Here is a 94,193-nt window from a genome sequence, read left to right on the forward strand (position 1 = left end):
GCTCTGCAGATCAATAATTGGAATGAGATGCGAAAACTTCAGAATACAATGAAAAGCATTTATTCAATTATTAAAACAGACCTTCAATCTGATGTTAAAAATATTGATTTAGTAATTGCCGAAATGGCGCCAAGAGATAGTATATTCAAAAGAGTTATTAATAATGATATGACCAAAGATGATTATCTAAATTGCGAGAACTGTTGTTTTATTTTATATGGATTCCCAGATATAACATTGAATATGCGTGGTGTAAAGTTATTAGAAGATAATGGCGCTGTTTTTGATTCACATCAAGATAGCCTTTCTATCGAAATTAGTAATTTTTATGCTTATTTCAATACCGAAATTGGCGTAGCCGTAGAAGAAGTAAATATTGATTTTGAAGACAATTATTCCTATTTTAAGAATAACAAAGCCTGGTTCAAAGACTATATAAAGAAAGTAAAAAGTGATGAATTAATAATTTACCAACTTACATCAAGCGATTATATTAATAGGGTGAGTTCCTTTTATATGTTATACTATGAGAATTATCAAGGAGAGAGTTATCTAGAGCATTTAAGAAATTACAAGGAAAATGCTCTTTTTTTGATAGAAAAAATAAATAAGAAAATCAAATAACGAAAGTAAAACAAGGGTTATGAGTAATTGCTTGTTCTCGGCTACAATGGAAATTTCACTGGAGTTTTCAGTCCAAACCACTCCCCAATATTCTCTCTCATCCGATGCTTATAAGACATATGATTCTGAATGGTCTCGCCTAGAACACAACAACTGCGTAGCCTGCCTGTCCGGCAGGCAGGCACATCATGAATACTAAAACCAACAGCAAGACATGAGTAATTAGAGGTAAGCACCCTATTATCAGATACCTACCCCCTGTCACTCCTTATACCATCCCTTTAACCACACCTTTTACCCTATAATCTGGCATGTTGCGCAAAGCTGTAATACGTATCCTCAGTAAGAATTAGATGGTCAGGCAATTTAATATCCATAATCTCAGCAGCTTTCTTCACCTTATCAGTAATAGCCTTTTGACGAGAATCAATCGATACAATGTCTAAGGTCATTGCCTGAAAATCAGGCCTGCGATAACTTCGTTCATTAAACCACCCCATCCAAAAAATCTTGTAAATAAGAGACTTGGATGGTATAAAACCTAACAGCATGAAAAATGTAATACGAGCTATGTGCGTCGTGATATTATTGCTCTTTGCCTTGAATTGTAATGACGACGACCCGATTCAATACCGGCTGAGAACAGAGGCGAGTCCTGAAGAAGGTGGAACTGTAAGCCCAGCCTCGGCCACCTATAACAAAGGAACAGAAGTGGAGATCAAGGCCACGGCCAACGACGAGTATGTATTTAAGAACTGGTCAGGTGATACCAGTGGAGACGAAAACCCAATGAAGATCATGATGACCGATGACATGGTAATCACGGCAGTTTTTGAAAAAGTGCAATACACCCTGAATATTGAGATCGTTGGAGAAGGAAGCGTTGAACAAAAGGTAATACAGGCTAAGACATCAACTGATTATGATTCAGGAACTATTGTAGAGCTTACAGCTGTACCCGAAGAAGAATGGGTATTTGTTGGATGGAGCGGTGACCATCAGGGAACAAGTAATCCTTTGACAATAGAGATGAATGAGGCTATGAGCCTGACGGCCACCTTTAAAAAAGTGGAATATACTTTGAACATCGACATCGAAGGGAACGGAACGGTGCAAGAGGAGATCGTTCAGGCCAAGAGTTCCTCTGACTATGATTCGGGAACCCAAGTAAGGCTCACAGCACAGCCAGCAGATGAATGGCAATTTGTAGAATGGTCAGGCGACCTCCAGGGAAGCGAGAACCCCATAACCGTAACCATGGACAAGCCCATGAGCGTAACGGCTAAATTCATGCCAGAGAACTTAGAAAAGGTCTATGTTCCTGATAATAATTTTGAGCAGGCACTGATCGACCTCAGATACGATTATACATTAGACAATTATGTTTATGCTGAAAGCATAAAATATGTTGAAGAACTCATTTTGGGAAACAAGCAAATCAAGGATCTGACAGGAATTGAAGGGTTTGTGAATTTGCAAAAACTCGTGGCCAATAACAATGAACTGACTTCTTTAATTTTCACAGGAAATGAATTTCTTGATCAGATAATTCTTAATGATAACAAACTAACTGAATTGGATCTTTCTGCGCTCGGATTCTTAAAAGAGTTAAACATTGCGATGAACTCTCTAAGTTGCGTGTCGGTAAATGTTACGCAACTGAATCAAGAGAAGTATTCAGACAAGGCCGTCTGGTGGTATGACAATGGTGTCTATTTTTCTTTGGATTGCAATGGGTCAGATGATCAACTTACATATGTACCCGATGACAATTTTGAACAAGCCCTGATTGATCTGGGAATTGATGATGTTTTGGACGATTATGTCAAAACAGTTATCATTATAAACATTACAGAACTGGATTTATCCAGTAAAAACATTTCAGATTTGACAGGGATAGAAGAATTCAGGTCGTTATATACACTGGATTTCAGCGATAACAATATTTCAGATGTAAGTGGTTTGGAAAATTTAAATTTATTAATCCTTCTGAACTGCAGTAATAACGATATTTCCTCCATTCCACTTGACTTTGGTGTTAAGTGGGGGCCTTACCCTCCTGCTCCTTGGTTGGGAAGTTTAAATCTTTCAAATAATGAGCTCAGTGAACTTAATATTTCAGGATTGAATTTTTTCAGGACCCTTGATGTAAGAAATAATCCCCTAACTTGTATTGAGGCAAATGAAAATCAACTCTCCTATTTTGAAGACTTCATGGAAAATATCGAAGTGGACGAAGGCGTCATAATTTCCTTAGATTGCGGAAACTAGAACAATATTAGTCTAAAAATAAAACCCGGGTGAATCTTCATTTGGGTTTTATTTCCACCACTCACCAATATTCTCTCTCATCATTTCCATACTTCAGGAGGTGAAGCATCATATAGATCAGCTAATTCTTGTAAAGTAAGTCCTTGCATTTCTACCATAAGCCAAAGTTAGAAACTGATATTGACTTTTAAGTAAGGGAAAACATTACTATTTGGAGAGTCTTTCACGCTGATAATTCTTACCATACATACCCTCAAAATTGTATTAAATTAAAATATACTATCTTTAATCTATTATAAACCAAGAGGTTGTTCTTATTTTGCCCCTCCTTACCTGGAGTAGATTTTATCAGATACCTTTTTTTATGAACCCAAAAAATTAAGATTGGCTTGCATTACATAGTCAGTCAATAGATATTTTATTGCTAACATTTAAAACCAAACTATTATGAGAAAGTTATTATTACTATTATTACTATGTACAGGCTTTATGGCTTGTGAAAACGAGAGTATTGAGCAAATGGAAACTGCTATATCAAAAGATGTGACTCTAAGAAAAGGCGCTCAATTTAATGTATGCCATAAAAATGATGTCGAAATTGTTATCAGTGAATCTGCTTTAGCTACACATATAGAACACGGCGATGCCGTAGATGCAGATGGTGATGGTTATTATGATAAAGAAAACCCATGTTCTGAAATAGATTGTGATGATACAACATATTCAGAAGATAATTCATGTGTTAAAACTCCTCTTGATAATGATAATATTTATGCCGCTGTAGGATTATGGATCAATGACGAATTAGAAGCAATAAGGACTTATGGCGATATAAAAGATTGGGATGTGAGCAGTGTTACGGATATGAGTTTTTTGTTTGCTGATCGTAGATTATTTAATGAAGATATTAGTGGTTGGAATGTGAGTAGTGTTACGAATATGTTTGGTATGTTTTGGAGTGCACACGCTTTTAACCAAGATTTAAGTGCTTGGAAAGTGGGCAACGTTACGAATATGGAACGAATGTTTTATCTTGCCGCAAAGTTTAATTCAGGAGATAGTGAAGGCTTAAAAAATAAATTAAGTCTTTGGGAAGTGGACAACGTTACGAATATGGGACAAATGTTTTTATTTGCAATATCATTTAACCAAGATTTAAGTGGATGGGATGTGAGCAGTGTTAAGAATATGGCAAATATGTTTTCTGGATCATTTAATGGAGATATAAGTGGATGGGATGTGAGCAGTGTTACGGATATGCGCGGTATGTTTTCAGTGGCAAGATCATTTAACCAAGATTTAAGTGGTTGGAATGTGAGTAGTGTTACGAATATGTTTGGTATGTTTAGTAATGCAGACTCATTTAACCAAGATTTAAGTTCGTGGGATGTGAGTAGTGTTACGGATATGGGTGGTATGTTTAATAATGCAATATCATTTAACCAAGATTTAAGTGGTTGGAATGTGAGTAGTGTTACTCAATGTCTATACTTTAGCAATGACGCTATTAATTGGACAGCACCCAAACCCAACTTTACAAACTGTGATCCATCTGATCTGGTGATTTAATAATAAATAACAAGACTCCTCATTGATTGGGGAGTTTTTGTTTTATATAGCTTTGTTCTTAATTATTCACCTGGGGCATCTGTTCACCTTTGACTTGCAGCATTAAAAAAGCCTTACTGATTTTGTTCTCAATAAGGCTTAGTTGCATGTTGGTGGTTTCTTCCTGATCTGAATGATCAAGGAGTCTTTGTTTCTTTGGATCCCAATGATCTGGATTGACTGTTATCCCAGTGGAAAAGTCCTTTCTGTTCTTGTTGTAGGTTAGTCTTCATCTAATGGGTGCAAATCCTTTCTTTGTTAGCTCTGTTGATTTGACAATGAACCTAATATATAGTTGTATTGTACTCATAATAGTTGATTTTTAAATTAATAATGATTGCACCCCTTGAGATTTTAGCACACCTCAGTGCACACCTTTCAAGGGGTAAATATGATAGCTCTTCTTCTGAAAGAAGTTGATTGGATGTAATCCCTATAGAACAAAGGATTCATAAGAAAATTGAATTGAAAAGGTTGGAATAAGGTTAGGAAAGTCTATAAAACAAAAAACCTCAGTGAGGGGTTCAGTGAGAAGTGAGAAGTGAGAAGTAAAATCTACCCTTTTTGATTCAGTATTCTCGGATATGAAATCCCTGCCTGCGGCAGGCAGGTTTATTCTTTTAATATTATTTAAATACATTTTATCGGAAGGAATGGCCTCAAAAAAATAAGGAGGGGCTTTTACTAATTTCAGATTGAAGATTTCAGATTGGAGATTTCAGAAGTAGATGCACCTGAACAGGTCATTTTTGAAAATAAATATCGAATAACCGATTTCGAATTTCGAAGTAAAATCCATAGATACATCTATGTCGCTTGGTTAGGCATTAAAAAAACCTCAGTAAGGGGCTGCGCGTTAAGTGAGAAGTGAGAAGTGAAATTACATTTTTTCTAGTCCTTAGTCCTTAAAACTTAATACTTATTGCTGCGGTCTGGACGGGACTCGAGAAAAAAATACCTATCCTTAATTTGAGAATAATACCCTGACAAAATGATTATTAACTCCCTATGAATTTCAAAGCCATTTCGTCATCAGGTTTTATCTCTAAAGCTTTTTGAGCATAATATATAGATTTTTCTCTCATGCCCATTTTACTTGCTAAATTTGACATGCCTATCTGAAATTCGTACGATTTTGGATTATAGGTAGCCATAACTTCGCCCAAACTAAATGCCATTACCGGGTCAACTTGGGCTAAGTTTAAAATCAATGAGCCTATCCAATTCGGATTCTCCAAATGATTTTCGATTTCATTTGCCTTTGCAAAACAAGTATTTGCCTTGTTCAAATCTTTTTGACTTAATGCTTCGAATCCTTTCAAAAACTCAGTAAAAAAACGCCCGGAAAAATAGGTATCCGCAAGGCCTGTAATTTGAGAAATTTCGTCATATTTTTTATTAAAAAGCAAATTTGAATAGGTGTAGTCAATCAAATCACCATAAAAATCAGGATAAACGCTATACTTTCCCAATTCATTGTCCAATTGAATCGGTACTTGATCCCAATCTGTGTTTTTATCAAAGCGTGTCAAGCTAGGATCTAGTGCTCTTGTAACTTGCCAATCTTGATAATATTTCTGCACAGCATTTTCAAAATCTTTTGTAAAACGGTACGAAATGGATTTATCTTTTTTGTACAAACCAATATACGCCTTGAAAAAAGCTAATGCGCCTTCTTGGAAATAATTTTGATTTAGTTGGCTTGCCATGTATCCGCCTACTCTATCCCAAATTAAAGATTTTTCAGGTTGCATTTGATGACCTGCCTTGATTTTTTCCTCAACTTCTTTAGAATTGTTTCTGATGTATTTTGGATTAATATACCGATTGAAATACTTAAAATTCGAAGCTAAATTTTTATCACTTTCAACTTTGGATTTGCCCATTTTCTGGTAATACCCTTGCCCAAAATTATAAACTTCATTTATGGCATCCAACATCAATTTATCTTCGGCTTTTTTTGCGGTGACTGTTTTCGTGTCAATTCCTGATAGGATTTGAACCAAACTAATCCCTAAACTTTCTACATCCTGCCGCCCAAGGTTAGACCCGATAGACAAAGATAAATTATCCGCAGGCGCAGCAATAAACAAAAAACTGGTTTGAGGCATACCTCCACTATGCATAATGATGTGTTGCCCCAAAAATGGACGTACCGAAATTCCTAAGGCATATTCATTCCAACCCTGGTCACCCAAAGGTTCTAGCATCAATTCAACGGTTTCAGGTTTTAGAATTTTTCCATTTTTCAAGGCAATTCCCATTTTAACAACATCCTGAACGGTCGAACGCACCCCGCCCGCTCCAAATCGGCTACTAATGTCCAGATATTCACCATTTTCGATTTTGCCTCCATTTTTAAAATAGCCTCGAACTCGATTCGGAACAATCGCAATCGGATCATCCATCATGGTATTTTCCATGTTTGCGGGTCCCCAAATGTGTTCTTTTAAAAAATCTTCGTACGATTTCCCGCTTACTTCTTCAATTACCCCACCCAATAGGTTGTAACCATAACTCGAATACCTCCAATTTGTGTTTGGCTCAAAAATTAATTCCCAATCTTTAAAAATATCAATTGCCATTTCTGTAGAGTAAGGTTCTTTGATATGTTTTTCCTCTTTACTGTCGCTTTGGTAATGAGAAATCCCCGCTGTGTGAGCTAAAATTTGGCGAATGGTAATTGGATATTCTTTCTTCGGAAAAGACGGATAATATGTTTGTACTTCAGCATCCAAATCGATTTTTCCCATTTCCCAAAGTTTCAAAATTGCCATGGCAGTCATGGGCTTAGTCGTTGAAGCAATTTGATACGAAGATGCGGGTTTTGCTTCGACTTGATTTTCAATATCCGCCAAACCCCACGCATTTTCATAATAAAAATCATGGTGTTGGAACGCTACTGAAACAGCAGGGGCTTTGGTTTGCTTTTGCCAGGCCTGAATTTTTGCTTCGATTTTGGCTAATTTTTCCCCAACAATAGCATCACTGGTTTCCTGGGAAAAAGAGATTAATGTTGAAAAAGATATGAAAGTGAAAAATAGTACTCTAATAGATAAGTTCATTTTATGACTGTTATATTGATTGATGATAAATAAATAAGACTGCGTATTTTCCATTATGTTACAATTCTTTTCAAATTGTCCCCATGGTCTTAGTTATAATTTTGTTCTCAATAAGGCTTAGTTGCATGTTGGTTGTTTCTTCCTGGTCTGATCAAGGAGTCTTTGTTTTTTGGATCCCAATGGTCTGGGTTTATAAAAATACCTGTTGAGAAGTCTTTACGTTGTCTATTATAAGTGATTCTGCACCTGATAGGAGTTAACCCTGATTTATTAAGTCTTCCTGTAATGACCAAGTATCGTATGTTTAGTTTTAATGTATTCATATTTGTAAAATTTAGTTAGTTAAAATATGTGTACCTGATAATAAATGCACACCTTATTGTGCACCTGCAAAGCTTAGAATTGACATATGATGGCTCACCTTCTGAAAGAAGTAAATTGGATAGAATCCTTATAGAACAAAGGATTCACAAGAAGATTGAATTGAAAAGGTGGAATAAGGTTATAAAAACCCTAAAAACAAAAAAAACCTCAGTAAGACTGAAGTTTTTCTCTGTGAAGTGTTAAGTGTTAAGTGTTAAGTGTTAAGTGTTAAGTGAAATTCGTCTTTTCTTAGTCCTTAGTCCTTAATACTTATTATTGCGATCTGGACAGGACCCGAACCCGTATTTTAAATTACTGATTAACATATGGTTACTATATTTTTTCAAAGCTAATTAACTTGTTTTATTCTCCACTTTGTTTTCCATTAAAACTTTTGGATCCATCTATCAGCACTAGTTCTTTCTCAGTTATATTCACTTTTAAATCTTGCATTCCTCCATTTTGATGCCCATTGATGAAAAATTTATTTTCTCCAATTGAAACTAAAGAAACCTTTGAAATATGGCTCGTTTTTAATTCATCATCCATAAACATGCCTTGTATTTTATGTGAACTGTCAATACTTAAAACAATCCCAATATCAACAGTGTCAAAATGAAATCTTATACTAACGTTTTTAACTTCCTCACCTTCAATTTTATAAATATTAAATGAATGAAATTCACCAGCGTGTTGCAAGAAATTGTTCCACATTCCTTTCAACTGAGATATACCTTCATCTGAGCCTAGAAAAGCTTTCATATCATTATTCCCGTAAAAAGAAAGGCCTTCAAAATTTTGTTTACTCATAGCATTGGCAAAAAAGATAGCCGTTTCGCTAGCAGGATTATTTTCTTTTGCATCTCTTGAGAATGTATAAGAAAAAAGAGACCAAGGCTCTTTACCTTCAGTTTCTAATACATACTCATTCCCTTCTTTCTTAAGTCTAATTGAATGATTACTATCAAACTGATACGTATTGTTCACGTACATAAGGTTTTCGCTCACCTTGCTTGCTAAAGGTAAGATATCAACGCTTTTACCTAGCAACAGTGAAATGATTTTATCTGTAATTTCTCCTTGTACAAAAGATATTTCACCTTGAAATTCATCAACTAAAGGGTTTATAGAAGTTGCGTTGGACAGGATGATTACTTTAATGTTTTTTGATGGCATTGAACCCATCATAGAAGCATAACCTGGAAGTAAACCATTATTATAAATCCACTCTTCGCCTTCTTTTTGGCCTATCACCCAACCCAAGCCAGATTTCATTTCATTAACTCCTATGTTTTGAGTAAGACCATATAGCTTATTTAGTGTTGCAGGTTTTAATATGATTCCTTTATCTAAAGCCTGTAAAAAATTATACAAATCATCAGTTGTTGAATTTATTTCAGCCGCACCCATTAACCAGGAAGTATGCAAAGGAGCGTCCACCTTTTTTAATTCATTCATTCCTAAACCTAAATGCGGAAAGGTTCTCTGATCTATATCTGTAAACGAAGCAGAAGCCGTGTTTTTCATATTAGCTGGCTTAAAAACAGCTTGTTCCATATAGTTGGCATAAGGCTGTCCGCTTGCCATTTCAATAATGTTTGCTAAAAGAAGGTATCCGAAATTATTATATTCATATGAAGTTCCAGGTTCAAAGTTCAATTTATAATCTTTAAATTTCGCTAAAAGTTCATCAAGAGATATTAGCTCTTTTTCTGGCATAAGTCCATTTCCATTGTCGTCTATTCTGCCAATATTGGCCTCCATACCTGAACTGTTGTTTAACAAATGTTGTATTGTTATGTCTTTTGAATAATCAGGCATAAAACCTGGAAAATAGTTTGAAATAGGTTTTTCTAATGTCAATTTCCCATCTTCAACTAATTTCATGATCCCTACAGCAGTTAATGATTTTGTAAGCGATGCGATGCTAAAGATAGAATTGCTAGTATTTTTTTTTACTTTTTCAAGATTGGCATAACCAAAACTTTTTTGATAAATAATGGTATCGTTTTGACTAATTAATACATTGCCAATAAAACGGTTATAACTTGAATAGCTTTGAAATAAATCATCTATATTTTTCCTGACTTCTTTGTTAGAAACTGATTGTCCGTATCCGTTCAATCCTATGATTAAAGCAAATATTACTGTTATTATTTTTTTCATTTATTTATATTTTAATGATGAATTTTAAGCAAGATTAAAGTGTAAAATCAGTACCGCAAAAAGAATGTGATTATTAAGTGTTTTAATGTGGTCGTTTGACTAATTTAAGTGAAGAAGCTTAAACTTCACACGATTTCACAAATTGGTCACTAGAATAGCGCGATTTATAACTTGGTTGACTTTAAATCATTTTAATTTCCTTATTTTGATGAAGAAAGAGATGCATATGAAAAAATATTGGGAGCCTATAATTCATATTGTGATATGGGGAATTGGGTACTTATTAATTTTAAAGTATACCTCAACAATAGGCGATTTTAGGAAAGACACCGGGCCTTATTGGTTTGCCTTATTATTTGGAATGCTTATAAATCAAGTTATTTTCTATACAACTGCCTTTTATCTTGTACCAAAGTTTTTACGCTTAAAAAAAACAAAGACTTTAATAAGTCTATTGGTAATAGGACTTTCTTGTATTACTTTATTTGAGAGTTTTATAGACTATAATTATCTGGTGAATTTTTTCTCGTCTGAGAGTGAGTCTTTTTCTGTTTATTTTTCCTATAATTTTTTTGTTGGATTCATTATTTTACTGCTTGCATTATCTTATGCATTAATCAAATATTGGATACAAAATGAAAAAATAAAAAGAGTATTACTTGAAGAAAAATTATCTACAGAAATGGCTTTTTTAAAGTCTAAAATTAATCCTCATTTTTTATTTAATGTTTTAAATAGTTTATATGCAAAATCTTTAACGAGTAATGCTCCAGAATTGGCTGATGGAATAGCTAAATTGGCTGAGTTAATGCGTTATATGGTTTATGAAACGAATGATGACAAGGTAGCTTTAGAAAAAGAAATTCATCATTTAAAAAACTTCATTGAAGTATATCAATTAAGAATTTCCGAAAATGATGATGTATTTATAAATTTAGTTACCAAAGGTGATACTAAAACAGTTAAAATAAGCCCGATGTTACTTATCCCTTTTGTTGAAAATGCGATTAAGCATGGTGTTAATCCTAAAACAAAATCTGTAATAAATATTTCAATAGAGACTCAAGAAAGCAAACTATATTTTAAAGTAACCAATACTATACATAAAAGTACTAATGGCATTACAGATACTTCTTCTGGTTTTGGACTTGATAATTTAAAAAAGAGACTCTCTATTCTTTACCCTGACACGCATACTATAGAAACAAAAGAAGAGAATGGCTTTTTTATATCTTTATTAAACTTAAAACTTGATCAAATTTTATGATAACCTATGTAATCATTGATGATGAACCTGCTGCAATTGAAGTTCTGCAATTTCATTTGAACAAAATACCATCTATGGAGTTAAAGTTATCTTTTAGAGATCCTTTAGAAGCACTTGATTATTTACAGAAACATAAAGTTGATCTCATTTTTTTGGATATAAACATGCCTGAATTATCAGGAATTAGCTTTCCTAAGTTTTTACAAAACCCTCCGTTAATTATTTTTACCACAGCGTATTCAGAGTATGCCTTAGAAAGTTACGAACTTAAAGCAGTAGATTATCTTTTAAAACCTATTAATTTTGATAGATTACTCCAAGCTGTCATTAAAGTAAAGCACTTTTTAAATAAAAATAATGAAGCAATAATAACTAGTTCTAAAACCGCTAATGATAGTCTTGAACAAACCATTTTTATTAAAAGTGGATCAGAATTTCATCAAGTATCCATTCAAAATATAAAATGGATAGAAAGTGATGGTAATTATGTTACATTTCATACCACTAAACGCTCCATCCTCGCACGCTATAAACTATCAGAAGTAATAGACATCATTCCTAAGCAGCTATTTGTGAGAATACATCGTTCTTATATTGTGGCATTAAAACATATAGAAACAATCAAAAAACATTGTATCGTCATTAATGAAAAGGAGATACCTATAAGCAGTAAATATAGAGAAGGCTTTTTAACCATAATACATGGATATAGATCAGAAGAATAGAACTGTCAAGCCCATATTAATTATAGGCAATTCAAATCACATTCGTACCTCGGTATTTTTCCGTCCCTTCCAGCGCCCCTTTTGAGCACTACAAAGCCGATCAACTATTCTCATGGAGATAATCTTAAACTACTATAATCAAGGCAAATAAGATGAATTATTAAGTAAAAGCACTAAATCAGTCAGAAAAGTCTATAAAACAAAAAAACCTCAGTAAGACTGAAGTTTTTCATTAGCTAACTATCTAGGGTTTAATCCTTAATGTTAACAACACAACTATTTTTCCTTTAAAAAGTTGCGGTCTGGACGGGACTCTTTTCAGCCACGTTATTGAATGATGTGTATCATGAATTATTCAGAGGTCATTAAAAAATGCCAGTAATTCCCATCAGCTCCTATAGTTCGCACCATAAACTGTCTTTTGGAATGCCACATAATCTCATACACATGATCTCCTCCTACATAACTTCCTATAAAACCTTGGTCACTCATATGTAAATTCCAACCTTCTTTACTTGGAGAATACATCCAACTCGCAGAATAACTTTCTAATGGATAATCTTCATACTCATTATCATCATTGACTTCCTCATCAACAGCGCCAAAATCTTGACTCAATGAATTTACGTTTCCCACAATATGACCATTTGTTTCATGAATTAATGAAAGATACCCAAACTTATAGGTATCATCGTACATAGCATCATATTTTTCATTCAATTGGACCGTATGTGATATGACTTCCCCGGAAGGAGTCCTTGTTGTAACTGGTCTGTCTACACTTGTATCAATCCTCCATTTTTTATTTCCTACCATCAGGTTTGCAAAAAGGTTTTCAGGCACTGGATAAATCTTATTCACTTTAATATTAACGAATTGACTTCTAGAAAGATTCAATTTTGTATTAATTGCTTGAATCTCTAATTCATACTCATGAATCCCTGGCTCCTTAGCATAGAACCCATAATCATAATATTCAGAAGTACTTCTTATGATTTCAGTCCCTTCATAAATCACCTTAAATTGATTAGTATTTTCTGCTTTTACCCGAAGATAAACCACGCCACTTCCATCACCAAACAGATTCCCATCGTGAGCTCCTTTGATTTCAATATCAACTTGAATGTTTTGCGGCCCAATGGCTTGTTCAGTTTTACTCGAATCATCAGAGCATGAATATAGTAGAAACAAAAAAATCGCTAAAATTGATAATCTATTCATAACAATAAGATTTAATTTAGGCATCAAAATTAAACAAAATCATACTATTATGAATCTAGTGTTTCTAGTGGTTTTTCATGAAAACATTAATTTATAAAAACTCTAAATAGTCTCACCCAGACCACAACAATATGAGGTAAAGAGCTGTATTTCTGCTAGTCATTTTCAAACTTTAATATTTAACATCCTTCTTTGGGTTCTAGCCTGGACGGGACTCGAAAACGTGATCTAACAATCTGTTTTATAGTCATTTTTATATTTTTTCAGACCGATCGATCCTCCATTTACATCTCAAAAACTGAATTTTCCTATCTTTAAACATCAACAACCCAGCCTATATTCTTTTATTTAGTAAAATAAGTTGGCAACCTCCCTCGAATAATCAATAGCGTGGCAAACCTACCTCTTCAGGAATGTATTTTAAACGGGAATCCTCGAAATATTTCCTAAATTCAGGTATCTCGAGGGCATAATGTATGTCTATGTCACGGTTTTGAAATCCTTTTTGAAACCAGGCTATTGTTTCTTCATAATTTCCCAGTCTGTGATAATAAAAGGCAATGTAGAGGTCTTGGTTTACCATCTGTTCAATCATCTGTTTGCACAACGACTCCAATGCGTCCTGATATCCCTGGTTTTCAAAGATCCCAGTTAAATTTACGTCCAAGCCATAAATATCCCCATAGATGATCTGCAGAAAATTTATTGAACTTGATTCATTTCCTGCCTGGTAACTACCTCCTTCCATGCCTCTTAGAATGAGAATGCTTCTGGGATTTAGCTTGTAGGCTTCAGCCTGCAGGGCCCCTGCTTCAGCAAATAAACCGTTGAATACATAAACAACAGCGCTCAGAGACAGTATCAGGTCATTCTTGGGGTCGAGTGCAATGGCCTTTTTGCAGTAGGCTAATGCCTCCTCCTTTCGTTTCGTCAAGATGAGAAGATGAGAGAAAAACGCATTGGCCAAGGCATGATTGGGATATGCATCAAGGAATTCTCTGTACCTTACCTCGCATGAAGTCCAGTCATACTCATACCATTTTATAAATATCTCAGTAAATAAGGCCTCCGGTAAATCTGGATCAAGTTCAATGGCCTTCTTGTGATATTCATATACTTTTGGCATTGCCTCGTGATAGCCCAGTAACCGCATTTGAAGCATGTACATGTAACTAGTGGCTATTTCGGCATAAACAGATGCAAACCCGGGATCTATGGCTATGGCTTGTTGAAAGTAGTTCTGGGCCAGGTCAAAGCTTTCAGGTGAAAGTTTTTCCATATGATATTTCCCTTTCAGATAGGCCTTAAGTGCCTCTGGGTCAATACTCCTTGAAACACCTAATTGTTTCTTTTCCTCTGGGCTCAGTTTAAGATGGATCTTACTGGCAACCGTTTGGGTTAGCTCGTTGAACATATCGAGAACATTGTTGTTGAATGGTCTGTCAAAGACCTCCGCCCAGAGATGTCTTTCTTTTGGAAATACCTGAATCAGTTGAATGTTGATCCTTACTGTATCACCGACATTCAAAACGGAAGTTTCAATCAGGGCCTGGACATTAAGTTCCTCCGCTATCTCTTTCATGCTTTTATCAGTATCCGCATAGCGCAGTGTTGACGTCCTGGAGATGACCCGCAACGCACTCAACTGGGAAAGTGAGGTGATGAGGTTGTCATGAAGACCGGCTACAAAAGCCTTGTTGTCATCCGCCGATGAAAGATTGTCAAATGGAAGCACGGCCAAAGACATAACTTCCTGCTCAGCACTATTTCCTATGCGTTCCGAAAGGTACCATCCTCCTAAAATGACCACAACAACAAAAACAGCAAAAAGCCCAACTGACCTTGTCGAAGGCATCTTTTCTTCCGGGATGTGCTCCAGATCTTCAGTTTTTTGCCAACCTTCTGAGGTCCAATCGTAGAACCAGGAAAAAACAATCCACAACATCAATCCCAAAGCGAGGACATAAATCAGCACCTTGATCGAGTAAGCTGGAAGATCAAAGGCAGGAAACATGACGGAGCCAACCTGAAGCAGCAACCAGGCCACCGCAAGATAGGCAATGATCGCTCGAAGGACCTTACGCCTACTCAATTCGTAAAAAAATCGTTTCCAATTCCTCATCCTTAAACGTAAATTTCTTGAATTCCAAAAATTTGACTTATGAGGCATTATTCAAGAAGATCGAAGATCTTTTCCTTGTCTTAGTTTAAGATAAAAGATGCATACTTCATCTAAGTTACAACAAATTTTGATCTCCAAGACAGAGCCAAGATCAAGTATGGTTAATTTTTTGTCATTTAAAAATACGAAAAAGATCAATCCAAAATTTGTGTGGCTTTATTTTTTTGAAACAAAGCCACACTAGCTTAATGGTCTTGACTAGATCACAACATTTAGAGGTAAGCACCCTATTATCAGATACCTACCTCCTATTGCTCCTACTACCATCCCTTTAACCACACCTGTAGTGATTATTGATTGAAAATGTTAGATTTTTGAATTTTGAATGTCGAACAATGAATAACGAATTTCGAAGTAAGATTTAAACGAAATCCTTATAAAACAAAAAAACCTCAGTAAGGTGTTAAGTGAGAGGTGAGAAGTGAGAAGTGAGAAGTGAGAAGTGAGAAGTAAAATTACATTTTTTCTAGTCCTTAGTCCTTAGTCCTTAGTCCTTAAAACTTAATACTTATTGTTGCGGTCTGGACGGGACTTTTCACCACCACTTAAAACCTTGATATTATACATGATATATAAAAACAGAAACTCCTATTTCACTTGACAAACCATTTCCTATTCTCAATTAACGTATCTTGAAGAACCAACAACCAATCACATGATCCCTTTCTTTCGTAAAATCCGTAAAAAAATGGCAGATGATAATAAGCCTCTAAAGTATATGAGATATGCTGTTGGAGAGATTGTGCTTGTAGTGATTGGGATTTTGGTGGCATTACAGGTTAATAATTGGAATGAGAATAGAATAAAATTAAATGAGTCCATTATACAACTAAAAAGCCTGAAATCTGACCTCGAGGTGGATACTATATATTTTAATCAGCAAAAGAGGGAAGCTCAAAAACAAGTAGATAATTATCTCATCTTTTTTAAGAAAAGTTATGAAACGCAAAATAATATTGAAGAAGTAACAGAACTTATTGACCTTGCCTATCCTTTCACCAAGTATTTACATGTACAAAATTCGACATTTTTAGAAATGGTGAATGCTGGTAAATTAAATGATTTGGCCAATGAAGAATTAAAAAGTAGTATCGTTGCATTATATAGAGATTATGAAATAGCCAGATTAGGCAATCGAGATTACAACGAATATACGGTATCGCTTATGGAAGAGATACAATTTAACATATGGAAATTCCTGTCGGGAAACAGAAAAATTTTATTTGATGAAGAGTACATGTTTCACGACAACGATTGGAAGTTTTTAAATGACTATTCTTCACCCAAATTTCAACAATTTGAGAACATGGTTACACAATATCATGGTAAGCAATTTGCTGCGATTGAAATGTTTGACGAATTAAAAATTAAAGCGAGTTTACTGATAAAAGAAATTAATGATGAATTGAACAGTCATTAATTGATTCATTGATGTTTCCTTTATATTAATTTTAATAAAGAACAAATAAATCAAATTTTTAATCTTGTAGAAAAAGAATTAAATAAAAAATAACGAAAGCATAAAAATGGCTATGAGTAATTGCTTGTTCTCGCTTACTTCTGAAAATCCTCAAGGGTTTTCAGCTTGGTGTTTACTTGCAAAGCTAATTTCTAAACCACGCAACTACTCATAGCCGAGACCGTTGTACTTCATTATAACTAACCATTATGAAAAATCGAATCTTCCTTTTATTGCCCTTTCTTTATTTAACTACTCTAAACATTACAGCTCAAGAGACAAATGGAGGGGTCCGTTCAGATACTATTGTAGAATATACCACAATGATTAACTGTAATGGCAAGATGGATGGTGAAGTAAAAAAGTATCATAAAAATGGGAAGCTTAAATTTAATGGATTTTGCGAGAAAGGAAAACAAGTTGGTCTTGGGAAAAGCTATTATGAAAGTGGCAAAATAGCGAGTATATATAATTTTAAAAATGGCTTACCTGATGGTTATATTGACACTTTTTATGAGAATGGTCAATTATCAAGCAAAACTTCTATTAAGGAGGGGGTACAGGATGGTGCTCATACAGATTATTTTGAAAATGGAAATAAAAAGAGTGAATTGTATTTCGTAAATGGTGTTCCTAATGGATCCTCTAAGGTGTGGTATGAAAATGGCAAGCTACAACAAGAATTATTAATAAAAGCTGGCGTTCCAAATGGTATTGCTAAACAGTGGTATGAGAATGGTCAACTAAATACTGAAGGAACAATGAAGGACGGAAAAATGAATGGGCTCTGGAAAGGTTGGTATGAAAATGGAAAGTTGAGACGCAAAGTAACATTATTGAATGGTAAAGAGGAAGGAATTAGTCAAAGTTGGTTTGAAAATGGACAAATAAAAGACAGGGGAAGTTTTAAAGGCGGTAAAGAAGATGGTATTTGGGAAGAATTTGATGAACTAGGTGAGTTAAAAGTAAAGATTACTTACAGTTTTGGGATCAAGATAAAAGAAGAAGTTTTTGATTAAAAAATAACGAAAGTATAATACCCTGTATAATTAATTGCTAGTATAAGCCTACCTACGAAAATACTAGCAGATTTTCAGTTTGTGAGTATTTTCACGGTCTATAGTTGTATTGCATTCATGATTATAAAATGTTTATGATTAGTAATTTGCGCACCTTGAGATTTTATCGCACCTCCTTGCGCACCTTTCAAGGGGTAAATATGATATACGTTGGAACACCTTCTGAAAGAGGTTAATTCAATATAATCCCCATAGTACAAAGGATTCACAAAAAGTATGAATTGAAAAGGTTGAAAATGGTTAGGAAACTCTATAAAACAAAAAAACCTCAGTTGGACTGAAGTTTTTCATTAGCTAACTATTTAAGAGTAAACTCTTAATGTTAACAATACAACTATTGTTACTTTAAAAAGTTGCGGTCTGGACGGGACTCGAACCCGCGTTTTAAATTATTGAATTACAGTGATTTAATGTGTTTTATTGAAGGTAATCAACCCTAATAGTGAGATTTATATTTTCGTTGAGTCACGAATTGAAGCTATTGCTGATACCCGTTGTTGGCGGTTCGTTTATTTTTTAATCTCTAATACACCTTATCGAATATAGATTACCTTCATGAAAAGTCACAAACCCTATGCTCTTATGTCCGCTGCCTGTTGTACTTATGTTAAATCTAGAATCATTTAATCCTGGATCAACTAAACTTTCAGATAACCACCAATTACCTTCACTGCCTAAAAAGCCAAATCGGTTAAATGTGAAATTATATTCACCTCCAGGAAGTGCTGTAAAACCAGACTCATTTGTTGCATCAGAATTTCCGTTAATCCAATGAGTTGATCCTTTTATTTTTAATTTTTCACTTCTGTTTTCAACATAGTTAAGTAATACGAGCCATTCTTTACCTGAAGGAACATGCCACCCCTTTGGTGCAATTTTTCTCACATCTCTTGCGGCATTTTCATTGTATAAATATCCATAAGTTTTCGCCAGGTTCTCATCATTGTTGTAAGAAGCGAAAGAGCTTATTTCACTATTAGATTCATCCAATTCGTTAATCAAATCCCCATTTTGAAACCTTGTTGTCCTCAAGTTTTCCACCAACCATAACTGAGTTCCAATTCTCACAGTATGATAGGTATTTCCATCAATATCGGTAATTGTAGTAGGATCATCTTCTGTAACTGTTATTACTTCATCGTTTTCTTGTTCGCAACTTGTGATTAATAAGGTTGCCAATATAAAAAAGTGTATGATTCTCATTTGAAATTTTGTATTGTGAACAATGTTCGTTTTAATGATTTATTTTTCGTAGTAAATTATTAATCAATATTTCACTTAAATACGGTAATGACCGCCAACGGTCAAGTATAAGCGTAGTGCGGGAATTGAAGCACTTCACTTTCAATTTACCTATATCCTTGTTAATATCCAATTCCTTTAAATTTAGCCCTTTAGGCCGCATTACACTTATGCAATGTTATCTGCTTTTTATTGTTTTTTAGATGAAATTCCATTGTTATGTGCTACAGCACTCAATTTTTAAGACCCACTGGTATTTTTATGTAACTGGTCTTTTCTGGAGAATGATAAATGCTTATTTCTGCTTTTTCAGCATCTTCTCTGGTTTCAGTAGAAACATCTTTTCCTGAGTTATAATTTTTTTGAAGATAAGGAGAGTTTATTGCATTGATGACTAAGACAAGCCTGCTTCCTTTCTTTGCTTCAAGGGCAGTGAAATAGGGAGTATTAAATTTGCAGAAGAAGACTTCACCCGGTACTGCTAATTTTGGTTGGTTCAATCCTTCGCGATATCTTAAACGAAGCATATCAGTTCCTATATATTTTGTTTCCCCCACTTTATTGATTTCATACAATGATACTTGCAAATCAGTATCAGATACATTTAAAGATAAGTAAAGTGCCACTTCAAACCTTCCGACTATTGGCGTATCGGCATCCAGTGCATTTGAGACATAAACCACCCTTCCTTTTTCTTCAATTGGTATTGGAGCGGTATAATCATCCGACCCAGTGTAACTTACCCAATTTGCTGTATCCAAAGGGTCATAAAGAATTGTATCTGTATCGGATAAGGAAGGTTTGAGAGAAGAAAGGTGTCCAGGATTGATGAATAATTTTGCATCGGAACTTGGGCTGGAAAGGTAATAAGTTATAGTATCATTCGAGACGTTACCAATTTGATTAGCATACTTCCACTTATTTTGATCCATCATATAATAACTAACCCGGTCCTCCAGAAATTCTGGCTTTTTACCATTTTTTAGTGTCCAGTTGAACCATTCCAGATGCAGTTGCATCATATCCAGTTTAGAATTACCTCCAAAACTTAATCCTCCTAATTCTATTGCAGGATTACGAGTGCCTCCATGAGACCATGGCCCAAGAATGATATAGTGGTTTGATTTGCTATTTGAATTACCATACTTCATATGATTTTCATAATAGTTCATTGCACCTGGCTGGTCACCATCAAAATAACCAGTGATAGTAAGAATCGGGATGTCAAATGATTTATAATCTTCCTTAGAGGGATAAAAGTTTTGCCAATAACTATCAAAATCAGGATGGGATATCCAAGTCTGAAAGATTGGATTTCGTTTACCTAAAGCTAACACATCCCAATCTTTGAACGGAATAGACTCCTTGTATTTTTTAAGGGATTTGCTATTCCAATAATCTTGATTAACAAATAGACTCTTATTCATACTTACGCCTCCGGTTAAGTTTAACCACCGTAAAGCATAATCCACGAATATGCCATCTTCTTTTGGGAAGTCATCACCAGGGCCCACTGCAGCAGTAGGAACGATTGTTTTAAGCGCTTCAGGCTTGTTCTTTAATGTCATCCATTGGACCATTCCCCTGTAGGAGCCTCCCATCATCCCAATTTTTCCATTGCACCAATCTTGCTTCGCTATCCACTGTATAGCATCATAGCCGTCCACCCCATCTTTTTCAAATGGTCTATATTCTCCTTCTGAATTTCCTCGTCCTCTCAAATCGAGCGTAATAAAAATGTACCCTTGCTTAGCAAAGAACATACCTCTTTCAACGGCTTCATCGTTCACATAAGGTGTGTAGATCAATATTACTGGGTAGGATTCAACTTCACTTTCAGGAAGATAGATGTTTGCAGACAGGTTTATCCCATCTCTCATTGGGATTTTCTGATAGAGTTTTATGTCAACTTCCTGTGCGAATGCTAATGTCCAACAAAAAAATATCAGACTGGAAATAATAAAAATTTGCTTCATGATTAGTTGGTAAATTATTGCAGATAACTAGTTATATGTTTTAATACAATGCTCTATATCAGAGGTTTTCCTGTGGTAACGATGTAAAGTTATCATTGGTATAGAATTTAGATAATTGCTTTATTCAACACTAACGTAATGGTAAATCACAACGGGTGACACAAACCAATTTATAATCCAACAACATTAGGGGTCTTTTAGCAACTATCCTCAAAATTAGCAATTAAATGGTTTAATTACTCCATTTAACAAAATTAAAAACTACCTGTTTATAGGTATTTTACGTGAATTACATAAAGGATTTTTATAGAATTAATGGTCTCACCCAGACCACAACAACTGCGTAGCCTGCCTGTCCGGCAGGCAGGCACATCATGAATACCTAAACCAATAGCAAGTGATGAATAATTAGAAATAAGTATCATATTATCAGACCCCTACCTCCTCTTGCTACTATTACCTTCCCTTCAACAGCACCTTTTGCCTAAAATTTGGTATTTTCAGCGAATCTAAAGTAACTATCTTCCGCAAGAATTGGTGGAACGAAGTCCATCAATCAGATTTTTCCCATCCCTTCTTTCGTTCTTACTAAGATGAAATAACTAATGGAACTATTGAACTCTACATGCAGATAGAACTCTTATCATATGAGATATATAAATAAGATTGCCTCAGCCAGACTCTGGGAACCCGACAAAACTTGATTTTTTTGTATCTTGTTTATCATCTGTTAAGTCATGGAATATTTTGTCGAAAAAGGATCAGTAGTCAGAAATATATGGGGCAGGAGTGACATCATCCTATTTATCTTTGCAGGAGCTTCTGCCGAATTTGCACTGAACAAGGCCGTCGATTGGTTGTACTTCACAGGCAAACTCCCATCCGATCCATTGGGGAGACTTTTCTCAACAGTCGGTTATGCAAGGAAGATTGTCTTTTCTTCCATAAATGATGCACTTCAAACCATAGACCAGATACATTCCATACACCAGGATGTTGAAAGAAGTAGAAAAGACACCATACCAGATTGGGCTTATCGCGATGTATTATATATGCTGATCTATTATTCCCAAGCCGCTTTTGAACTGCTTGAACGAAACATGAACCATGAGGAAGAGGAGGAATTATTTCAAGTATTCATCAGGGTTGGTCACAGGATGGGCCTTGAGAAACTTCCAAATAATTATTCTGAATGGGTAATATCGAGGCAATATCACCTTAAACGAGACCTGAAAAAAAGCCACTATACCCTCGATCTTTATAAACAATATCGCAAACACCTGGGATCCATTCGCTACAAGGCTCTGATTGAGGCACAAAAATTAGTGGTTCCCATTGAGGTAAAAACAATGCTAAGATTCAGAAAATTCAACTGGATGAGACCCCTGGTTCCCTTTTATCAATTCAGCAAGAAACTGAATATGGACTGGATGGTAAAAGAACTCCTGCTACCTTCAGCCTATAAAGACCAAATCAATGCGATGGATATCAATGAAGGATGATTGAAGATGTTAGATTTTTGAATTTTGAATGTCGAACAATGAATAACGAATTTCGAAGTAAGATTTAAACGAAATCCTTATAAAACAAAAAAACCTCAGTAAGGTGTTAAGTGAGAGGTGAGAAGTGAGAAGTGAGAAGTGAGAAGTGAGAAGTAAAATTACATTTTTTCTAGTCCTTAGTCCTTAGTCCTTAAAACTTAATACTTATTGTTGCGATCTGGACGGGACTCTAAGAGGATCTAAGCTTCACCAGTAGCAACTAATGTATCAGATGAAACTAGTTCAAGTTTCAAACCTAAGGGTTTCGGTGGTCTCAGATAAATCAGTACAAATAGCAATATTACCTGTAATGCAAGTACAATTATTTTTGGGTTGATTTCTTGGTAGTTAATGAAAAGTGCAGCGTGCATTGCAAGATATATCCAAAGCAAAATGAACCCCCATCTTCTGCGAACTATTGTGCCAACTGCTCCTATTGCAAGTAATATCCCCATTACTAAAATATAAGTAAAATATCCTGTTAGAGTGAAAGGAATTATCTGCTCACTTGCCCGGATATTTATAAATTGTTTTACTTCCAAGGTCGCTTCATTTAGTTCTGAAAAGTTTATAATTTCGAATATTTGGGCAAGCAATACTCCTCCAACACCAATTCGAATAAGTCCGTACCCAAGTAAGAGTAACGATATTAATAACCCTATTTTATTTTTCATATTAGATTAATTTATTTATCTACTTTCATTTTTGGACAAATTTGAATTATCCATTTTCAAGTTTACCAATTAGACTATATTTCTCAATGAAAGGTTACAGTCCTTTCTTGTTGCGGTCTGGACGGGACTCTTTTCACCCACGTAAGAAATTGTATTACAGCAATATATCTTAACCTGACGATTCCAATTTCCTTTAGCTAACCTCAACATATCATCATTTTCCCTATATTTAAGCATCAACAACTGAACCTATGATTCCTTTCTTCAGAAAAATCCGTAAAAAAATGGCAGACGATAACAGACCTTTAAAGTATATGAGATATGCTGTTGGAGAGATTGTATTAGTTGTGATTGGAATACTAATAGCCTTGCAGATTAATACCTGGAATGAAAACAGAAAGGACATCAACAAGTCAAGAGCCATTTTGGGAGAGTTTAAAAAGGACCTTGCCAGTGACACAACGGGTATAAACCGGGTTGTTACACTTCTCGAACGCCAAACAAGTTATGAAGTGTGGGCATTGAATAGAGTCGTTTATAACACGAGCCAGGTTGACAGCCTGAAAAAGGCTTATTTTGGTCCTATTTATCGGGAATTTGTTCAGGATCGAACCTACAACAAGCTACAGGTTTCTCAAAACCCAAACCTTACTGGATTTCTTGACCTGCAAAATACCTTGACCGAATATTATACGGATACCAAGTTCCTTTTGGATTACTACAATCAGGAGGAAGAGCGTTTTTACATAGAGTATAATACAGGCAAAGTATTAAGGGAGGAACTGGAAATGGATCTGGCTCAGTTTCCCACCCTTTCCTCCGAATACCAACAAATCGAAACACTTATGAACTATGCACAAAGTATTGAAGGGAGGAATTTTATAAAGGCAAACTATTCTCGCAGAAGTAGAATGATAAAATATTTCAAAAGGGTCAAAGAGGAAGCGATCCAGTTAATTCAACAGATCAATACCCAACTTGAAAATCAAAAGTAAAGTAGTCTCAAGTTTGAATACATCGGCTTAAAATATTGCCACCCTAAAATTCTTCATTAAAGGCAACCGAAATCCTTCCAGAAATCTAGAGTTTGTAGTCTTTAATAGACCACAACAACTGCGTAGCCTGCCTGTCCGGCAGGCAGGCACATCACGAATACTTAAACCAATATCATTGAATGAGTAATTAGAGGTAAGTATCATATTATCATAATGTTTCTCTGTTGCGTTTCACTGTCAGATAACTCAGGTGAGGTATGTGGTATATCGTTTGTTATGCGTCACTCTAAAAATCTGCCCGGCGTTCATCAACGCCTTGCAACAAGACACCTGCAAACATCTACTCAGACGGCACGGCTAGGTGTCGGTCAAAGTATTCGATTATCTTGCCAAACAGGTAGCGATTGTAATTCCGCTCACGGCTCCATCCATGCGTCGCACCAGGTGCAAAAGCAAAGTCGAAGTCCTTGCCCTGTTTAATCAGTTCTTCAGCTAACACGGCCGTAGTCTTGAATGGTACCACATGGTCCTGGATGCCGTGGATGAACAGGAGTTTATCCTCCAGATTCGCTGCATAGTTGAGCGCCTTTCTTTCGAAGATCTCCGGGTGTGTCTGTGGGCTTCGAACAATTGCAACGTCGTCCGTGCCAAAGAACACCGGGTCAACAGCCGCCGCTGCAGCAACACCCACCTGGAATAAGCCCGGCTTCATCAACAGCGAATAAACGGAGAGTGTGCCACCGTAACTGCTGCCCCAGATGCCGATGCGATCGGGATCGACATAAACCAGTGACTCCATGTAGGCAACGGCACTCACATAATCCTCAATGTCCTGGCCGGCAAAGCCCAGCAGGAACTCTTCACGGAATGCCCGGCCATAACCGTTGCTACCACGTGAATCCACCTGCACGATAATATATCCCTTCTTGGCCAACAGATGCTGTACGAGGCTGTAGTTACCGGCCCAGCGGTTCCTCGCTGTATTCGAATACACGGGCCCAAACAGCACTGGATACTTCGTACCGGGCTGCATGTTGGTAGGTTTTAGAATCCGGGCATGCAGCGTGTAGTCATCTACAAGACTGGGGAAACTAACGTATTCCGCAGCCGCCCAGGTTCGCTCCGTGAAGGCGGGCAACGGCGACTGGGTTACTCGCGTAGCGTCACCACCCTCGCTGCTTACCACGTAAAGCTCGGGCGGTGATGTGTCGTTGCTATGCATGAACACCAAGTGCCGGCCATCCGGCGAGGGGTAGCCAACGTTCTGGCCAGAAAGACGCGTCACCTGCTCGGGATCGCCACCGGACATATTCAGGCGATACACGTGTTGTTCGTAAGGATTAACGCCGTTGCCTGCATAAAACAGTGCATCACCAGCAATACTTGGGGCGGACAGCACATCGTAGGACGGATCTGTCAGGAGCTTCGGAAGATCCCTGGACGGTGAGGCATCGATGGTATAAAGGCCGTAGCGATCACCCATATCGCTTAAGAAAACGACCTTCTTTCCATCCGGATGCCAGGTGGATCCAAACGATGTGTACATGCGGCTCTCTCGAACACCTCGCCAAATCTCGCGCAGTTGGCTTTCTCCGGGTGCAACGACGAACAACTTACGTTCAACCGCCGTGTCGGATGCGGTATCAACCAGCAGATCACCGCCTGGTGACCAGTTGAAGTCGATGACCTGGTTGGCGTGCGGGTCTGGCAAATCGAGGTACATAATGTTACCGCTTTCTACATCGAGCAGGCCAACCCTGCGAATCTCGTTTGGATCGCCCGGGTAACTTCGGCGTAACTCGTTGGGATTGGTTTCGGCAGCGAGGTAATCCGGGAACGGCACCTTTCGCATCTCGCGTCGGTCAACAACGTGAAACGCGATTGTCTTGCTATCCGGGGACCACTTGTACGTTGGCCCACTCCAGATGCCTGGACCAATTTCACGTTCCGGTCGGCTATAGCGCCCCTTCCGTAAGCTCGAGAGACTGGCGATGCCGATCTCGGTGAGCTGGCGATTCTGTTTGGAAGGGAAGTCAGCAAGCCACAGGTCACCCTTCCGTATATACGCCGCTTGGTTGCCGCTTGGCGATATCAACAGGTTACGTGCACCTGCCTCGACGGGCATAAACTGGAGGTCGACTCCTTGGCTCAGCGATGTCTGCCATAGGTTGTTACCTCGCAGGCTGACGATTGTGTTCGCGTCAGTCCAGACAATATCGCGTACTGACGGGGATGCCGTATTGGAACTGAGGCGCACTTCCTTCCCATCGCTGGTGGATACCCAGAGGCCACGCCCAGGATTTCCTGGTTCACTCCAGGAAAAGGCGAAGTGCTCGCTGTTCGGTGCCCACACAGGCCGGGACGGGGTTGTTCCCGTCAGTTTTGGCGTTGCGAACAGGTCATCAAGAGTGAGCTCACTTTCCTGTGCTGTGACTGTTGCGGGCATCGCCATCAGTAAGCCTGCCACTACCCATGTTTGCCAAAAAGAGATCTGTTTCATGTGTTTGCTTTAATAACTGTCTAGTAAAATAATCTTTGACTGCTCAAATAGCGCTCTAGTCATTGGAGCGTGCGCTTTCTGAAGGTCTTCCAAGTCGGATTTTTTTGGTTTTCTCATCACCTCTTCCCTGGCGCACAACGGTTAGTATATGCGTAGTGCGACAGAGGAAGCATTATCGCATATACCTTGTTAGCATTCGTTATTGATTTATTCTATTTTGTACAGTTTAGGTTCTGTAATTCCCCTTTCCTCATGGAGTTTTTTGTTCACTTCAAAGTTTATAAGTGTCATTTCGTTTAAATATTCCTCCAGAGGTTCCATCCCTAGAGATTTTCGTCTTTTATTCACATTGGCACTATCCGCTAAATTCTTTGGAAAAGCTCGTGCAATATCAAAATCGTACTCTACTTGAGTCCCATATAATTGAGCCTTTCCCGTATTTATATTCACTCGATCAACAAGAAGTCCATATTCACGTGGATCTGCATTTTCTTTACCAATTTCAATTTTCATTTTTCCCAAAACTTCTTTTTGGAAATCTGGATTATGATCAGAATGTTGTACCATCATCCAATAATCACTAGAACCATCTTTACCAACAAGGTCAAACCCAGGATAACCGTATTCTTGGAGGATTTCAGCCAATCTTTTCTGGTGACTTCTATATACACTATCCTTAAAATCTTGCCACTGTTCAAGGTCAAGATGTTGATAGTTTTCTGGTGGAGTTGCATTCCGAGCTGCTAATTGATCTGCTTCACCCATTTTTTTTAGTTCATTGACCAAGTCTTGATTGAATTCTACTTCTTGGATTTCTTTTGTTTCAGATGTTTTCTCTTTACATCCAAATAATATGAGTCCAATGATTACAATCCCTAATATTCTTTTCATTTATTCGTATTTTTTAATGAATGCGAACGGTTATGTATAAGAATAGTGCGATTTTGTGTGCGAGGATTTTCCGATTGAAAATCAGAAGCTAGCACAAGCGCACTAACCTTTGAATAAGTACTAAACTACGCATTATTTTTATACGGTGTTACCTGCTGGCTATTTTCATTCTTTTAAGGTTGATTTCTTAGAAAGCCATGTCGCATATTTATTTTCTAAAAAAGTATAGCCCGCCATTTTATACTCCAAATAATTAAGAGTGAAATGGTCTCCAGGATAGTATTCAAATACAAAATTCGCATTTAATATTTTCATTTCCACTTCCAATAATTCAACCGCTTGATTGAGAAAATAGTTATCGTGATTACCTGCCGACACTCTTATTTTGTTGTCTAAATTAGGTTTGAGTTCTGGCCAATGATTTCGTATCAGTAGGGATATATCGTATTCCTTCCAATGAGCGACAACCAAGCTATCAATTTCTCCGGTTATTATATCACATATTTTTTCAGGGGAGCCATCTTTTGCTTTTTTACCCCAGACCGCATTCCAGGAAACATACTGTTCGCCGCGATAAATTACATTTTCAATGCCATAATCATCTCTCAGGTAAATCCATGGAATACGTCCGGCTATAGTTGCATCTAACCTTAATTCATTTTTCTCATCGTAATACATATTTTTATCTGCATACAGATTCACTTTTTGAAAGTTTCTGAAATCTACAGGGTCAGGAGAACTTGACCAACAACCGGCAAAAGTGGTTGGGTAATTTGCCTGAAGCCACAATACAGTCCAACCACCACTGCTATGACCAGATAAAAGCCTTGCTCCATCGCATCGGTAATTCTTTTCTAGTAATGGAATAAATTCATTCACTAGAGCATCACCCCACGGACCATTATTGTCACTGTTTGCATAAGTACTGTGTCCAGTAGGACAGTTCCCGTCAAGAAAAACTGTAATGCAGGCAGTAGTATCAAGAGGCTGACTCATTTGCTCTTTATCTGAATAACGATGATAATCTCCTCCATAACCTGAAACAATAAAATGAACAGGAAATTTTCGACTTGATTGACTGTAATATTCTTTGGGAAGCAAAACTGCTGCATCAACGGTAGTGGGTTGTTTATAAAATGCAGAAAGCAAAGGAGAAGGTGCTTTTAACTCTTTGGTGTATACTGTTTCTTTAAATATAGGGCCTGTGATTTTTTCACTACACAGAATGGAAAATTCTTTATTTGGATCCTTGGTAAAATTGAATTTTACAGCTTCGCTATACATATTACCAACACTGTTGCCAATATTCCTGTTCCGCCCTCCAGTGTTGCGGTCCCAAACGGCTTGCACATAGTATTCACCACGTTCTATATCAGAGAGTTTCACTGGATATGAAATGGCACTATCATTAAACAACACGCTTGTGTTTGGTTTTATTTGATTGACCTCAATGGAAAAACAACTCAGGGTTGGCAAGCCAATTCCTAAGTCTTTGGGAGTTTTGCCATCCTTTGAAAGGTATAGCAATACTTTCCCGGAAAAAACCCCATCAAATGCGCTGGAAGAATAAGAAACCTTAATTTGCTGTGCTAGAATTGAAGTACTTAGTAAGAATAAGAAAATAAAAAAATTAAGTCTAATATGCATGTTATATTATTTAGATTGATAAATATTTAGTGGCCTACATTGCGCTTGCAGGTAACGGTTTTGTGTATGGTTAGAGGCGGATTCAGAAGTTTTTGGTTTTCGGTTTAGCACATATTTTGATACGAGACAAAAGCCTTGGAATTCAGCACATAACCGCCATTAACAATACACGTTTTTGCCAGTAGTTTTTTATTCAGTTGGAATTAATCCAAGTTGCTGATAAAAAGACAAGTTGTCCAAGAAATCTTGTTCTTGAGCTATTTTCCCCTCTTTCATTTTAACAAGCGTTACTCCGTCAATATCAACTTTCTTTCCAGAAGCAGGAATTCCGAAAAATTCGCCTGTATGAGTTCCTTTAAAATTCCAATGTTTAACAATCTTATCTCCTTGTCCAAAAACATCAATAATGGTAAACGTCACATCTGAAAATCCAGTCAGATAATTTTGGTAGTAATCCTTAAAACCCTGAATGCCAACTACATTTTCAGGAGCAGTAATTAAGGTGATGTTATTGTCAAAATTGGTTTCGTTTATTTTGTCAATTTCTCCTTTGTTGATGATATCATCCCATACAGTTTCGTACATTTTTAGATTGTTGGATAACTGTTTATCAGCTTTTTCTAAGGCAAGATGTTCGGTTGATGGTTGATTTTTAGTTTCATTGTTACAACTCACCATCGTTAATAAAAAAAGTAGTGCAAAAAATCCGCTTAAAATGATTTTGTTTGGTTTCATAATTATATTTTTAAAATTTATGCCTACTATAATTCGGTTTTCGGCTTATCCGTATTTTTTTAAATTACTGGCAACGGTTTGGGTATGAGCAGTTGCGTGGCTTAGCGGTTAACTTTGCAAGTACACACCAAGTTGGAAATTCCTGCGGAATTTCCAAAGTAGGCGGGAATAAGCAATTACTCATAGCCATTGTTGTGCGTTCGTTTTTTCTTTCTTGATTATTTCGTCAATAAATTCATTTATATTTAATTCTTTCAATTCTGCGTATACTTTTTTATTCTGATTTGCTTTTTCAGCTAGTTCATATTTCATAGTCTGATATTTTATTCTAGCCCAATCATTTTTTCTTAAAAAATTCCGCATTAGAATATGTCTTTCTAAAGCTTCGCTATCTATCGGACAAACGTATAAATGATGAGCAATTGAATCTAAAATATTATTTAAAGAAATTCCATCTCTTTTAAAAACTTCTCGTTTTTCAATTCCTTGATTTCCGTTGTGATAATATCCGAGTTTAATTAATCCAGATTTGATTTTTTTAAATTCCGTTTCATTATCATAAATAATATCAATGTCAATAATTGGTTTGGAATCCAAATTCTGGACAGAAGTACTTCCAACGTGTTCGATACTATATTCAAGTCCATTCAATTCATTTTCAATTTCGCGTTTTAAATCCGCAAAATAATTTGTCCAATTTGATGTATATTTCTCGATTAGCATTCTGTTTTTCTCAAATGACGCACAACGTTTCCTGTATGGTGCGTATCCCAAAGGGTATATACTATACACATTGTTAGCCGTAGTTTTATCATTTATATTTCAGTGATTGGTCTTGCACATATTTCAAATTTAATTTAAGTGCGGTTTCGGCTTTGGTGAGTTCAGCACCGAGATAACCTGCGTGGCTCATTTGTGATACCAAATTTTTTTCTAAAATAGCCAATAAAATTGATTCGGAAGAATGACCCTTGATGATAAATCCCGGTTGGTTGTTTTTGAAATAGTGTTTCACTGTAATTTCTCGTTTATTATTCTCGACTGTAATGACAAAAAATCCTTTTTGGTCATAATCAAGCGGAACCCTTTTACCTCCGGGTTTTAGTTCGTTGAACAATTCTTTTTCTGTCGGATTTTTTAATTTTAAGGTTTTAAAAGTTTCAGAATTAAGGTTGATTTCCGCTATCTTTTCATTTATCACTTCAAATTCCCTTTCATTTTTGATATCAATGAGTTCTATCTGATTCAGAAAATGAGTGATTTTTTCTTCGGACAGATTTTTCAGGACAGGAAAATGTCCATCGGCATTGATGATGCGCTTTTCTTTATCAATGCCGTATTTAAATAAACATTCAATAGCTTGACCTGCTTTAAAAATGGGGGAATCTTTTCCGCAAAGCACTAAATGACGAATATTAGGGTTGGAAATTGTATTCAGGATGATGCGCTCAATTCCAAGATTTGGTGTTACTACGGTTCCTATGATGGCAATTTCATCAGAAAAAATTTCACTCATTAGGTTATCTGAAGTAAGTGAACAAACCGCAATGTGCCCTTGTGGATTTAAAACCCTATAATTTCCCGAATATAAAGGCCATTGAATTTTTGACGACTGCTTTACTCGTTTGAAGAAATGTTTTACAGCATTCATTCTATAAAACATTTTTACTGCAACAGGATTTTCTCCTGTTTTAGAATTTGGGAAAATTTTAGCTAAAAAGTGCATTAACTTTTTCATAGCTGTTTTACTTCATTTTTTCTAAAATTAATATAACAAGATGTGATTTTTTAGATTACGGCTAACGGTATTGGCTATGGCAAGTGCAGATTTTCAGGGCAATTACTTACCTGATTATTAGTTAGTTTATTTTGTGTAATTACTTTCATTTTTAATCATTCAGCCTGCATTTGCTATAGCCGATGTTAACTGCATTTTTCTAATGAAACCGTGATTCATAATATTCTTTGTTTTCAAATATTTCGTTATTAGATATTATTTTTTTAGCCACCTCTTGGACAAATTGCTTGTCTGTCAGGTTGAGTCGATCATAAACCTCATCAAAAAAAAGTAGGTAACCGGTATTCATTTCCCTTATTCTTGGCAAGAAAGTATTAAACTCTAAGTCGGCTTTTAGATAATCTAGAATCAGCTCACCCTCAAATAGCTTTAGGTTACAGTCTGGTTGAGTTTTGAATGTTCTGGTTAAACCACTTATTTCTAAGTCATTCAGAAATGGTTGATACCATTTCTCGTATACGGTTAAACCTATATGAATCGGCCGATCTCCCTCATAATGAAATAAAAAATGTTGCACTACATTTTCCCAATTGGTTTCGTATTCATTGACATCAATCTTTTCTAAAAGGAAAGGAGGGATATTCAATTGCTTAAAAATAGTGTCTCGGTAGCCGTCAAATAACAGAAAGTCAATATTAATTACCAGTATATCCGTACGCATATTCTTTGCATCCTGAAGCATCCATACTGGATAAGTATCATTGTCGTGTTGGGTTAGTAAAATGCCGTTTTCAGCCACCGACCGCAACGTATTATACGCATAATTCATTAAGCTAATTGGAAACTCACGTTTCTTAAACCACTTTTCATTGGCTTCTTGTCTCAGAGCTAAATTATGGGTGCTAGTGGCATATGTTGCTACAGTAGCTAGTAAACCGGGAAAATCCGGGTTCATCCGGTACGCTTTCAACAGATATTTGCCCTCTCCAGGATAAACAGCAGCCGTTGAACCCCTCACAAAATTATAAGTGAACGCATCAGGTATATGTTCACCCATTATCTTAACAATGTCTTCCCCAAGCATCAAGTTAGGCCCTTCCTTAACAAAATCTGTACTCCAGTTAGCAGTTCCTTGAGCGTTACGGTTAGCTCGGTAATAGTTGTACCAGCTTTTTTCGTTTTTTAAATCCTTTTGTAGTTCGTTCCACCATAAATCCGCTTGAACTGCATAATACGCTAGAGGTCTATCTTCTTTCGCAAAAGAGATTTGTTCCTCTGGCTCAGACAGGGACTGAGAAAAACCCGAAAGGTCAAAAATGAAAAGTAGATATAGGAGGACAATTTTTTTCATCGAATTGCAGTTAACGTTTAGTATATGCAAAGTAGGCGATTGCGGGTTTCAAACCTATCAAACCGTTACGAATTTGAAGCGGGCTACAACTGTTGAATTTACCACTATCTCGCCTATTTTGTATATACATTGTTAGCGGCTGGCATTAAAGCTCTTTTATGTATCTTTTCCATCCATCTATTATCTCTAATTCATTCGTTTCTAAAGAATTAAGCACTTCTATTAAAGTATTATGTTCCAATAAACTTGTTAATTTTTCTCTACCGTATTTATTGTCAAGATACATCACAACTGTTCCTGAAAGTCCATATCGTAAATTACCAGTCCAAAACTTATTTAAGCTCTCTGGAATTTTATTATCTAATAACGCTTTTTTTACATCTAAGATTCTAATCGAATCACATTGACCAGATGCGTAGGTTGCTAAACCCTCTACAAACCAATCAATTCCAGTAATATCACTAAAATCAGGGCTTTTATTTTGCTGTCCGTGAAAAACGTGAATTAGTTCGTGTGTGATTAGATTTTGAGTTTTAATTGTGTCTGAGTAAATGTGTTCACAAGCTAAGTTGTCCCACATTTTTGGTGAGATTATGTCAAATTTGTCAGCAATACCACTTGCAACCATCCAACATTGCGATTTAAAATCAGGCATATTCCAATCTTTCTGCCAGGCACTGTCTAATGATGCACGGGATGTATGTATATAAATATTAAAATCATGCTTGAATGAACTTTGAAAGAAATTTTCTACAGCTTTTTTGCCATCTTCAAAGTATGTTTTGTATTCAATAATATTGTGTTTGTCTGATGTTGTGTAATACAGAAAGTATCCGTTTTGTTTTTCAACTATCCATTTATCTTGAGAAATTGTCCAACTAAAAATTACTGGTACTAACAATACGGTAAATAAAATAAAAGTTTGTTTTTTCATAATCTTATCTAATTTATCATTCTCTCATTGGACGCTAAAATTCCTCAAAATGTTACTTTTTTGTTGCTTGCCGCTAACGTCTCGGCTATGAGTAGCTGCGTGTTTCAGCAACTAAATTAGCAAATACAAACCAAACCTGCCTGCCGGCGGGCAGGTAGAAAATCTGCGAGACACGAGCGAAGCGAACTGGCGCAGCAATTTTCAAAAGTAGGCGAGGACAAGCAATTACTTATAGCCATTGTTGTGCGTTCGTATTTTATTGTCTCTTAGTAGAAACTTTTTTGAATTTATGTAATTTTGTAGTTACAGTTCCACACACAAAAATATTTTCCTCATTATCTATTGTAATATCATGTAAATCCAAAAAAGGCCAAGAGGACAATCCTGATCTTCCCGCTCTTCCCAACATTTTCATTTCAGGATCAAATTGAATTATATCAGAACCTTTACTAACGGTATCATTTAGAGTAAGTAAATCAATAGCGAATAATCTGTTTGTTCTTCTATCGGACACTATAGAGTAAAGTTGGTCACCTTCATTATTTTTCCATTCCTTTAAATATCTTCCGGCGCCATCAAATTTCTGTATCCGGTTATTTTCTCTGTCAGCCACATATACATTTCCGTATGAATCTAAATCTATCATATGTGGAATATTGAGTTCTCCATGTTTATTGCCCATTGTACCCCATTCAAAAAGATATTTTCCCTCCTTTGAAAATTTCACAACTCTACTGTTTCCATAACCGTCACTTACATAAAAGGAACCATCATCAGTTACAGCAACATCTGTAGGTAGATTAAAATGCAAAGAATCATTCCCTGCAATTTTTGCCACACCTAATTTCAATAACAAGTCGCCTTCGTGGTTAAACTTAAAAATTTGATGTAAACCAACGTCTGTTACCCAAACATTATTTTCTTTGTCTACCGTTAACCCATGGGGCATTATAAATAGATTGGAGCCCCAGCTGTTTAAAATATTTCCTTTCACCCTGTCCAGTAAAAAAATTGTATTGGATGAAATCAAAGAATCAGGAAAAGGTTCTGTCCAGCCCCTGTCAGTTCTTTGAAATATGAAAATATTTTGCTGATTATCCACTCCCACGCCGGAAACAGGACTTAACAAAAATCCCGGTTTTAATTGTGGCCAATCTTTTACCAATTCATATGTTGAAAAATCTTTCCGCGGGCCCTCTTTATTTGTATTTCTGGAATTATTGCATGAAAAAAAAAGTAAAATAAGCATTAGCAAAAGGCAAGTCTTAGTTTTAATAATTATCATGATATTAAAATGTTACGTAGTTAATATTATAACGCACAACGGTTTGGGTATGAGCAGTAGCTCTCCCCCTAATGTTGTTTATATTTTATTAGATTGTGCTTACTTTGATTTTCCTTGTGTTACGAATTGAAGCTATTGCTTATACCCGTTGTTGTACACAGTACTTTTAAATCCACTTTCTTATCAATTCATTTAATCCGAGTAAAACTCCATCGTAGAAATTTTCGTTTTTAAATTCAGGAATCATATTCTCATCGATTACTTTTTGGCAAAATTCGTCAGACAAATAAAGGTTTTTGGTTATCCCAGTTGTTGATATTCTTACTTTTCTCAATGATTTACTTAACACAATTGTGAGTCCGTTTCCATCGCTATTTTTTCCAACATTCCAATTGTCTGACATTCCCATTGCGTATTTGTCAAAGTCAGTATTTTCTGGAATTGAATCTATGGTTATTACAGCAATTTCACGGAATGAAGTTTCTTTATAATAAGTCAGGAATTTAGTCAGTTGGTCTTTTTGTTCTTCTGTGAAAATATTTTCAAAGTCGTTGACAAAACCAATTTGTTTAGGAAATTCAGATAAAGTTATTTCATACTTCTGCTTTTCAGTTTGTGCCTCCGCTTTTGTTGATATACAAGAAACAAAAATTAAAATCAGGATTACAAATATTTTTCGGAATGTCATTTTTCGTATTGTGTAGAACTATATATAAAAACAATATAGTGTTTATCCTGCTAAAATAGGGAGATAAAAACAATGATTAGGCGAAAATCAAAGTGCGTTTTACAAAAAGAGAGTATCTCAACCTTCCCTTACCCTCTTCATTTCCTTACCTAGATTTCCTTGATGAGTGTAATTAATTGACAACTTTGACAACTTTATTATCCATATTACAAGGAGGATCCTATTCAGATCCTCCTTCATAATATAAAAATAACTGCATGATATATGTAGCAAAAAAAGTTATCAAACTTGTCAATCTTCATTATTTCCAATTTTCCACATCTCCTCACCAACCTTTCTTTGCACGACCTTCCCATAGCTCTGTTGCGTAGTAGCGATCTTGGAATGACTTGGGAAATCTGTTACAATTTCTTTAGACTAAAAAAAAAGTTAGTTTTTATTCTTAAAACTGTTCTGCGCAAATAATTTTGAATATAACAGCATTTCATCAAGCTGAGAACGGTCAAGGTATATCCCCCTAATGAATACAGCTCTAATTTTAGTTGTATTTCTAATATCATCTAATGGGTTTTCATCAAGTAAAACTAAGCTCGCCAAATATCCTTCATCAACTTTACCCAATTCCGATTTCTTTCCCATAAATACAGCTGGGTTGTATGTTGCTGTTTTTATTGCCTGAGCTGATGTCATCCCTCCTTCAACCATCAATTGTAATTCGTCATGCAAACTGAAACCAGGATAACAATAGGGATTAGGATAATCAGTGCCAGCAATTATCTTAACACCTGCATCGGCGAGATCTTTCATTAATGAAATATTGAATTCTATATTATTCCTGCCAGCTTCAAATTCTTCCTTTTTCGCTTCCAAAGTTTCTTTTGGAGTTCCCCAAAATAATTGAATATTCTTTGGCATATATTCAAGCCTTAGGTTATTAATAAATTCAGGGTTGTCTCTATTGTAAAAGTTTTTCCAATAAATATTTGTAGGACAAAGCCAAGTGTTACTTTTTGCCAATGATATTGCAAGTGAATCAAACAGCTTTCTGTCAAAATGTTCAACTAAAAAATTTAAGGCTTCTGCTTCCCTGTCCCCCTCCTTGATAATTTTTTCGTATTCATCTGGATTAGAGGAACAGCTTACAAGAAAACGCATCTGATGTTCAATACTTTGCTGATTAGCTTCTATTGCCTCCCAATAGTTTATGGTATTGGGCATATGTCCAGCAAAAGGAATATTAAGCTCTGCACATATATCAGAAATCGCAATATATTTATCTTTTGTGAAACGATTATAAATTTTGATAAAATCTACACCTTCGTTTGCTTGTCTTCTAATCTCATTAACAGCTTCCTCCTCATTGTTTACTACTTTGAATTTCATCCAGCCTCTTTCTCCATTTATTATATTACCTGAGCTATAAATATCTGGAGCAAGTATATGTCCTAATTTTGATTGTTCTCGGATGTAATTAATAGTATCCATCTTGCCCCACATCTCTCTTAATCCCATGATTCCATTTGCTATTAGTAAGTTGGTAGTATATTTGTAATTGGAATGGTAATGTGCATGCATATCCCATAAACCAGGAATTAAATATTTTCCTGAACCATCAATGACAAATACAGAATCAGAAGTTGGTAAATCATGGTCATAAATCAATTTAATTTTACCTTCCTCAATTGCTAAATATTTGTTTGGTATGACCCCCCCAAGCTCAACATCAACTATGTTTACGTTTTTTATTATTATATCAGCCATTAACATTTCTTGTGCATGCCCAGATATAAGAAATACAACAAAGAAAACTACGCAGAAGTATCTCATAATATTGAATTTATTAATAGCAAATAACTCAAAGCTAAACAATTCAATATTAAATATACGACAAAAATCATTCTTGAATTTTACTAGCTTTTGAACTTGTCATTCAACCTACTCATCTCCTCACCAACCTTTCTTTGCACGATCTTCCCATAGCTCTGTTGCGTAGTAGCCATCTTGGAATGTCCCAGAAGCTCTGAAACCACCTCCATTGGCACATTATTAAACAGCAGCACCGTAGTGGCAAATGTTCTCCTGGCTACGTCATGGGTAAGTCTCTTCTCTATCCCTACCACATCAGCTATTTCCTTGCCAATAAGTCTCTTCATACGCTCATTATGAAGGTCCCAGACTTCCAATATACCCAGCTCCTTTTCTAGGGTTTTACCCTTGTAGGCGTCATAAATATCCTGAACTGTAAATGGTTCTTCTTTGACCTGGAGCATTAAAAAAGCCTTACTGATTTTGTTCCTAATAAGGCTTAATTGCATGTTGGTGGTTTCTTCCTGATCTGACTGATCAAGGAGTCTTTGTTTCTTTGGATCCCAGTAATTAGGGTCTACATAAAGTCCTGTTGCAAAGTCTTTACGGTTCTTATTGTAAGTAATCCTACATTGAATTGCAGCACAACCTTTTTGGTTTAATCTTTTGGAAATTAATCCGAATCTTATAAATATTTTATGTGTTTTCATGATATATGGTTTGGTTAATAATTATGCACCCTTGGAAAATAATGCTCCCTGGGCAGCACCCTTTCAAGGGATAGAATTGTTATATAGTGGAATACCTTCTGAAAGAAGTTAATTGGATGTAACCCTTATAGCACAAAGGATTCAAAAGGATATTGAAATTATAAGGTGGAATTTGTTTAGGAAACTCTATAAAACAAAAAAACCTCAGTGAGACTGAAGTTTTTCATTAGCTAACTATCTAAGATTTAACCCTTAATGTTAACAACACAACTATTTTTACTTTAAAAAGTTGCGGTCTGGACGGGACTCGATAAGATTAATTTTTCATCCTGTTTTTTTAAATAATATTTTTCTTTTGGTTATTCGCTAATTACTCCTTTTCCTCTAACCAATATTTTCAATTCTTATACCCTTATGAGGGTATGTATCTGATTATCTACAAATTATAATTCGATAAATATATCAGCTTATTCGGACAGTATTCTATATCATTCGTCCTTAAATACTAACAAGCCATTGTTTATTGCGTAAATTTATGGTTATCCCGAGTAAACAACTAAAACTAAACTTTATGGAACGATTAAAACAAAACATTGTAAAAGAGATCTCTAAACTGGTAATGGTAATTCTGATCATATTTGCCTATTCCTGCAGCGAGGAAACAATAGTCCTGCAGGATGACTTAGAGAAGAAGAGTGGTAAATTAAACACTTCCGATTTAAAAACCCTAGTGCGCGGTGCTGCTCTTAATTCAGCCAATGGTATAGACATCGGACCCGAAGATGGCAATCTTTACGTTGCCAGCGTACAGGGGCAGGAAATTGCAGTTATAGATAAGAATAATGGAAAAATCATCAGTAGGATCATGGACAAAAATCCAAATGGAGCCGTTAGGGAGGACATTACAAGCCCCGATGATCTTGTTTGGTCGCCAGATGGAAAGGCATTATATTGGACAAATATTCTGACAGGAGAGGTTGGGCGATTGAAAGATGGAGAATTTAAAAAACAATTTGTAGCTTTTGGGGTAAATCCGATTGCCTTCAATGCCGAGGGACGACTTTTTGTAGCACTCGATTTCCTTGGTGACGGGCTTTATGAAATAGATCCTGAGCTTGATGCAGGCCCAATACCTATTATCGAGTGCCCAACAGGATTCTGTCTCGGTTTTTTCAATTCCTTTGACTTTGGTACTGACGGATACTTATACGGTCCTTTATTTGCTCTTGGGCAGGTAATTAAGATGAATGTCGACACTGGTGAATATACTACAGTGGCAACAGGATTTGTGAATCCAGCAGCTGCAAAATTTGGTCCGGATGGACTGCTTACCGTGATAGATCAAACAGGTGAAATCTGGAAAGTAAATCCAAATGCAGTCGATGATAAAACTCTATTCACAACCCTCCAGCCGGGCCTTGACAACATCGTCTTTGATGAAGACGGCAGTCTGTATATAACCAATGCCGATGAAGGATGGGTAGCTGAGATTCTACCCAGTGGGAAATCACGTTTACTGAGCCCGGGCGGAATGATCGTTCCTCAAGGAATAGCTGTAATGACAGGACCTAATAGCAAAGACATGATATTTGAGGCCGATCTGTTCAGTTTGAGATCTTTCGATGGCAGCAACGGTCAACAGGAAGATAAATTCAAAGGCTTTTTGGTACCTCCACCAGGCGTAACAGATCCACTGACCTTACCTCAGAACGTGTCAGCATCTGGTAGCGAACTTGTAATTTCTTCATTTTTTAATTCCATAGTACAGATCTGGAACCCAGAAGAAGGGGTTACAGAAGAATTTGAAGACCAAGTGGCTGCTCCCATTGACGCCGTTCGACTCAACTCAGGTGAAGTCATTGTATCTGATATAGGTAGAGATGGCGTGTTCAGCATGAACGACCCTGCTTTCAATATACAAACATTATTTGCAGCGAGCGGTTTGGCCACAGATGGCGAATCCGTATGGGCCGCCGACTGGGGATCTGGCGTAATTTATAAGATCGATTTTGCCGGAGTTACTCCAACTTCCGAACCTGTATTTTCGGGTCTTTTTGGTCCAGAAGGTTTGGCTCTTGATAACGAAGAAAGACTATTGGTATTTGAAACTGGGGGTCCTTTATCCGGCGATCCTCGTCTTTCCCGTATTGATTTTTCACAACAGCCACCTGTTAGAACAACAATAGTAGATGGTCTTAAACCCAAAAAGGGGGGTATCGAGGGCTTTCCTCCCATGTGGTTTTTCGATGGTGTAGATGTTGGTGCCAACGGTGATATCTATCTTACCGGAGGTGAAGACAATGTTATTCATAAAATCCCGCAAAGTAAAGTAAAGTAAAGTAAAATCTTTGAAATAGAGCTTAACAAGCATCAAATTTGTAACATTTCACCTTAAGAAAGAAAAGTATTCCAAGGTTTTTATACTTTGGAATATTTTTTTGATGAGGGATATGTGGTCTTTGCCAGACCACAACATTTCAAGCTATTTCTCTGATTAAGTTATGCTTATAGCTATTTCTATGTGAAACATCCCTTACATTTACCCTTTTACATCCCAAACCAATGAAAAAAGCAGTGCATTTTAATTAGTATTACCTGTTCGATGGTAGGGATGGAGGAAAGAAGGATTGCGCCCCTCGGGATTTTACCGTCCCTTCCAGCGCCCCTTTTTGGTATTTCAGAGCTCACTGCTAATTCTTGTAGAAAGGGCCTTAAATAACTGTATTCAAATACAATAGGATAAATTATGTAGTGAAAGCACTAAATCAGTCAGGAAACTCTATAAAACAAAAAAACCTCAGTAAGACTGAAGTTTTTCATTAGCTAACTATTTAAGAGCGAACTCTTAATGTTAACAACACAACTATTTTTACTTTAAAAAGTTGCGGTCTGGACGGGACTCTTTACCTACACATAAACTACTGTATTTCTGCACAATATATAAACACAGAGACTCCTATTTCCCTTGATAAACAATATCCTATGCCCAATTAACGTATATTGAAGAACAAACAAATCAATCTATGATTCCCTTTTTCAGAAAAATCCGGAAAAAAATGGCTGATGATAATAAGCCTTTAAAGTATATGAGATATGCTGTTGGTGAGATAGTGTTGGTTGTAGTCGGTATATTGATTGCATTAAGCATTAATAATTGGAATGAAGATAGAAAATTAGAGGCCGTTGAGATCAATATTTTAAAAGGAATTAAACAAAATATCCTAATGGATACTATAGATTTAAATCATAATACAAGGCGACATAAAGAAATGTCGCAAAGGGATAGTATTATCATGTGGCATCTTTTTGATGAAAAACCATTAGACTCTTTAATTGAAGTAAAATTAATAGATTTAGAATTTTCAAACATATTATTAATGCTCCACACTTCTTATTTTGAGGAAGTAAAGGCTAAAGGGTTATCTATAATTTCAAATAAAACATTAAGAGATAGTATAGCCAGATTGTACGAGTTTAGATACGAGTATCTAATACTTGTTGAGAATGAATCAAATCAATACGATTATCTCTCCTTATATGAAGACCTTATATCTGATTACGTTTATCTTGACCCAGAATTAAAAGCCTTTAAAATTGGAGAGAAACACTTTCAATTGATATTAAACGATGAGTTTTTCACAAAAAGATTATTTAACGCAAGAAATAAAAGATATATGTTAGAATATTTTTACGAAACAACTAATAAAGCAGCTCTAACTGTTCTTGAACAAATAGATATTGAGTTAGCGATGCGTGAGTGAATTGTTTAATATTTAAAAATCGAAAGAACAACAACGCGCATCATTCATTCAGGTTTTTCATTCCACAATTGAACATTCTTATGCATATATTGTTGGACATCTAGAGTTGAAACATTATTTGGGTTTTTTACGGTCTTCCTTAGACCACAACAACTGCGTAGCCTGCCTGTCCGGCAGGCAGGCACATCACGAATACGTAACCCAATAGCAAGGGATGAGTAATTAGAGGTAAGAAGAAAATTACATTTTTTCTAGTCCTTAGTCCTTAAAACTTAATACTTATTGTTACGGTCTGGACGGGACTCTAAGAGGATCTAAGCTTCACCAGTAGCAACTACTGTATCAGATGAAACTAGTTCAAGTTTCAAACCTAAGGGTTTCGGTGGTCTCAGATAAATCAGTACAAATAGCAATATTACCTGTAATGCAAGCACAATTATTTTTGGGTTGATTTCTTGGTAGTTAATGAAAAGTGCAGCGTGCATTGCAAGATATATCCATAGCAAAATGAACCCCCATCTCCTGCGAACTATTGTGCCAACTGCTCCTATTGCAAGTAATATCCCCATTACTAAAATATAAGTAAAATATCCTGTTAGAGTGAAAGGAATTATCTGCTCACTTGCCCGGATATTTATAAATTGTTTTACTTCCAAGGTCGCTTCATTTAGTTCTGAAAAGTTTATAATTTCGAATATATGGGCAAGCAATACTCCTCCAACACCAATTCGAATAAGTCCGTACCCAAGTAAGAGTAACGATATTAATAACCCTATTTTATTTTTCATATTAGATTAATTTATTTATCTACTTTCATTTTTGGACAAATTTGAATTATCCATTTTCAAGTTTACCAATTAGACTATATTTCTCAATGAAAGGTTACAGTCCTTTCTTGTTGCGGTCTGGACGGGACATCTCACCTCCGCATAAAACACTGTATTTCTGCACAATATATAAACTTAGAGAATCCTATTTCCCTTGATAGACCATTTCGTATCGCCAATTTCCCTATATTTAAGCATCAACAACCAAGTATATGATCCCCTTTTTCAGAAAAATCCGTAAAAAAATGGCAGACGATAACAAACCTTTAAAGTATATGAGATATGCTATTGGGGAGATAGTATTGGTAGTAATTGGGATTTTGATTGCTTTGCAAATTAATTCTTGGAATAACAATAGAATAGAAAAAAATAGTATTACAAATTATTATGAGAGGATAATTTCTGAATTAGATAAAGAAATTAGAAGGGTGGAAATTCAAAAAGTTAAAATAGACTCATTGATCATTAAAAATAGAAGAGCTTTAAAAATAATCGATTCTAAAAACACAGACTCTATACATGTGCTCAATAATCTTATGGGAGCGACAGCAACAACTTGGGAAGTAAATTATGATTTTCCGATAACAAAAGAGTTTCTTAATCATGGTTATTTATCAAAAATAAAGAATGATTCACTTAAAATGATGTTTGTAGATCTTGCAGGTTTTTTCGACCGGGTTAAAGGAACTGCAGAATATAATTCAGCTCAATATGTGAATACTATAGAGCCATTTTTCATTAAAAATATCAATTATAGTCAAGCTGCCTTAGCACTTTATAAAAAAAAATTAATTAATGGAGGTCCTCCAACAAATTACGAGGCTTTATTTTCAAATCTTGAATTATGGAATGTTGTAACATTTAAGCTTGAATTATTGAATTATGAAAGTGATGTAATAGGATATGCAATAAGGTTTTTTAAAGGAATTAGAGAAAGGTTATTGAAAGAATTAGAGCATTAAAACCAGTTACACTTAACTATCCTCTTGAAGTAGGAGAATAACCTGTATAATTCATTCGGGTTTTTCTTTTCCTAACTCATCAATCATTTCATCTAACTCCATATTCCAAAAATTATAATTCACCAATTTCCTTATTTCTGAATGTGAAGCCTGATACAAATCTTTCAATTAAAGGTGCTACCATTAGCCACTTTTTGCATTTAAAATGGATTTAGGTAGTAGGTGTCCATTTCAGTATTATAATCGTTAAAAGCATGATTGGGAGAAACACCACTGCCGAACATTATTACTTTTATCTGTTTGATGCTTTCGGTAAGTATATAAGTGCTTCTGCAAAAGTTTTCTTATCATTCGTCCTTACTTGTTCTTTCATCTAAACTACTAATCATATATTTAGTAATCAAAACTATTAGATGATCCCCTTCTTTAGAAAAATCCGTAAAAAAATGGCAGATGATAACAGGCCTTTAAAGTATATGAGATATGCTGTTGGAGAGATTGTGTTGGTTGTGATTGGGATATTGATAGCCTTGCAGATCAATAATTGGAATGAGGAAAGAAAGGATAATAATAATAAAAAAGTATTTAAACAGGCGCTAATTGAAGATCTAAAAAAAGATACAGCTCATTTAAATATTCATATAAAAAATGCTGAAATATTTATTAAAAATTTCAAGGAAACAACCGTTAAACTTGAAAAATCAGATGTAACTATTGATACTGTTATTAAACTATATACAATTCGGGGAATTCATCAGATGGGGTTAGAACCCCCAAACAAGACTACCTTTGAATCATTGATGCAAACTGGAAATATTAAGGTATTCAATGAAGATGAGATTGAAAGACTAATGGCTTTTTATGATGAAATTAAATTACGTTATTTTCTTGTTGAATATGGTTATAATTATTCATGGGAAAAATATCAGGAATTATCCGACATGTTTGGTTTTCTCGGCAAAAAAGAAAAAGACAGCCCTGTGTACAGAATGTTAAGAGAAAATATGAATGAAAGTGAATTCGTTAGAATGTATGATTTGGCTCTCTATAGATTTTTGGGTGCTTCAAGAAATGGCAAACGTCGTTCTGAACAATTATTGATAATGACCAATGAACTCATAAATACACTTAGTGATAGTCATGACTGAATTTACTGCAAATCTTTTATAGTCCTATTCAGACCACAACAATTAGAGGTAAGTAACTGATTCAATAATGCTTATAGCTATTTCTATGTGAAACATCCCTTACATTTACCCTTTTCCCTCCCAAACCAATGAAAAAAGCAGTGCATTTTAATTAGTATTACCTGTTTGATGGTAGGGATGGAGGAAAGAATGATTGCGCCCCTCGGGATTTTTCCGTCCCTTCCAGCGCCCCTTTTGGGTATTTCAGAGCTCATCACTTATTCTTGTAGAAAAGTCCTTAAATAGCTGTATTCAAATCAAATAGGATGAATTAAGTAGTTTACACACTATATCAGTTAGGAAACCCCTAAAAACAAAAAAACCTCAGTAAGACTGAAGTTTTTCATTAGCTAACTATTTAAGAGCGAACTCTTAATGTTAACAACACAACTATTTTTACTTTAAAAAGTTGCGGTCTGGACGGGACTCGAACCCGCGTTTTAAATTATTGAATTACAGTGATTTAATGTGTTTTATTGAAGGTAATCAACCCTAATAGTGAGATTTATATTTTCGTTGAGTCACGAATTGAAGCTATTACTTATAGCCATTGTTATCATTAGTAATGATTTCTATTTAACGGAAAAATTAAATTCCTCTTCGTACTTTTTTAATTCATCTATTAAATAGTATCGATGCGTATTTCCAGTTAAAACCACAATCCTTTTATTGGGATGGCGTTTAATTTGTTTTAAGATGTTTGCCGTCATTGCTTTATTTCTGATATCCCAATATTCCATATGTAGAGGCGCAAAATCTTTATAGTCTGCTAACTCTGGTCTTGCTTTTACAATTTCTGGTACACGCTTGTAAATATAAAATTGTCTTTCCCTTATAATGCTATCCGTCTTGGCATTATTGAGATCATAAACGACTTTTGCATTCCGGCTAATTTTATAATACTCTTTATTTATCGCTGCGAACGTATCCATAAGCTCCAAATGGTTACCAGTCAGAAGATCTTGTCGGTAGGAATTGTATACTGCCCCAATCATTTTTGAAGATGTGGAACGGTAATTATGTTTTAGATGAAAAGCATCCCTTTCTTCCCATTCGTAGCCCAAAACCATAGCTTGAGGGTGCTTGTCTAGATATTTAAGAGAAACAAAACTTTCTACCTTATTCCCTTTTTTAAAAGAACTCATAAGTTGGTTAAAGAAATCCGTTCTATTCACCATACGTTCCACGGTATTAGTATCACTTTCATATAAAATGACATCCGGGGAAATACTGTTTATATAATTGTAGATGTCATCTCTTTTAATATTGTCGGTTTCAAAGTGAACAGAACCAACGACATATACTTCAGTTTCCTTACTTAAGGAAATATTTGTATTTCTGTTTTCCTTGGGTTCTTCATGATCTATATAAGTGTTTAGATCAATATTGTATTTAATGATTCCTCCTACACAAATTAAAAGTGTGAGAATTAACCATACTATTACAATGTATTTTAGATATTTAAGGATTTTCATTGGGCTTATTTATTGATGATAACGTCTCGGCTATGAGTAGTTGTGTGGTTTAGCGGTGAATTTAGCAAGTACACACTAAACTGACACGAGCGAAGCGAATTGGCGCAAGCAATTTTCAGAAGTAGGCGAGAACAAGCAATTATTTATAGCCATTGTTGTGCTTTCGTTATTAATTTCTATTTTCAAGTTCGTCATTAATTTTAGCAACAAGTTTTTGAGCAGCTATTATATTTCGATTGTAGACATCACTTCGGTAATCAATATTATATTCCTGATGACGATTTAAATATGTTATCACAGCTAGATAAGTAGGTGATTTTGGATTATTTATCCAAGTGGTATCAATTGAATTTAAATCCACTAGTGGGTTTTTCAATTGAGAAATAAGGAATTTATATGCATTCATTTCAGGCGTTTTAACGTATAAATGACTTTGCTCTTGAACGACTTGTCTGATGTAATACTTATCAGCTTCGGCATTTAAGTAATAGTCGATTATATGTTTTTGTAACATTTCATTCTTAATGTTATACATATTACCTGAACTAATCATCTCATTATATGTATTACGATTTATTTTTAAATCGTCCCATTCTACACTGATCAATTTACTTACAGAGTATATATCCTCAATATTTTTTGCATTTATAAATAGATTTATTCCATTTTTTGTAATATCTCCAATTTTTGAGAAAATAGAATCTTCACGAGATAGGGATTCGATGTCTGTATTAAGGTCTTTTTTTAGATTTACTAGTAATGCTAGTTCTTTTTTAGATTGATTATTTTCTTCATTCCAATTATTAATTTGTAGTGCAATCAAAATTCCAATAACGACAAGGATAATTTCTCCAATGGCATAAAGCATATACTTGCTGGCTTTATTTTCTTTAATCACATTTTGTCTAATTTTTCTAAAGAGTTTTATCATTGGTTGGAGGTTTCTGTAATAAAGCACAACGGTTTGTATAAGAATAGTGCGGTTTTGTGTCCGAGGATTTTCCGCAGGAAAATCGGAGTGACCAAATACGCACTAACCTTTAGATTTAAGATTAAACTTAAGCATTATTTTTATATATTGTTAGCAGCTTTTTAATTTCTTGTTTTATCTTTCAATTTGACAAATCTTATCATTAAAGATTTTTTAAAAACCATTCTGTAACCATTTCTGCATATTCCACAGGTGGCTCGTGTTTCACATTGTATTCCACAAATTCCTTTCTGTTCAAAGGGATTAAGTCGAATAGTTGATGAGCGTCTTTCATTGTATATACTGGATCCTCATTCCCCATAAACATGAGAAATGAATTACAACGTATGCGGGTTGCATAGGTTGAAGGTAACCATGGTTGAAATGCAGGTGCTTTCCAAACTGGTGTTAATCCAGCAACTGCAGTTTTGATTCGTGAATCGATACTGGTCAGTTCAAATGTAATTACTCCGCCCATACTTAAACCCAAAAAGCCAATTCTTGAAGAATCAATTTCATCTCGGGTAGAAATATAGTCCATAGCTCTTCTGTATTCTACTGCTGTTTGTATAAACATTTGTCTGGCTTTGTAAGGAAATGTACGAGGCCATGGTGGACGTTTAAAGTCATTTTCATAAGATCTCTCACCGTGATAAACAGCATCAAGTGTCATTACGGCAAAACCGCTATTAAGTAATGCCTTTGTTACCAATCCACCTTTTGGCCAACTGTCATCTTGTAACCATCTTTCTTTGGATCCAAATATACCATCTACCAAAAAGACAATAGGGTGTTTATCTTCTCCATTATTTGGAATAATTAGATAAGCAGGTACTTTACTGTTATTAATTCCAGTGAAAATAATTTTCTCTTTATTATTACCTTCAAATTTGTCCTTGAAAATTATGTTGACATCAAGAGGGATGTTTTTATCATACTCGAAGAATTGAGCAACGGTTTTATAAACCTCATTGCTTGCTATAGGTATTGGAATCATTGAATCTACCTTTTTAACTTGAGAAAAGCACTTTAGTTGGGGTGCTAAACAATAGACAAATAAGAGAAGTAGAAACAGAATTTTTTTAAGGTGCATATTATTTATTGTTTTTGATATCATAGTTAGGTGATTTAAAGGTTTTACATATTAATTTCTTTAGGTATTTATTCTGGTCTCAAAGGGTTAATTGCTGCTAACTAGTTAATAAACGCTATATAGTGTTTATCCGCAATTATGATCACTTTCTTGCATCCTTTGCTATTATTGAGCTTAGACCCAATTTAAACATCAAAAAAGTTATTATTTTTTGCAAGAGATTAATTTTTATTGATCATTGTTATTTCTATCAACACTAACGTAATGGTAAATCACAACGGGTGACACCTACCAATTTATAATTCAACAACATTAGGGGTCTTTCAGCTATTTATTCAATGCTAAATCTACTTAATAAAAACCTATAATCAAAAGCTTACATAAAATTTGAAATAGGTCTACATTGATCATAGAAGAACTGGTAAATAATACGGTCTGCACTTTACTGAAGAGAAACCTTTCTTGTTAGTTCTGGCCATTACCAGATTGAATCTTATATGTATTTTATTTGCATTCATGGTTGTTAAATTTAAGTGGTTAGTAATAAGGGACACCTTTGAAAATGTGGACACCTGAGGGGACACTTTCAAGAGGCACATATGATATATGATGGCTCACCTTCTGAAAGAAGTTAATTGGATGTAATCCCTATAGAACAAAGGATTCATAAGAAAATTGAATTGAAAAGGTGGAAAAAGGTTCAGAACCTCTATAAAACAAAAAAACCTCAGTGAGACTGAAGTTTTTCATTAGCTAACTATCTAAGGTTTAACCCTTAATGTTAACAACACAACTATTTTTACTTTAAAAAGTTGCGGTCTGGACGGGACTTTTCACCGCTACTTAAAACACTGTATTTCTGTATAATATATAAAGAGAGAGACTCATATTACCATTTTCCAAGCGATTTTAATTTTTTGCACTTGATCAAAATCAATTAAATAGATAATTGGAATCATTGCATTTATTATTCACCCAAAATAATTTTGTTATCAACAAAATAACAATCTCTTTTGGTCTAACAAAAATTGGGGAGATTTATGTTTAATACTTAACCTAAAATTATAAATCATGAAAACATTTAAATTTATGCTGATGAGTTTATTATGCTTGTTCCTTTTTACATCCTGTGAGAGTGATGATGTAATTGAAAATTCAGAGTTTCTCAAATCCAGTTTTGAGAAAAATGATGTAGTGAAAATGATTCCTTTTAAAGGGGACTTTCTTTCTACACCAAATGATGTCGAGCCGATCGATTGCTCAAATGGGGTTGCAGTCATGAAAACTAATGCCGTAAATGGAAATGCCTCTCATATTGGTTTGATTGACAGAAGCATAAGCCCATTAATAGTTGAAAATTGCGACTTTGATCCCTCAACTGGCATCATTACTGCTGAACTTAATGTAACCGTTAAAAATTCGAAAGGGGATGGCATTCGTTTTCTTGGCACATCCAATATGAATGTTACTGGACCTTCTTCAGGTAATTATATTATTGTTGAAGGATTTGGAAAATTTGAAGGTGCTACTGGAGAGTTATCCACCGTAGGTTTTCTAAATGCTGCTGAGGGAAGTGCTGAATTCAAAGTAGAAGGTATTATCACTCAACCGAACAGGAAATAGTGGTAATAGATTTCTTTATTATGATGTCGAAAAGTAAATGAAACGCAAACCAATTATATCCTTCTGCTTTTCCCCAGAAAACATATCGGTTTGAAAATGAATTCAAAATTACTCAAGCTAATTTTAGAAACCCGAGTGAGATTTCATTCGGGTTTTTCACGGTCTTCTCTAGACCACAACAACTGTGCAGTAACAACAATAAAGTCCGTCCCTCGGGATTTTTCCGTCCCTTCCAGCGCCCCTTTTTGGTATTTCAGAGCTCACCGCTAATTCTTGTAGAAAGGGCCTTAAATAACTGTATTTAAATTAATTAGGATGAATTATGTAGTGAAAGCACTAAATCAGTCAGGAAAGTCTATAAAACAAAAAAACCTCAGTGAGACTGAAGTTTTTCATTAGCTAACTATCTAAGAGCGAACTCTTAATGTTAACAACACAACTATTTTTCCTTTAAAAAGTTGCGGTCTGGACGGGACTCGAACCCGCGACCCCCTGCGTGACAGGCAGGTATTCTAACCAGCTGAACTACCAAACCGTTGCTAAAATAGCGTCGCTTATTGCTAAGCAGGGGCAAATATAATTCTGTTTTTTGATTTGTCAAAAGGAAATCGAATATTTTTATAGAAATTTACTTCTTCTTACCATATACGTGGTCAATACCTGATCAAAGCCCTTATGAATATCAACGGGCACATAGTCAATCTTGTATTGCATACACTTGTACTTGAGGTTTTTAAAATACCCTTCGACCTTCAACTTATAGCCTTCCCTTACATTACCGGCAAACAAATTGATCTGCTCTCCTGTTTCAATATCAACATACTTTCTGGGTTGATCGTCAAAATCAAAGTTTAATTCGCGTTTTCCGTCGAAGGTATGAAACAAAACCACTTCGTGCTTGTTATACTTTAAATGCCTTAAGGCAGCAAACAGCTCTTCTTCCCTTTTGTCTGATTGAAACATATCTGTAAACAAAAATATCAAAGACCTTCTATGGATCTTTTCGGCAATCTCATGCAGTACCTTGTAGGTATCTGTAGTGCGCTCAGATCCTTTTAATAAGACCTGCTGCAATTGCTCGAGTAACATTCTTCTGTGCTTCTCATTGCCCTTAGCCGGAGCAAAATATTCGCTTTCTTCTGCATAGATGCTCAAGCCAAAAGCATCTCGCTGCCTTTTTAGGATCTCCATCAAAGCAGCTGCTGCCAGCACTGAGAAACCAATCTTATTGTATTTCTCTAAGCTAATCTCACCCATTTCAGGATAATGCATCGAGGCAGAATTATCAATAATGATATGGCTTCTTAAGTTCGTCTCTTCCTCGTAGCGTTTAACAAATAGTTTTTCTGATTTGGCAAACAACTTCCAGTCTATATGCCTGGTGCTTTCCCCTTTGTTATAAAGCCTGTGTTCAGAAAATTCAACCGAAAAGCCATGAAAAGGGCTCTTGTGCATACCGGTAATAAAACCCTCAACCACCTGTTTGGCGAGTAGTTCAATAGTGGCTGCAGCGTTAACCTGGCTCAAATCTGCTTTTGTCATAGTTCAAAAGTAAGGAGAAATGTTCAATTGGAGCTTATCACAAGCTCAGTGAAAACTCTTTTAAAGGCTTGTAGAAATAAGGGCACAAAAAAAGGCCTGATCTTTCTAAGATCAAACCTTTACTTTATAAAAATGCTCGAACTTTTTTACAAAAGCGCATTCAACTTTTCAGTATAAACATTCTTAGGTGCTACACCAACTTGTTTATCAGCAACTTCTCCTCCTTTAAAGATCAATACTGTTGGAATGTTTCGAACGCCGTATTTAGCGGCAAATTCCTGATGAGCATCAACGTCTACCTTTACGATCTTAGCCTTGCTGTCAAAATCTTTGTCCAACTCTTCAACGATGGGAGCCAACATTCTGCATGGTCCACACCAAGCTGCCCAAAAATCAACCAAAACTGGTTTGTCAGAGTTCAATACAACCTCCTCAAAATTAGCGTCTGTTACTTCTATTGCCATAATTCTTTAGTTTAAATATTTCCTATCCTGTGAATAAGGCACAAAAATATGAAATTATTTCCCCTTATAAACATTTCAAAATCTATTTTTCTTATACATTCATATAAAATAGTGATGCATTGAACAAATGCTATCATGATTCCTTGAAATAATCCGAGCCTGATTTGAGATTGGATATAGGGGTTTGGGAATTTTGAATATCGAATTTCAAATAAGGAATTTCGAATACCACTCCTACCGGCGTGGCTGGTCGAAGTAAGTTTTTGATTGGAGATTGAAGATTGGAGAATGTTGATTTTTGAAGTATTCTTGCATTCAAGCATTAGCTTCGCTGAATCCCTGCCTGCCGGCAGGCTGGTGCGATTTCACGCATTTGAAAATTAAACTCCCCAGCGAAATCATTGTATAGATCGAAGTGGCATATTTTGTTTTTCGTCTTGCATCCTGATAATTTTAGCATGGAAGAAGCAATAGCCCCGGAAGCGCAGCGGCTTGGGCTATGGTGGAGTAAAAATTATCAGATTGATGCACAGAAAAATAAAATCAGCCTTGATCTTTTCGTTCTTTTGCATCAAGGCAAAAGGACAGAGAAGAATATTTCACGCATTCAAGCATTAGCTTCGCTGAATCTTCGATTTCACGCATTGTAGCATTGTAGCATTGTAGCATTAATACTAAAAAACCTCCTTTGCAATAGCCTTGATATTATCAGACTTCCCCATGGAATAATAGTGAAGCACAGGTACTCCTGCTGCTATAAGTTCTTTCGATTGGGCAATGGCCCAGTCAATTCCTACTTGCCTGACTTCTTTATTGTCTTTGCATTTTTCAACTTCAGTAACCAAAGCATCGGGCAGGTCAAGCTTAAATACCTGGGGCAGGATGCTTAAATGCCGGTTCACGGCAATGGGTTTGATTCCCGGGATGATAGGTACTTCGATCCCAATGGCCCTTGCAGCTTCAACAAAAGTAAAAAACTTTTGATTGTCAAAAAACATCTGGGTCACCACATACTTCGCCCCGGCATCGATTTTTTCTTTTAACCTTCTAAGGTCTGCCTGCATACTGGGTGATTCCATATGCTTTTCGGGATATCCGGCTACGCCAATACAGAAATCTGAATTATAAGTAGTGTCAACAATATCATGCAGGTAAATACCTTTGTTCAGATTAGAGATTTGTTCAACCAGTTCACTGGCAAATTTGTTTCCTTCATTTTTTGGCATAAAATAGGCCTCATCCTTCATCGCATCGCCTCGCAGCGCCATCACATTGTCAATACCCAAATAATGACAGTCAACCAAAACATATTCGGTCTCTTCTTTGGTAAAGCCTCCACACAATACATGAGGCACCGTATCTACTTTATACTTATGCATCAATGAAGCGCATATACCAACGGTTCCCGGTCGCATGCGGGTGACCTTTCGTTCGAGCAGCCCTCCCTTTTTCTGGATATAAACATGTTCCTCTCTTGAAGTAGTCACATCAATAAAAGGGGGTTTAAATTCCATCAGGGGATCAATATTGTCATATAATTTTTGAATGTTCTGCCCCTTTTGAGGTGGCACAATTTCAAATGAAAACAAGGTTTTCCCTTTGGCATTTTTTATGTGATCGGTAACTTTCATTATTTCTTTTTTCGTTCTGTGCTTTTAAACTGATAAATTTGGTTGTAACCATTTCATGGCCATTTCTTTGGATATCCCCTTTCGGTCGGCATAATCCACAACCTGGTCTTCTGTGATTTTTCCCAGACCGAAATAGCGCGCCTCAGGATGGGCAAAATAATAGCCCGATACTGCCGCTGCAGGCCACATGGCCCTGCTCTCGGTGAGTTTGACCCCGATGATCTTCTCCACTTGCAGCAACTCCCAGATGGTATCTTTTTCCAAATGGTCGGGGCAGGCCGGATAACCCGGTGCCGGACGGATACCGGTATAGGCCTCCTTGATTAATTCGTCGTTTTTTAAAGATTCGGCGGCGGCATAGCCCCAGTGCTTCATTCTCACCTGCTTGTGTAAATATTCTGCAAAGGCTTCCGCAAAACGATCTGCGAGAGCCTGGACCAAAATAGCATTGTAATCATCATGGGTTTCCTTATACGACTGAGCCAGTTCATCAGCGCCAAAAATGGCCACGCAAAAAGCGCCCATATAATCCTGTGCTTCACGGGCGGGTGCTATAAAATCGGCCAAAGCATAACTGGGCACCCCTTCTTTTTTATGCAATTGCTGTCGCAGTGTTCTGAATCTTGCGATTTCCTTTTTGTTTTTACTGATCAATATATCATCCTGGTCCACGGTATTAGCCTCAAAAAGCCCAAAAACAGCTTTGGCCTTAAACAGTTGTTTTGCGATGATTATTTCGATCATCTTTTGTGCATCTTCATACAAATGAGTGGCCTGTTCACCCACGAGCTCATCCTCTAAAAGCTGAGGGAATTTTCCGTGAAGGTCCCAGGAAATAAAAAATGGTTGCCAGTCAATAAAGGGCAAGAGTTCTTTTAAACTGATCTGCTTCAAAACCTGTACCCCCAATTCTTTGGGTTTATGAATGATCGAACTGCTCCAGTCAATTTTAAACTTGTTGGCACGCGCCTGCTCAATCGGGATGTATCTTTTGGTTTTACCTCTTTTTAAAAATTTCTCCCTAAACGCCTCATAATCCTTCTTCAGGTCACTTACATACTTGTCGGCCGTTTTCTTATTCAGCAAATCTCCTACCACGGTAACGGCCCTTGAGGCATCATTGACGTGTACCACTGCGTTTTTGTACTCAGTGTCAATCTTTACCACGGTATGTGCCTTGGACGTTGTAGCACCTCCAATTAATAGAGGGATGTCAAGTTCCCGTCTTTGCATTTCTTTTGCCAGGTAGACCATTTCATCCAATGATGGGGTGATCAAACCCGAAAGCCCGATGGCATCAACTTTTTCTGCTATAGCCGTTTCAATAATCTTCTCGGGAGGGACCATGACACCCAGGTCTATGATTTCATAGTTATTACAACCCAGAACCACACTTACAATATTCTTGCCAATATCATGTACATCACCTTTTACCGTAGCCATCAATACCTTACCAAGTGCTTTTTGCGTTGCCCCTTTCTCTGCCTCGATAAATGGATTGAGATAGGCTACCGCCTTTTTCATCACCCTGGCAGATTTCACCACCTGGGGCAAAAACATCTTTCCTGAACCAAAAAGGTCACCTACAACATTCATTCCAATCATAAGATGCCCTTCAATCACGTCTATCGGTTTTTCAACCATGGTTCTCGCTTCTTCCACATCTTCAATGATAAAGGCGTCTATTCCCTTAACCAGTGCATGCGTAATCCTATCCTGAACCGGTTCGCTTCTCCACAGTTGCTCTTCAACCGCTGTCTTTTTTGTTCCTACCACGGTTTGAGCAAAATCGAGCAATCTTTCCGTGGCATCCTCACGCCTGTCGAGAATCACGTCTTCGACCCGCTCCAGCAGGTCTTTTGGAATCTCATCATATACTTCAAGCATGGTCGGGTTTACAATACCCATGTTCATTCCTGCCTGTATCGCATGATACAGGAAGACAGAATGCATGGCTTCCCTTACGGCATTGTTGCCCCTGAAAGAAAAGGATACATTGCTAACTCCCCCGCTCACGCTTACGTTGTCAAGGTTTTCCCTCACCCATCGTGTCGCTTCTATAAAATCAATGGCATTTCTTTTATGCTCATCCATGCCTGTGGCTACCGGGAAAATATTCAGGTCGAAAATTATATCCTCACTGGGGAATCCTACTTTGTTGACCAAAACGTCATAGGATCTTTTGGCAATTTCAATCCTTCTTTCAAAATTATCCGCCTGACCCACTTCGTCAAAGGCCATCACGATAACAGCCGCTCCATATCTTTTGATGCGCGTGGCTTCCCATATAAACTTTTCTTCTCCTTCTTTGAGCGAAATTGAGTTCACGACACATTTGCCCTGAGCCACCTGCAAACCCGCTTCTATGATCTCCCATTTCGAACTGTCGATCATGATCGGTACCCTGCAAATATCAGGTTCTGCCGCAATCAGGTTCATAAAGCGTACCATGGCTTCCTTGCCATCGATCAGTCCGTCATCCATATTGATATCGATGATCTGTGCCCCGCCATCTACCTGATGCCGGGCAATATCAAGTGCCTCATCAAACTTTTCTTCCTTGATCAGGCGCAGGAATTTTTTAGATCCGGCCACATTGGTACGTTCACCTACATTGATGAAATTACTGTTCTCATTGAGTACCAGGGGCTCGAGGCCCGACAGGTGTAAATATTTTTTCTCTTTCGTTTTCATTCTTTATTGATAATACTCTACAAGCGGAAAAGGCTCATAAAAATGATGTAAAAGCTGCTTCCATTCGCTATATGCCTCCGATTGTCTAAATCCTGTTTCATGATCTTCTATGGTCTCCCAATGTACCAAAAGGATGTATTTATCCTCCTGCTCAACACATTTCTTAAGCTCATGTGACAAATATCCCTTCTGAGTGGATATGATTTTTGCAGCCTTGTCAAAGCTCTTTTCAAAGGCCAAAGCCCTGCCCTCTTTTATTTGTAATATGGCAACTTCCAATACCATTATTTCACAAGTGATTTCATTTGTCTCGGTTTATAGTTTGAAGCCAGGTCTGCAATGGCCCTGATGTGTCCGGGTGTTGTGCCACAACATCCTCCAACAATATTGATCAAATCCCTCTTTAAATAAGATTCTATCTGTTCGGCCATTTGTTCCGGGCTTTCGTCGTATTCTCCAAAAGCATTGGGCAAGCCTGCATTGGGGTGGGCAGAAATTGCCAGGTCTGTTTTTGGCGCTATTGCTTCAAGATGCGGCTGCAATAAATTGGCTCCCAGTGCACAATTGAATCCTACCGTCAACAAGGGAATGTGTGATACTGAAATCAGGAAGGCCTCAGCAGTTTGGCCCGAAAGGGTTCTTCCGCTGGCATCTGTGATCGTTCCGCTTAACATGATGGGGATATCAATGCCCCTTTCTGCTTTGATCTCTTCAATGGCAAACAAACCTGCTTTGGCATTGAGCGTGTCAAAAACGGTTTCTACCAAAAGGATGTCTGCCCCACCATCGAGCAAGGCCTCTGCCTGCTGTTTATAGGCTATTCTGAGTTCGTCAAAAGTAACTGCCCTAAAACCCGGGTCATTCACATCAGGCGACATACTTGCCGTTTTGTTTGTCGGACCCATTGATCCTGCCACAAATCTTGGTTTATGAGGCTCCTTTGCAGTAAATTCATCTGCAGCCTCCCTCGCCAGCCTGGCTGCTTCATAATTCAATTCATATACAAGGTCTTCCATGCCATAATCTGCCATGGCAATCGTAGTACTTGAAAATGTGTTTGTTTCTATGATATCGGCACCCACGGCCAAATATTCTCTGTGGATCTCTTTGATAGCTTCGGGTTGGGTTAGCGTTAAAAGATCATTGTTGCCCTTCAAAAGAACCTCATAATCCTTAAATCGTTCACCCCTGTAATCCTCCTCACTAAATTGATAGGCCTGTATCATCGTACCCATGGCACCATCAAGTATCATGATGCGCTGTTCTAGAATTTTTTCTAATTGTTTTTTCATATTCCTCTTTTGCCCCATTTTATCATATTCCATATACGCTCGTGAAAGAAGTATAAAAACATTTTCGTAAAGATTTCTATGCCTCCGATCGAAACTGCTGTTTTGATTTCTCCTGTAAGAACAAATGCGATCACAATTGTATCCAATGTTCCTAAAGTTCTCCAGGTAATAGCTTTAACAATACTTCTTCTTTTTGTTTCTCCTCTTTTGTAATGGTCTTTACTCTTGGTTTGAAATAGTACCATAGTTTCAGTAGTTTAGTGCTTGAGACAAGTCATCTACAATATCTGAAATATTTTCCAATCCTATTGATACTCTTATCAGTCCGTCCGTTATGCCAACAACCGCTCTTTCTTCAACAGAGAGTTTGCTGTGTGTTGAAGACGCAGGATGTGTTACAATTGTTCTCGTATCCCCAAGATTGGCAGATAACGAACACATTTTGATCCTGTTCAGAAAATTACGCCCAGCTTCTATTCCTCCTTTTACTTCAAAGGCCACAATATTTCCTCCTTTTTTCATTTGCTTCACGGCAATAGCATATTGCGGATGTGTTTTGAGAAAAGGATACCTGACAGACGACACCCGCTGATGTTTTTCAAGAAATTCAGCCACCGCCAGTGCATTTTCACAATGCCTGTCAACCCTTACGGCTAAAGTTTCAAGGCTTTTAGACAATATCCATGAATTAAAAGGCGACAAGGATGGCCCTGTGTTTCTTGAAAATAAATAGATTTCCCTGATGAGATCAGCCCTTCCCACCGTTACGCCTCCGAGTACACGTCCCTGTCCATCGATCAGTTTGGTTGCCGAGTGCACTACCAGGTCTGCTCCGTATTGAATGGGTTGTTGCAGATAAGGCGTGGCAAAACAGTTATCTATAACCAATAAAATGCCGTGCTTTTTTGTGATGTGCCCTAAATACTCCAGATCCAGTATCTCCAGCCCGGGATTCGTGGGTGTTTCCGCATAGAGTATTTTGGTATTGGGCTGTATCAAAGACTCAATATCATTGGCTTCACTGATATTAAAATAAGTGGTTTCAATACCCCATTTCGGAAAGAACCTGGTAAACAGGGCATGGGTTGAACCGAATACCGAACGAGCCGAAAGAATATGGTCTCCACTGCTCAACAAAGCACCAAAGGTTGAAAATATAGCAGACATTCCAGAGGCAAAGGCGTATCCGCTTTCTGCGCCTTCCATGGCTACAATCTTATTGACAAACTCGGTATTATTCGGATTCGAAAACCTGCTGTAGATATTTTTTTCCTTTTCTTCGGCAAAAGAAGCTCTCATATCTTCAGCATCATCAAATACAAAGCTCGACGTCACATACATGGCACTTGTATGCTCTCCAAAGCCCGATCGTTCTATTTGATTTCTGATTGCATCTGTCTCAAATTCTCTTTTTTTATCCATAGTATCATGTCACAGCTTATACTTTATTCTTGAAACAAAAATCTAAACTGCTTTTTCTGTTAATCTTAAAATATCTCCAAATACACCTCTGGCAGTGACCTTGGCCCCTGCTCCTGCTCCTTGAATTACCAGGGGCCTTGCCCCGTATGATTCGGTATAAATTTCAAATATCGAATCAGATCCCTGAACCTGCCCCAGGGAACTATCCTTAGAAACAGAGACCAGCTTTACCTCCAGCTCTCCCTTGTCTTTAGAAAGATCTCCTGCCAATACCCCCACATACCGCAAAACATGGTCAGCCTCCTGCCCGTCCTTTGTTTTTTGATACTGCTCATCAAGCTCAGGCAATCTACCCAAAAAATCAGCCGCATTACCTTGTCTTAATGTTTCGGGAATCAAATTTTGAATAGAAACATCTTCCAGTTCATTTTCAAGATCCAGTTCCCTTGCCAGGATCAGTAATTTTCTGGCCACATCATTTCCACTGAGATCCTCCCTTGGATCAGGCTCAGTAAATCCCTGATCAACTGCCTCTTGCAGGATCTCACTGAATTTTTTATCCTGTTCTGAAAAATTATTGAACAAATAACTTAAAGACCCTGAAAAAACACCATTGATTCTGGTGATATTTTCACCAGAATGATGTAATAACTTTATGGTATCCACAAGGGGTAAACCTGCTCCCACATTGGTCTCGTACAGGTAGTTCTTCTCGTTTCTCTTAAGTGAGCTTCGCAGTTCCTTATAAAAAGAAAAGTCAACTGTATTGGCAACCTTGTTAGAAGACACCAGGTCAAATCCATTCTCAACCAATGGAATATAATTCTTGATAAAATCCCTGCTGGCAGTATTATCCACGGCTATCAGGTTTTCGAGATGTTGGCTCTTGGCGAAACCGATAACATCGTTTATGGTAAAACCTGATTTGTCTTGTCCCAGTAATTGCTTTTCCCAGTCAGTTCCTACGCCATCTTTATCCAAAAGGAGTTGTTTCGAATTGCTCAGGGCAAAAATATTGATATTGATATTTCTTCTTTTTAGGATATCCTGCTTGCTGTGAAGAATTTGTTCAATCAAGGTTCCTCCGACCAATCCAACACCAAAAATAGCCACATTGATATTGGTAGAAACACCAAAGATCTGGCCGTGAATGACGTTTACCGCTTTGTTGAGATCCTTCTCTTCAAGTACGAGGCAAATATTGTCTCCGGTAACCGTATTGTTGATCAGTAAAGGTTTTATTTTGTTTATAGAGAGCGCATTATACGATCTGTGGAAGTTTGAGAGATTCTGTCCGATAATTGACACTATTGACAAATCATCCTTGACATAAATCCTGTTGACATCCTTCATTTTTATATCCAGGGCAAATTCCTGTTCAAGGATTTCCTTGGCGCGTTGTGCGTCATTCGATCCTACCACGAATCCGATACCTCTTTCAGATGATCCCTGAGAAATAATATTTACATTGATCCCCCCTTTGCCAAGCGCCGTGAAAATTCTGGCATCGACCCCGATTTTTCCAAGCAAGCCTCGTCCTTCCAAATTGATCAGTGATACATTATTTTGAACAGTAACCGATCTGATTCCCTTGCTGGTGGCATGTGATTTGATAAGGGTTCCTTGGTTTTCTTTATCAAAAGTGTTTAATAAACGTAAGGGAATGTTCTTTTCAACCAAGGGGATAATGGTCTTGGCATGTAAAATATTTGCCCCAAAACTGGCCAGCTCATTGGCCTCCTGATAAGTAAGTTCCTCAATCATCTGCGCATTGGAAACAAGATCGGGGTTGGCTGTATAAATTCCATTCACATGGGTGTAGTTCTCCAATTCTTTTGCATCGAGAAAATTGGCAATCAAAGAAGCCGAATAATTGCTGCCGTTTCTGCCCAAAGTAGTTGTTTCTCCTTTACTGTTGGAAGCGATAAACCCTGTTACCAGTTGGAGCTCATGCCCATTCTTGCCAAAGTGTTTCTTTACGTTCTCCTTAGACACATCCTCCAGGATTAAGGCCTCCCCAAAATTACTGTCGGTTTTCAATAAGGTTCTGGAGTCCAAAGCATTTGCCGGAATTCCTTCCAAATTCAACAAATGACTGAGTAATTTAACCGATAAGACTTCTCCCTGTGCCAAAACCCGGTCCTTTATTTTGAGGCTGTAATCGCCAAGCAAGGCCACGCCTTCAAAGATCTGATCCAATAAGTTGAACTCATGTTCCATATCCATTTCTGGTGCCGGGGCCTTTTGATAGGTCTTGAAATCTTCAAAATCCTCCTTATACGGCTCTCCTGATTTTGCTTTCTCAAGAATGATTTCGAGCCTGTCGGTAGAATCACCTCTGGCTGAAAGTACCACTGTAAAATTCTCTTCTTCTTTTACTTTATTACTGATGATATCGATGACCCTCCTGAGCCCTTCACCATTGGCCAGCGATCTTCCCCCAAATTTTAAAACCTTCATCTCCTTCTTCTTCAGGCTTCTGGTCTTGGGCTGTGTAAAAACAGGGCTAAGGATTTTTTCAAGTTGTTCAAATTCAATTAAAAATGCATCGTGCCCGTGTATAGATTTGATTTCCTGATAACTGTTCTCCACACCCGCTTCATTCAGGAGTTTTTGAGTTTCCTTGTTCTCTTTAGGCACAAAAAAGAAATCGGAATCAACCCCTACCTGAAAAACCTTTGCCTTGATCTGGCTCGCCACCTGATTAAAAGTCCCCCTGTTTCGCGTAATATCGACCGAACTCAACAGATGGTTCATCATTTTATATGTGGGCAGTGAAAACCTGCTTTCCAGTTTTTGACCGTGATGTAACAACCAGCTTTCGGTGTTGAAATTCCCCTGTTCTTCATTCCTGGTCCTGTTGAACTTCTCTTTGAAAGAATCGGCAGTCCTGTAAAACAACATGGCCATCATTCTGGCATCGTGCACAGGTTTGCTTGAATTCGACAATATCTGTTGCTGGGTTTTATTATGCGCCAAAATCCAGTCGGAGGCTTTCCAGTCTGAGGCAACAGGGATCAAATGGGTTATAAGATCAGGAAACAGCACGGCCATTTCCCAGGCAATTCCACCCCCCAGGGATCCGCCAATGGCAGCGTATAATTTATGAACTCCTATTTCTTGCAGTCCAATGCCAAACAACCGGGCAATATCTCTGGCCGTAAAATCTTCATAGTTATCGATACGATTTGCTTCCACATCGTCATACCCGTTTCCCGGAATGTTAAAACCAATTACGGTATATTTACTCGTATCGATGAGCCGACCCAATCCAATCAGTGAGTTCCACCATCCCTCATCGCCGGCAACGTTTGAATTGCCTGTAAGGGCATGATTGACCAACACAATGGGGGCATTGCCCAAAGGCTGTCCGAATAACTGATATGACAGCGCAAACTCAGGATAGAAATATCCCGATTCCGTGGTAAAATTTTCCAGGTTTATATAATGCAAGTGCTTTGACTTCTTCACTATTTCAACAATTGTGTTTTGATCCAAACATCATATGGATCAGATTAATGTATTACTTGTAAGAAATTGCGATAAAAAAAGGAAAAGGTATCAGTTCAAATGGTCATGAGTTATCTTTCCTAATGGGTAGAATGTAGCACCTTCTTTTACCTGTCTTGACAATTAAAAGGGTTGCTAAGGCTTCAACGGGTCTAATCCCTCCGCCTTTCTTTATAACAATATCTTATTTTAATGAACTTTGTGCAAAGAAACATAATATTTCAATTCTGTACAAGAGTCCGGATGTAAAACTTACCAACCCATAAAATGGGCCGGTAAGTTTATTTCTTTATAAACTTTTAAAGGCATTCTCCAGGTCTGCCTTCAGATCATCTATGTTTTCTATCCCTACCGACAACCTGATCAGGTCTTGTGACACCCCGGCATCAGCTTGCTGCTCTATCGTAAGTTGCTGATGGGTTGTGCTTGCGGGATGTATGATCAATGACTTGGTATCGCCAATATTGGCCAGGAGTGAAAATATTTCAGTGGCATCTGTAAACTTCTTTGCTGCTTCAAATCCACCTTCAATTCCAAAAGTTACAATGCCGCTTTGACCTTTAGGCAAATATTTGTCGGCCAAGTCCTTGTAGGGGCTACTGTCTAAACCTGGATAATTTACCCAGGCTACTTCCTTTCTGTTTTCAAGCCATTTGGCCAGATCCAGCGCATTTTCACTGTGTTGTTTGATCCTTACAGGCAATGTTTCCAGGCCCTGTATGATCTGAAAAGCATTAAAAGGGCTCATTGCCCCTCCAAAATCACGCAAGCCTTCAAGGATAAGTTTAAACGTATATGATGCATTGCCAAGCGCCTCGTGATATACGAGTCCATGATATCCTGCTGAGGGCTCTGTAAATTCAGGAAAGTTACCGTTTGCCCAGTCAAAATTACCTGCATCAATGATCACACCACCCAGAGAATTACCCTGTCCGCCAATGTATTTTGTCAGTGAATGAATCACAATATCTGCCCCGAATTTAATTGGGTTTAAAAGAGCCGGTGTCGCGACGGTATTATCAACAATAAACGGGACTTTAGCCGCTTTAGCCTCTCTGGATATACCTTCAAGATCAAGAACATCCAGTTTCGGGTTCCCCAGAGACTCCACAAAAAAGGCTCTTGTATTTTCCTTTACCGCTCTTCCAAAGCTTTCCGGATCAGAGGCATCCACAAAAGTTGTGCTGATTCCTAATCTCGGCAAGGTGACATTCAAGAGGTTATAAGTGCCTCCATAAAGACTGCTTGAAGCAACAATATGGTCTCCTGCTTTTAAAAGGGTTAACAAACCCGTTGAGATGGCTGCTGTTCCCGAAGCAAAAACCACTGCACCTATACCGCCTTCAATGGCCGCCAATCTCTTTTGCAAGATGTCATTTGTAGGGTTATTTAAACGGGTATAGATAAAACCCAGTTCTGCAAGGGAAAATAAATTGGCCGCATGATCTGTATTATCAAACACATAGGAGGTTGACTGGTAAATGGGTACGGCCCTGGTTCCTAAGGTCTGTGTGGTATCATGTCCGGCATGTAATGCTTTTGTTGCTAGCTTTTGATCGCTCATAATAAATGGTATTAATTTTTAGTGTATTATCTGTAAAAAATTGTCCTTTTTAGTTAGGTATTGCCAAGGGGACACAAAAATAAGCTATTTTTCATCAACGTAAATGGCAATACCTTATCATTTTTTTAAAAGCATTCATAGTGCGTATTTTATAAATTAAACATATTTGTTTCTGTTTGGATCAAAAAAAAAACCCCTGAATGAATTCAGAGGTTTTGTATTTATGATCAATTAAATTTATAGCATAAAAATCCTCTGCACCTGATCGTGCATCATCATTTTAACCATATTTAAGTTGTTGTTTTTCATTTTTTGTCTCAGGCAAATATAGAAATTAATTTTAAATACCAAATTATTTTAACTCAGCATGTCCAAAACTCACAGAAAAGTCAACGCACCATACCACGACATATTTATAGGTGCTCAAATCGGTACTGGCCGGAATAGCATAGTTAAAATCTCCTTCAATCCCTTTGAGGTCACCCAGGTTCACAAAATCTTTTGAATCGACCTCTATTGACAAATACAACAGTAATTTTGGACCACCATCTGTTTTAAAATTTGTTAGAGACAAGGTTGATTTATCAGAACTTACAGAACTGGAACCACTTGTTGGATGCGCATCACTTACAAAATCCCCCTTTAGTTCTTCGCTGGAGTTCCCTCCCGAATTCATCACCTTATCCGTTATTTCTCCATCACTTGAATTATATCCTGCCAACAAGAACAAACTCATGAACAGCATCATTATATCTTTCATAGAATTTAGATTTGATCAAATCTGTCGACATAATCCATAATCCTTAAAAAAAAATTAATTTGACGAAATCATGATTTTTTAATTTTTATTTTCCTTATTTTTGTGGCATATAATTCTGAGGAAAAATTTGAACTGATTGCAACCTCTATAAAAAATGCTAAAGCAGTAACTACTACTTTAGCTTCACAGGTCATCAATTCTTCTTTCTCATCTAAAACCGACAATTATGTCTTATTTATTTACGTCTGAATCTGTGTCTGAAGGACATCCTGATAAAGTGGCCGATCAAATCTCTGACAACCTGTTAGATAACTTTTTAGCATTTGATCCAAACGCAAAAGTGGCTTGTGAAACCTTGGTGACTACCGGCCAGGTTGTTTTGGCAGGTGAAGTAAAAACCACTACCTATATTGATGCTCCTATCATCGCCAGGGAAACCATAAAGAAAATTGGCTATACCAAAGGTGAGTATAAGTTTGAAGGAGAAAGTTGCGGGGTCATTTCGCTGATCCACGAGCAATCTCAGGATATCAATCAAGGTGTTGACCGTGGAACCCCGGAAGAACAGGGTGCAGGTGACCAGGGCATGATGTTTGGTTATGCCACTAACGAAACCGAAAATTTCATGCCGCTTGCCTTGGACCTTAGCCACAGGCTACTTAGAGAACTTGCAGTGATAAGGCGTGAAGGAAAAGAGATCAAATACCTTCGGCCTGATGCCAAAAGCCAGGTGACAATTGAATATTCAGATGAAGGGGTCCCGGAAAGAATAGATACCATAGTGCTTTCTACCCAGCATGACGAATTCGATGAGGACGAAAAAATGCTGGCTAAGATCAAACACGATATTGTGGGTATTCTTATTCCAAGGGTAAAGGCCCATCTGCCCAAAAATATTCAGAAATTATTTAACGATCAGATAAAATACCATATCAACCCGACTGGAAAGTTTGTCATCGGGGGGCCCCATGGTGATACAGGATTAACAGGAAGAAAGATTATTGTCGACACCTATGGAGGAAAAGGAGCCCATGGGGGTGGCGCATTTAGCGGAAAGGATCCCAGTAAGGTTGACCGCTCAGCAGCCTATGCTGCCCGGCATATTGCAAAGAATATGGTAGCTGCCGGAGTATGTGATCAGGTACTGGTGCAGGTTTCATATGCCATTGGCGTAGCCGAACCGACATCAATAAATGTAGAAACCTATAACTCCTCAAAAATCGATAAAAACGATGGTGAGATTTCCATGATCATAGAGAACTTATTTGATATGAGACCCGCTGCGATAGAGAAAAGGTTAAAACTAAGGAATCCAATATACAGTGAAACTGCTGCCTATGGTCATATGGGAAGAACGCCAAGAACGGTGACAAAACATTTCTCATCGCCCTATTCGGGAGATAAATCAATTGAGGTTGAATTGTTTACCTGGGAAAAGCTCGATTATGTGGATAAAATAAAACAGGCCTTTGATTTGTAGCATCAGTTAATTGATTTTGGGCCTTATACTGCAAATGACTTCTGGTTATAAGCAAATGTTCGTTCCCTGCATCCAAATTGGATTTTGACATGGATTCACTTGTTATTCTGCCTTAAACAGAGTAAATTTCGAATTACGGGGAATCGAAAATTCCTTTGGGTGCTAACTTTGAACCTTTAATCTCCTGAATGAAAAGTATACAATTTTTTTTTATGCTGCTGTTTTGTCTTTCGACAACGGCTCAGGAACTGGCAACAATGCTCGACCAGACTATTCCACTTAAGGCGGAAAAATTTATCGGGGTTGATGAGTTCGAAAGTATGTATTATACCAACGATAATATTCTTTACCGCAAAACATCAAAAAAAACATTCTCCTACAGTAATGTGGAACTGGGCAGATTGAGCGCGGTCAACATTCAGAATCCCTTTAAAATAATTCTGTTTTATGCTGATTTTAATGCAGTGATCATCCTTGACAATAACCTCAATGAGCTATCCGAAAGGATCGATTTCACACAGGAAACTTTGTTCAACAATGTGATCTTCGTCACGGGGTCGTCCCAAAACAATATATGGCTCTACGCTGATGACAACAAACTTCATCTATATGATTACCGTCATCTCAGCGAGGTACTTCAAACCCAACCCATTACATTTTATGATTCAGATTTTCAGCCAATCAAAGTGGCCAGTACCTATAAAAAAGTATGGATCCTCTCTGAAAAAAATGTAATGGAATTCAATGAATACGGTATTTATACCAGGTCGTATCCTGTGGAGAAAGCCGATAACATCTTTCCTTTTCAGAAAGGTTTTATCTATACGTCTGAAGGTTCCCTTTTTTATCAGTATCAGGATGAGAACATTCCTGTGCTGTTGGATTACAAAAATGACCTGAAATCAATCTATATAAACAAGTCCTCTATTTTTATTTATGACGGAAACAAGGTTTATGGATACCAAATAAAGGAGTGAAAAATTCGATAAATACCGGATATGATCTATATTTTTTTTAATTTCGCTAACCATTGCTAATCACTAAATCAAACTATTAGACCTATGCACATTGCTATAGCAGGAAATATTGGAGCAGGAAAGACAACTTTGACGAGTTTATTGGCAAAACATTATAAATGGGAACCTCATTTTGAGTCTGTTGCAGAGAACCCATACCTGGACGATTTTTACGGGTCTATGGAAAGATGGTCGTTTAATCTACAAATTTATTTTTTGAATAGCCGCTTTCGTCAAATTCTTGAGATCAGGGAGAGTGGGAAAAACATTATCCAAGACAGGACCATTTATGAGGATGCGAATATTTTTGCTCCAAACCTTCATGCCATGGGTTTGATGACGAACAGGGATTTTAGTAATTATGAAACCCTGTTTGAATTGATGGAACGCCTTGTTTCTCCGCCCGATCTGCTGATCTATCTCAGGGCGAGCATACCGACTCTTGTGGGTCAGATTCACAAACGCGGAAGGGATTTTGAAAACTCCATCAGTATTGACTATTTAAGTCGCTTAAATGAGCGCTATGAGGCCTGGATCTCAACCTATAAAAAAGGGAAACTTCTCATCATAGACATTGATCATCTCAATATTGTTGATAATCAGGAAGACCTTGGATCAATAATTGATCGGATTGATGCCCAGATTCACGGCTTGTTTTAAAGGTGCATTTGATTGAGTCATTATTGACTTAAATGGATTCCAAAAAAAAACTCTCAATATTAAATTGAGAGCTTTCCATTAAATTATAACTAAATTTATTTTATATTATCCATTACATCACCCTTTAAGGTTGAGTAATTGATCTTAAGGGCATTGATATTTCTTAATTCCTCTTTGATATCAGTAATGGTTCCCACATTTGATTTAATATCCGCCTTAATCGATGTTGTCAAAAGCGGGATTTCATCTTCAGGATGGGTCTCTCTTTCAGCAAAAATAAAATACTTTACATCTTTGATATCAGCTATTCGATCGTTCAATTGGATCTTATCTCCATTTTGATCTTTCACCTTTCCTACATAAATATAGCTTACCAAGCTTTTACGCTCCAGTTTTTTAATTTCTGTTGCTTTTGGCAATTGAGGCTTCATAATCTTCAATTCAGTCTCACGCATTACCGTTGTAACCATGAAAAAGAACAAGAGCATAAATACAATATCGGGTAATGATGCTGTTGAAATACCCGGCATTCCTTTTTTCTTCTTTTTAAACTTCGACATAAGAAATTACTTTGTGGGTTCAGCCTCAGATATGATCTGAGGGTACTTTCCCTTAATTATATTAATTCTTTCCTTCAGTGTCTCATTATTCGGACTGTTTGATTGGTCCTTTAACATCTGTGTATAAGAAACACCATACATTTTTTCAGACAATCGGTCTCTCAGATCTGTGTAGGCCCCTACCAATTCATTCTGAACAGATATATAGGTTCCATATGAAGTTCCACGATCACTTTCCAAGGAGATGACCGCCTTGTTCGGGTGGTCAGATGATGCCGGATCCTTAGCTCCTTCACACCAGTCACATTCTGCCGGTTCAGCTCCATCAATTGGATTTCCCAGTCCTCCTCCATTATCGATAAACTTTATAGCTTCCTCACGAATCTGATCGATAGTCATAAAAGTTTCTCCTTCTACCAAAATATCATTGTTGCGGTTAACTGTCACCACGAACACATTCTTCTCTTTTAATTTTGGTGGTTCAGGGGCATCTGGCGGTTGTTTTTCAGGCAACTTCCTGCTAATCCCGGTGTCCACATCCATTGTAGTTGTTACTAGAAAGAATATGAGCAACAAGAAAGCAATATCGGCCATTGACCCTGCATTGATTTCCGGTACATCTCTTTTTGCCATAATATTATTTTGTTGATACTAACGATTTAACAAAATCCCATAAAAAGAAAGCAAGGCCAATTCCTCCGAGGATCATTGAGTACCATATTCCGGTACTTACCCATTTTGAGGTACTTCCGGCTTCACCGTCTTTAATTATATTTCCAGACACATTTGTTACCGCTGCGTCTGAAGCCATCGCATATGAAATCAATAACAATAATCCTAAACCTGCCAATGAAACCAAGGTTTTCTTAAGAAGTTTAGGTTGTCTGACTAAATTCCATAGTGAGAATACAACGGCAATAACCGTTGTGATGATCAAAATCACATTTGCAAATGACACAAACGGAGATACCAGACTGTTTTGCAAATCCAAACTCTCTTTAACAGCATCATCGCCTTCCATAATTATCCTTACCAGAAAGTAGATGGCAATTAAACCAATCAGTCCTGAAATAAGTGATAATATTTTAGATACTTTACTATTCATAATTCTCTTATTTATTTCTGATCAAAAGATCCACCAACTTAATAGAGGCATCTTCCATGTTATTTACAATACTATCAATTTTAGAAATGATATAATTATAAAAGATTTGAAGAATAATCGCTACTACTAAACCAAATACAGTTGTCAAAAGAGCCACTTTAATACCACCCGCTACAACCGCTGGAGAAATATCACCTGCCGCCTCAATCGAGTCAAATGCAGAAATCATACCAATTACAGTTCCCATGAAACCGAGCATCGGAGCAAGAGCGATAAATAAAGACAACCAAGAAACATTTTTCTCTAAAAGTCCCATTTGAACACCTCCATAGGCGACAACCGCCTTTTCAGCAGCATCAACCCCTTCATCCATTCTATCCAGACCTTGATAAAAAATTGAAGCAACGGGTCCTTTTGTGTTTCTGCATAATTCTTTTGCAGCTTCAACACCACCTGATCCCATAGCCTCTTCTACGTCATTGACTAATTTTTCTGTATTCGTTGTGGCCATGTTCAAGTAAATGATTCTCTCTATGGCAATAGCCAAACCTAAAATCAAGGTTACTAATACAATCCCCATAAAGAAAGGACCACCTTCAATAAAACGCTGTTTTAAAACTTGATGAAAAGTTTTTTCAGCTACTGGTTCTGTTTGTGCATAAATGTCTTGAACTGAGCTCAATAACATCAATCCTGTCATTGCGAGGATAGTAAATACTTTTTTCATTTTTGTAAATGTTTGTTATTTAAATTTAGTTAACGGGTTTAAAGATATAAAAATTTTGGAACATATGAACATCTTCCGCGGAGAGAAAGGGATTCGAACCCCCGTTACGATTTCTCATAAACACGCTTTCCAAGCGTGCGCCTTAAGCCACTCGGCCACCTCTCCAAAAAAGTCAAAATTAATATGAAGGGCAAGTAACAAAAAATAATTTAATTGTAAAAACTTTTAATTCAAAACTAATCCAATTCTCCCCTTAAGGAATGCTCAAATTCTCTTTTAAATTTTTTAAAGGGAATTTTTAGACCCAGGAGTAATTTTAACTTGGCAATTGCCGATTCTGTTGTGATGTTTTTTCCGCTGATAACTCCAGCATTCTTAAGGTGTACACTTGTTTCATAATGTCCCATTAAAACACTTCCGCTTATGCATTGGGTTACATTGATCACCGGTATGTTTCTTTCAATGGTTTTGATAATAATATCTGTAAACCAAGTATCTGTCTGAGCATTCCCCGCGCCATAGGTCTCAAGAATCACCCCTTCAAGATCCGGGCAATTCAATATATGTTCAACCATATTTTTGTTAATTCCCGGAAAAAGTTTCAGAATTACTACACTGGCATCAAAATTTTTTTGGAGCCTTAATGGTTTTTCCGATTCAGCCTTTGCAAGCCATGGATCATTAAAATTCAAATGTACGCCGCTCTCCCCCAAATGCGGATAATTTGGCGATTCGAACGCTTCAAATTGCTCCGAACTCACTTTTGTAGTTCGGTTGGCACGATACAATTTATATTCAAAATATAGTCCGACTTCCTTGATTCTGGGCTCACCGTTTTCCTGGGCAGCAGCTACCTGTATCGCTGTGATCAGGTTCTCTTTCGCATCTGTTCTCAAATCTCCAATGGGTAACTGAGATCCGGTAAAAATAACCGGTTTACCCAAGTTTTCAAGTATAAAACTGAGTGCAGAAGAGGTGTATGACATCGTGTCAGTTCCTGTTAGTACAACAAAACCATCTATGTCCTGATATCTTTCTTCAATAATCTCAGCAATCATTACCCAATAGGCTGGTGACATGTTTGAAGAATCAATAGGGCTCGAAAAACCGGTTGTTTCTATATGACAATCCAATAATTTAAGTTCAGGTATCTTGATCTTGATATTCTCAAAATCAAATGCTTTGAGTGCATTTGATTTGTAATCTTTAACCATCCCTATGGTTCCTCCCGTGTAGATAAGTAAGATCTTTGGCACTTTATTTTTCATAAAAACAAAATTAGCATGCTTTTTGCTATAAAAGTATTAATTAATACCTAAGATACATTTGATATGACTGGTTCTTTTTTATTGATTATCATAATCGGGATTTTGGGCATGCTTGTTCAGGGCCGGTTAAAAAGCAAATTTAAAAAATATTCAAAGCTGCATCTTCACAATGGAATGAGCGGAAGGGAAATTGCTGAAAAAATGCTGGCGGACAATCATATTTACGACGTTAATGTGATCTCCACCCCTGGGAGCTTAACCGACCATTACAACCCACAAAACAAAACAGTAAATTTAAGCGAATCTGTTTATTCTGAGCGTAACGCGGCGGCGGCGGCTGTGGCAGCACATGAATGCGGACATGCTGTACAGCATGCTAAAAGCTACGCCTGGCTTCAATTGAGGTCGAGGCTGGTTCCCGCCGTGGGAATTTCATCCAAGCTTGCCTCTTTTCTATTGATTGCTGGGATTTTTACCGTAGAGGTTTTTCCTCAGTTATTACTTCTGGGTATTTTACTGTTTGCTGCCACTGTTTTATTTACCTTAGTAACCCTGCCTGTTGAATACGATGCGAGTAACAGGGCTCTGGCCTGGCTCGAAGCAAATCAAATGGTGACCAATAACGAACATGATGCTGCTAAAGATGCGCTCAAATGGGCTGCAAGAACTTATGTAGTCTCTGCGCTTAGCTCTATTGCTACTTTGCTGTACTATGTAAATATTTACAATAGCAGGAGCTAGTATAAAAGATCCTGAGGCGATCGGAAGTGAGGTGATCGGAAGTGAACCCCTCACTTCCGATCGCCTCAGTTTTTAAATCTTCAACTGCCTGTCAATCTGCTGATCCAATGAAATAAATGTTTCTGTTCTGGCTACTCCTTTGATGTTCTGTATCTCATGGTTCAAAACCTGCATCAAGTGCTCATTATCCCTACAAAGAATCTTTACAAAAATAGCATAATTTCCTGTGGTATAGTGACTTTCAATAACTTCATCAATGTCTTTAAGCCGTTTGATGGCCTCTTTATACTTACTTGAACTGTCGAGGAAAATACCCACAAACGCAAGTGTCTTAAAACCAAGAACTTTTGGGTTAATGATAAATTTTGATCCTGAAATCAAACCTGATGCCTCCAATTTTCTCAAACGCTGATGGATTGCCGCACCCGAAATACCCACTTTTCTGGCTATACTAAGAATAGGCGTTCTTGCATCTTCCATAAGCTCATTTAGAATGAGTTTGTCAATGCCATCTATTTTTAAGTTGTTCTCCTTCATCACGATGAGCCATTATTTTTTATGATATTACAATTCTTGGTGCTGAACGTATATTTTGATTACAATCATAGTTAAAAGTAAAAAAAAAGATATGAATTTATCATATCTTTTTAACTTTTTATTTTAATTCATAACGATCATTCAGTCTGCATTTTAAAACTATCCATAAATGCCGTTGTATAATTTCCTGACACATAATCCGGATCATCCATTAACTGTCTGTGAAATGGAATTGTGGTTTTTATACCCTCTATTACAAATTCATCAAGCGCTCTTTTCATTTTACTAATAGCCTCTTCCCTGGTCTGCGCTGTAACAATAAGCTTAGCGATCATCGAATCGTAATTGGGAGGAATCGTATAACCGGCATAAACATGTGTATCAAGCCTGACTCCATGGCCACCGGGTGCATGGAAAATTGTAATTGTTCCCGGAGAAGGCCTGAATTTGTTAAAAGGATCTTCCGCATTGATTCTGCATTCGATAGAATGCTGTGTTGGATAATAGTTGATTCCTATAATCGGAACACCGGCAGCCACTTTAATCTGCTCACGGATCAGATCAAAATTCGCTATTACCTGTTCTGTAATAGGGTGCTCCACCTGAATTCTCGTATTCATTTCCATGAAATAGAAATTCCTGTGTTTATCAACCAGGAACTCAATGGTTCCAGCACCTTCATACTTGATGTATTCTGATGCTAAAACAGCAGCATCCCCCATTTTTTCTCTTAGCTCGTCTGTCATAAAAGGAGAAGGTGTTTCCTCTGTAAGTTTTTGATGCCTCCTTTGAATCGAACAGTCTCTTTCAGACAAATGACAGGCTCTTCCTTTTGAATCACCAACAATTTGAATTTCGATATGTCTTGGCTCTTCAATAAGTTTTTCCATATACATCCCGTCGTTACCAAAGGCTGCTTTAGATTCTTGCCTTGCGGAATCCCAGGCATCTTCAAGATCTTCAGGCTTCCAGACCGCTCGCATACCCTTGCCTCCGCCTCCGGCAGTAGCCTTAAGCATCACAGGGTAACCAATTTCTTCAGCGGTTTTCTTGGCAGCAGAAAATGAAGGTAAAATTCCATCAGAACCAGGAACAGTAGGAACTCCTGCTTTTTTCATGGTTGCTTTTGCCGAAGCCTTGTCTCCCATCAGGTTGATCATTTCTTCAGAAGCTCCGATAAACTTGATACCGTGTTCTTCACAAATCTTTGAAAACCGGGCGTTTTCTGATAAAAAGCCATATCCTGGATGGATAGCATCTGCATTGGTAATCTCAGCTGCGGCTATGATATTGGATATCTTTAAATAGGAATCTGTACTTGGCGGCGGCCCAATACATACGGCCTCATCAGCAAAACGAACATGCAAACTTTCAGCGTCAGCTGTTGAATATACAGCAACTGAACTGATACCCATCTCACGACATGTACGTATGATACGAAGAGCAATTTCTCCTCTGTTTGCTATTAATATTTTTTTAAACATAATTTTATCAAATTACATTAGTACTGAATAGTGATCAGGAATTTACTGATCTTTTATAGGATAGCTTGATACTAGGAAGGATCAATCAGGAACAATGGCTGATCAAATTCAACAGGAGACGAATCTTCCACCAAAACTTTAACAATTTTACCAGAAACCTCTGATTCAACTTCGTTAAAAAGTTTCATGGCCTCGATGATACAAACAGTGTCCCCGGCTTCAATAGTATCCCCAACTTTAACAAATACTGGCTTGTCCGGTGAAGGTTTTCTGTATAATGTTCCAATGATCGGAGATTTAATCTCAATATATTTCGAGGTATCTTCTCCACCTTGATCTTTTGTTTCTGACGCTTCAGTAGCTGCTGGCACTGGCTGTGGTTCAGTCGGGTGAACCTGCGCTGGCATCGAAACCGGGGCAGCCTGCTGGAAGTAATTCGTTTCATGTCTGTCAGATCCGGTTTTGATCGTTATTTTGACATCACCCATTTCCAACTTCACTTCATTAGCACCTGATTTGGCTACGAATTTAATTAGGTTTTGAATTTCTTTTAATTCCATAATGTTATTGTTTAGAATGTTTTTATGAATTATAACACCACTTAAAATAAATAGATCCCCATGAAAAACCACCACCAAATGCAGCGAATATTACATTGTCTCCTTTTTTAAGTTGCTTCTCATAATCAGCTAAAAGCAATGGTAAAGTAGCTGAAGTAGTATTTCCGTAATTTTGAATGTTCAACATTACTTTGGAAGGATCTAGTTTAATGCGTTTGGCAGTTGCCTCAACAATGCGTTTATTCGCCTGATGAGCTGCTAACCAATCCACATCCTTGTTGGAAAGATTGTTTCTCTCCATGATTTTTTCAGTCACATCCGCCATATTGAAGACGGCATTTTTAAAAACCGTTTGTCCGTCTTGTTTTGCAAAATGCAATCTTTTCTTTACTGTCTCCTCCGTTGCAGGCATCACCGACCCTCCGGCCGCAACATTTAAAAATTCTCTGCCTGAACCGTCAGATCTCATGTATTCGTCTTGCAATCCATTTCCGTCTGTAGTAGGTTCAACCAAAACAGCTCCTGCTCCATCACCAAAAATAATACATGTGGCTCTGTCAGTATAATCTATCATGGAGGAATTCTTATCGGCTCCTATAAGTAATATTTTTTTATACCTTCCTCCCTCAATATATCCGGCAGCTACAGATAATCCATACAAAAAACTAGAACATGCAGCTTCAAGATCAAAAGCAAAGGCATTGACCGCACCTATCTCAGAAGCTACAAAAGCACCCGTAGAAGCGGCTTGCATATCGGGAGTGGCTGTACACAAAATAACCATTTCGATTTCTTTTGGATCCAGCTTGGTTTTGGCGATCAGATCTTCAGCAGCTTTGATAGCCAAAAATGAAGTTCCTTTTCCTTCTTCCTTTAAAATTCTTCTTTCTTTTATTCCGGTTCTCGAAGTAATCCATTCGTCATTGGTCTCAACCATAGTCTCCAATTCCTTGTTAGTAAGAACATAATCAGGAACATATTTGCCAACAGCGGTAATCGCAGCAGTAACTTTACTCATGTCAGTTTATTTACTGTTTTAAGAAATAAAATGTTTGTAATATGATAAAACAGAGGTCAAAAGTAATAAAATTAAGTTTGCCCCTTCTTTAAAAAAAAACATTTTTTGTCAATTTTCAATTAAAATCAACAAAAAAACCCTCAAAAATGAGGGTTTCGAGCATAAATATCAAATCTCTTGACTATGCTTGGTTTTCTTGAGCGTCAATTAAAATCTGGCCTCTATAGTACAATTTACCTTCATGCCAGTGGGCACGATGGTATAAATGAGCTTCGCCAGTAGTAGGATCTTTTGCAATTTGAGGAGATACAGCTTTGTAATGCGTTCTTCTCTTATCTCTTCTTGTTTTTGACGTTTTTCTTTTAGGATGTGCCATCTCTATTTATTTTTATCTATTAGTAATTTTTTCAAATCATCCCATCTGGGATCTGTTTCCTCTTTATCTTTCTTCTTTTCCGGGCTCAGTTCATCAAGTTTTTTCAATACATCCGATTTTAGGGAACCATCAGCGATTCCAGGATGAATTTTCTTCAATGGAACAGCAAGAACGATCATTTCATAAATAAATTGAGAATGATCCAATTGATGTTCTCCATGCGGCAGGATTAACACCTCCTCATTATCATCATTGTATTCCTCTCCAAACTTAACTACCAGATCAAGCGCTCCGCTCATTGGAAGTTCAAAAGCTTCATTAGACAGATCACAAGTAACTGTTGCCTTCCCTTCACAGGTAAAATACAATTCCAACAAGGTACTTTTTTTAACAAAATCAAGTACTATCGTAAAATCGGCATCCAAAAATTCATCGAACGAATAAGACTCAAAGAACTGTTTGTCAATTCTATATTCAAATTTGTGCTTTCCTTCTTTTAATCCAAAAAACGACAACACAAAATCATTTGACAATTTCATCTGAACATAAATTTGAGCGCGCAAAGATAGAAAAAAATTAAGTATTTAAAAACAATTTATTTAGAATATTGTTTTTTCTTCTCTTTTTGAATTTCAAGTTTGTTCTCCATCAGGTCATAATACTCTTCCCTGTGCCTGAACAATTTGATTGCCATAAAGATAGCTTCCATGAATGAACTGAATTCAGCTTTTCCTTTTCCTGCAATCTCATAGGCAGTTCCATGATCAGGAGAGGTCCTTATCTTTTGAAGCCCAGCAGTGAAATTCACCCCATTACCAAAAGCAAGTGTTTTAAATGCTGTAAGCCCCTGATCGTGATACATCGCCAAAATTCCATCAAAACCCTTATAGCTTTCATTTCCAAAAAAACTATCAGCGGGATAAGGGCCGTAAACAATTTTTCCGTCCTTTTGTATGTCAAGTAAAGTCGGCCTTACGATCTCATCATCTTCCGTTCCGATAACTCCATGGTCACCGCAATGCGGATTCAAGCCTAAAACGGCGATTTTGGGTTTGGCAATATTGAAATCTTCTTCCAGTGACTTATACATGATATTTACCTTCTTCCTGATCAATTCAGCGCTAATTTCCTCTGCTACTTTACTAATAGGTATATGGCCAGTTATCAAGCCCACCCTTAAATCTCCGGAACAAAGAATCATCAGGGCTTCTCCTTCTAACTTACTTTCTAAAAACTCAGTGTGGCCTTTAAATGAAAATGTGTCAGACTGTATATTGTTTTTATCTATTGGTGCTGTAACCAATACATCAACATCTCCTTTTTTAAGTGCTTCCGTGGCATTTTCTAAAGAAAGTAACGCATATTTTCCCGAGTTTTTGGTCGGTTTCCCCAATTCCACATCGACCATGTCCTTCCAAACATTCAAAAGATTTAGCTTTTGGGGGACCATCTTATCAATATGATCTATTCCATGGATACCCGTATTCAATTCCAACGCTTTCTTATGAAAACTCACTACCTTAGATGAAGCAAAAATCACAGGAGTACAAAAGTCTAGCATTCTGCTGTCTTCAAACGATTTCAATATGATCTCAATACCAATCCCGTTTAAATCACCAACCGAAATTCCTACTTTTATTTTATCCTTTTTTTTCATCCACCTCTGTAATAATTGTTAATTTTGAAAGGTAATTCAATTTTACCGAATCACAAATTTAATCAATAATTTTACAATATGTTTACGGGAATCATAGAAGAATTGGGAGAGGTCATCGAATTAAACAAAGACAGGGATAATTTAAATATTACAGTTAGAAGTGAATTGTCTAAAGAACTCAAAATAGATCAAAGCCTGGCTCATAACGGCGTTTGTTTGACCGTGTTTGAACTTGGCGAAGGCACTCATACGATTACTGCGATAAAAGAAACGCTTGACAAATCGAATATTGGAAATTTAAGTATTGGTTCTAAAATTAATCTGGAAAGGGCCATGCAATTGGGTTCAAGACTAGACGGCCACATTGTTCAGGGGCACGTAGACCAGATTGCAGTTTGTTCTGAAATAAAAGCTGAAGAAGGTAGCTGGATCTATACCTTTACTTATGAAGATACCTATCAGAATTTGACTATTGAAAAAGGGTCTATCACGGTTAACGGCGTAAGTCTCACCGTTGTTAATTCGAAACCGGAGCGTTTTAGTGTAGCCATAATTCCCTACACGTATGAGCACACTAATTTTCACCAGATTAAAATTGGTGATACTGTAAATCTGGAATTTGATGTAATCGGAAAATATGTAGCCAGGTTATTGGGGAAGTAGCAAATAATTAATGCAGCCGCTAGTTCTTAGCGTTGTCATATATCTTTTTAACCGCGTATCCAACACCTAAAGCGAGTAATCCAAAAATACCTCCGTCAATAGGTACCGGTGGTGGTGGTGGTGGCGGTCCTTGAGCTAGTGCCAAGTCAGAAACCAAGATAAAAGTAAAACACAGTATTACTTTAAAGTATTTATTTGCCATAAAAAATTACCCTTTTTTTTAGATCTTTAATATAACGTAAATAAATCTAATTTGTTGCAAATATATGAAAACGATTAAAAAATATGTCAATAACCATTAAATTATTTAACATTAATTCAATTGACAACTCAAACGTCAACATCAAATTTAAGAACTATAGATTATATTTAAATATTTAATTCAAAATATTAATTAAATATTGCTAATTATTTTTCTTTTATTGCTAATTATTTCTCTTTTTATCCTCTTCATGAACAAGCCATGAAAAAAGCCCGAACAGCACGTTCGGGCTTTTCTGTGGACCCACCAGGGCTCGAACCTGGGACCACCTGATTATGAGTCAGGTGCTCTAACCAACTGAGCTATGGGTCCTAAATTTGAGTGCAATATTAATATTTTTTTACGTGATGCACAATAATTATCTTTGATTAATTTTTTGAAAAGAGTTAATCCAGAAAATAGTTAAATATGCTGAAATACCTTAGTACAACTGTAAGTTTTTTATTCTTTATTTTCACCGCAATGGCTCAGGAAAAAGAAGTGATTGAAAACAATCCAAATTATCAATTTCAATCAGAAAAAAGACAGGAAACCCAAAAAACAGCTCCGGTAAAAAAAGTGTATACCTACAAAAGAAGCTGGAGCTTTGGTGGTAATCTTGGCTTGTCATTTTGGAATGGGGGAACGGATATTCTTATCGCACCTAAAGCCTATTACAACGTTTCGCCCAAATTTCTAACCGGATTTGGTTTAACCTATATCTATTCAGGGTATAAGGACGATTTTGGCAAGTATAATCAAAATTCATTCGGGCCAAGTATTATGGGGGCTTTCAGGCCAGTTCCTTATTTACAGCTATCGGCTGAATATGAAGGTTTGCAAACCAATGGCAATGGCACGGTTTATATTTTGGGTAGTAACAATATCAAAAACAATTACTCCTACTGGAATAATGCCATCTATTTAGGAGCATCTTTTGTGTCAAGAAATGTGTCTTTTGGCGTTCGATATGATGTTTTATACGATGCTTCCAGAAGCGTATACAGCTCAGCCTGGTCTCCCGTTATTGGTTTTTATTTCTAAAAAACACCTTTTGCCATTCTCTTTTTAAGACCATTAAGGTAATTACCTGAGCAATTTTTTCAGGATCAGTGTCGACTATTGACTTTATAGTCTGCTCCGAAATGTCTACCCGATATAGAAAATTCAGGTAAGACCCAAAATCGTTGGCCATTAAATGTAAAAGCAAATGGTATATTTCATTGAGAAGCTCCTTGGCGGACAAGCTCTCAGCGCACATAAAATCAATTCCTGAAAGAGCAGCATCCTTATTCAGTTGTTGAATCAATTTTCCAAGAAGATGCCGTGATTCAATTTTTTCGACAAGAGCCAAACTTTCATTAAATTTCAAAGTCATCATGTTTTGCGTTTCATCAAACTCATTCCAAAATCCTTCAATACCGCTTTTTTCAATTTATCCAGTGAGAGTGATTCAATATCATTAAAAGCTTTTAAGGTAAATCTTTGAATTTCATCCTGCAACAATTCAGGAATCCCATATTTTATAAAGATGGCTTTAACTTCGGAGATCTTTTCATCTTCATTATGTGCACCTGAATAAAGATCAAGTAATTTGATTTTATCCTCCGAATCGGCAAGTTCCAGGGCCTTGATATAAAGAAACGTTTTTTTACTCTCGACGATATCTCCCCCAATTCGCTTTCCAAAATCCTCTGAACCAAAAGTGTCGAGAAAATCATCCTGTAATTGAAATGCAATGCCCAGGTTCAATCCAAAATCATAGATCTTATTTTGATCTTTAGAAGAGGCTTTAGCAACGATGGCTCCCATTTTCATGGAGGCCCCTACAAGAACTGCTGTTTTAAAACTGATCATTTTTATATATGCATTCATGGGCACATCCAACATGCGCTCAAAATCTATATCCAGTTGTTGTCCTTCACATACTTCCAGCGCGGTCTTATTATATAAGGAAATTAACTTTTTAAAAGTTGTTCCCTCATAATGCTCCAGTCTTTGGTTCGATTGAATCATAAGTGCATCACCTGAGAGTATTGCTGTATTCAGATCCCATTTGCTGTGAACTGTTTGCTTTCCTCTTCTCAGGTCAGCACTATCCATAATATCATCATGGATCAAGGTAAAATTGTGAAACATTTCCACTGATAAAGCGGCTTCCATAGCCTCATAAAAATCTCCGCCAAACAAATCACAACTCATCAAAGCAAGTACGGGCCTCATTCTCTTACCACCTAATGACATGATATAATCAATTGGCTGATAAAGGTTTTCCGGTTCCTTAACAAGGATGTTTTTTTCCAGATAATTCAAAAAAGCCTCTCTGTAATTCTCTATTCTCAAAATTTTGTTTTTGGTAAAAATAATTAATCTGCTTGAATAGCCTCATTTGAAAATGTAATTTTCAATAAATCCGAATGGAGCCAAATGTAACAAACACGTTTTGAGTTCGACACATATGCCCAATGTTAATTTTTGTAAACTTAGGAAACTTTTTTTGTTTTTAAAGTTTCCAGCATTTATCTTTGTCGGCCATGAAAGACAGGATTTTACATAAAGCGGCTGATATGTTTTTAAATTTAGGGTTTAAAAGCGTTACTATGGACGACATTGCAAATGAACTTGGGATGTCAAAAAAAACTATTTACGCTCATTTTTCGACAAAGTTAAAACTTGTTCAAGCAGCCACTTTTCATGTCCTGGACAAAATCAATGAAACAATCGACAAAGTTTGTTCGGCAAATCACAATCCCATTGAAGAAATATTTACCATTAAATCCATGGTACATGACCAGTTGAAAAACGAAAAATCATCTCCCGCTTATCAGCTCCAAAAATATTATCCCAAGGTCTTTCAACAGGTCAAGGAAAAACAATTTGAATGTGTCAGTGTCTGCATCGCAGATAATTTAAAAAGAGGAATCCGAGACGGCTATTACAGAAATGACATTGACATAGATTTGATCACCAGGTTTTATTTCAGCGGAAATATGAGTCTTACAAATAATGAAATTTTCCCTTTAAAAGTATATGACATTTCAATGCTGAAAGATGCCTTTCTCGAATATCATGTTAGAGCAATTTCAACTGAAAAAGGATTAAAAATGTTATCAAATATTCTTAAAAAATGAAAAAAATATACGCCTTTCTGGTATTGACGATTTTTGTTTTCTCTGCAAAAGCACAGGAAACACTTGCCTTCACACTTGACGAAGCGGTCCAATATGCCTTGGAGCACAACTATACGGTTAGAAATGCGGCGCTGGATATCGATGCTGCCGAAAAGCAAAAATGGGAAGCAACCTCATTTGGGTTGCCACAGATCGATGGAACTATTGATTATCAAAATTGGATAAAACAGGCTGTTACCTTCCTGCCCGCAGAGATTGTAGGCGGTCCGCCCGGAGAATTTGAAGAGGTGGTTTTTGGGGCCAAACAAAATATGAATGCAACTGTAACTTTAAATCAAATCCTTTTTGACGGCTCTTATTTAGTGGGCCTGCAATCTGCCAAAACCTTTTTGAAAATTTCAAATCTGGCAAAGGAAAAAACCGATCAAAGTATTCGAGAAGCAGTCATAAATGCATATGGAACGGTTTTGGTTTCCAAAGAAACCATAAAAATTCTAATCAAAAACAAGGAAGTATTAGAAAAAAACCTGCTTGAAACAAAGATGCTATTAGAAAATGGTTTCGCCGAAGAACAGGATTTTGAACAACAACAAATTACTTTATCAAAGATCGACAATGCGTTGAACAGGTCTAGAAGAGAGGAATTTATCTATAAACAAATGTTTAATTTGACTCTGGGCATTCCCATCAACGAACCTGTAACACTGACCGAAAACCTGGAAGCACTTGCTTTGAGAAGTACTGACATGAATATGATCACGACTGATTTTAACCTTGAGAACCATATTGATTTTAAAATTGCAGATAACAAGGTTGAATCTGATGCCTTATTGGTAAAATATGAAAAAACCAAAGGCATGCCTTCCCTGAATGCATTTGTGAATTATTCACAATTTGCGAATAACAATAATTTCATTTTCTTCGAAAGTCAGGATAATTGGTTCGACTCGTCTTTAATAGGTATCAGTTTAAAAGTTCCCATATTCAGCAGCCTGCAAAGAAGTGCCAGAACACAACAAGCCAAGATCAATTTAATGCAATCAGAAATCGACCTCAATGAGAAGTCTGAGGAGCTAAAACTGCAAGTGTCCACCGCGAAAAATAAATACCAATTTGCCTTGGATCAATTTCAGACTTCAAGTAAAAACCTCGTATTGGCAGAGCGTATTGCAGATAAAGAACAAATTAAATTCTTTGAAGGCCTGAGCACCAGCATAAATTTAACAAACGTTCAAAATCAATTATATAGCTCACAACAAGATTATATTCAATCAATTCTGGAAATCATTCAGACAAAAGTAGAATTAGAAAATGCACTTAACTTATTTTGATATGAAAAACATATTACCCCTGTTTATAATAGCAATCCTTCTTGCTTCCTGCGGCAATGGAGACAAAAAAAGCGTAGAGGCTGTTATTGAATCCCGGAACCTTGAATCAATTCGGGCTAAAAAATCCGAGTTGGTTAGCGAACAAAATCTGATTAAACGAGAAATTAAAAAACTCGATATCGCCATTGAAGAACTTGACGCTGGTAAAAGAATCCCTTTAATCACTTCTTTTAAACTAGAAGAAACTGAATTTAGGCATTTTCTGGAATTACAGGGAAACGTGACGACTAAAAATCTCTTGATGATCTATCCTGAATTCTCTGGGGTTCTCTCGAATGTTTATGTCAAGGAAGGTCAAAAAGTGGAAAAAGGACAAATACTTGCTAAAATAGATGACGGAGGATTAAGTCAGCAACTGGCTCAGTTGAAAATCCAGGCCGACCTGGCCAAAACGACTTTTGAAAGACAGCAAAGGCTTTGGGATCAGAAAATCGGAAGTGAAATGCAATATTTGCAAGCCAAATCAAATTATGAAGCACAAAACCAGGCCATTGCTCAATTAGAACAACAAGTTGCAAAAACGATTGTGCGAGCTCCTTTCTCGGGAACTATTGATGATGTATTAACCGAACAAGGAAGTGTCGTTATGCCGGGGCAATCAGAACTGATGCGAATAGTGAACCTCGACAACATGTACATAGTTACCGATGTCCCTGAAAAATACATTACAACAATTACCAAAAACAAAAAAGTGGAAGTGGAGTTTCCAGTATTGGGTATAAAGATTGAATCTAAAGTTCGGCAAGTAGGAGATTTTATCAATCCAGATAACAGAACGTTCAAAGTGGAAATATCTGTACCCAATAAGGAGAAGTCTATAAAACCCAACCTAACTGCCAAACTAAGAATTAATGACTATTCTAACGAAAAAGCCTTACTCATTCCTCAAAGCGTCATTTCTGAAAATGCCAGTGGCGAACAATATGTTTATGTCGTTAAAGACAAGACGGAAAATAATGAAGCCACAGCCGAAAAATTGATTATTGAAACGGGACTTACTCAGGGTGATTATATTGAAGTAACCAAGGGCCTGACATCGGGGAGTGAAGTGATCATGGAGGGTGCCAGAAGCGTGAATGACGGTCAAAAAGTGAAAATAATCAACCAAGACGCATAATTATGGTCAAACAGAAAAAAGTACTCGACAAAGAGTTCGGTTTGTCGTCATGGGCTATCAATAATAAAACGACTATTTACGTTATTATTTTGATCATTCTATTTTCCGGTCTGTCGTCGTATAACAATATGCCGAGAGAGAATTTCCCCGAAATTAAGGAAACCAAAATATACGTGAGTTCTATCTATCCTGGAAATACAGCGGAGGATGTTGAAAAATTATTGACAGATCCGATTGAGGAAAAGCTTAAAACTGTGAGCAATGTAGTCGAAATTACGTCTACTTCCCAGGAGGATTATTCGATGGTTGTGATCGAGTTTGATGAGAACATCAATGTTGATGATGCCAAACAAAAAGTGAAGGATGAAATTGATTCTGAAACGGCAGGAGAAGATTGGCCAACCTTCAATGGTGCCAAAGTTGAACCTAACGTTTTTGAACTGACGCTTTCTGAAGAAATGCCCATCCTGAATATTAATATTACAGGTGATTATCCAGTTGAAAAACTCAAGGAATATGCAGAATATCTGGAGGATGAAATTGAAAACCTGCAGGAGATAAAGCAAGTTGATATAAGAGGTGCCCAGGAAAAGGAAGTTGAAATCGCCGTTGATATTTATAAAATGATGGCCGCAAAGGTTAGTTTTGATGACGTGATCAGTGCAGTAAACAACGGGAATATAACCATGTCGGCAGGAAACCTTGTTTCAAGTGGTCAGAGGCGCACTATTAGAATCATAGGAGAAATTGACGAACCGTCGGATCTTGATGATTTTGTTGTAAAATCGGAAAATAACAGCCCCATTTATTTAAAAGACATTGCTAATGTATCTTTTAAAGAAAAAGAAAAAACAACCTATGCCAGAAACTTTGGAGAAGTTGTTGTGATGCTCGATGTGAAGAAAAGAAGCGGCAAAAACATGGTGGCTGCAGCTGAAAAAATACAAACCATTGTTTCGGATGCCAGGATCAATGTATTTCCAAGTGACCTAAGGATCTCCATTACAAATGACCAATCTCCCAAGACTTTGGGTCAGGTCGATGATTTAGTGAATAATATTGTTTTTGGAATTATTCTGGTGGTCACGGTCCTGATGTTCTTTTTAGGATTTAGAAATGCGCTCTTTGTAGGGTTTGCCATTCCTATGTCTATGCTTATGTCTTTGATGATTTTAGATGCTTTGGGATATTCCATGAACACCATGGTGCTGTTTGGATTGATCATGGGACTTGGAATGCTGGTGGATAACGGTATCGTTGTTGTGGAAAATGTGTACAGACTCATGGATGAAGAAGGTATGAGCAGGAAAGAAGCCGCTAAAAAAGGAATTAGCGAAATTGCCTTTCCTATTATTATTTCCACGGCCACCACCATTGCTGCCTTTATACCTCTGGGGTTATGGCCTGGTGTTATGGGGGAATTTATGATTTATCTGCCTATTACGCTATCGGTGGTGCTTGGTTCTTCGCTGGTTGTAGCGATCTTTTTTAATTCAGTAATGGTTTCTCAATTTATGAGTATTGAAGATAAGGATATGTCGCGTAAAAATATTTTTACCATAACAGGGATATTGGTGCTGTTTGGGCTTCTGATCTTTTTTATTGGAGGACAATACAAGATTTTCGGGTCTATTATGCTGACCACAGCCATCCTGCTTTGGGTGTACAGGTTGGTACTGAGAAAGATGGCAAATTATTTTCAGACAGAAATCCTGACAAAATCGGAAAAAATTTACGAAAAGACTTTAAAAACCTCCCTCAGTGGCTGGAAACCTTATGCCATTACAGCGGGAACCATCATCTTACTTTTTCTGGCCTTTGCCGGTTTTGGAGCCTCAGTGGCCACCCAAAGAACGAAAGTTGAATTCTTTCCTGACAACGTTCCAAATCAAATCATAGTATATATTGAATATCCTCAAGGGACAGAAATTGAAAAGACCAACAATATTACAAAAGAGATTGAACAACGCGTTTATTCATTCTTAAATGCTGAAGAATATAAAGATGGTGACTATAATTTTATGGTCGAAAGTGCAGTGGCACAGGTTGGTGAAGGCGCAGGGAATCCTCAAACTGATGGGGGATCAGCCGCAGAGATGCCTCATAAATCAAAGATTACTGCATCTATGCGTGAATTTAAGTATCGAAAAGGCAAAGATAGTGAACAACTGAGGCAAAAAATTCAGGAAGCTCTTGTAGGGATTTATCCCGGGGTAACCATCAGTGTTGAAAAAGAAGCCAATGGACCACCAGCCGGATATCCAATCAATATTGAAATAGAAGGTGATGACTACATTGAACTCATTCATACTGCAGAAAAAATGAAAGATTTCATCAATATGCAAAGTATCATGGGAATAGATGAATTGAAAATTGACGTCAACCGTTCTAAACCCTCGATGTATGTTACTGTTGACCGCAGAAAAGCCGGTGAGCTTGGGGTAAGTGCCGGACAGGTAGGCCAGCAACTGAGAAATTCAATCTTTGGCGCAAAAGCAGGTATTTACAAGGAAGATGGAGAAGACTATGACATTTATGTAAGATTCAATGAAAAAGACAAGTATAATAAAAGTGCCATTTTTAACCAAAAGATTACCTTCAGGGACCCTGCAACCGGTAAGATAAAGGAGGTACCGGTGTCTGCTGTAACTGAACGGAAAAACAATTCTGCCTTCAGCGCAATCAAACACAAAGATGTAAAAAGGGTGGTTACCTTGTATTCGGCTCTTTCTCCGGGCTTTACTGATGCAGGAGCCATCGTCAACAGAATTCAGTCTGAAATGGAAGGTTTTTCTGACCTGCCGGCCGGAGTAAAAATTGACTACACAGGACAAATTGAGGAGCAGAATAAACAAATGGCGTTTTTAGTAGGAGCCTTTATATCGGGTCTCGGACTCATCTTTCTGATCCTGATCTTTCAATTTAACTCTGTATCGAAACCAGGAATCATTATGCTGGCCATATTTCTGAGTTTGATAGGCGTATTTAGTGGTCTGATCATTACGGGAAATTCTTTTGTAATCATGATGACCATGGTTGGTATCATTTCCTTGGCTGGTATTGTGGTCAACAACGGGGTAGTACTGCTGGATTATACCCAGTTGCTGATCGATAGAAAAAAAGTTGAATTGGATATTGATGAAGATGCATATCTTGACAATGAAAATTTGCTTAAATCCATCGTGCAGGCTGGAAAAGCCAGACTGCGCCCTGTTTTGTTAACGGCTATCACAACCATATTGGGATTAATACCTTTAGCTGTTGGCTTCAATATAAATTTCTATACATTATTTACAGAGCTTGATCCTCAGATCTATATAGGAGGGGATAATGTAGTTTTTTGGGGACCATTGGCATGGACAGTGATTTATGGCCTTCTTATAGCTACTTTTTTAACGCTAGTCGTAGTTCCCATACTATTTTATTTAATAACCAGGTTTAAGATGTGGTTGAGAACAAAAACGCGACCGTCTGTAAATGCTGTGGATGACTGATGTCCATTGATAAAATATAACAAATGAGAAATGAACTTCATTGCTAAGAAGTTCATTTCTCATTTATATTTTAAAAAAACAGCCCAATGTTGTAAAAGTGAGTTCTCTTTGGGTTTAATACAAAGTTCTTACAACCTTTCTCCAACTTAGAACCAGAAGCCGACATTGATATACCAGTGATTCTGGTTGTTGTCTGGATTCCACGAATACAATAATTCTATGGGTCCAATGATCGTATTCACACCGTAACCTGCAGCATAACCGCTTTTTGTGTCTTCAAAAATTCTTCCATCGTTCCAGATATCGTCATTAATCCGTCCAAAATTGCCAGTAAAGGAAAGAAAGTTTTTTCGAAATATTTCAAACCTGGCAGTGAACGCTGTTCTCAGATAGGCAGATTCGTTAAATTCGGCAAAGCCATAGCCGTAAAAAGGAACAAATGTATTGATATAGTTTTCATTAAAGCCTCCGAGATGATAATCTAATACTTCATTTTCATTGTTGCCCAAAGTTATCCCGGCTTGAGAAATAACCTGAAAAGTGAGTTTGTCAAAAAAGGTATAGGCTAAGCCAACCTTCCCTGATAACTGGGAAAAGGGCGTAAAATTCTTGTAATAATCACTTGAATACCCATAAAGCACATAATCAGCATCAAGAAATACACCTTTTTTAGGGAAGTAATTGGTGTCATAAGTATCCAGCATAATTTTCCCAAAAGCATTTAAATAATGACTTCGATCAAAATAAATCCTGTTGGTGTCGTCATTGACGACTTCATCGGTAAACGCATTGATGAATTTATGCTCGATACCCACTTGAAATGCCCACTGATCTTTTACCGTTGATTGCAGGAAAAGTTTGGTCGTAAAATCGACATAACGCAAGGGAACAAGTAATCCGTTATCTAAAGGGCCTCCGGTTCTAACAATGGGGAGCGCTGAAGAAACTATATCAGATTTAAAGGTATTATATCTTGTATTGAGGCCAAAGCTCCAGTTAAAACCATTATCATAGAAGTAATCAATATTGTATCTGATATTATCTCCAACTACAAAATCTGCCGAAACAAAATCATTTTTAAAGAATAAATGTTTATTGGTTAGGTTGATGAGAATTCCGGTTTTATACAAATCGTCATAATGTGCCCCGAATTGAATCAAGGTTTTTTCCTTTTTCTCAATGATTTCAAATTCTACATTTATTCCCTCATCTGCAGGGGCCAATTTGTAAAAAACACTTTCGAAATTGCCGGTAGCCGTTAAAACATCAATCCCTCTCATAAAATCTTTCTGACTGATCCTTTTATTTTTTTCAAGTCCCAATTTTTTAATACAATATTTATCAGTAAAGTTTCTGTTGCCTTTAATGGATATCTCATTGATCAGGAATTCATCACTAAAAGAATAAGCCTTAATAGATCTTTTGGGAGCCGGGCCTTTTTGACGGGCCGCTAATGCCATAAGCTGATCCTCCACTTTATCCACTGCGATTTTACCTCTTCTCATGATCTCTTCACTTTGATCGAAAGAGAAGGTAGAAAACTCATCTAATTCGGGCCTGATGTATAAGTCTGATTTCTGTATCTTTTCTTCCCATTTATTATACATCTGAAAGCCGGCAATCTGCATTAAAATTTCAGGTAATGTTGTGAGGTTTTCAATCTCCTTAAGGCCTGCTGAAACGTTGACCCCAATAATATAGTCAACCCCTTTTTCCCTCATTTTTTCCACCGGAAAATTATCTACGATCCCGCCGTCCACCAAGACCTTCCCATCGACTTTTACAGGTGTCAATAAACCCGGAAACGAACCACTTGCTCGAATTGCTTCAGGAAGGAAGCCTTTATCCAACACCACTTCTTCGCCGGTTTCCAAATTGGTGGCAATACAAAAGAATGGTACATTCAATTTGCTGAAATCATCAATTCCGTGAACATGTTCGGTAAGCCTGGAAAACACATTAAAAGCACTTTGACCATTTGAAACAGCCGAAGGTAATTCAATCTTTCTTTTAACCAGGGGCAAAGAAACGGCGTATTTACCACCATTCTCCTTTTGATAGAATGACGAAACCTCTCTCGGCAGCTCATCTCTAACGAGACCATTAAGGTCATAAACCCTTAAAACTGAATCGAGTTCTTTCGCACTGTAACCGGAGGCATAAAGACCTCCAATAATAGCACCCATACTTGTTCCTGCAATATAATCAATCCTTATTCCCGCTTCATCCAGTTTTTTTAACACCTCTATATGAGCAAAACCCTTGGCGCCTCCTCCGCTCAAAACCAAGCCGATTTTTATATCTTCCTGCTCAGGAACTTCTTCCTGGGCATGCAGAACAGGCAGCGATATAAAATATAAAATGAAAAGGAAATATCTCATGAAGTCGATTTTGGGGGCTGTTCGATTTTAAATTGACGGCTAACTTTTGCAGCCTTATCCTTACCTATAAGTTGCTCTAATTCTTCAAAGGTTGCAGTTTTTATCCTTTTAATTGACTTAAATTTTTTTAACAAGGTTAAAATGGTTTTTTCTCCAATTCCATCGATGTTAGAAAGCTCACTGTTGATAGCTCCCTTGCTCCGTTTATTTCGATGATGTGCAATACCAAACCTATGTGCCTCGTTTCGCAATTGTTGAATGATTTTAAGGGATTCCGATTTTTTATCAAGGTACAACGGAATGGAATCACCCGGATAATAGATTTCTTCGAGTCGTTTGGCAATACCTATAATGGCAATTTTACCTCTTAAACCCAACACCTCAAGACTTTTCAAGGCTGAAGACAGCTGACCCTTACCTCCGTCAATGACAATAAGTTGAGGGAGGTCCCTTTCTTCCTGTAAAAGCCTCTTGTACCTTCTGTGAACGACTTCTTCCATAGAGGCGTAATCATCAGGCCCATCAACAGTTTTAATATTAAAGTGACGGTATTCCTTTTTGTCGGGTTTCCCATTTTTAAATACCACGCATGCTGCCACAGGATGACTACCCTGTATATTGGAGTTGTCAAAACATTCAATGTGCCGGGGTTCTTGTTTGAGCCTCAGGTCTTTTTGCATTTGGGCCATTATCCTTTTTGTATGCCTGTCGGGATCAATGATCTGAATTTGCTTAAATCGTTCCTGCCTGAAATATTTGGCATTGCGAATAGATAATTCAACAATGCGTTTTTTATCTCCTTGTTTCGGCACCGTTACTTTAACCAGGTCGCCCATATCAATCGACATTGGCGTGAATATTTCAGGAGATAAAGAATGGAACCGTTCTCGTATTTCAATGATGGCCAATTCCAGTAATGACTTGTCATCTTCATCCAGTTTCTTTTTGATCTCTACGGTATGTGACTGGATGATTGCTCCGTTCACGATCTTGAGGAAGTTCACGTAGGCAAAAGACTCGTCTGATACAATACTAAACACATCAACATTTGTGATTGAAGGGTTTACCACTGTAGATTTGGCCTGATAGTTAGACAACAATTCTATCTTATCTTTGATTTTCTGAGCTTCTTCATATTCGGCCCGTTCTGAAAAATCGAGCATTAACTGTTCAAATCGCTTTAAAGAGGATCGAAATTGACCTTTGATGATATTCCTGATCTCTTTGATGTCCTGATCGTAATCTTCTTCTGATTGCAGCCCCTCACAGGCTCCTTTGCAATTCTTGATATGATATTCCAAACAGACCTTGTACTTTTCATTTTGAATGTTCTCAGGAGAGAGGTTATAAGCGCAGCTCCTCAATGGATATAATTCCTTTATCAAAGATAACAGTGCCCTAACTGTTTTTACTGATGTGTATGGGCCATAATACTCCGAACCGTCCTTCCAAACATTTCTTGTTTGAAACACTCTGGGAAAAGCTTCCTTTTTAATGCAGATCCATGGGTAGGTCTTATCATCTTTCAAAAGCACATTATAACGGGGTTGATACTTCTTTATCAGGTTATTCTCAAGTAAAAGGGCATCTGTCTCTGTTTCTACAACGATGTGCTTTATCTGAGCAATCTTCTTTACTAACACCCTGGTCTTCCCGTTTTCATGATGCTTTGTAAAATATGATGCCACCCTTTTTTTCAGGTTCTTGGCCTTGCCTATGTATAAGAGTTTCTCGTCCCGGTCAAAGTATTGGTACACTCCAGGTGAATCAGGCAGGGATTTTATTTGAACTTCTAATTCCAATTAGGGGTCTTTTAATGGTCATTTGGATCCTATATATCCATGAGTTCAGTGCTCAAAAACAATATCCTTGTCAACACAGTCTCTTCTTTTTCGAAAACTTGTTGAAAGTTCATTTGGATTTCCGTATAAAATAAATCAAAATCTTTGATTTATCACAGTTAAGCTCAGTCAAAAACTACAATTGAACAATTTAATTTTAAATCTTTACGATTTTAATAAAATTTTAATTCGCCTCCAGAAGCCCTGTTTATCATGGCTTTATACAGGCAATATTCGTATTTTTACACATCCAAAACAGATCATAAAAATACGTTTTTAAAATACAAGGAAATGAAATATTGGAAAAAACTTACCCATCATACATTACAATTGAGAATTGAAAACGCCCTGAAAGAAAATGTTGATTTTGAGAATGACACTTCCCTGGGTTATCCTGCCTCTAAATTAGACGACAAGGTATTTTACAGTGATGCTCCTTTTTTAAAGGATGCACCAACGCTCAAAACCTATGTAGCCAATCCAAATCACATAGGGTGTCATACTTTTGGTTCATCTGAGAGTGCCTTTAAGGGAACTCAGGAAATTGAGCGAGAAGTATTAAGGGTTTTAGCAGTTGATTTCTTTAAGATGGAAGACGAGCAATTCGATGGATATATTGCTCCTGGCGGTACTGAGGCAAATATCCAAGCCATATGGGTCTTTAGAAACTACTTCAATAATCATTTTAGCGCCAAAAATAATGAGATAGTAATTCTGGCTTCAGAAGACACACATTATTCTATACCCAAGGCCTCCAACCTGCTAAGTCTGGACCTTCTTAGTATCCCTGTAAACTTTGAAAACAGGGAAATTGATCCTGTTGCTTTAGAAGGCGTGGTCAACGGGGCCATTGCCAATGGGAAAAAATATTTTATCGTTATTGCCAATATGGCCACAACCATGTTTGGTTCAGTGGATGATCCTGATGTGTATACGGAGCTGCTCGAAGGGCTAAACCTTGAATATAAATTACATATTGATGGTGCGTACGGAGGTTTTATTTATCCGTTTAGCAACCTGAAGTCAAAAATAAACTTTAGCAATCCAAAGGTTTCGTCCATTACCATCGATGCCCATAAAATGTTGCAGGCTCCTTATGGGACAGGAGTCTATTTAAGCCGAAAAGGCCTTATAGAAAACGTGCTCACCAAGGAAGCTGAGTATGTTGAAGGAATGGACCTTACGCTCTGCGGAAGTCGATCAGGAGCCAATGCGATTGCCGTTT

At 37.1% G+C, this 94,193-nt stretch carries 81 protein-coding genes, 3 tRNA genes, 1 pseudogene and 1 riboswitch (1 of these 86 cut by a window edge); of the genes and pseudogenes, 27 read left to right on the forward strand and 58 right to left on the reverse strand.

Features of this window, described 5'->3' with window-relative positions; all coding sequences use genetic code 11:
* Together AABB81_RS11470 and AABB81_RS11475 are read left to right on the forward strand one after the other, a co-directional pair.
* Positions 1–624, forward strand: partial view of a DUF6090 family protein gene (locus AABB81_RS11470; protein WP_425287338.1) — the 3' portion only. It extends 114 nt beyond the left edge of the window; 624 of the gene's 738 nt are visible here — the last part of the coding sequence; the start codon falls outside the window, past its left edge; it ends in the stop codon at positions 622–624.
* A 19-nt stretch (positions 625–643) separates the two neighbouring features.
* The gene (locus AABB81_RS11475) at positions 644–823 is read left to right on the forward strand and encodes a hypothetical protein (protein ID WP_342160666.1); all 180 of its coding nucleotides are present in this window, start codon (positions 644–646) and stop codon (positions 821–823) included.
* Between the two features lie 100 nt (positions 824–923).
* Here AABB81_RS11475 and AABB81_RS11480 read toward each other — a convergent pair whose 3' ends face one another.
* Complete coding sequence (locus AABB81_RS11480) at positions 924–1,124, reverse strand: JAB domain-containing protein (protein WP_342160667.1); 201 nt, start codon at positions 1,122–1,124, stop codon at positions 924–926.
* 49 nt (positions 1,125–1,173) lie between these two features.
* Between AABB81_RS11480 and AABB81_RS11485 the strand changes: the two genes are divergently transcribed.
* Together AABB81_RS11485 and AABB81_RS11490 are read left to right on the forward strand one after the other, a co-directional pair.
* Positions 1,174–2,895, forward strand: coding sequence for an InlB B-repeat-containing protein (locus tag AABB81_RS11485; RefSeq protein ID WP_342160668.1), 1,722 nt, complete (start codon positions 1,174–1,176; stop codon positions 2,893–2,895).
* A 447-nt stretch (positions 2,896–3,342) separates the two neighbouring features.
* Positions 3,343–4,464: a BspA family leucine-rich repeat surface protein gene (locus AABB81_RS11490; protein WP_342160669.1), complete on the forward strand. Its 1,122-nt coding sequence runs from the start codon at positions 3,343–3,345 to the stop codon at positions 4,462–4,464.
* Between the two features lie 58 nt (positions 4,465–4,522).
* Here the strand turns inward: AABB81_RS11490 and AABB81_RS16080 are convergent.
* From AABB81_RS16080 to AABB81_RS11500, 4 genes and pseudogenes are all read right to left on the reverse strand, one after another.
* Positions 4,523–4,720: pseudogene (locus tag AABB81_RS16080) on the reverse strand (Arm DNA-binding domain-containing protein); the annotation flags it as partial.
* Between the two features lie 781 nt (positions 4,721–5,501).
* A complete protein-coding gene (locus AABB81_RS11495; protein ID WP_342160670.1) occupies positions 5,502–7,622 on the reverse strand; it encodes a serine hydrolase domain-containing protein in 2,121 nt (706 codons plus the stop codon).
* A 53-nt stretch (positions 7,623–7,675) separates the two neighbouring features.
* Positions 7,676–7,891: an Arm DNA-binding domain-containing protein gene (locus tag AABB81_RS16085; protein WP_425287339.1), complete on the reverse strand. Its 216-nt coding sequence runs from the start codon at positions 7,889–7,891 to the stop codon at positions 7,676–7,678.
* 403 nt (positions 7,892–8,294) lie between these two features.
* Positions 8,295–10,097, reverse strand: coding sequence for a serine hydrolase domain-containing protein (locus AABB81_RS11500; protein WP_342160671.1), 1,803 nt, complete (start codon positions 10,095–10,097; stop codon positions 8,295–8,297).
* 208 nt (positions 10,098–10,305) lie between these two features.
* Here AABB81_RS11500 and AABB81_RS11505 point away from each other — a divergent pair, with 208 nt between their 5' ends.
* Positions 10,306–11,364 (forward strand): sensor histidine kinase, encoded by a 1,059-nt coding sequence (locus AABB81_RS11505; protein WP_342160774.1) that lies wholly within the window; start codon positions 10,306–10,308, stop codon positions 11,362–11,364.
* Positions 11,361–12,089 carry a LytR/AlgR family response regulator transcription factor gene (locus tag AABB81_RS11510; protein WP_342160672.1) on the forward strand — a complete coding sequence of 243 codons (729 nt, stop codon included), beginning with the start codon at positions 11,361–11,363 and terminating at the stop codon, positions 12,087–12,089. The genes AABB81_RS11505 and AABB81_RS11510 overlap by 4 nt, the downstream gene beginning before the upstream one ends.
* 351 nt (positions 12,090–12,440) lie before the next feature.
* Here AABB81_RS11510 and AABB81_RS11515 read toward each other — a convergent pair whose 3' ends face one another.
* Both AABB81_RS11515 and AABB81_RS11520 read right to left on the reverse strand, forming a co-directional pair.
* Positions 12,441–13,310 (reverse strand): hypothetical protein, encoded by an 870-nt coding sequence (locus AABB81_RS11515; RefSeq protein WP_342160673.1) that lies wholly within the window; start codon positions 13,308–13,310, stop codon positions 12,441–12,443.
* Positions 13,311–13,692: 382 nt separating this feature from the next.
* Positions 13,693–15,402: a hypothetical protein gene (locus tag AABB81_RS11520; RefSeq protein ID WP_342160674.1), complete on the reverse strand. Its 1,710-nt coding sequence runs from the start codon at positions 15,400–15,402 to the stop codon at positions 13,693–13,695.
* 778 nt (positions 15,403–16,180) lie between these two features.
* On the opposite strand from AABB81_RS11520, the gene AABB81_RS11525 reads away from it, so the two are divergent.
* Both AABB81_RS11525 and AABB81_RS11530 read left to right on the forward strand, forming a co-directional pair.
* On the forward strand, positions 16,181–16,912 hold the full coding sequence (locus AABB81_RS11525; protein WP_342160675.1) for a DUF6090 family protein: 732 nt from the start codon (positions 16,181–16,183) through the stop codon (positions 16,910–16,912).
* Between the two features lie 248 nt (positions 16,913–17,160).
* Complete coding sequence (locus AABB81_RS11530) at positions 17,161–17,970, forward strand: toxin-antitoxin system YwqK family antitoxin (RefSeq protein WP_342160676.1); 810 nt, start codon at positions 17,161–17,163, stop codon at positions 17,968–17,970.
* A 576-nt stretch (positions 17,971–18,546) separates the two neighbouring features.
* Here AABB81_RS11530 and AABB81_RS11535 read toward each other — a convergent pair.
* Both AABB81_RS11535 and AABB81_RS11540 read right to left on the reverse strand, forming a co-directional pair.
* A complete protein-coding gene (locus AABB81_RS11535) occupies positions 18,547–19,233 on the reverse strand; it encodes a fibrobacter succinogenes major paralogous domain-containing protein (protein ID WP_342160677.1) in 687 nt (228 codons plus the stop codon).
* Between the two features lie 272 nt (positions 19,234–19,505).
* Complete coding sequence (locus AABB81_RS11540) at positions 19,506–21,248, reverse strand: CocE/NonD family hydrolase (protein WP_342160678.1); 1,743 nt, start codon at positions 21,246–21,248, stop codon at positions 19,506–19,508.
* 737 nt (positions 21,249–21,985) lie between these two features.
* Between AABB81_RS11540 and AABB81_RS11545 the strand changes: the two genes are divergently transcribed.
* Complete coding sequence (locus tag AABB81_RS11545; RefSeq protein WP_342160679.1) at positions 21,986–22,750, forward strand: oxygenase MpaB family protein; 765 nt, start codon at positions 21,986–21,988, stop codon at positions 22,748–22,750.
* A gap of 239 nt (positions 22,751–22,989) precedes the next feature.
* Here the strand turns inward: AABB81_RS11545 and AABB81_RS11550 are convergent, their stop codons facing one another.
* Positions 22,990–23,463, reverse strand: a complete 474-nt coding sequence (locus tag AABB81_RS11550) for a hypothetical protein (protein WP_342160680.1) — start codon at positions 23,461–23,463, stop codon at positions 22,990–22,992.
* 284 nt (positions 23,464–23,747) lie between these two features.
* On the opposite strand from AABB81_RS11550, the gene AABB81_RS11555 reads away from it, so the two are divergent.
* Positions 23,748–24,458 carry a DUF6090 family protein gene (locus tag AABB81_RS11555; protein ID WP_342160681.1) on the forward strand — a complete coding sequence of 237 codons (711 nt, stop codon included), beginning with the start codon at positions 23,748–23,750 and terminating at the stop codon, positions 24,456–24,458.
* 340 nt (positions 24,459–24,798) lie between these two features.
* Here AABB81_RS11555 and AABB81_RS11560 read toward each other — a convergent pair whose 3' ends face one another.
* The 12 genes from AABB81_RS11560 to AABB81_RS11615 all read right to left on the reverse strand — a co-directional run bounded on the left by AABB81_RS11560 (position 24,799) and on the right by AABB81_RS11615 (position 38,743).
* A complete protein-coding gene (locus AABB81_RS11560; protein WP_342160682.1) occupies positions 24,799–26,958 on the reverse strand; it encodes a S9 family peptidase in 2,160 nt (719 codons plus the stop codon).
* A gap of 207 nt (positions 26,959–27,165) precedes the next feature.
* The gene (locus AABB81_RS11565) at positions 27,166–27,849 is read right to left on the reverse strand and encodes a DUF6624 domain-containing protein (RefSeq protein WP_342160683.1); all 684 of its coding nucleotides are present in this window, start codon (positions 27,847–27,849) and stop codon (positions 27,166–27,168) included.
* Positions 27,850–28,014: 165 nt separating this feature from the next.
* Positions 28,015–29,496, reverse strand: coding sequence for an alpha/beta hydrolase-fold protein (locus AABB81_RS11570; protein WP_342160684.1), 1,482 nt, complete (start codon positions 29,494–29,496; stop codon positions 28,015–28,017).
* Positions 29,497–29,685: 189 nt separating this feature from the next.
* Positions 29,686–30,231, reverse strand: a complete 546-nt coding sequence (locus AABB81_RS11575) for an ester cyclase (RefSeq protein ID WP_342160685.1) — start codon at positions 30,229–30,231, stop codon at positions 29,686–29,688.
* Between the two features lie 180 nt (positions 30,232–30,411).
* Positions 30,412–30,954, reverse strand: a complete 543-nt coding sequence (locus AABB81_RS11580) for a GrpB family protein (protein ID WP_342160686.1) — start codon at positions 30,952–30,954, stop codon at positions 30,412–30,414.
* Between the two features lie 88 nt (positions 30,955–31,042).
* Positions 31,043–31,969, reverse strand: coding sequence for a DUF4346 domain-containing protein (locus tag AABB81_RS11585; RefSeq protein ID WP_342160687.1), 927 nt, complete (start codon positions 31,967–31,969; stop codon positions 31,043–31,045).
* A gap of 199 nt (positions 31,970–32,168) precedes the next feature.
* Positions 32,169–33,320 carry a hypothetical protein gene (locus AABB81_RS11590; RefSeq protein ID WP_342160688.1) on the reverse strand — a complete coding sequence of 384 codons (1,152 nt, stop codon included), beginning with the start codon at positions 33,318–33,320 and terminating at the stop codon, positions 32,169–32,171.
* A gap of 145 nt (positions 33,321–33,465) precedes the next feature.
* On the reverse strand, positions 33,466–34,254 hold the full coding sequence (locus AABB81_RS11595; RefSeq protein WP_342160689.1) for a gluzincin family metallopeptidase: 789 nt from the start codon (positions 34,252–34,254) through the stop codon (positions 33,466–33,468).
* 256 nt (positions 34,255–34,510) lie between these two features.
* Positions 34,511–35,503, reverse strand: coding sequence for a peptidyl-alpha-hydroxyglycine alpha-amidating lyase family protein (locus AABB81_RS11600; RefSeq protein WP_342160690.1), 993 nt, complete (start codon positions 35,501–35,503; stop codon positions 34,511–34,513).
* 202 nt (positions 35,504–35,705) lie between these two features.
* Positions 35,706–36,227, reverse strand: a complete 522-nt coding sequence (locus AABB81_RS11605) for a TPM domain-containing protein (RefSeq protein ID WP_342160691.1) — start codon at positions 36,225–36,227, stop codon at positions 35,706–35,708.
* Between the two features lie 429 nt (positions 36,228–36,656).
* Positions 36,657–38,054 carry an amidohydrolase family protein gene (locus AABB81_RS11610; RefSeq protein ID WP_342160692.1) on the reverse strand — a complete coding sequence of 466 codons (1,398 nt, stop codon included), beginning with the start codon at positions 38,052–38,054 and terminating at the stop codon, positions 36,657–36,659.
* Between the two features lie 83 nt (positions 38,055–38,137).
* Entirely contained in the window at positions 38,138–38,743 is a 606-nt protein-coding gene (locus AABB81_RS11615) for a hypothetical protein (RefSeq protein ID WP_342160693.1), read from the reverse strand.
* A gap of 571 nt (positions 38,744–39,314) precedes the next feature.
* On the opposite strand from AABB81_RS11615, the gene AABB81_RS11620 reads away from it, so the two are divergent.
* Both AABB81_RS11620 and AABB81_RS11625 read left to right on the forward strand, forming a co-directional pair.
* The gene (locus tag AABB81_RS11620; protein WP_342160694.1) at positions 39,315–41,081 is read left to right on the forward strand and encodes a hypothetical protein; all 1,767 of its coding nucleotides are present in this window, start codon (positions 39,315–39,317) and stop codon (positions 41,079–41,081) included.
* Positions 41,082–41,799: 718 nt separating this feature from the next.
* Entirely contained in the window at positions 41,800–42,504 is a 705-nt protein-coding gene (locus AABB81_RS11625; protein WP_342160695.1) for a DUF6090 family protein, read from the forward strand.
* A 314-nt stretch (positions 42,505–42,818) separates the two neighbouring features.
* On the opposite strand, the gene AABB81_RS11630 is transcribed toward AABB81_RS11625, so the two are convergent.
* Positions 42,819–43,292, reverse strand: coding sequence for a hypothetical protein (locus AABB81_RS11630; protein ID WP_342160696.1), 474 nt, complete (start codon positions 43,290–43,292; stop codon positions 42,819–42,821).
* Positions 43,293–43,576: 284 nt separating this feature from the next.
* On the opposite strand from AABB81_RS11630, the gene AABB81_RS11635 reads away from it, so the two are divergent.
* Together AABB81_RS11635 and AABB81_RS11640 are read left to right on the forward strand one after the other, a co-directional pair.
* Positions 43,577–44,293, forward strand: a complete 717-nt coding sequence (locus AABB81_RS11635; RefSeq protein WP_342160697.1) for a hypothetical protein — start codon at positions 43,577–43,579, stop codon at positions 44,291–44,293.
* A 446-nt stretch (positions 44,294–44,739) separates the two neighbouring features.
* Positions 44,740–45,441: a DUF6090 family protein gene (locus AABB81_RS11640; RefSeq protein WP_342160698.1), complete on the forward strand. Its 702-nt coding sequence runs from the start codon at positions 44,740–44,742 to the stop codon at positions 45,439–45,441.
* A 611-nt stretch (positions 45,442–46,052) separates the two neighbouring features.
* Here AABB81_RS11640 and AABB81_RS11645 read toward each other — a convergent pair.
* The 3 genes from AABB81_RS11645 to AABB81_RS11655 all read right to left on the reverse strand — a co-directional run bounded on the left by AABB81_RS11645 (position 46,053) and on the right by AABB81_RS11655 (position 49,042).
* The gene (locus AABB81_RS11645) at positions 46,053–46,955 is read right to left on the reverse strand and encodes a hypothetical protein (RefSeq protein WP_342160699.1); all 903 of its coding nucleotides are present in this window, start codon (positions 46,953–46,955) and stop codon (positions 46,053–46,055) included.
* Positions 46,956–47,124: 169 nt separating this feature from the next.
* Positions 47,125–47,886, reverse strand: a complete 762-nt coding sequence (locus AABB81_RS11650; protein WP_342160700.1) for a DUF6090 family protein — start codon at positions 47,884–47,886, stop codon at positions 47,125–47,127.
* 202 nt (positions 47,887–48,088) lie between these two features.
* On the reverse strand, positions 48,089–49,042 hold the full coding sequence (locus AABB81_RS11655; RefSeq protein WP_342160701.1) for an alpha/beta hydrolase: 954 nt from the start codon (positions 49,040–49,042) through the stop codon (positions 48,089–48,091).
* A 1,047-nt stretch (positions 49,043–50,089) separates the two neighbouring features.
* On the opposite strand from AABB81_RS11655, the gene AABB81_RS11660 reads away from it, so the two are divergent.
* Positions 50,090–50,641 (forward strand): hypothetical protein, encoded by a 552-nt coding sequence (locus AABB81_RS11660; RefSeq protein WP_342160702.1) that lies wholly within the window; start codon positions 50,090–50,092, stop codon positions 50,639–50,641.
* Between the two features lie 461 nt (positions 50,642–51,102).
* On the opposite strand, the gene AABB81_RS11665 is transcribed toward AABB81_RS11660, so the two are convergent.
* From AABB81_RS11665 to trxA, 3 genes are all read right to left on the reverse strand, one after another.
* A tRNA-Asp gene (locus AABB81_RS11665) sits at positions 51,103–51,176 on the reverse strand.
* 83 nt (positions 51,177–51,259) lie between these two features.
* On the reverse strand, positions 51,260–52,183 hold the full coding sequence (locus tag AABB81_RS11670; protein ID WP_342160703.1) for a DUF58 domain-containing protein: 924 nt from the start codon (positions 52,181–52,183) through the stop codon (positions 51,260–51,262).
* A 146-nt stretch (positions 52,184–52,329) separates the two neighbouring features.
* The gene (gene trxA, locus AABB81_RS11675; protein ID WP_342160704.1) at positions 52,330–52,647 is read right to left on the reverse strand and encodes a thioredoxin; all 318 of its coding nucleotides are present in this window, start codon (positions 52,645–52,647) and stop codon (positions 52,330–52,332) included.
* Between the two features lie 458 nt (positions 52,648–53,105).
* Here trxA and AABB81_RS11680 point away from each other — a divergent pair, with 458 nt between their 5' ends.
* The gene (locus AABB81_RS11680) at positions 53,106–53,297 is read left to right on the forward strand and encodes a hypothetical protein (protein WP_342160705.1); all 192 of its coding nucleotides are present in this window, start codon (positions 53,106–53,108) and stop codon (positions 53,295–53,297) included.
* Between the two features lie 24 nt (positions 53,298–53,321).
* On the opposite strand, the gene metF is transcribed toward AABB81_RS11680, so the two are convergent.
* From metF to AABB81_RS11730, 10 genes are all read right to left on the reverse strand, one after another.
* Positions 53,322–54,278, reverse strand: a complete 957-nt coding sequence (gene metF / locus AABB81_RS11685) for a methylenetetrahydrofolate reductase [NAD(P)H] (protein WP_342160706.1) — start codon at positions 54,276–54,278, stop codon at positions 53,322–53,324.
* Positions 54,279–54,302: 24 nt separating this feature from the next.
* On the reverse strand, positions 54,303–56,972 hold the full coding sequence (gene metH / locus AABB81_RS11690) for a methionine synthase (RefSeq protein ID WP_342160707.1): 2,670 nt from the start codon (positions 56,970–56,972) through the stop codon (positions 54,303–54,305).
* Positions 56,973–56,975: 3 nt separating this feature from the next.
* A complete protein-coding gene (locus AABB81_RS11695; protein WP_342160709.1) occupies positions 56,976–57,257 on the reverse strand; it encodes an antibiotic biosynthesis monooxygenase family protein in 282 nt (93 codons plus the stop codon).
* Positions 57,257–58,264, reverse strand: coding sequence for a homocysteine S-methyltransferase family protein (locus AABB81_RS11700; RefSeq protein ID WP_342160710.1), 1,008 nt, complete (start codon positions 58,262–58,264; stop codon positions 57,257–57,259). The genes AABB81_RS11695 and AABB81_RS11700 overlap by 1 nt, the downstream gene beginning before the upstream one ends.
* Positions 58,261–58,509: a DUF2061 domain-containing protein gene (locus AABB81_RS11705; protein ID WP_342160712.1), complete on the reverse strand. Its 249-nt coding sequence runs from the start codon at positions 58,507–58,509 to the stop codon at positions 58,261–58,263. Before AABB81_RS11705 ends, AABB81_RS11700 begins: the two co-directional genes overlap by 4 nt.
* A 4-nt stretch (positions 58,510–58,513) precedes the next feature.
* The gene (locus tag AABB81_RS11710) at positions 58,514–59,686 is read right to left on the reverse strand and encodes a trans-sulfuration enzyme family protein (RefSeq protein WP_342160714.1); all 1,173 of its coding nucleotides are present in this window, start codon (positions 59,684–59,686) and stop codon (positions 58,514–58,516) included.
* Positions 59,687–59,728: 42 nt separating this feature from the next.
* On the reverse strand, positions 59,729–63,160 hold the full coding sequence (gene thrA / locus AABB81_RS11715; RefSeq protein WP_425287342.1) for a bifunctional aspartate kinase/homoserine dehydrogenase I: 3,432 nt from the start codon (positions 63,158–63,160) through the stop codon (positions 59,729–59,731).
* A gap of 104 nt (positions 63,161–63,264) precedes the next feature.
* Positions 63,265–63,376: riboswitch (SAM riboswitch) on the reverse strand.
* Between the two features lie 109 nt (positions 63,377–63,485).
* Positions 63,486–64,760, reverse strand: a complete 1,275-nt coding sequence (locus AABB81_RS11720) for an O-acetylhomoserine aminocarboxypropyltransferase/cysteine synthase family protein (protein WP_342160717.1) — start codon at positions 64,758–64,760, stop codon at positions 63,486–63,488.
* Positions 64,761–65,112: 352 nt separating this feature from the next.
* A complete protein-coding gene (locus AABB81_RS11725) occupies positions 65,113–65,520 on the reverse strand; it encodes a DM13 domain-containing protein (protein WP_342160718.1) in 408 nt (135 codons plus the stop codon).
* Between the two features lie 68 nt (positions 65,521–65,588).
* Complete coding sequence (locus tag AABB81_RS11730) at positions 65,589–65,744, reverse strand: hypothetical protein (RefSeq protein WP_342160719.1); 156 nt, start codon at positions 65,742–65,744, stop codon at positions 65,589–65,591.
* 2 nt (positions 65,745–65,746) lie between these two features.
* Here AABB81_RS11730 and metK point away from each other — a divergent pair, with 2 nt between their 5' ends.
* The 3 genes from metK to AABB81_RS11745 all read left to right on the forward strand — a co-directional run bounded on the left by metK (position 65,747) and on the right by AABB81_RS11745 (position 68,676).
* Complete coding sequence (gene metK / locus AABB81_RS11735) at positions 65,747–67,000, forward strand: methionine adenosyltransferase (protein ID WP_342160720.1); 1,254 nt, start codon at positions 65,747–65,749, stop codon at positions 66,998–67,000.
* 188 nt (positions 67,001–67,188) lie between these two features.
* Positions 67,189–67,977 (forward strand): hypothetical protein, encoded by a 789-nt coding sequence (locus AABB81_RS11740; protein WP_342160721.1) that lies wholly within the window; start codon positions 67,189–67,191, stop codon positions 67,975–67,977.
* A gap of 84 nt (positions 67,978–68,061) precedes the next feature.
* Entirely contained in the window at positions 68,062–68,676 is a 615-nt protein-coding gene (locus tag AABB81_RS11745) for a deoxynucleoside kinase (protein WP_342160723.1), read from the forward strand.
* Positions 68,677–68,771: 95 nt separating this feature from the next.
* Here AABB81_RS11745 and AABB81_RS11750 read toward each other — a convergent pair whose 3' ends face one another.
* From AABB81_RS11750 to AABB81_RS11775, 6 genes are all read right to left on the reverse strand, one after another.
* Positions 68,772–69,236 carry an ExbD/TolR family protein gene (locus AABB81_RS11750; RefSeq protein WP_342160724.1) on the reverse strand — a complete coding sequence of 155 codons (465 nt, stop codon included), beginning with the start codon at positions 69,234–69,236 and terminating at the stop codon, positions 68,772–68,774.
* A 6-nt stretch (positions 69,237–69,242) separates the two neighbouring features.
* Entirely contained in the window at positions 69,243–69,869 is a 627-nt protein-coding gene (locus AABB81_RS11755) for an ExbD/TolR family protein (RefSeq protein ID WP_342160725.1), read from the reverse strand.
* Positions 69,870–69,873: 4 nt separating this feature from the next.
* On the reverse strand, positions 69,874–70,341 hold the full coding sequence (locus AABB81_RS11760; protein ID WP_342160726.1) for a hypothetical protein: 468 nt from the start codon (positions 70,339–70,341) through the stop codon (positions 69,874–69,876).
* 7 nt (positions 70,342–70,348) lie between these two features.
* The gene (locus AABB81_RS11765; RefSeq protein WP_342160727.1) at positions 70,349–71,068 is read right to left on the reverse strand and encodes a MotA/TolQ/ExbB proton channel family protein; all 720 of its coding nucleotides are present in this window, start codon (positions 71,066–71,068) and stop codon (positions 70,349–70,351) included.
* Positions 71,069–71,146: 78 nt separating this feature from the next.
* Positions 71,147–71,233 (reverse strand) — tRNA-Ser (locus AABB81_RS11770).
* A 71-nt stretch (positions 71,234–71,304) separates the two neighbouring features.
* Positions 71,305–72,336, reverse strand: coding sequence for an asparaginase (locus tag AABB81_RS11775; RefSeq protein WP_342160728.1), 1,032 nt, complete (start codon positions 72,334–72,336; stop codon positions 71,305–71,307).
* A gap of 63 nt (positions 72,337–72,399) precedes the next feature.
* Here AABB81_RS11775 and AABB81_RS11780 point away from each other — a divergent pair, with 63 nt between their 5' ends.
* Complete coding sequence (locus tag AABB81_RS11780) at positions 72,400–73,077, forward strand: zinc metallopeptidase (RefSeq protein ID WP_342160729.1); 678 nt, start codon at positions 72,400–72,402, stop codon at positions 73,075–73,077.
* A 72-nt stretch (positions 73,078–73,149) separates the two neighbouring features.
* On the opposite strand, the gene AABB81_RS11785 is transcribed toward AABB81_RS11780, so the two are convergent.
* The 7 genes from AABB81_RS11785 to pdxA all read right to left on the reverse strand — a co-directional run bounded on the left by AABB81_RS11785 (position 73,150) and on the right by pdxA (position 78,709).
* The gene (locus AABB81_RS11785) at positions 73,150–73,614 is read right to left on the reverse strand and encodes an Lrp/AsnC ligand binding domain-containing protein (protein WP_342160730.1); all 465 of its coding nucleotides are present in this window, start codon (positions 73,612–73,614) and stop codon (positions 73,150–73,152) included.
* Between the two features lie 137 nt (positions 73,615–73,751).
* Positions 73,752–75,098, reverse strand: coding sequence for an acetyl-CoA carboxylase biotin carboxylase subunit (gene accC / locus AABB81_RS11790; protein ID WP_342160731.1), 1,347 nt, complete (start codon positions 75,096–75,098; stop codon positions 73,752–73,754).
* Positions 75,099–75,169: 71 nt separating this feature from the next.
* A complete protein-coding gene (gene accB / locus AABB81_RS11795; protein WP_342160732.1) occupies positions 75,170–75,658 on the reverse strand; it encodes an acetyl-CoA carboxylase biotin carboxyl carrier protein in 489 nt (162 codons plus the stop codon).
* Between the two features lie 22 nt (positions 75,659–75,680).
* Entirely contained in the window at positions 75,681–76,676 is a 996-nt protein-coding gene (locus tag AABB81_RS11800; RefSeq protein ID WP_342160733.1) for a beta-ketoacyl-ACP synthase III, read from the reverse strand.
* Positions 76,677–76,857: 181 nt separating this feature from the next.
* On the reverse strand, positions 76,858–77,052 hold the full coding sequence (rpmF, locus tag AABB81_RS11805; protein WP_342160734.1) for a 50S ribosomal protein L32: 195 nt from the start codon (positions 77,050–77,052) through the stop codon (positions 76,858–76,860).
* Between the two features lie 2 nt (positions 77,053–77,054).
* Complete coding sequence (locus AABB81_RS11810; protein WP_342160735.1) at positions 77,055–77,591, reverse strand: YceD family protein; 537 nt, start codon at positions 77,589–77,591, stop codon at positions 77,055–77,057.
* Positions 77,592–77,647: 56 nt separating this feature from the next.
* Positions 77,648–78,709 (reverse strand): 4-hydroxythreonine-4-phosphate dehydrogenase PdxA, encoded by a 1,062-nt coding sequence (gene pdxA / locus AABB81_RS11815; RefSeq protein ID WP_342160736.1) that lies wholly within the window; start codon positions 78,707–78,709, stop codon positions 77,648–77,650.
* Between the two features lie 78 nt (positions 78,710–78,787).
* Here pdxA and AABB81_RS11820 point away from each other — a divergent pair, with 78 nt between their 5' ends.
* Entirely contained in the window at positions 78,788–79,372 is a 585-nt protein-coding gene (locus AABB81_RS11820) for a riboflavin synthase (protein ID WP_342160738.1), read from the forward strand.
* Between the two features lie 19 nt (positions 79,373–79,391).
* Here AABB81_RS11820 and AABB81_RS11825 read toward each other — a convergent pair whose 3' ends face one another.
* Both AABB81_RS11825 and AABB81_RS11830 read right to left on the reverse strand, forming a co-directional pair.
* Entirely contained in the window at positions 79,392–79,517 is a 126-nt protein-coding gene (locus tag AABB81_RS11825; RefSeq protein WP_342160739.1) for a PID-CTERM protein-sorting domain-containing protein, read from the reverse strand.
* Between the two features lie 355 nt (positions 79,518–79,872).
* Positions 79,873–79,946, reverse strand: a tRNA-Ile gene (locus AABB81_RS11830).
* Between the two features lie 96 nt (positions 79,947–80,042).
* Here AABB81_RS11830 and AABB81_RS11835 point away from each other — a divergent pair.
* Entirely contained in the window at positions 80,043–80,657 is a 615-nt protein-coding gene (locus AABB81_RS11835) for a hypothetical protein (RefSeq protein WP_342160740.1), read from the forward strand.
* Here AABB81_RS11835 and AABB81_RS11840 read toward each other — a convergent pair.
* Both AABB81_RS11840 and AABB81_RS11845 read right to left on the reverse strand, forming a co-directional pair.
* Positions 80,638–80,994, reverse strand: a complete 357-nt coding sequence (locus AABB81_RS11840) for a hypothetical protein (protein WP_342160741.1) — start codon at positions 80,992–80,994, stop codon at positions 80,638–80,640. The genes AABB81_RS11835 and AABB81_RS11840 overlap by 20 nt on opposite strands.
* Positions 80,991–81,956, reverse strand: a complete 966-nt coding sequence (locus AABB81_RS11845; RefSeq protein WP_342160743.1) for a polyprenyl synthetase family protein — start codon at positions 81,954–81,956, stop codon at positions 80,991–80,993. The genes AABB81_RS11840 and AABB81_RS11845 overlap by 4 nt, the downstream gene beginning before the upstream one ends.
* Before the next feature lie 191 nt (positions 81,957–82,147).
* Here AABB81_RS11845 and AABB81_RS11850 point away from each other — a divergent pair, with 191 nt between their 5' ends.
* The 4 genes from AABB81_RS11850 to AABB81_RS11865 are packed head-to-tail and all read left to right on the forward strand — an operon-like array spanning position 82,148 to position 88,746.
* Positions 82,148–82,744, forward strand: coding sequence for a TetR/AcrR family transcriptional regulator (locus AABB81_RS11850; protein WP_342160744.1), 597 nt, complete (start codon positions 82,148–82,150; stop codon positions 82,742–82,744).
* Positions 82,741–84,075, forward strand: coding sequence for a TolC family protein (locus AABB81_RS11855; RefSeq protein ID WP_342160745.1), 1,335 nt, complete (start codon positions 82,741–82,743; stop codon positions 84,073–84,075). Before AABB81_RS11850 ends, AABB81_RS11855 begins: the two co-directional genes overlap by 4 nt.
* A gap of 1 nt (position 84,076) precedes the next feature.
* Positions 84,077–85,252, forward strand: a complete 1,176-nt coding sequence (locus AABB81_RS11860) for an efflux RND transporter periplasmic adaptor subunit (RefSeq protein WP_342160746.1) — start codon at positions 84,077–84,079, stop codon at positions 85,250–85,252.
* Positions 85,253–85,254: 2 nt separating this feature from the next.
* Positions 85,255–88,746, forward strand: a complete 3,492-nt coding sequence (locus AABB81_RS11865) for an efflux RND transporter permease subunit (RefSeq protein WP_342160747.1) — start codon at positions 85,255–85,257, stop codon at positions 88,744–88,746.
* Positions 88,747–88,892: 146 nt separating this feature from the next.
* Here AABB81_RS11865 and AABB81_RS11870 read toward each other — a convergent pair whose 3' ends face one another.
* Positions 88,893–91,127 (reverse strand): patatin-like phospholipase family protein, encoded by a 2,235-nt coding sequence (locus AABB81_RS11870; protein WP_342160748.1) that lies wholly within the window; start codon positions 91,125–91,127, stop codon positions 88,893–88,895.
* On the reverse strand, positions 91,124–92,929 hold the full coding sequence (gene uvrC, locus AABB81_RS11875; RefSeq protein ID WP_342160749.1) for an excinuclease ABC subunit UvrC: 1,806 nt from the start codon (positions 92,927–92,929) through the stop codon (positions 91,124–91,126). Before uvrC ends, AABB81_RS11870 begins: the two co-directional genes overlap by 4 nt.
* 330 nt (positions 92,930–93,259) lie before the next feature.
* Between uvrC and AABB81_RS11880 the strand changes: the two genes are divergently transcribed.
* Positions 93,260–94,193 (forward strand): pyridoxal-dependent decarboxylase (locus AABB81_RS11880; protein ID WP_342160750.1); only part of this gene is annotated, 934 nt, incomplete at its 3' end.

This window comes from Lutimonas vermicola (assembly GCF_038433205.1).
Taxonomy (GTDB): domain Bacteria; phylum Bacteroidota; class Bacteroidia; order Flavobacteriales; family Flavobacteriaceae; genus Lutimonas; species Lutimonas vermicola.

What these genes read in the sequence shown, in the direction of transcription:
- AABB81_RS11475 (WP_342160666.1), top strand. Translation starts at nt 644, where the DNA reads ATGAGTAATTGCTTGTTCTCGGCTACAATGGAAATTTCACTGGAGTTT.
- AABB81_RS11480 (WP_342160667.1), bottom strand. Translation starts at nt 1,124, where the DNA reads ATGGGGTGGTTTAATGAACGAAGTTATCGCAGGCCTGATTTTCAGGCA.
- AABB81_RS11485 (WP_342160668.1), top strand. Translation starts at nt 1,174, where the DNA reads ATGAAAAATGTAATACGAGCTATGTGCGTCGTGATATTATTGCTCTTT.
- AABB81_RS11490 (WP_342160669.1), top strand. Translation starts at nt 3,343, where the DNA reads ATGAGAAAGTTATTATTACTATTATTACTATGTACAGGCTTTATGGCT.
- AABB81_RS11495 (WP_342160670.1), bottom strand. Translation starts at nt 7,622, where the DNA reads ATGGAAAATACGCAGTCTTATTTATTTATCATCAATCAATATAACAGT.
- AABB81_RS16085 (WP_425287339.1), bottom strand. Translation starts at nt 7,891, where the DNA reads ATGAATACATTAAAACTAAACATACGATACTTGGTCATTACAGGAAGA.
- AABB81_RS11500 (WP_342160671.1), bottom strand. Translation starts at nt 10,097, where the DNA reads ATGAAAAAAATAATAACAGTAATATTTGCTTTAATCATAGGATTGAAC.
- AABB81_RS11505 (WP_342160774.1), top strand. Translation starts at nt 10,306, where the DNA reads ATGAAGAAAGAGATGCATATGAAAAAATATTGGGAGCCTATAATTCAT.
- AABB81_RS11510 (WP_342160672.1), top strand. Translation starts at nt 11,361, where the DNA reads ATGATAACCTATGTAATCATTGATGATGAACCTGCTGCAATTGAAGTT.
- AABB81_RS11515 (WP_342160673.1), bottom strand. Translation starts at nt 13,310, where the DNA reads ATGAATAGATTATCAATTTTAGCGATTTTTTTGTTTCTACTATATTCA.
- AABB81_RS11525 (WP_342160675.1), top strand. Translation starts at nt 16,181, where the DNA reads ATGGCAGATGATAATAAGCCTCTAAAGTATATGAGATATGCTGTTGGA.
- AABB81_RS11530 (WP_342160676.1), top strand. Translation starts at nt 17,161, where the DNA reads ATGAAAAATCGAATCTTCCTTTTATTGCCCTTTCTTTATTTAACTACT.
- AABB81_RS11535 (WP_342160677.1), bottom strand. Translation starts at nt 19,233, where the DNA reads ATGAGAATCATACACTTTTTTATATTGGCAACCTTATTAATCACAAGT.
- AABB81_RS11540 (WP_342160678.1), bottom strand. Translation starts at nt 21,248, where the DNA reads ATGAAGCAAATTTTTATTATTTCCAGTCTGATATTTTTTTGTTGGACA.
- AABB81_RS11545 (WP_342160679.1), top strand. Translation starts at nt 21,986, where the DNA reads ATGGAATATTTTGTCGAAAAAGGATCAGTAGTCAGAAATATATGGGGC.
- AABB81_RS11550 (WP_342160680.1), bottom strand. Translation starts at nt 23,463, where the DNA reads ATGAAAAATAAAATAGGGTTATTAATATCGTTACTCTTACTTGGGTAC.
- AABB81_RS11555 (WP_342160681.1), top strand. Translation starts at nt 23,748, where the DNA reads ATGGCAGACGATAACAGACCTTTAAAGTATATGAGATATGCTGTTGGA.
- AABB81_RS11560 (WP_342160682.1), bottom strand. Translation starts at nt 26,958, where the DNA reads ATGAAACAGATCTCTTTTTGGCAAACATGGGTAGTGGCAGGCTTACTG.
- AABB81_RS11565 (WP_342160683.1), bottom strand. Translation starts at nt 27,849, where the DNA reads ATGAAAAGAATATTAGGGATTGTAATCATTGGACTCATATTATTTGGA.
- AABB81_RS11570 (WP_342160684.1), bottom strand. Translation starts at nt 29,496, where the DNA reads ATGCATATTAGACTTAATTTTTTTATTTTCTTATTCTTACTAAGTACT.
- AABB81_RS11575 (WP_342160685.1), bottom strand. Translation starts at nt 30,231, where the DNA reads ATGAAACCAAACAAAATCATTTTAAGCGGATTTTTTGCACTACTTTTT.
- AABB81_RS11580 (WP_342160686.1), bottom strand. Translation starts at nt 30,954, where the DNA reads ATGCTAATCGAGAAATATACATCAAATTGGACAAATTATTTTGCGGAT.
- AABB81_RS11585 (WP_342160687.1), bottom strand. Translation starts at nt 31,969, where the DNA reads ATGAAAAAGTTAATGCACTTTTTAGCTAAAATTTTCCCAAATTCTAAA.
- AABB81_RS11590 (WP_342160688.1), bottom strand. Translation starts at nt 33,320, where the DNA reads ATGAAAAAAATTGTCCTCCTATATCTACTTTTCATTTTTGACCTTTCG.
- AABB81_RS11595 (WP_342160689.1), bottom strand. Translation starts at nt 34,254, where the DNA reads ATGAAAAAACAAACTTTTATTTTATTTACCGTATTGTTAGTACCAGTA.
- AABB81_RS11600 (WP_342160690.1), bottom strand. Translation starts at nt 35,503, where the DNA reads ATGCTTATTTTACTTTTTTTTTCATGCAATAATTCCAGAAATACAAAT.
- AABB81_RS11605 (WP_342160691.1), bottom strand. Translation starts at nt 36,227, where the DNA reads ATGACATTCCGAAAAATATTTGTAATCCTGATTTTAATTTTTGTTTCT.
- AABB81_RS11610 (WP_342160692.1), bottom strand. Translation starts at nt 38,054, where the DNA reads ATGAGATACTTCTGCGTAGTTTTCTTTGTTGTATTTCTTATATCTGGG.
- AABB81_RS11615 (WP_342160693.1), bottom strand. Translation starts at nt 38,743, where the DNA reads ATGAAAACACATAAAATATTTATAAGATTCGGATTAATTTCCAAAAGA.
- AABB81_RS11620 (WP_342160694.1), top strand. Translation starts at nt 39,315, where the DNA reads ATGGAACGATTAAAACAAAACATTGTAAAAGAGATCTCTAAACTGGTA.
- AABB81_RS11625 (WP_342160695.1), top strand. Translation starts at nt 41,800, where the DNA reads ATGGCTGATGATAATAAGCCTTTAAAGTATATGAGATATGCTGTTGGT.
- AABB81_RS11630 (WP_342160696.1), bottom strand. Translation starts at nt 43,292, where the DNA reads ATGAAAAATAAAATAGGGTTATTAATATCGTTACTCTTACTTGGGTAC.
- AABB81_RS11635 (WP_342160697.1), top strand. Translation starts at nt 43,577, where the DNA reads ATGGCAGACGATAACAAACCTTTAAAGTATATGAGATATGCTATTGGG.
- AABB81_RS11640 (WP_342160698.1), top strand. Translation starts at nt 44,740, where the DNA reads ATGGCAGATGATAACAGGCCTTTAAAGTATATGAGATATGCTGTTGGA.
- AABB81_RS11645 (WP_342160699.1), bottom strand. Translation starts at nt 46,955, where the DNA reads ATGAAAATCCTTAAATATCTAAAATACATTGTAATAGTATGGTTAATT.
- AABB81_RS11650 (WP_342160700.1), bottom strand. Translation starts at nt 47,886, where the DNA reads ATGATAAAACTCTTTAGAAAAATTAGACAAAATGTGATTAAAGAAAAT.
- AABB81_RS11655 (WP_342160701.1), bottom strand. Translation starts at nt 49,042, where the DNA reads ATGATATCAAAAACAATAAATAATATGCACCTTAAAAAAATTCTGTTT.
- AABB81_RS11660 (WP_342160702.1), top strand. Translation starts at nt 50,090, where the DNA reads ATGAAAACATTTAAATTTATGCTGATGAGTTTATTATGCTTGTTCCTT.
- AABB81_RS11670 (WP_342160703.1), bottom strand. Translation starts at nt 52,183, where the DNA reads ATGACAAAAGCAGATTTGAGCCAGGTTAACGCTGCAGCCACTATTGAA.
- trxA (WP_342160704.1), bottom strand. Translation starts at nt 52,647, where the DNA reads ATGGCAATAGAAGTAACAGACGCTAATTTTGAGGAGGTTGTATTGAAC.
- AABB81_RS11680 (WP_342160705.1), top strand. Translation starts at nt 53,106, where the DNA reads ATGGAAGAAGCAATAGCCCCGGAAGCGCAGCGGCTTGGGCTATGGTGG.
- metF (WP_342160706.1), bottom strand. Translation starts at nt 54,278, where the DNA reads ATGAAAGTTACCGATCACATAAAAAATGCCAAAGGGAAAACCTTGTTT.
- metH (WP_342160707.1), bottom strand. Translation starts at nt 56,972, where the DNA reads ATGAAAACGAAAGAGAAAAAATATTTACACCTGTCGGGCCTCGAGCCC.
- AABB81_RS11695 (WP_342160709.1), bottom strand. Translation starts at nt 57,257, where the DNA reads ATGGTATTGGAAGTTGCCATATTACAAATAAAAGAGGGCAGGGCTTTG.
- AABB81_RS11700 (WP_342160710.1), bottom strand. Translation starts at nt 58,264, where the DNA reads ATGAAAAAACAATTAGAAAAAATTCTAGAACAGCGCATCATGATACTT.
- AABB81_RS11705 (WP_342160712.1), bottom strand. Translation starts at nt 58,509, where the DNA reads ATGGTACTATTTCAAACCAAGAGTAAAGACCATTACAAAAGAGGAGAA.
- AABB81_RS11710 (WP_342160714.1), bottom strand. Translation starts at nt 59,686, where the DNA reads ATGGATAAAAAAAGAGAATTTGAGACAGATGCAATCAGAAATCAAATA.
- AABB81_RS11720 (WP_342160717.1), bottom strand. Translation starts at nt 64,760, where the DNA reads ATGAGCGATCAAAAGCTAGCAACAAAAGCATTACATGCCGGACATGAT.
- AABB81_RS11725 (WP_342160718.1), bottom strand. Translation starts at nt 65,520, where the DNA reads ATGAAAGATATAATGATGCTGTTCATGAGTTTGTTCTTGTTGGCAGGA.
- metK (WP_342160720.1), top strand. Translation starts at nt 65,747, where the DNA reads ATGTCTTATTTATTTACGTCTGAATCTGTGTCTGAAGGACATCCTGAT.
- AABB81_RS11740 (WP_342160721.1), top strand. Translation starts at nt 67,189, where the DNA reads ATGAAAAGTATACAATTTTTTTTTATGCTGCTGTTTTGTCTTTCGACA.
- AABB81_RS11745 (WP_342160723.1), top strand. Translation starts at nt 68,062, where the DNA reads ATGCACATTGCTATAGCAGGAAATATTGGAGCAGGAAAGACAACTTTG.
- AABB81_RS11750 (WP_342160724.1), bottom strand. Translation starts at nt 69,236, where the DNA reads ATGTCGAAGTTTAAAAAGAAGAAAAAAGGAATGCCGGGTATTTCAACA.
- AABB81_RS11755 (WP_342160725.1), bottom strand. Translation starts at nt 69,869, where the DNA reads ATGGCAAAAAGAGATGTACCGGAAATCAATGCAGGGTCAATGGCCGAT.
- AABB81_RS11760 (WP_342160726.1), bottom strand. Translation starts at nt 70,341, where the DNA reads ATGAATAGTAAAGTATCTAAAATATTATCACTTATTTCAGGACTGATT.
- AABB81_RS11765 (WP_342160727.1), bottom strand. Translation starts at nt 71,068, where the DNA reads ATGAAAAAAGTATTTACTATCCTCGCAATGACAGGATTGATGTTATTG.
- AABB81_RS11775 (WP_342160728.1), bottom strand. Translation starts at nt 72,336, where the DNA reads ATGAAAAATAAAGTGCCAAAGATCTTACTTATCTACACGGGAGGAACC.
- AABB81_RS11780 (WP_342160729.1), top strand. Translation starts at nt 72,400, where the DNA reads ATGACTGGTTCTTTTTTATTGATTATCATAATCGGGATTTTGGGCATG.
- AABB81_RS11785 (WP_342160730.1), bottom strand. Translation starts at nt 73,614, where the DNA reads ATGAAGGAGAACAACTTAAAAATAGATGGCATTGACAAACTCATTCTA.
- accC (WP_342160731.1), bottom strand. Translation starts at nt 75,098, where the DNA reads ATGTTTAAAAAAATATTAATAGCAAACAGAGGAGAAATTGCTCTTCGT.
- accB (WP_342160732.1), bottom strand. Translation starts at nt 75,658, where the DNA reads ATGGAATTAAAAGAAATTCAAAACCTAATTAAATTCGTAGCCAAATCA.
- AABB81_RS11800 (WP_342160733.1), bottom strand. Translation starts at nt 76,676, where the DNA reads ATGAGTAAAGTTACTGCTGCGATTACCGCTGTTGGCAAATATGTTCCT.
- rpmF (WP_342160734.1), bottom strand. Translation starts at nt 77,052, where the DNA reads ATGGCACATCCTAAAAGAAAAACGTCAAAAACAAGAAGAGATAAGAGA.
- AABB81_RS11810 (WP_342160735.1), bottom strand. Translation starts at nt 77,591, where the DNA reads ATGAAATTGTCAAATGATTTTGTGTTGTCGTTTTTTGGATTAAAAGAA.
- pdxA (WP_342160736.1), bottom strand. Translation starts at nt 78,709, where the DNA reads ATGAAAAAAAAGGATAAAATAAAAGTAGGAATTTCGGTTGGTGATTTA.
- AABB81_RS11820 (WP_342160738.1), top strand. Translation starts at nt 78,788, where the DNA reads ATGTTTACGGGAATCATAGAAGAATTGGGAGAGGTCATCGAATTAAAC.
- AABB81_RS11835 (WP_342160740.1), top strand. Translation starts at nt 80,043, where the DNA reads ATGCTGAAATACCTTAGTACAACTGTAAGTTTTTTATTCTTTATTTTC.
- AABB81_RS11840 (WP_342160741.1), bottom strand. Translation starts at nt 80,994, where the DNA reads ATGATGACTTTGAAATTTAATGAAAGTTTGGCTCTTGTCGAAAAAATT.
- AABB81_RS11850 (WP_342160744.1), top strand. Translation starts at nt 82,148, where the DNA reads ATGAAAGACAGGATTTTACATAAAGCGGCTGATATGTTTTTAAATTTA.
- AABB81_RS11855 (WP_342160745.1), top strand. Translation starts at nt 82,741, where the DNA reads ATGAAAAAAATATACGCCTTTCTGGTATTGACGATTTTTGTTTTCTCT.
- AABB81_RS11860 (WP_342160746.1), top strand. Translation starts at nt 84,077, where the DNA reads ATGAAAAACATATTACCCCTGTTTATAATAGCAATCCTTCTTGCTTCC.
- AABB81_RS11865 (WP_342160747.1), top strand. Translation starts at nt 85,255, where the DNA reads ATGGTCAAACAGAAAAAAGTACTCGACAAAGAGTTCGGTTTGTCGTCA.
- AABB81_RS11870 (WP_342160748.1), bottom strand. Translation starts at nt 91,127, where the DNA reads ATGAGATATTTCCTTTTCATTTTATATTTTATATCGCTGCCTGTTCTG.